At 55.6% G+C, this 113,541-nt stretch carries 112 protein-coding genes, 2 tRNA genes and 1 other RNA gene (1 of these 115 running past the window's edge); 58 read left to right on the forward strand and 57 right to left on the reverse strand.

Annotation, left to right across the window (positions count from 1 at the left end; genetic code table 11):
- Positions 1-155: 155 nt before the first annotated feature.
- A complete protein-coding gene (rlmG, locus tag ACNQ0W_RS06535) occupies positions 156-1,292 on the reverse strand; it encodes a 23S rRNA (guanine(1835)-N(2))-methyltransferase RlmG (protein WP_062933394.1) in 1,137 nt (378 codons plus the stop codon).
- A gap of 83 nt (positions 1,293-1,375) precedes the next feature.
- Between rlmG and ACNQ0W_RS06540 the strand changes: the two genes are divergently transcribed.
- The 4 genes from ACNQ0W_RS06540 (at position 1,376) to sstT (ending at position 5,681) form a co-directional block, all read left to right on the forward strand.
- Positions 1,376-1,879 carry a YgjP-like metallopeptidase domain-containing protein gene (locus ACNQ0W_RS06540; protein WP_032655191.1) on the forward strand — a complete coding sequence of 168 codons (504 nt, stop codon included), beginning with the start codon at positions 1,376-1,378 and terminating at the stop codon, positions 1,877-1,879.
- A 70-nt stretch (positions 1,880-1,949) separates the two neighbouring features.
- Complete coding sequence (locus ACNQ0W_RS06545) at positions 1,950-2,948, forward strand: Gfo/Idh/MocA family protein (RefSeq protein ID WP_003862623.1); 999 nt, start codon at positions 1,950-1,952, stop codon at positions 2,946-2,948.
- A 251-nt stretch (positions 2,949-3,199) separates the two neighbouring features.
- The gene (locus ACNQ0W_RS06550; RefSeq protein WP_017382424.1) at positions 3,200-4,165 is read left to right on the forward strand and encodes a TerC family protein; all 966 of its coding nucleotides are present in this window, start codon (positions 3,200-3,202) and stop codon (positions 4,163-4,165) included.
- Positions 4,166-4,439: 274 nt separating this feature from the next.
- Positions 4,440-5,681: a serine/threonine transporter SstT gene (gene sstT / locus ACNQ0W_RS06555; protein ID WP_062933395.1), complete on the forward strand. Its 1,242-nt coding sequence runs from the start codon at positions 4,440-4,442 to the stop codon at positions 5,679-5,681.
- A 92-nt stretch (positions 5,682-5,773) separates the two neighbouring features.
- On the opposite strand, the gene ACNQ0W_RS06560 is transcribed toward sstT, so the two are convergent.
- Both ACNQ0W_RS06560 and uxaC read right to left on the reverse strand, forming a co-directional pair.
- Positions 5,774-7,261 carry a UxaA family hydrolase gene (locus ACNQ0W_RS06560; protein WP_062933396.1) on the reverse strand — a complete coding sequence of 496 codons (1,488 nt, stop codon included), beginning with the start codon at positions 7,259-7,261 and terminating at the stop codon, positions 5,774-5,776.
- A gap of 17 nt (positions 7,262-7,278) precedes the next feature.
- A complete protein-coding gene (gene uxaC, locus ACNQ0W_RS06565) occupies positions 7,279-8,691 on the reverse strand; it encodes a glucuronate isomerase (protein ID WP_062933397.1) in 1,413 nt (470 codons plus the stop codon).
- Between the two features lie 475 nt (positions 8,692-9,166).
- On the opposite strand from uxaC, the gene ACNQ0W_RS06570 reads away from it, so the two are divergent.
- The 11 genes from ACNQ0W_RS06570 to ACNQ0W_RS06620 all read left to right on the forward strand — a co-directional run bounded on the left by ACNQ0W_RS06570 (position 9,167) and on the right by ACNQ0W_RS06620 (position 16,548).
- A complete protein-coding gene (locus ACNQ0W_RS06570) occupies positions 9,167-10,465 on the forward strand; it encodes an MFS transporter (protein WP_003862634.1) in 1,299 nt (432 codons plus the stop codon).
- A 197-nt stretch (positions 10,466-10,662) separates the two neighbouring features.
- A complete protein-coding gene (gene exuR / locus ACNQ0W_RS06575; protein WP_003862635.1) occupies positions 10,663-11,439 on the forward strand; it encodes a transcriptional regulator ExuR in 777 nt (258 codons plus the stop codon).
- A gap of 342 nt (positions 11,440-11,781) precedes the next feature.
- Positions 11,782-12,444, forward strand: a complete 663-nt coding sequence (gene yqjA / locus ACNQ0W_RS06580) for a DedA family general envelope maintenance protein YqjA (RefSeq protein WP_003862638.1) — start codon at positions 11,782-11,784, stop codon at positions 12,442-12,444.
- Between the two features lie 2 nt (positions 12,445-12,446).
- Positions 12,447-12,830 carry an EnvZ/OmpR regulon moderator MzrA gene (gene mzrA, locus ACNQ0W_RS06585; protein ID WP_003862640.1) on the forward strand — a complete coding sequence of 128 codons (384 nt, stop codon included), beginning with the start codon at positions 12,447-12,449 and terminating at the stop codon, positions 12,828-12,830.
- Between the two features lie 143 nt (positions 12,831-12,973).
- Entirely contained in the window at positions 12,974-13,342 is a 369-nt protein-coding gene (locus ACNQ0W_RS06590; protein ID WP_047051210.1) for a DUF1090 domain-containing protein, read from the forward strand.
- Positions 13,343-13,371: 29 nt separating this feature from the next.
- Entirely contained in the window at positions 13,372-13,677 is a 306-nt protein-coding gene (locus ACNQ0W_RS06595; protein WP_003862645.1) for a DUF883 family protein, read from the forward strand.
- A 2-nt stretch (positions 13,678-13,679) separates the two neighbouring features.
- Positions 13,680-14,078 carry a phage holin family protein gene (locus ACNQ0W_RS06600; RefSeq protein ID WP_003862647.1) on the forward strand — a complete coding sequence of 133 codons (399 nt, stop codon included), beginning with the start codon at positions 13,680-13,682 and terminating at the stop codon, positions 14,076-14,078.
- A complete protein-coding gene (locus ACNQ0W_RS06605; protein WP_003862649.1) occupies positions 14,075-14,371 on the forward strand; it encodes a YqjK-like family protein in 297 nt (98 codons plus the stop codon). Before ACNQ0W_RS06600 ends, ACNQ0W_RS06605 begins: the two co-directional genes overlap by 4 nt.
- A 253-nt stretch (positions 14,372-14,624) precedes the next feature.
- Positions 14,625-15,017: a DoxX family protein gene (locus ACNQ0W_RS06610; protein ID WP_045141796.1), complete on the forward strand. Its 393-nt coding sequence runs from the start codon at positions 14,625-14,627 to the stop codon at positions 15,015-15,017.
- A 72-nt stretch (positions 15,018-15,089) separates the two neighbouring features.
- Positions 15,090-16,076 (forward strand): glutathione S-transferase family protein, encoded by a 987-nt coding sequence (locus ACNQ0W_RS06615; protein WP_003862653.1) that lies wholly within the window; start codon positions 15,090-15,092, stop codon positions 16,074-16,076.
- A 106-nt stretch (positions 16,077-16,182) separates the two neighbouring features.
- Entirely contained in the window at positions 16,183-16,548 is a 366-nt protein-coding gene (locus ACNQ0W_RS06620) for a DUF805 domain-containing protein (protein ID WP_000384149.1), read from the forward strand.
- A gap of 38 nt (positions 16,549-16,586) precedes the next feature.
- On the opposite strand, the gene yhaJ is transcribed toward ACNQ0W_RS06620, so the two are convergent.
- Positions 16,587-17,489, reverse strand: coding sequence for a DNA-binding transcriptional regulator YhaJ (gene yhaJ / locus ACNQ0W_RS06625; protein ID WP_003862655.1), 903 nt, complete (start codon positions 17,487-17,489; stop codon positions 16,587-16,589).
- A 104-nt stretch (positions 17,490-17,593) separates the two neighbouring features.
- Between yhaJ and ACNQ0W_RS06630 the strand changes: the two genes are divergently transcribed.
- Positions 17,594-18,295: a pirin family protein gene (locus ACNQ0W_RS06630; protein WP_062933398.1), complete on the forward strand. Its 702-nt coding sequence runs from the start codon at positions 17,594-17,596 to the stop codon at positions 18,293-18,295.
- Positions 18,296-18,375: 80 nt separating this feature from the next.
- Here ACNQ0W_RS06630 and ACNQ0W_RS06635 read toward each other — a convergent pair whose 3' ends face one another.
- From ACNQ0W_RS06635 to garL, 11 genes are all read right to left on the reverse strand, one after another.
- The gene (locus ACNQ0W_RS06635; protein WP_062933399.1) at positions 18,376-19,680 is read right to left on the reverse strand and encodes a serine dehydratase subunit alpha family protein; all 1,305 of its coding nucleotides are present in this window, start codon (positions 19,678-19,680) and stop codon (positions 18,376-18,378) included.
- A gap of 20 nt (positions 19,681-19,700) precedes the next feature.
- Entirely contained in the window at positions 19,701-21,032 is a 1,332-nt protein-coding gene (locus tag ACNQ0W_RS06640) for an amino acid permease (protein WP_062933400.1), read from the reverse strand.
- 274 nt (positions 21,033-21,306) lie between these two features.
- Positions 21,307-23,601, reverse strand: a complete 2,295-nt coding sequence (gene pflB, locus ACNQ0W_RS06645; protein ID WP_417933176.1) for a formate C-acetyltransferase — start codon at positions 23,599-23,601, stop codon at positions 21,307-21,309.
- A gap of 15 nt (positions 23,602-23,616) precedes the next feature.
- Positions 23,617-24,825, reverse strand: a complete 1,209-nt coding sequence (tdcD, locus tag ACNQ0W_RS06650) for a propionate kinase (protein WP_062933401.1) — start codon at positions 24,823-24,825, stop codon at positions 23,617-23,619.
- 30 nt (positions 24,826-24,855) lie between these two features.
- Positions 24,856-26,187: a threonine/serine transporter TdcC gene (tdcC, locus tag ACNQ0W_RS06655; protein ID WP_006812083.1), complete on the reverse strand. Its 1,332-nt coding sequence runs from the start codon at positions 26,185-26,187 to the stop codon at positions 24,856-24,858.
- Between the two features lie 10 nt (positions 26,188-26,197).
- Entirely contained in the window at positions 26,198-27,187 is a 990-nt protein-coding gene (gene tdcB / locus ACNQ0W_RS06660) for a bifunctional threonine ammonia-lyase/L-serine ammonia-lyase TdcB (RefSeq protein ID WP_062933444.1), read from the reverse strand.
- A 96-nt stretch (positions 27,188-27,283) separates the two neighbouring features.
- Complete coding sequence (gene tdcA, locus ACNQ0W_RS06665; RefSeq protein WP_062933402.1) at positions 27,284-28,204, reverse strand: transcriptional regulator TdcA; 921 nt, start codon at positions 28,202-28,204, stop codon at positions 27,284-27,286.
- Between the two features lie 672 nt (positions 28,205-28,876).
- An RNA gene (gene rnpB / locus ACNQ0W_RS06670) (RNase P RNA component class A) lies at positions 28,877-29,253 on the reverse strand.
- Positions 29,254-29,285: 32 nt separating this feature from the next.
- Entirely contained in the window at positions 29,286-30,431 is a 1,146-nt protein-coding gene (gene garK, locus ACNQ0W_RS06675) for a glycerate 2-kinase (RefSeq protein WP_062933403.1), read from the reverse strand.
- 56 nt (positions 30,432-30,487) lie between these two features.
- Complete coding sequence (gene garR / locus ACNQ0W_RS06680; RefSeq protein ID WP_017382435.1) at positions 30,488-31,378, reverse strand: 2-hydroxy-3-oxopropionate reductase; 891 nt, start codon at positions 31,376-31,378, stop codon at positions 30,488-30,490.
- 21 nt (positions 31,379-31,399) lie between these two features.
- Positions 31,400-32,170, reverse strand: a complete 771-nt coding sequence (garL, locus tag ACNQ0W_RS06685) for a 2-dehydro-3-deoxyglucarate aldolase (RefSeq protein ID WP_003862676.1) — start codon at positions 32,168-32,170, stop codon at positions 31,400-31,402.
- Between the two features lie 367 nt (positions 32,171-32,537).
- On the opposite strand from garL, the gene garD reads away from it, so the two are divergent.
- Positions 32,538-34,109 carry a galactarate dehydratase gene (garD, locus tag ACNQ0W_RS06690; RefSeq protein ID WP_048246816.1) on the forward strand — a complete coding sequence of 524 codons (1,572 nt, stop codon included), beginning with the start codon at positions 32,538-32,540 and terminating at the stop codon, positions 34,107-34,109.
- Positions 34,110-34,203: 94 nt separating this feature from the next.
- On the opposite strand, the gene ACNQ0W_RS06695 is transcribed toward garD, so the two are convergent.
- On the reverse strand, positions 34,204-35,007 hold the full coding sequence (locus ACNQ0W_RS06695) for a DeoR family transcriptional regulator (RefSeq protein ID WP_015571958.1): 804 nt from the start codon (positions 35,005-35,007) through the stop codon (positions 34,204-34,206).
- 239 nt (positions 35,008-35,246) lie between these two features.
- Between ACNQ0W_RS06695 and kbaZ the strand changes: the two genes are divergently transcribed.
- The 11 genes from kbaZ to ACNQ0W_RS06750 all read left to right on the forward strand — a co-directional run bounded on the left by kbaZ (position 35,247) and on the right by ACNQ0W_RS06750 (position 47,344).
- The gene (gene kbaZ / locus ACNQ0W_RS06700; protein WP_417933177.1) at positions 35,247-36,554 is read left to right on the forward strand and encodes a tagatose-bisphosphate aldolase subunit KbaZ; all 1,308 of its coding nucleotides are present in this window, start codon (positions 35,247-35,249) and stop codon (positions 36,552-36,554) included.
- Between the two features lie 19 nt (positions 36,555-36,573).
- Entirely contained in the window at positions 36,574-37,047 is a 474-nt protein-coding gene (agaV, locus tag ACNQ0W_RS06705; RefSeq protein ID WP_003861728.1) for a PTS N-acetylgalactosamine transporter subunit IIB, read from the forward strand.
- A gap of 10 nt (positions 37,048-37,057) precedes the next feature.
- A complete protein-coding gene (gene agaW, locus ACNQ0W_RS06710; RefSeq protein WP_003861730.1) occupies positions 37,058-37,837 on the forward strand; it encodes a PTS N-acetylgalactosamine transporter subunit IIC in 780 nt (259 codons plus the stop codon).
- Positions 37,827-38,705, forward strand: coding sequence for a PTS N-acetylgalactosamine transporter subunit IID (agaE, locus tag ACNQ0W_RS06715; RefSeq protein WP_017693933.1), 879 nt, complete (start codon positions 37,827-37,829; stop codon positions 38,703-38,705). The genes agaW and agaE overlap by 11 nt, the downstream gene beginning before the upstream one ends.
- Before the next feature lie 17 nt (positions 38,706-38,722).
- The gene (gene agaF, locus ACNQ0W_RS06720) at positions 38,723-39,157 is read left to right on the forward strand and encodes a PTS galactosamine/N-acetylgalactosamine transporter subunit IIA (RefSeq protein ID WP_017382441.1); all 435 of its coding nucleotides are present in this window, start codon (positions 38,723-38,725) and stop codon (positions 39,155-39,157) included.
- Positions 39,154-40,287: an N-acetylglucosamine-6-phosphate deacetylase gene (gene nagA / locus ACNQ0W_RS06725; RefSeq protein ID WP_062933405.1), complete on the forward strand. Its 1,134-nt coding sequence runs from the start codon at positions 39,154-39,156 to the stop codon at positions 40,285-40,287. The genes agaF and nagA overlap by 4 nt, the downstream gene beginning before the upstream one ends.
- A gap of 246 nt (positions 40,288-40,533) precedes the next feature.
- Positions 40,534-41,679, forward strand: a complete 1,146-nt coding sequence (locus ACNQ0W_RS06730) for an SIS domain-containing protein (RefSeq protein ID WP_062933406.1) — start codon at positions 40,534-40,536, stop codon at positions 41,677-41,679.
- Between the two features lie 12 nt (positions 41,680-41,691).
- Complete coding sequence (kbaY, locus tag ACNQ0W_RS06735; RefSeq protein ID WP_062933407.1) at positions 41,692-42,564, forward strand: tagatose-bisphosphate aldolase subunit KbaY; 873 nt, start codon at positions 41,692-41,694, stop codon at positions 42,562-42,564.
- Between the two features lie 117 nt (positions 42,565-42,681).
- Positions 42,682-44,253 carry a maltose/glucose-specific PTS transporter subunit IIBC gene (gene malX, locus ACNQ0W_RS06740; protein WP_062933408.1) on the forward strand — a complete coding sequence of 524 codons (1,572 nt, stop codon included), beginning with the start codon at positions 42,682-42,684 and terminating at the stop codon, positions 44,251-44,253.
- A 12-nt stretch (positions 44,254-44,265) separates the two neighbouring features.
- The gene (locus ACNQ0W_RS06745; RefSeq protein ID WP_062933409.1) at positions 44,266-45,438 is read left to right on the forward strand and encodes a MalY/PatB family protein; all 1,173 of its coding nucleotides are present in this window, start codon (positions 44,266-44,268) and stop codon (positions 45,436-45,438) included.
- Positions 45,439-45,454: 16 nt separating this feature from the next.
- Complete coding sequence (locus ACNQ0W_RS06750; RefSeq protein WP_047734742.1) at positions 45,455-47,344, forward strand: enterotoxin; 1,890 nt, start codon at positions 45,455-45,457, stop codon at positions 47,342-47,344.
- Between the two features lie 67 nt (positions 47,345-47,411).
- On the opposite strand, the gene rsmI is transcribed toward ACNQ0W_RS06750, so the two are convergent.
- Positions 47,412-48,275, reverse strand: coding sequence for a 16S rRNA (cytidine(1402)-2'-O)-methyltransferase (rsmI, locus tag ACNQ0W_RS06755; RefSeq protein WP_062933410.1), 864 nt, complete (start codon positions 48,273-48,275; stop codon positions 47,412-47,414).
- 61 nt (positions 48,276-48,336) lie between these two features.
- Between rsmI and ACNQ0W_RS06760 the strand changes: the two genes are divergently transcribed.
- The 4 genes from ACNQ0W_RS06760 to dolP are packed head-to-tail and all read left to right on the forward strand — an operon-like array spanning position 48,337 to position 52,025.
- Positions 48,337-50,475 (forward strand): penicillin-binding protein activator, encoded by a 2,139-nt coding sequence (locus ACNQ0W_RS06760; protein ID WP_062933411.1) that lies wholly within the window; start codon positions 48,337-48,339, stop codon positions 50,473-50,475.
- On the forward strand, positions 50,433-50,828 hold the full coding sequence (locus ACNQ0W_RS06765; RefSeq protein WP_062933412.1) for a YraN family protein: 396 nt from the start codon (positions 50,433-50,435) through the stop codon (positions 50,826-50,828). Before ACNQ0W_RS06760 ends, ACNQ0W_RS06765 begins: the two co-directional genes overlap by 43 nt.
- Positions 50,829-50,849: 21 nt before the next feature.
- On the forward strand, positions 50,850-51,440 hold the full coding sequence (gene diaA, locus ACNQ0W_RS06770) for a DnaA initiator-associating protein DiaA (RefSeq protein WP_003861754.1): 591 nt from the start codon (positions 50,850-50,852) through the stop codon (positions 51,438-51,440).
- 9 nt (positions 51,441-51,449) lie between these two features.
- On the forward strand, positions 51,450-52,025 hold the full coding sequence (dolP, locus tag ACNQ0W_RS06775; protein WP_006812102.1) for a division/outer membrane stress-associated lipid-binding lipoprotein: 576 nt from the start codon (positions 51,450-51,452) through the stop codon (positions 52,023-52,025).
- 50 nt (positions 52,026-52,075) lie between these two features.
- On the opposite strand, the gene ACNQ0W_RS06780 is transcribed toward dolP, so the two are convergent.
- Positions 52,076-53,113: a permease gene (locus ACNQ0W_RS06780; RefSeq protein WP_047051229.1), complete on the reverse strand. Its 1,038-nt coding sequence runs from the start codon at positions 53,111-53,113 to the stop codon at positions 52,076-52,078.
- A gap of 40 nt (positions 53,114-53,153) precedes the next feature.
- On the reverse strand, positions 53,154-53,798 hold the full coding sequence (locus tag ACNQ0W_RS06785) for an NAD(P)H-binding protein (RefSeq protein WP_023304489.1): 645 nt from the start codon (positions 53,796-53,798) through the stop codon (positions 53,154-53,156).
- Positions 53,799-53,926: 128 nt separating this feature from the next.
- Here ACNQ0W_RS06785 and ACNQ0W_RS06790 point away from each other — a divergent pair, with 128 nt between their 5' ends.
- A complete protein-coding gene (locus tag ACNQ0W_RS06790; RefSeq protein ID WP_015571965.1) occupies positions 53,927-54,445 on the forward strand; it encodes a type 1 glutamine amidotransferase domain-containing protein in 519 nt (172 codons plus the stop codon).
- Here ACNQ0W_RS06790 and ACNQ0W_RS06795 read toward each other — a convergent pair.
- On the reverse strand, positions 54,425-54,859 hold the full coding sequence (locus ACNQ0W_RS06795; protein WP_003861766.1) for a YhbP family protein: 435 nt from the start codon (positions 54,857-54,859) through the stop codon (positions 54,425-54,427). The two genes, ACNQ0W_RS06790 and ACNQ0W_RS06795, sit on opposite strands and share 21 nt — an antisense overlap.
- Positions 54,860-54,873: 14 nt before the next feature.
- Between ACNQ0W_RS06795 and ACNQ0W_RS06800 the strand changes: the two genes are divergently transcribed.
- A complete protein-coding gene (locus ACNQ0W_RS06800; protein WP_074135735.1) occupies positions 54,874-55,203 on the forward strand; it encodes a GIY-YIG nuclease family protein in 330 nt (109 codons plus the stop codon).
- On the opposite strand, the gene ACNQ0W_RS06805 is transcribed toward ACNQ0W_RS06800, so the two are convergent.
- Complete coding sequence (locus tag ACNQ0W_RS06805; RefSeq protein WP_032649650.1) at positions 55,190-55,693, reverse strand: GNAT family N-acetyltransferase; 504 nt, start codon at positions 55,691-55,693, stop codon at positions 55,190-55,192. The two genes, ACNQ0W_RS06800 and ACNQ0W_RS06805, sit on opposite strands and share 14 nt — an antisense overlap.
- A complete protein-coding gene (gene ubiT / locus ACNQ0W_RS06810; protein WP_062933414.1) occupies positions 55,687-56,211 on the reverse strand; it encodes a ubiquinone anaerobic biosynthesis accessory factor UbiT in 525 nt (174 codons plus the stop codon). Before ubiT ends, ACNQ0W_RS06805 begins: the two co-directional genes overlap by 7 nt.
- Positions 56,212-56,432: 221 nt before the next feature.
- On the opposite strand from ubiT, the gene ubiU reads away from it, so the two are divergent.
- From ubiU to ACNQ0W_RS06825, 3 genes are all read left to right on the forward strand, one after another.
- Positions 56,433-57,428: a ubiquinone anaerobic biosynthesis protein UbiU gene (gene ubiU, locus ACNQ0W_RS06815; RefSeq protein ID WP_003861773.1), complete on the forward strand. Its 996-nt coding sequence runs from the start codon at positions 56,433-56,435 to the stop codon at positions 57,426-57,428.
- Between the two features lie 7 nt (positions 57,429-57,435).
- A complete protein-coding gene (locus ACNQ0W_RS06820) occupies positions 57,436-58,314 on the forward strand; it encodes a U32 family peptidase (RefSeq protein WP_062933415.1) in 879 nt (292 codons plus the stop codon).
- Positions 58,315-58,392: 78 nt separating this feature from the next.
- Positions 58,393-59,400 (forward strand): luciferase-like monooxygenase, encoded by a 1,008-nt coding sequence (locus tag ACNQ0W_RS06825; RefSeq protein ID WP_062933416.1) that lies wholly within the window; start codon positions 58,393-58,395, stop codon positions 59,398-59,400.
- A gap of 84 nt (positions 59,401-59,484) precedes the next feature.
- Here the strand turns inward: ACNQ0W_RS06825 and mtr are convergent, their stop codons facing one another.
- The 12 genes from mtr to ACNQ0W_RS06885 all read right to left on the reverse strand — a co-directional run bounded on the left by mtr (position 59,485) and on the right by ACNQ0W_RS06885 (position 73,188).
- Entirely contained in the window at positions 59,485-60,729 is a 1,245-nt protein-coding gene (gene mtr, locus ACNQ0W_RS06830; RefSeq protein ID WP_006812114.1) for a tryptophan permease, read from the reverse strand.
- A gap of 142 nt (positions 60,730-60,871) precedes the next feature.
- Positions 60,872-62,767, reverse strand: a complete 1,896-nt coding sequence (locus ACNQ0W_RS06835; RefSeq protein WP_003861780.1) for a DEAD/DEAH family ATP-dependent RNA helicase — start codon at positions 62,765-62,767, stop codon at positions 60,872-60,874.
- Positions 62,760-62,840: a protein YrbN gene (gene yrbN, locus ACNQ0W_RS06840; protein ID WP_097397692.1), complete on the reverse strand. Its 81-nt coding sequence runs from the start codon at positions 62,838-62,840 to the stop codon at positions 62,760-62,762. Before yrbN ends, ACNQ0W_RS06835 begins: the two co-directional genes overlap by 8 nt.
- Before the next feature lie 107 nt (positions 62,841-62,947).
- The gene (gene nlpI, locus ACNQ0W_RS06845) at positions 62,948-63,832 is read right to left on the reverse strand and encodes a lipoprotein NlpI (RefSeq protein ID WP_003861782.1); all 885 of its coding nucleotides are present in this window, start codon (positions 63,830-63,832) and stop codon (positions 62,948-62,950) included.
- A 110-nt stretch (positions 63,833-63,942) separates the two neighbouring features.
- Positions 63,943-66,081 carry a polyribonucleotide nucleotidyltransferase gene (gene pnp / locus ACNQ0W_RS06850; protein ID WP_003861786.1) on the reverse strand — a complete coding sequence of 713 codons (2,139 nt, stop codon included), beginning with the start codon at positions 66,079-66,081 and terminating at the stop codon, positions 63,943-63,945.
- A gap of 242 nt (positions 66,082-66,323) precedes the next feature.
- Entirely contained in the window at positions 66,324-66,593 is a 270-nt protein-coding gene (gene rpsO / locus ACNQ0W_RS06855) for a 30S ribosomal protein S15 (RefSeq protein ID WP_003861789.1), read from the reverse strand.
- A 154-nt stretch (positions 66,594-66,747) separates the two neighbouring features.
- A complete protein-coding gene (truB, locus tag ACNQ0W_RS06860; protein ID WP_062933417.1) occupies positions 66,748-67,698 on the reverse strand; it encodes a tRNA pseudouridine(55) synthase TruB in 951 nt (316 codons plus the stop codon).
- Entirely contained in the window at positions 67,698-68,102 is a 405-nt protein-coding gene (gene rbfA, locus ACNQ0W_RS06865; RefSeq protein WP_003861793.1) for a 30S ribosome-binding factor RbfA, read from the reverse strand. The genes truB and rbfA overlap by 1 nt, the downstream gene beginning before the upstream one ends.
- A gap of 106 nt (positions 68,103-68,208) precedes the next feature.
- Positions 68,209-70,896, reverse strand: coding sequence for a translation initiation factor IF-2 (gene infB / locus ACNQ0W_RS06870; RefSeq protein WP_006812117.1), 2,688 nt, complete (start codon positions 70,894-70,896; stop codon positions 68,209-68,211).
- Positions 70,897-70,920: 24 nt separating this feature from the next.
- Positions 70,921-72,423, reverse strand: a complete 1,503-nt coding sequence (gene nusA / locus ACNQ0W_RS06875) for a transcription termination factor NusA (protein ID WP_003861798.1) — start codon at positions 72,421-72,423, stop codon at positions 70,921-70,923.
- Positions 72,424-72,451: 28 nt separating this feature from the next.
- Positions 72,452-72,904, reverse strand: a complete 453-nt coding sequence (gene rimP / locus ACNQ0W_RS06880) for a ribosome maturation factor RimP (RefSeq protein ID WP_014833432.1) — start codon at positions 72,902-72,904, stop codon at positions 72,452-72,454.
- Positions 72,905-73,111: 207 nt separating this feature from the next.
- A tRNA-Met gene (locus ACNQ0W_RS06885) sits at positions 73,112-73,188 on the reverse strand.
- 286 nt (positions 73,189-73,474) lie between these two features.
- Here ACNQ0W_RS06885 and argG point away from each other — a divergent pair.
- Complete coding sequence (argG, locus tag ACNQ0W_RS06890; protein WP_006812118.1) at positions 73,475-74,821, forward strand: argininosuccinate synthase; 1,347 nt, start codon at positions 73,475-73,477, stop codon at positions 74,819-74,821.
- 153 nt (positions 74,822-74,974) lie between these two features.
- Here argG and ACNQ0W_RS06895 read toward each other — a convergent pair.
- The 6 genes from ACNQ0W_RS06895 to rlmE all read right to left on the reverse strand — a co-directional run bounded on the left by ACNQ0W_RS06895 (position 74,975) and on the right by rlmE (position 80,566).
- Positions 74,975-75,061 (reverse strand) — tRNA-Leu (locus tag ACNQ0W_RS06895).
- Positions 75,062-75,070: 9 nt separating this feature from the next.
- Complete coding sequence (gene secG / locus ACNQ0W_RS06900; protein WP_003861803.1) at positions 75,071-75,403, reverse strand: preprotein translocase subunit SecG; 333 nt, start codon at positions 75,401-75,403, stop codon at positions 75,071-75,073.
- 222 nt (positions 75,404-75,625) lie between these two features.
- Positions 75,626-76,963, reverse strand: coding sequence for a phosphoglucosamine mutase (glmM, locus tag ACNQ0W_RS06905; protein WP_003861804.1), 1,338 nt, complete (start codon positions 76,961-76,963; stop codon positions 75,626-75,628).
- Positions 76,956-77,804, reverse strand: coding sequence for a dihydropteroate synthase (gene folP, locus ACNQ0W_RS06910; RefSeq protein ID WP_062933418.1), 849 nt, complete (start codon positions 77,802-77,804; stop codon positions 76,956-76,958). The genes glmM and folP overlap by 8 nt, the downstream gene beginning before the upstream one ends.
- A 98-nt stretch (positions 77,805-77,902) precedes the next feature.
- Positions 77,903-79,837, reverse strand: a complete 1,935-nt coding sequence (gene ftsH / locus ACNQ0W_RS06915; RefSeq protein WP_013098921.1) for an ATP-dependent zinc metalloprotease FtsH — start codon at positions 79,835-79,837, stop codon at positions 77,903-77,905.
- A gap of 102 nt (positions 79,838-79,939) precedes the next feature.
- Positions 79,940-80,566 carry a 23S rRNA (uridine(2552)-2'-O)-methyltransferase RlmE gene (gene rlmE, locus ACNQ0W_RS06920; protein WP_003861812.1) on the reverse strand — a complete coding sequence of 209 codons (627 nt, stop codon included), beginning with the start codon at positions 80,564-80,566 and terminating at the stop codon, positions 79,940-79,942.
- Positions 80,567-80,693: 127 nt separating this feature from the next.
- Between rlmE and yhbY the strand changes: the two genes are divergently transcribed.
- On the forward strand, positions 80,694-80,987 hold the full coding sequence (gene yhbY, locus ACNQ0W_RS06925) for a ribosome assembly RNA-binding protein YhbY (protein ID WP_003861814.1): 294 nt from the start codon (positions 80,694-80,696) through the stop codon (positions 80,985-80,987).
- 151 nt (positions 80,988-81,138) lie between these two features.
- Here yhbY and greA read toward each other — a convergent pair whose 3' ends face one another.
- The gene (gene greA / locus ACNQ0W_RS06930; protein ID WP_006812122.1) at positions 81,139-81,615 is read right to left on the reverse strand and encodes a transcription elongation factor GreA; all 477 of its coding nucleotides are present in this window, start codon (positions 81,613-81,615) and stop codon (positions 81,139-81,141) included.
- Positions 81,616-81,843: 228 nt separating this feature from the next.
- Between greA and dacB the strand changes: the two genes are divergently transcribed.
- Genes dacB through pmrB form a run of 3 tightly spaced genes read left to right on the forward strand, consistent with a single transcriptional unit; the run spans position 81,844 to position 84,982 of the window.
- Positions 81,844-83,277 carry a serine-type D-Ala-D-Ala carboxypeptidase gene (gene dacB, locus ACNQ0W_RS06935; RefSeq protein WP_003861817.1) on the forward strand — a complete coding sequence of 478 codons (1,434 nt, stop codon included), beginning with the start codon at positions 81,844-81,846 and terminating at the stop codon, positions 83,275-83,277.
- 2 nt (positions 83,278-83,279) lie between these two features.
- Positions 83,280-83,942, forward strand: a complete 663-nt coding sequence (pmrA, locus tag ACNQ0W_RS06940) for a two-component system response regulator PmrA (RefSeq protein ID WP_003861819.1) — start codon at positions 83,280-83,282, stop codon at positions 83,940-83,942.
- On the forward strand, positions 83,939-84,982 hold the full coding sequence (pmrB, locus tag ACNQ0W_RS06945) for a two-component system sensor histidine kinase PmrB (protein ID WP_062933420.1): 1,044 nt from the start codon (positions 83,939-83,941) through the stop codon (positions 84,980-84,982). The genes pmrA and pmrB overlap by 4 nt, the downstream gene beginning before the upstream one ends.
- A gap of 32 nt (positions 84,983-85,014) precedes the next feature.
- Here the strand turns inward: pmrB and cgtA are convergent, their stop codons facing one another.
- From cgtA to rplU, 4 genes are all read right to left on the reverse strand, one after another.
- Positions 85,015-86,190 (reverse strand): Obg family GTPase CgtA, encoded by a 1,176-nt coding sequence (cgtA, locus tag ACNQ0W_RS06950; RefSeq protein WP_006812124.1) that lies wholly within the window; start codon positions 86,188-86,190, stop codon positions 85,015-85,017.
- Between the two features lie 15 nt (positions 86,191-86,205).
- Positions 86,206-87,171: a DMT family transporter gene (locus ACNQ0W_RS06955; RefSeq protein WP_048981770.1), complete on the reverse strand. Its 966-nt coding sequence runs from the start codon at positions 87,169-87,171 to the stop codon at positions 86,206-86,208.
- A 95-nt stretch (positions 87,172-87,266) separates the two neighbouring features.
- Complete coding sequence (gene rpmA, locus ACNQ0W_RS06960; protein WP_003861831.1) at positions 87,267-87,524, reverse strand: 50S ribosomal protein L27; 258 nt, start codon at positions 87,522-87,524, stop codon at positions 87,267-87,269.
- A 19-nt stretch (positions 87,525-87,543) separates the two neighbouring features.
- A complete protein-coding gene (rplU, locus tag ACNQ0W_RS06965; RefSeq protein ID WP_003025032.1) occupies positions 87,544-87,855 on the reverse strand; it encodes a 50S ribosomal protein L21 in 312 nt (103 codons plus the stop codon).
- Between the two features lie 257 nt (positions 87,856-88,112).
- Here rplU and ispB point away from each other — a divergent pair, with 257 nt between their 5' ends.
- Together ispB and sfsB are read left to right on the forward strand one after the other, a co-directional pair.
- A complete protein-coding gene (ispB, locus tag ACNQ0W_RS06970; protein ID WP_006812126.1) occupies positions 88,113-89,084 on the forward strand; it encodes an octaprenyl diphosphate synthase in 972 nt (323 codons plus the stop codon).
- 228 nt (positions 89,085-89,312) lie between these two features.
- Complete coding sequence (sfsB, locus tag ACNQ0W_RS06975) at positions 89,313-89,600, forward strand: DNA-binding transcriptional regulator SfsB (RefSeq protein ID WP_047051270.1); 288 nt, start codon at positions 89,313-89,315, stop codon at positions 89,598-89,600.
- A 63-nt stretch (positions 89,601-89,663) separates the two neighbouring features.
- On the opposite strand, the gene murA is transcribed toward sfsB, so the two are convergent.
- The 7 genes from murA to mlaF form a co-directional block, all read right to left on the reverse strand.
- Positions 89,664-90,923: a UDP-N-acetylglucosamine 1-carboxyvinyltransferase gene (gene murA, locus ACNQ0W_RS06980; RefSeq protein ID WP_006812128.1), complete on the reverse strand. Its 1,260-nt coding sequence runs from the start codon at positions 90,921-90,923 to the stop codon at positions 89,664-89,666.
- A 50-nt stretch (positions 90,924-90,973) separates the two neighbouring features.
- The gene (ibaG, locus tag ACNQ0W_RS06985) at positions 90,974-91,228 is read right to left on the reverse strand and encodes a BolA family iron metabolism protein IbaG (protein ID WP_003861840.1); all 255 of its coding nucleotides are present in this window, start codon (positions 91,226-91,228) and stop codon (positions 90,974-90,976) included.
- A gap of 126 nt (positions 91,229-91,354) precedes the next feature.
- A complete protein-coding gene (mlaB, locus tag ACNQ0W_RS06990; protein ID WP_003861843.1) occupies positions 91,355-91,648 on the reverse strand; it encodes a lipid asymmetry maintenance protein MlaB in 294 nt (97 codons plus the stop codon).
- The gene (gene mlaC / locus ACNQ0W_RS06995; protein ID WP_003861845.1) at positions 91,648-92,283 is read right to left on the reverse strand and encodes a phospholipid-binding protein MlaC; all 636 of its coding nucleotides are present in this window, start codon (positions 92,281-92,283) and stop codon (positions 91,648-91,650) included. The genes mlaB and mlaC overlap by 1 nt, the downstream gene beginning before the upstream one ends.
- 18 nt (positions 92,284-92,301) lie before the next feature.
- Positions 92,302-92,850, reverse strand: coding sequence for an outer membrane lipid asymmetry maintenance protein MlaD (gene mlaD, locus ACNQ0W_RS07000; protein WP_003861847.1), 549 nt, complete (start codon positions 92,848-92,850; stop codon positions 92,302-92,304).
- A 4-nt stretch (positions 92,851-92,854) separates the two neighbouring features.
- Positions 92,855-93,637: a lipid asymmetry maintenance ABC transporter permease subunit MlaE gene (gene mlaE / locus ACNQ0W_RS07005; protein ID WP_003861848.1), complete on the reverse strand. Its 783-nt coding sequence runs from the start codon at positions 93,635-93,637 to the stop codon at positions 92,855-92,857.
- A gap of 7 nt (positions 93,638-93,644) precedes the next feature.
- On the reverse strand, positions 93,645-94,457 hold the full coding sequence (gene mlaF / locus ACNQ0W_RS07010) for a phospholipid ABC transporter ATP-binding protein MlaF (protein ID WP_006812132.1): 813 nt from the start codon (positions 94,455-94,457) through the stop codon (positions 93,645-93,647).
- A gap of 227 nt (positions 94,458-94,684) precedes the next feature.
- On the opposite strand from mlaF, the gene ACNQ0W_RS07015 reads away from it, so the two are divergent.
- The 11 genes from ACNQ0W_RS07015 (at position 94,685) to npr (ending at position 102,604) form a co-directional block, all read left to right on the forward strand.
- Positions 94,685-95,662, forward strand: coding sequence for a calcium/sodium antiporter (locus tag ACNQ0W_RS07015; RefSeq protein WP_003861852.1), 978 nt, complete (start codon positions 94,685-94,687; stop codon positions 95,660-95,662).
- A 13-nt stretch (positions 95,663-95,675) separates the two neighbouring features.
- Positions 95,676-96,662, forward strand: coding sequence for an arabinose-5-phosphate isomerase KdsD (gene kdsD, locus ACNQ0W_RS07020; RefSeq protein WP_003861853.1), 987 nt, complete (start codon positions 95,676-95,678; stop codon positions 96,660-96,662).
- A 14-nt stretch (positions 96,663-96,676) separates the two neighbouring features.
- Complete coding sequence (gene kdsC / locus ACNQ0W_RS07025) at positions 96,677-97,243, forward strand: 3-deoxy-manno-octulosonate-8-phosphatase KdsC (protein WP_062933421.1); 567 nt, start codon at positions 96,677-96,679, stop codon at positions 97,241-97,243.
- Positions 97,240-97,815, forward strand: a complete 576-nt coding sequence (gene lptC / locus ACNQ0W_RS07030) for an LPS export ABC transporter periplasmic protein LptC (protein WP_015571983.1) — start codon at positions 97,240-97,242, stop codon at positions 97,813-97,815. Before kdsC ends, lptC begins: the two co-directional genes overlap by 4 nt.
- Positions 97,784-98,338, forward strand: coding sequence for a lipopolysaccharide ABC transporter substrate-binding protein LptA (lptA, locus tag ACNQ0W_RS07035; protein WP_015571984.1), 555 nt, complete (start codon positions 97,784-97,786; stop codon positions 98,336-98,338). Before lptC ends, lptA begins: the two co-directional genes overlap by 32 nt.
- A 6-nt stretch (positions 98,339-98,344) precedes the next feature.
- The gene (lptB, locus tag ACNQ0W_RS07040) at positions 98,345-99,070 is read left to right on the forward strand and encodes an LPS export ABC transporter ATP-binding protein (RefSeq protein WP_003861862.1); all 726 of its coding nucleotides are present in this window, start codon (positions 98,345-98,347) and stop codon (positions 99,068-99,070) included.
- A 47-nt stretch (positions 99,071-99,117) separates the two neighbouring features.
- A complete protein-coding gene (gene rpoN / locus ACNQ0W_RS07045; protein ID WP_003861864.1) occupies positions 99,118-100,551 on the forward strand; it encodes an RNA polymerase factor sigma-54 in 1,434 nt (477 codons plus the stop codon).
- Between the two features lie 22 nt (positions 100,552-100,573).
- Positions 100,574-100,861 carry a ribosome hibernation promoting factor gene (gene hpf / locus ACNQ0W_RS07050; protein ID WP_003861866.1) on the forward strand — a complete coding sequence of 96 codons (288 nt, stop codon included), beginning with the start codon at positions 100,574-100,576 and terminating at the stop codon, positions 100,859-100,861.
- 82 nt (positions 100,862-100,943) lie between these two features.
- A complete protein-coding gene (gene ptsN, locus ACNQ0W_RS07055; protein WP_003861869.1) occupies positions 100,944-101,435 on the forward strand; it encodes a PTS IIA-like nitrogen regulatory protein PtsN in 492 nt (163 codons plus the stop codon).
- Positions 101,436-101,480: 45 nt separating this feature from the next.
- Positions 101,481-102,335: an RNase adapter RapZ gene (rapZ, locus tag ACNQ0W_RS07060; protein WP_003861870.1), complete on the forward strand. Its 855-nt coding sequence runs from the start codon at positions 101,481-101,483 to the stop codon at positions 102,333-102,335.
- Positions 102,332-102,604, forward strand: a complete 273-nt coding sequence (gene npr, locus ACNQ0W_RS07065) for a PTS phosphocarrier protein NPr (protein WP_003861872.1) — start codon at positions 102,332-102,334, stop codon at positions 102,602-102,604. The genes rapZ and npr overlap by 4 nt, the downstream gene beginning before the upstream one ends.
- Before the next feature lie 38 nt (positions 102,605-102,642).
- Here the strand turns inward: npr and mtgA are convergent, their stop codons facing one another.
- The 5 genes from mtgA to lptF all read right to left on the reverse strand — a co-directional run bounded on the left by mtgA (position 102,643) and on the right by lptF (position 108,904).
- Positions 102,643-103,368: a monofunctional biosynthetic peptidoglycan transglycosylase gene (mtgA, locus tag ACNQ0W_RS07070; protein WP_047051240.1), complete on the reverse strand. Its 726-nt coding sequence runs from the start codon at positions 103,366-103,368 to the stop codon at positions 102,643-102,645.
- Positions 103,365-104,018 carry an isoprenoid biosynthesis glyoxalase ElbB gene (gene elbB, locus ACNQ0W_RS07075; RefSeq protein WP_062933422.1) on the reverse strand — a complete coding sequence of 218 codons (654 nt, stop codon included), beginning with the start codon at positions 104,016-104,018 and terminating at the stop codon, positions 103,365-103,367. Before elbB ends, mtgA begins: the two co-directional genes overlap by 4 nt.
- A gap of 232 nt (positions 104,019-104,250) precedes the next feature.
- Positions 104,251-106,584, reverse strand: a complete 2,334-nt coding sequence (arcB, locus tag ACNQ0W_RS07080; protein ID WP_017382727.1) for an aerobic respiration two-component sensor histidine kinase ArcB — start codon at positions 106,582-106,584, stop codon at positions 104,251-104,253.
- A 137-nt stretch (positions 106,585-106,721) separates the two neighbouring features.
- Positions 106,722-107,804, reverse strand: coding sequence for an LPS export ABC transporter permease LptG (gene lptG / locus ACNQ0W_RS07085; RefSeq protein WP_001147540.1), 1,083 nt, complete (start codon positions 107,802-107,804; stop codon positions 106,722-106,724).
- On the reverse strand, positions 107,804-108,904 hold the full coding sequence (lptF, locus tag ACNQ0W_RS07090) for an LPS export ABC transporter permease LptF (protein ID WP_062933423.1): 1,101 nt from the start codon (positions 108,902-108,904) through the stop codon (positions 107,804-107,806). Before lptF ends, lptG begins: the two co-directional genes overlap by 1 nt.
- 265 nt (positions 108,905-109,169) lie before the next feature.
- On the opposite strand from lptF, the gene pepA reads away from it, so the two are divergent.
- From pepA to ACNQ0W_RS07105, 3 genes are all read left to right on the forward strand, one after another.
- Complete coding sequence (gene pepA, locus ACNQ0W_RS07095; RefSeq protein WP_003861882.1) at positions 109,170-110,681, forward strand: leucyl aminopeptidase; 1,512 nt, start codon at positions 109,170-109,172, stop codon at positions 110,679-110,681.
- Between the two features lie 117 nt (positions 110,682-110,798).
- The gene (gene holC, locus ACNQ0W_RS07100; RefSeq protein ID WP_003861884.1) at positions 110,799-111,242 is read left to right on the forward strand and encodes a DNA polymerase III subunit chi; all 444 of its coding nucleotides are present in this window, start codon (positions 110,799-110,801) and stop codon (positions 111,240-111,242) included.
- Positions 111,242-113,541, forward strand: the 5' portion of a protein-coding gene (locus tag ACNQ0W_RS07105; protein WP_017382726.1) for a valine--tRNA ligase. The gene runs 556 nt beyond the window's last position; the window shows 2,300 of its 2,856 coding nt (coding positions 1-2,300); the start codon lies at positions 111,242-111,244; the stop codon falls past the right edge of the window. Before holC ends, ACNQ0W_RS07105 begins: the two co-directional genes overlap by 1 nt.

The following is a 113,541-nucleotide window of genomic DNA, read 5'->3' on the forward strand; positions in this document are numbered from 1 at the left end:
CCGAGGTTAGTCGTCGGCAGCGTCAGATGTGTATAAGAGACAGTCGCTTACCGGGCCAACGGGTCCGAGGCCATTGTAGGCCCGGTAAGCGAAGCGCCACCGGGCATTTGAAACCGTAGGCCTGTACAAGCGAAGCGCCGCCAGGCAAAGCGATCTTACCGACGACGCCCCAGCTTCACCGATTTCAGCACCACGAATTTGTTATTGGTGGCAATGGTGACGCAGTTGCCGAAAATCTTCTTCAGCTTGTGGAAGTAGTCCAGGTGGCGGTTGGCCACGATATACAGCTCGCCGTTGATTTTCAGGCAGCGGCGCGCGTGGTGGAACATCTCCCACGCGACGTTATCCGTCAGGGCGTGCTTCTGGTGGAACGGCGGGTTACAGAATACTGCGTTGAAGCGGAAAGGCTCCACGCCCGACAGCGCGTTATTGATCATAAATTCGCAGCGATCCAGCGCTTCAGGCAGGTTGGTTTCCACGTTCAGACGGCTGGACGCTACCGCCATTGGCGATTCGTCGCTGAACACCACGCTGGCCTCCGGGTTCTTCGCCAGCAGCGTCAGGCCAATCACGCCGTTACCGCAGCCGAGATCCACGATTTCCCCTTCCAGGTTTTCCGGCAGATGTTCCATAAAGAAGCGTGCGCCGATATCCAGACCGGTACGGGAGAAAACGTTCGCGTGGTTGTGGATAGTCCAGTCGGTGCCTTCCAGTTTCCAGCTCAGCGTTTCTGGCGCGTCGGCCAGCGCCGGTGCGCTGAAGGTACAGTTGATCAGGCGCGCTTTCTTCCAGGCAAGCGTCGTGGTGGTCGGGCCGAGCACTTTCTCGAACAATTCCAGCGTCGAGGTGTGAATATCGCGCGCTTTGGCGCCCGCGATGATGCGCGTATCCGGCGTCACGACCTTACGCAGCGCGCGAAGCTGCTGCTCCAGCAGCGCCATGGTTTTGGGCACTTTAATCAGCACCACGCCCGGCGCCTGCGGGTAGTCCGCGGTGCTGTCGAGGAACTTCACGCTGGATTCTTCGATATCGTTGTGACGCAGGTTTTCACGCGTCGCCAGCTCGCTTAAGTAAGAATCACCGATACTGTAAGGCGCATGTTCCGCCAGCGCGCAGGCCAGCGCGCCAAACGCGTCATTCAGGATCAGAACCGGGCCGCGGATTTCAGTCCCATCCAACTGTTGCAGCAGATATTCATCCGCCGCTTCCCACGCCTGAAGCGGGTTAACGTCGTCCGTTTCCGGGAAACGTTTAAGGTTGAGTGAACGGAAACCGTTGTCTAAGTGGCTCATCGGCCCTCCTGAATGGTAAAATTTGGCGTATCCCTGAAAAGGGTGCGTGAGTATACCCGTTTTATTGTCGATTTGGGGCGTTGATGAACCAACTTACTTATCTCCAGGGCTACCCGGAACATTTACTTTCCCAGGTTCGTGACCTGATTGCCGGGGGAAAGCTCGGCGCGGTGCTGGAAAAACGCTACCCGGGCACGCATGATTTCGCGACTGACAAAGCCCTCTGGCAGTATACGCAGGATCTGAAAAACCAGTATCTGAAGAGCGCCCCGCCGATCAACAAGGTGATGTACGACAACAAGATCCACGTGCTGAAAAACGCGCTCGGCCTGCATACCGCCATCTCCCGCGTACAGGGCGGCAAACTGAAGGCCAAAGCGGAGATCCGCGTCGCGACCGTCTTTCGCAATGCGCCGGAAGCCTTTCTGCGGATGATCGTGGTGCACGAGCTGGCGCACCTGAAAGAGAAAGAGCACGACAAAGCGTTCTACTCCCTGTGCTGCCATATGGAGCCGCAGTACCACCAGCTGGAGTTTGATACCCGTTTGTGGCTGACGCATTTATCGTTAAAGAGTAATGCGCAGTAGCGCACGCGAAATGTCATGATGACGTGCTACAGTGGCTTTAGGTTCCCTGCTACGGAGTACGTAAACGTTTATGATACGTTTCGCAGTCATCGGTACGAACTGGATCACGCGCCAGTTCGTCGACGCCGCCCACGAAACCGGCAAATATAAGCTCACCGCAGTCTATTCCCGCAGCCTTGAGCAGGCGCAGAGTTTTGCGAATGACTACCTGGTTGAACATCTGTTCACCTCGCTCGATGAGATGGCGCAAAGCGACGCCATTGACGCGGTCTATATCGCCAGCCCGAATTCTCTGCACTTCCCACAAACGAAGCTGTTCCTCAGCCACAAAAAGCATGTGATCTGCGAGAAGCCGCTGGCCTCGAATATTGAGGAAGTGGAAGCCGCCATTGCGCTTGCCCGCGAAAACCAGGTGGTGCTGTTTGAAGCATTCAAAACCGCCAGCCTGCCGAACTTCCTGCTGTTGCAGCAGTCCCTGCCGAAAATTGGCAAAGTGCGTAAAGCCTTTATCAACTACTGCCAGTATTCCTCGCGCTACCAGCGCTACCTGGACGGCGAAAACCCGAACACCTTTAACCCGGCCTTCTCGAATGGCTCAATTATGGATATCGGTTTTTACTGCCTGGCCTCTGCGGTCGCCCTGTGGGGTGAACCGCACGGCGTAACGGCCACCGCCAGCCTGCTGGAGAGCGGCGTGGATGCACACGGCGTTGTGGTGCTGGACTACGGTGATTTCAGCGTGACGTTGCAGCACTCGAAGGTCAGTGACTCCGTACTGCCAAGCGAAATTCAGGGCGAAGACGGCTCGCTGGTGATCGAAAAAATCTCCGAATGCCAGAAGCTGAGCATTGTTCCGCGCGGCGGCAAAGCGCAGGAGCTGACGCAGCCTCAGCATATTAACACTATGCTCTATGAGGCAGAGGTCTTCGCCCGTCTGGTAGAAGACAACGAAGTGAACCACCCGGGGCTGGCGATCAGCCGCACCACGGCGAAGCTGCAAACGGAGATCCGCCGACAGACTGGCGTGATTTTCCCCGCAGACGGCGTGAATGTGGAAGCCGTCGCGTAAAGCTGTGTAATGAAATCGTGCAGACCATTGACGAAACCGATGGTCTGACATAATTTGTTACCTGCAAAGGGGAGTAACTTCTTCGCCGGTGGATCGTCATTACGATGCGTGCAAAACCGCATCCGGTCGCCGGGCAACCTTCGTGGTTGTAAGTGAGACCTTGCCGGAAGGCGAGGTCTATGCATAAAAAGCTAACGGCTATCGTCTTCTGACCATAGCCGTTTTTGTTTTTTATGTGTAAGGAAAATAGTATGCATTCTGTCGGCACTCCAATGCTGTGGGGCGGATTCGCGGTTGTCGTGCTCATCATGCTGGCAATCGACCTCTTTTTGCAGGGCCGTCGCGGCGAGCACGGCATGAGCGTTAAGCAGGCCGCCGTCTGGTCGCTGGTATGGGTTACCCTCTCACTTCTCTTCTGCGCCGCCTTCTGGTGGTATCTGGCCTCAACCGAAGGCCGCGCGGTGGCCGATCCTCAGGCACTCGCCTTCCTCACCGGCTATCTGATTGAAAAAGCGCTGGCGGTTGATAACGTCTTCGTCTGGCTGATGCTGTTCAGCTACTTCGCCGTGCCTGCGGCTCTGCAACGCCGCGTGCTGGTGTACGGCGTGCTGGGCGCTATTGTCCTGCGTACCATCATGATCTTCGCCGGTAGCTGGCTGATTACCCAGTTCGAATGGCTGCTGTATGTGTTTGGTGCGTTCCTGCTGTTCACCGGGGTCAAAATGGCGCTGGCGAAAGAAGACGACACCGGTATCGGTGATAAGCCGCTGGTGAAGTGGATCCGGGGTCATCTGCGCATGACGGACAAGATCGAGAGCGAGCATTTCTTCGTGCGTAAGAACGGCCTGCTGTTCGCCACCCCGCTGCTGCTGGTGCTGATTCTGGTCGAGCTGAGCGACGTGATTTTCGCGGTGGACAGTATCCCGGCTATCTTCGCGGTCACTACCGACCCGTTCATCGTTCTGACCTCGAACCTGTTCGCCATCCTCGGCCTGCGTGCGATGTACTTCCTGCTGGCGGGCGCGGCAGAGCGCTTCTCAATGCTGAAGTACGGCCTGTCGGTGATCCTGGTGTTTATCGGTATTAAGATGCTGATCGTTGATTTCTACCACATCCCGATCGCCATTTCGCTCGGCGTGGTGTTTGGCATTCTGCTGGTGACGCTGATTATCAATACCTGGGTTAACCGCCAGCACGATAAGAAGCAGCAGGCTTAGTGCAACGTTCGGTGCGGGCTGATGCCCTCACCCCAACCCTCTCCCACAGGGAGAGGGGGAAATGCAATGCAGGCCGGGTAAGCGCAGCGCCACCCGGCACTTTCGTTAACCAATAGTTAAAAAACATGACGCAACACGTAAAATCCAGCATTTTACGCTTCCCTCCTTTCACGCATTCCCTATACTCGACCAGGCAAACATTTACTTACATCCGGAAATAAATGTGACTTAGAGCACATCCAGGATGGAACGCAATTTCACTCAGGAATAACGTATGAGCACACAATCACGCGGTCTGTTCGCGCGCCTGGCGCAGGGCAGTCTTGTAAAACAAATTCTGGTCGGGTTGGTACTGGGTATTCTGCTGGCGATGGTGTCAAAACCTGCTGCGGAGGCCACGGGGCTGCTCGGCACCCTTTTCGTTGGCGCACTGAAGGCCGTCGCCCCGGTACTGGTGCTGATGCTGGTGATGGCGTCGATTGCCAACCACCAGCACGGACAAAAAACCAACATTCGCCCTATTCTGTTCCTGTATCTTCTGGGAACCTTCTCTGCTGCCTTAACGGCCGTGGTGTTTAGCTTCCTGTTCCCGTCCACGCTGCACCTGACCAGCGCGGCCGGTGATATCACCCCGCCGTCCGGGATTGTGGAAGTGCTTCGCGGTCTGCTGATGAGCATGGTCTCTAACCCTGTCACCGCGCTGATGAACGGAAACTACATCGGCATCCTGGTCTGGGCGATTGGTCTGGGCTTCGCGCTGCGTCACGGCAACGAGACCACGAAAAACCTGGTCAACGATTTGTCCAACGCCGTGACCTTCATGGTGAAGCTGGTGATTCGCTTTGCACCAGTCGGTATTTTCGGCCTGGTTTCTTCGACGCTGGCCACCACCGGTTTCGACGCACTGTGGGGCTACGCGCAGCTGCTGGTCGTGCTGGTCGGCTGTATGCTGCTGGTGGCGCTGGTGATCAACCCGCTGCTGGTGTTCTGGCAGATCCGCCGCAACCCGTATCCGCTGGTGCTGACCTGCCTGCGTGAAAGCGGCGTGTATGCCTTCTTCACCCGCAGCTCGGCGGCAAACATTCCGGTCAACATGGCGCTGGCGGAGAAGCTGAATCTGGATCGCGATACCTATTCGGTGTCGATTCCTCTGGGTGCAACCGTGAACATGGCAGGTGCGGCGATCACCATCACCGTGCTGACGCTGGCGGCGGTCCATACGCTGGGTATTCCGGTGGATCTGCCAACCGCGCTGCTGCTGAGCGTCGTTGCATCACTGTGTGCCTGTGGCGCATCCGGCGTGGCGGGCGGCTCGCTGCTGCTGATCCCGCTGGCCTGTAACATGTTCGGTATCCCGAACGAGATTGCCATGCAGGTTGTCGCGGTCGGCTTCATTATCGGCGTATTGCAGGATTCCTGCGAAACCGCGCTGAACTCCTCTACCGACGTGCTGTTTACCGCAGCGGCCTGTCAGGCGGAAGACGCACGTTTAGCGAAGAACGCCCTGCGAGGTTAACAGCAAAACGGCAACCCTAAGGTTGCCGTTTTTAGTGTTTGTACCCTCTCCCCGTGGGAGAGGGCCAGGGTGAGGGCACCAGACCGCACCGATTACAGCGTCACACCACTCTTAAAGATCGCCAGCTCGCGGAAGTCGTTCTTCTCGTTGCAGGTCTGCCTGCCGCTGGCAAATTCCACAATCGTGTCCACAAATTCGCTCAGCAGCTGCGGCATCGCTTTGCCGTGGATCAGCTGGCCGGCATCAAAGTCGATCCAGTGCTTTTTCTTCGCCGCCAGTTCGCTGTTAGTGGCGATTTTTACCGTTGGCACAAATCCGCCGTACGGCGTGCCGCGCCCGGTACTGAACAGCACCATGTGACAGCCCGCGCCCGCCAGCGCACTGGTGGCGACCGCATCGTTGCCCGGTGCGCTCAGCAGGTTCAGACCGTGCGTTTTCAGCCGTTCACCGTAGCGCAGCACGTCCACCACCTGGCTGGCGCCCGCTTTCTGGGTGCAGCCCAGGGATTTCTCTTCCAGCGTGGTGATCCCGCCCGCCTTGTTGCCCGGCGACGGGTTCTCGTAAATCGGCTGGTTATGGGCGATAAAGTAATGTTTGAAGTCGTTGACCATGGTGACGGTCTTCTCAAACGTCTCTTCGTCACGGCAGTGGCTCATCAGAATGCGCTCTGCGCCGAACATCTCCGGCACTTCGGTCAGCACCGTGGTGCCGCCGTTGGCGATGACGTAATCTGAGAAGCGGCCCAGCATCGGGTTAGCGGTAATACCGGAAAGCCCGTCAGACCCGCCGCACTCCAGGCCAAACTTCAGTTCACTCAGCTTGCCCGGCTCGCGCTTGTCGTGACGCATCACCTCATACAGCTGGTGCAGCTGTTCAACGCCTGCTTCCACTTCGTCGTCCTGGTGCTGACACACCATAAAGTGCACGCGCTCAGGATCGAACTCGCCCAGCGTGTCGCGGAAGGCGTCGACCTGATTGTTTTCACAGCCGAGGCCAATCACCAGCACCGCCCCCGCGTTCGGGTGGCGTACCATATTTTGCAGCATGGTGCGGGTATTGATGTGGTCGTCGCCCAGCTGGGAACAACCATAGGTGTGGCTGAACAGATGCACGCCGTCGGTGCCTTCAGCATTGTTAGTCTCTTTCAGGAAACGCGTCTGAATTTGACGCGCGATCCCGTTCACGCAGCCGACGGTCGGGAGGATCCACAGTTCATTGCGGATCCCCACCTCCCCGCTGGCGCGGCGGTAGATCTGCACCTCACGATCGGCCGCCTGTCCTTCTTCTGGCTGGAAGTCAGGTTGATAGCTGTACTCGTCCAGATCGCTGAGATTGGTGCGGGTATTGTGGGAATGAATGTATTCACCCGGCGCAATATCCGCCAGCGCATGAGCGATGGGCAAACCGTACTTCACCACGTTCTCCCCTTTCGCGATGGGGATCAGGGCAAACTTATGTCCACGTCCAATGGCCTGGCGTAACGTCACCGACTGGTTGTCGAAGGTCACTTCCGTCCCTTCGGCTAAATCGGCCAGCGCGACGGCAACGTTATCCAGCGAATGGATTTTGATGTATTGCATATCAACCTCAAACGGCCTTAGTTCAGTTCAATGGCGAAGTAGTCACGCGCATTGTTAAAGCAGATGTTTCTCACCATTTCGCCCAGCAGCTGGATATCCGCTGGCGCTTCGCCCGCGTGCACCCAGCGGCCAATCATCTGGCACAGAATGCGGCGGAAATATTCATGGCGGGTATAGGAGAGGAAACTGCGGCTGTCGGTCAGCATGCCAACGAAGCGGCTCAGCAGGCCGAGCTGCGCCAGCTGCGTCATCTGACGCTCCATGCCGTCTTTCTGATCGTTAAACCACCAGCCGGAACCGAACTGCATCTTGCCCGGCATCCCTTCGCCCTGGAAGTTGCCGATCATGGTGCCCAGCACTTCGTTATCGCGCGGGTTCAGGCAGTACAGAATGGTTTTTGGCAGCAGGTTTTGCTCGTTCTGTTTGCTCAGCAGTTTTGACAGCTCTTCCGCCATCGGACGGTCGTTGATGGAGTCAAAGCCTACGTCCGCGCCCAGCAGTTTGAACTGACGCTGGTTGTTATTACGCAGCGCGCCGATGTGATACTGCTGAACCCAGCCGCGACGGGCATATTCCGCACCGAGGAACACCAGCACCGCGGTTTTAAACTGCGCCACTTCGTGCTCGCTCAGGGCTTCGCCGGAGAGACGACGCGCCAGAATGCTGTCCAGCTCAGCTTCGCTGGATTCCGCGAACAGCACTACGTCCAGCGCGTGGTCAGACACTTTACAGCCGTGTGCGGCAAAGTGATCCAGACGTTTGGTCAGCGCGGTTTGCAGATCGGAAAAACGACGGATATCGGTATCAGACACTTCCGCCAGCTTCGCCATGTAGTCGTTAAAGGTCGGCAGCTCGATGTTGAAGGCTTTATCCGGGCGCCAGCTTGGCAGCACTTTGATGTCAAACGTGCTGTCCTTCGCGACAACCGCGTGGTGCTCCAGAGAGTCGACAGGATCGTCGGTGGTGCCCACCATCTTCACGTTCATCTGCTTCATGATACCGCGCGCCGAGAAGCTATCCTGCGCCAGCAGTTCGTTGCACTGATCCCAGATTTCATCCGCCGTGGCGGGAGAGAGCAGCTTGCCGGTGATACCAAACGGACGACGCAGTTCGAGGTGCGTCCAGTGGTATAACGGGTTACCGATGGTGTGGGGAACGGTAGCCGCCCAGGCGTCAAACTTCTCGCGATCGGTAGCGTCGCCGGTACACAGGCGCTCGGCCACGCCGTTGGTGCGCATTGCGCGCCACTTATAGTGGTCACCCTTCAGCCAGATATCATACAGGTTTTTGAAACGGTAATTTTCGGCAACCTGCTGCGGCGGTAAATGGCAGTGGTAGTCGAAAATCGGCTGGTCTTTTGCGTAGTCGTGGTACAGGCGGCGAGCAAATTCGGTATCTAACAGAAAATCGTCGGTCATAAACGGTGTCATTATCGTCTTCCTCATTACGGGAGCGTCAGAAAGCTTATGTTCAGATGCTGCAAAGTTATCACACCAATTTCCAGAGTCCGACGTTTTTTTCGTGAGTTAGATCAATAAACGTCGACAAATAAATTACCCTCAAAGGGGTAAACCCTCACGCAGGCCGCGCCAGTTCTGGCTTTGCGCGCGCCGCATAATGTCCCTACAAAGATTCACACTTTTGTGATGTCACTCACCTTTTAAAGTTGTATGACAAGTTATCTTTTCGCCGTCGCAAACTATAAGCCGACGGAATGCATTACCGGTGTTTGATACATCGGATTTAACGGTACGGAAGCCGACTTAGCACGATTACTTATGGCAAGGTTCGGGCCGTTCCGGGACAGGTTCCCGGTTACGCCCCTCCCGTTACAGAACAGCTCCCGGCAACGGTTGAGTTGTTGCCGTGTCCCGACACGGAAATAACATAACGATGAGGTTTTACATGCGTAAAATTAAAGGGTTACGTTGGTACATGATCGCACTGGTGACGCTCGGCACCGTGCTGGGCTACCTGACACGTAACACCGTGGCAGCAGCGGCGCCAACGTTGATGGAAGAGTTACATATCTCCACGCAGCAATACTCTTACATCATTGCGGCTTACTCTGCCGCTTACACCGTAATGCAGCCTGTTGCAGGTTATGTTCTTGATATTCTGGGTACAAAAATTGGTTATGCCTTCTTCGCTGTAGCCTGGGCCGTCTTCTGTGGGGCGACCGCGCTGGCCGGCAGCTGGGGCGGACTGGCGCTGGCGCGTGGTGCGGTTGGTGCTGCCGAAGCGGCGATGATCCCCGCAGGTCTGAAAGCCAGCTCTGAATGGTTCCCGGCAAAAGAACGTTCAATCGCTGTCGGTTACTTCAACGTGGGCTCCTCCATCGGGGCGATGATTGCTCCGCCACTGGTGGTGTGGGCGATTGTGATGCACAGCTGGCAGATGGCGTTCATCATCTCCGGTGTGCTGAGCTTTGCCTGGGCCATGGCGTGGCTGATCTTCTATAAACACCCGCGCGACCAGAAAAAGCTGTCTGACGAAGAACGTGACTACATCATTAATGGTCAGGAATCCCAGCATCAGACCGACAACGGCAAAAAGATGTCCGTCTGGCAGATCCTGGGCACCCGTCAGTTCTGGGGTATCGCCCTGCCACGCTTCCTGGCAGAACCGGCCTGGGGGACATTTAACGCCTGGATCCCGCTGTTCATGTTTAAAGTTTACGGCTTTAACCTGAAAGAGATCGCGATGTTCGCCTGGATGCCAATGCTGTTTGCAGACCTGGGCTGTATCGTCGGCGGCTACCTGCCACCGCTGTTCCAGCGCTGGTTTGGCGTGAACCTGATTGTGTCCCGTAAGATGGTGGTCACCATGGGCGCCCTGCTGATGATCGGCCCGGGCATGATCGGCCTGTTCACCAGCCCTTACGTGGCTATCGCCCTGTTGTGTATCGGGGGCTTTGCTCACCAGTCTCTGTCCGGTGCGCTGATTACGCTCTCTTCCGACGTGTTTGGTCGTAACGAAGTCGCTACCGCCAACGGCCTGACCGGGATGGCCGCCTGGACCGCAAGTACCCTGTTTGCGCTGGTGGTCGGCGCGCTGGCGGATACGATTGGTTTCAGCCCGCTGTTCGCGGTACTGGCTGTCTTCGACCTGTTGGGTGCGGTGGTTATCTGGACGGTGCTGAAAAGTAAATCCGCCGATGAACTGGCGAAAGAGTCCCTTGGGGGACCGGCGACGCAGAGTTAGCGTTGTTGTGCCAGGTGGCGGCTCCGCCTTACCCGGCCTACAAAATCCAATAAAATCGTAGGCCGGGTAAGCGCAGCGCCACCCGGCAAAATCTTCTCAAAAGCCGCCTCCGGGCGGCTTTTTTCATGGCGAAATCTGGAGAGTGGAACGCAAAAGTGGTATAACAAATCATTCGCCGTACCCTGCCTGGAGCGCATATGGAAATCACCGAATCACGTCGTTTATATCAACAACTTGCCGCCGAGCTGAAAGATCGCATCGAGCAAGGGGTCTATCTTGTCGGTGATAAACTTCCCGCTGAGCGTTTCATTGCGGATGAAAAAAGCGTCAGCCGCACGGTGGTCCGCGAAGCCATCATCATGCTGGAAGTGGAAGGGTATGTTGAGGTACGCAAAGGATCCGGCATTCATGTGATTTCCAGCCAGGCGAAACACTCCCCCACCCCGGACGAAAGTCTGGAATTTGCCAGCTACGGTCCGTTTGAGCTTCTTCAGGCTCGCCAGCTGATTGAAAGCAACATTGCGGAATTTGCTGCGACGCAGGTGACCAAGCAGGACATCATGAAGCTGATGGAAATCCAGGATCATGCGCGTAAAGAAAAATGTTTCCGCGATTCCGAATGGGACCTGCAATTCCACGTCCAGGTCGCCCTTGCGACTCAGAACACGGCGCTGGCGGCAATCGTTGAAAAAATGTGGACTCAGCGCGTTCACAACCCGTACTGGAAGAAATTGCACGATCACATTGATTCCCGCACGGTGGATAACTGGTGTGACGATCACGACCAGATTCTTAAGGCCCTGATTCGTAAAGATCCGCATGCGGCGAAACTGGCAATGTGGCAGCACCTGGAGAACACTAAACAGATGCTGTTTAATGAAACAAGTGATGACTTTGAATTTAACGCTGACCGCTATCTTTTTGCCGATAATCCGGTCGTTCACCTCGATACCGCGACCAATCTCGCAAAATAATCCCCCGAACGGCTGGCAGGCGCACCGCCGCGCCTTCCGGCCAGACAGGGTAAGAAAACCTCTATAGTGTCAGCCTTTGTAAAATTTCTCGCTCCCCTCCGTGGCTTACGCCAAAATCGTGTTTCCCCTCAAATTCTGTGACGCAGAACGTCGGGCTTTGTTACAATTGGATTCACTTCGTTATTTTGTAAGTTAGTGCTTGCTAACCAGCCAATTAACAGGGAACAGTGTTGGCCACACATCAATGTGTCCGCGAGCGACCATAATGAAATCATAACAATGTCGCCGTGCTGTATTTCCCGAATTACAGGCGTGACGTTAACCGATTTCCAGGAACACTGAATGGAACTTTTGACCCAACTACTGAACGCCCTCTGGGCTCAGGATTTCGAAACGCTGGCCAACCCGTCCATGATTGGCATGCTCTACTTTGTATTATTTATGATCCTGTTCCTTGAGAACGGTCTGCTGCCTGCTGCCTTTTTACCCGGCGACAGCCTGCTGGTGCTGGTCGGGGTGCTCTGTGCAAAAGGGGCGATGGCTTTCCCGCAAACGGTCCTGCTGTTGACCATTGCCGCCAGCCTGGGCTGCTGGGTGAGTTACATTCAGGGACGATGGCTGGGCAACACGCGAATCGTTCAGAACTGGCTTTCGCACCTTCCGGCACATTACCACCAGCGGGCGCACCACCTTTTCCATAAGCATGGGCTTTCCGCCTTGCTGATCGGTCGCTTTATCGCATTCGTACGCACCCTGCTGCCCACCATTGCGGGCCTGTCCGGCTTGAGCAGCACGCGCTTCCAGTTCTTTAACTGGATGAGCGGCTTGCTGTGGGTGCTGATCCTGACCACGCTCGGCTACGCGCTGGGTAAAACGCCGGTCTTTATGAAATACGAAGACCAGTTGATGTCTTGCCTGATGCTGCTGCCCGTCGTTCTGCTGGTGTTTGGCCTGGTCGGGTCCCTGGTCGTACTGTGGAAGAAGAAATACGGAGCCAGGGGTTAACGATGGTTATCTCCCCGCTCGCGCTGCGCCGCTTCTCTTACGCCATCGTCGCGCTGATGATGTTCAGCGCTCTTATCCTGCTGTGGTCTGCGCTACAGCATCAGGAGTCGACGCTGGCTATCCGTCCTGTGAGCCAGGGAACCAGCGTGCCGGATGGTTTTTCCATCTGGCATCATCTGGACGCGAACGGGATCCGCTTTAAGAGCATCACGCCGCAAGACGATGTGCTGCTGATAAAATTTGACTCCAGTGCGCAAAGCGCCGCGGCGAAAGCCGTGCTGGACCGCACGCTGCCGCAGGGTTACATCATTGCGCAACAGGATGATGACAGCCACGTCGCCTCCTGGATGTCACGGTTACGCGACACGTCGCATCGATTTGGTTAACGACTAATATTCCGAATATTTTCACCTACTTTGGTGAAACTCCCGTTTACTTACTATGCTTAAGTACGCGGAGCACCCCTCAGATGTTCTCCGCTTTGTTCTGGAACACGGCTTACGCCGTAACACAATGGAAGGTTTCTATAATGAAATACCGCATCACTCTGGCTCTGGCCCTTTTTTCTTTAAGCACAGCTTCCTTCGCTATGTCTCTTTGTCAGGAGAAAGAACAGGATATCCAACGCGAAATCAGTTATGCCGAAAAGCATAACAATCAGCATCGGATCGACGGGCTGAAAAAAGCGTTGAGCGAAGTGAAAGACAACTGTACGGACAGCAAGCTGCGTGCCGATCATCAGAAAAAAATCGCTGAACAGAAGGACGAGATAGCCGAGCGCCGTCAAGACCTTCAGGAAGCGAAAGCTAAAGGTGATGCGGAAAAAATTGCCAAGCGCGAGAGGAAGTTGCAAGAGGCGCAGGACGAACTGAAAGCGCTGGAAGCTCGCGATTATTGAGTTAACGGAAATCTCAACAGGAGAGAATCATGTCAAAAGATACAACTTCAGAAAATCTGCGCGCTGAACTGAAATCCCTGGCGGACACCCTGGAAGAGGTGCTGAACTCTTCTGCCGATAAATCGAAAGAAGAAGTAAGCAAACTGCGCAGCAAAGCGGAGCAGGCACTGAAAGAGAGCCGTTACCGTCTGGGTGAAACCGGTGATGCGCTGGCGAAACAGACCCGCGAAGCGGCAGCGCGCGCAGACGAATATGTACGTGATAATCCATGGACGGGTGTGGGTATTGGCGCCGCCGTGGGTGTGGTGCTGGGTGTCCTGCTGACGCGTCGTTGATTATGGAAGATCCACGTCACGCACAAGGGCCTGCTAAAAACGTCCTCGGCATCGGCCAGCGTATTCTGACAACGCTGGTCGGGATTGCCGAAACGCGCGTCCGGCTTGCGGTAGTGGAGCTGGAAGAGGAGAAAGCCAACCTCTTCCAGATGCTGCTCATGCTAGGGCTTACGATGCTCTTTGCCGCGTTTGGTCTGATGAGCCTGATGGTGTTAATCATCTGGGCTATCGATCCCCAATATCGTCTGAACGCGATGATTGCGACTACCGTGGTTCTGCTGGTGGCGGCGCTGATAGGCGGTATCTGGACCCTGCATAAAGCGCGCACGTCGACCTTCCTGCGCCATACGCGCCAGGAGCTGGCCAACGACCGCGCCCTGCTGGAGGATGATAAGTCGTGAGCGACAAAGCCGAACGTCAAAAGCGGAAAGCGTATCTGTTGAGCCAAATCCAGCAGCAGCGGCTGGATCTGTCTGCCAGCCGTCGAGACTGGGTTGAAGCCACGCATCGGTTTGACCGCGGCTGGAACACGGTCCTGAGCCTGCGCTCATGGGCGCTGGTCGGCAGCAGCGTGATGGCGATCTGGTCGGTTCGGCATCCTAACATGCTGATCCGCTGGGCACGCCGCGGCTTTGGCGCCTGGAGCGCATGGCGTCTGGTGAAAACCACGCTGCGACAGCAGCAGTTGCGGTGATAAAAGTAAAACGGTAACCCTGGTTACCGTTTTTTGTTTTTGCCCCCTCTCCCTGTGGGAGAGGGATGGGGTGAGGGCACCAGCCCGCACGCTCCCTTACTCAATATCTTTGAAGAAGATTGACAGTTTTCCTTGCTAACAATTACCACCCGCCCCGTTTACACTCCTCTCCATCGACAGCAAAGACGCGGTATCTACCCGAATTTGCACACAAATAACGTTTAGCCGCTGATGTGGTTTCCTGGAGAGTAAAATGAAAAAATTAGAAGATGTTGGTGTACTGGTAGCACGTATTCTGATGCCTGTTCTGTTCATCACCGCAGGCTGGGGCAAAATTACCGGCTATGCGGGCACTCAGCAGTATATGGAAGCGATGGGCGTGCCGGGGTTTCTGCTGCCACTGACCATTCTGCTTGAGTTCGGCGGCGGCCTGGCAGTCCTGTTCGGCTTCCTGACCCGCACCACGGCGCTGTTCACCGCAGGCTTTACCCTGCTGACTGCGTTCATCTTCCACAGCAACTTTGCGGAAGGCGTGAACTCCCTGATGTTCATGAAAAACCTGACCATCGCGGGTGGCTTCCTGCTGCTGGCTATCATGGGTCCGGGCGCCTACAGCATCGACCGTCTTCTGAATAAGAAGTGGTAAGCAGGCTATACTGATTACATTCAAAGCGAGGAGACATCTCCTCGCTTTTGCTATCTGACGGAGGAGTAAAAAATGGGACAACTCGTAGACGGCGTCTGGCAGGATGTCTGGTATGACACCAAATCCACCGGTGGACGCTTTAAGCGCTCTGTTTCGGCCTTCCGTAACTGGCTGACCGCCGACGGCGCACCCGGCCCGAGTGGCGAAGGGGGCTTTGCGGCGGAAAAAGATCGTTATCATCTGTATGTTTCTCTCGCCTGTCCGTGGGCGCACCGCACGCTGATTGTGCGCAAACTTAAAGGTCTCGAATCGTTAATTCCGGTTTCGGTGGTTAACCCGCTGATGCTGGAAAACGGCTGGACGTTCGACAGTGACTTCCCGGCCGCGACGGGGGATGAGCTTTATCATCACGATTTCCTGTATCAGCTCTATCTGCGCGCCGATCCGCACTACACCGGGCGCGTAACGGTGCCTGTGCTGTGGGACAAGAAAAACCAGACGATCGTCAGCAATGAATCCGCTGAAATCATTCGCATGTTCAATACCGCGTTTGACGCGCACGGTGCCCGCGCCGGGGATTATTACCCGGTTGAGCTGCGCGAGAAAATTGACGAGCTGAACGGCTGGATCTACGACAACGTCAACAACGGCGTCTATAAAGCAGGCTTTGCCACCAGTCAGGAAGCGTACGACGAAGCGGTCGGCAACGTGTTTGGATCCCTGGAGCGCCTGGAGCAGATCCTCGGCCAGCATCGTTATTTAACGGGCGATCGCCTCACCGAAGCAGACATCCGCCTGTGGACGACGCTGATCCGCTTTGATCCGGTATATGTCACCCACTTCAAGTGCGACAAGCACCGCATCAGTGATTACCTGAACCTGCACGGTTTCCTGCGCGACATCTATCAGATGCCAGGGATTGCGGAGACGGTCAATTTTGACCATATTCGCACCCACTATTTCCGCAGTCATAAGACCATCAACCCAACGGGCATTATCTCCATTGGCCCGTGGCAGGACCTGGATGAACCGCACGGGCGCGACGTGCGTTTCGGATAATTATTTAGGGAATCAATTGATTCCCTTTTTTAATTCACGGCATACATCTATCCTTACCTCGATCGCTTAGAAAACAAGTGATTGACTGATTAAGAGGCAAGGAAAAATGGACTGGTATTTAAAGGTACTGCGCAACTATTTTGGTTTTGGTGGCCGCGCCCGCCGCAAAGAGTACTGGATGTTCGTTCTGGTGAACTTCGTCCTGATTATGGTGCTGGGCATTGTGGACAAGATCCTCGGCTGGGAACGCGAGGGGGGTGAAGGCATTCTCACCACCATTTATGGTGTGTTAGTTCTGCTGCCTTCATGGGCCGTACTGTTTCGTCGTCTCCACGACACCGATCGTTCGGCGTGGTGGCTGCTGTTGCTGTTGATCCCGCTTATCGGCTGGATCGTGATTTTGATTTTCAACTGTCAGAGCGGAACGCCGGGCGAAAACCGCTTTGGTCCGGATCCTAAAGCAAGCGCGTAAATTCTGCCCGGTGGCGCTTACGCTTACCGGGCCTACGCTTATTTGTTGTGGTGGGCAAAGAGCTTGGGAATTTCACGCAAACACCATGATTTGGCTTCGCCCATGCTGTCACGACGCCACGCCATAATGATATCCACTTCGCTGGTGTATTCCGGGCTGACGACGCGCAGCCGCCCTTCTGCAATGTCCTTTTCGACAAACGGGTACGGCATCGTCGCCACGCCCAGCCCCGCCAGGAGCGCCTGCCGTTTGTCTTCCAGCGACGTTACCGTCAGTCGCGGCTGTTTATCCAGCAACTGTACCGTTAACACCGGGCGCTCTCGGGCGGTATCCGCGACCGCCACGCCGCGGTATTTCACGCGCGTGACCTCAGAGAGCGGCTCCGGCTCCTGATGGATCGGGTGATCCGGGGCGGCGACGTAGACGTTCATCACGCTGTACAGTTTGCGCGAATTGATTTCTGACGATGAGCGGAAATGCATGTCCGGCGCAATGACGATATCCGCCCTGCCCGTCTCAAGACGCTCCCACGCCCCGGCCAGCACCTCGGTGATGATCGACAGCTGGGTATTGGCTTTCGCGGCCAGTCTGTCCACCAGCGGGAACAGCGCCTCGGTGGGCACCAGCGCTTCGGTCACTAACGTCAGATGGGTTTCCCAGCCGCGGGCCAGCGCTTCGGCATCGGTCGTCAGCTTATCCGCCGCTTCCAGCAGCACACGACCGCGCTCCAGCAGCATCCGCCCAACGTTAGTGAATTTTGTTCGATGACCGGAACGATCGAAGAGCACAACATCCAGCTCCTCTTCCAGTTTTTGCATGGTATAGCTCAGGGCAGACGGAACGCGCCCCAGTTCATCTGCCGCCGCGGCAAAACTGCCGCGCCTGTCAATCGCGTCCATGACGCGAAGCGCCTCAAGCGTCAATGCTCTCTCTTTAGCCATCTCGTTCTCATTCAGGAAATTTGAACATACCAGGCAGAATATCTGGCTAACAATGCAGCGTCCATACCTTTACCATTGATTTAGTGTAAAGAGAGGTCAAGTTTATGATTACGACAAGAACAGCGAAACAGTGCGGACAAGCCGATTTCGGTTGGTTGCAGGCCCGCTACACCTTTTCCTTTGGACACTACTTTGACCCTAAACTCCTCGGTTACGCTTCACTGCGCGTATTGAATCAGGAAGTGCTCGCCCCGGGCGCGTCCTTCCAGCCGCGCACGTACCCTAAAGTCGATATCCTGAACCTGATCCTGGAAGGCGAGGCAGAATACCGCGATAGCGAGGGCAATCATGTCCAGGCGAAGGCTGGCGAGGCGCTGTTAATTTCCACGCAGCCAGGTATTAGCTACAGCGAGCATAACCTCAGCAAAGAAAAAACGCTGACCCGCATGCAGCTGTGGCTGGATGCCTGTCCGGAGCGGGAAAATCCGCTGGTGCAAAAGATCGATCTGAAGGGCGATCAACAGCAGCTGATTGCCTCGCCAGACGGCAGCAAAGGCAGCTTGCAGTTACGCCAGCAGGTGTGGCTGCACCATATCGAACTGAAAAAAGGTGAACAGGCGAGCTTCCAGCTTCATGGCCCGCGAGCCTATTTGCAGTCGATTCACGGAACGGTGCATGCGGTCACGCATACGGAAGAGAAAGAAGCGCTCACCTGCGGTGACGGGGCGTTTATTCGTGATGAAGCGAATATCACCCTGGTGGCCGATACGCCGCTGCGCGCGCTGCTGATTGATTTGCCGGTTTAAGATCAACACGCCCCCTCGCTCGATCGGTTCCCTCTCCCTGTGGGAGAGGGTTAGGGTGAGGGGTAACGGGTTGGATTAAATCACAACACCTTACTCGCCATAATCTCAATGATCTGTCGGTCCGTCGCCTGCATTGAGCGGCACGCCAGGGCGCACAGGTTAGAGATAGACTGTTCCACGTCGTGCGCCACAATCCCCTCGTTACCCGTCACCGCAGTATCATCCAGCGCCATCATCACGGCTTTCCAGGCGCTGGTGACGCTGGTCGAGACCTTCATTGCGCAGCTGTTAGAAGCCCCATCGCAGATCATCCCGCTCACGTCGCCGATCATACTGCCGATCGCCATGGCAATAGTCTGGTAAGAACCGCCCATCAGCCACGCCATCCCCGCCGCAGCCCCCATTCCGGCGGTTGTCGCCGCGCACAACGCGGACAACCGCGGAAGCTGGTAATGGATATAGATCGCCGACAGATGCGAGAGCATCAGCGCCCGCGCCAGCCGTTCGTCATCGGCCTGAACGTGCTCAGCCACCACCACCACCGGCATGGTGGCGGTGATGCCCTGATTCCCGGAACCCGAGTTGCTCATCGCCGGCAGCGTCGCGCCTCCCATGCGGGCATCCGAGGCTGCGCTGGTGCGGATCACAATGTCTGACCCCAGATCCTGCGCCATCCAGCCGCGTGCACGCTGTTTATTGAGCGTCGCACCAATGTGCAGCCCCCAGTTGCCACGCAAACCTTCTCGGGAAAGCGCATCGTTCAGCCGCCCCGCATCAAGAATAAAGCGGATCGCGTCGAACGGCACCTGCTCTACAAACTCAAGGATCTGCGACAGCGTGGTGGTCGAGAGTACCGCCAGCGGATCGTCGTTGTTCTGGCTCTGACGATCGTCAAGCCTGAAGCGCGTTTCGCCCTGACAAACTACCTCCACCACGCGAGTGTGTCCGCCAGCGATGGTCACCATCGCCGAGGATTCACCGACGTAAACGCAGGCGCGTGAATAGAGGATCTCCTCGCACGGCTCCTGCAATTTCACCTGCACCAGACCCGCGTTCAGCAGTGCTTTGGCGCGCGTTAGCGCCTCGGCCGACGCGTCTTTCAACACCTCCAGCCCGGCGTGGGCATTACCGCCTGTCGCCCCCAGCGCGGCCGCGATGGGTAAACCGACCATACCGGTGCCGGGCACCGTTACGCCAAGCCCGTTTTTCATCAGGTTCGGCGATACCCACGCCTCGATACGCGTCACCTCACCGGAAAGCTGTCCGGCAGCCATCGCGCACGCCAGCGCCAGCGAGACGGGTTCGGTACAGCCCAGCGCAGGCTTTACCTCTTCCTGCACGGCGCGAATAAAATGGTTCCATAAAGGATTAATTTGCTCAGACATCGTTACGACCTTATTTAACCTCATGAGAAGGCGAGGAAAGGAGAAACACAAAGCAGCAGCCCGGTAATCACAATAATCACCAGCGATACGCCTTTATATTTATGAAGTGCGGGCACTTTGTAGACCAGCCACGCCGGAATTAAGCAACCCACCATCCCGAAAATAGGGCTACAGATGGAGGTGAAGCTCAGCACCGGCGCGTTTAACACAATCGCGCTCCAGGCCAGCAGGATAGCGAACAGCATAATCCCGAGCTGGACGGCATTTTCATTGATTTTCTCCGCCGGCATTTTGCGGCGCAGGATGTTCATCACGATGCCCTGCGTCGCCTCACGAAAGCCGAGATAGACGCCAAAGAACGCGGTCATCACGGCAAAAATATTGAGGATCACGCTGACGATTTTGACCCAGCCCGCACCGTCACCGCTGATGAACTGTGCTGCGATAGCCAGGGCGGAAATATTCTGCTCGTAGGCTTTTACCGCCTCGTCGTGCCCCATCGCCAGCGTGAAGGAGACCGCGTAGAAAAAGACCGTCACAAACAGCACGCCAAAGGCGATATTCATTGCCCGCAGCGCTTTATGACGCGCCACCTCTACGGATTTTTCCCGTGAACGATAGGAAATCACCATCGGGCTTAATGTCTGAATAAACAGAATGGAGGTTAAGGTGAAAGGCAGCGTAATAATGGCGTTTTTAATCAGCAGGCCCATCGGCGGCAGCATACCGACGTTGGCTAAATGCCAGAGGCCAATCATCGAAAGCCCCAGCGCCGCCACCACAAATAATTTGGTCAGCACCATCAGGCTGGAGACTTTAAACAGCAGTTTTTCACCGCGCGACGATATGGCGACCAGAATGCAGATCAGGAATAAGCCGTAGAACGGATTTTCCGACAGCAAACCGTGGGTTACGCCGAAGGTGTGCAAATAGGAGGCGCTGTCGTTGGTGATAGCCGTGGAATAGACAAACATCCAGATCACCAGCATCACGAAATAAAGCGCACCCAATAAGATGCCCCAGTTTTTACCTAAATAACCGCTAATGACGCTCGGGTAATCTTTGCATTCCGGTGATTCCGCCAGCGTATTAATAAACAGGCGCTGGAACAGGTACATAGCCGGATAACCAATTATCGACGAGAGTAAAAATACCCACAGCCCCATTAACCCAACCTGCACCGGAAGAAAAACAATACCCGCGCCGATAGCCATCCCGATACTCATGATGACCCAGCCCGTATCGGTGCTGTCGAATTTGATCGCCTCTCGCCATTCGCTTTCGCTCATTCCCGCCCGCCTTGCCGCAGGGGAATCACTCACAATCACACTGCTGTTTGTTGCCATATTCATTGGGCACTCGCTTATTTTGTAGGGTAACTGGTTGTTTTTATAAGGTTCCGATCGCCAGCGATTGCGAGTCAGAAGGTACAGGTGTGAGTTATTGATATGGGAAGATCATATCCGGAGCGCGGGAGAAAAAAGTCACAAGTTTTATAGGGATTTTCTAAAGCGAGAGAAAAATATCACTTCGGGATAGCAGAAAGGAGAATAAGTTTTCTAAAATTGATGGCGTTCACAAAATTAAAAGCCTCCCCACTTGAGGAGGCTGAAGATGAAGCCTGTATTACATCGCCTGCGTAAACGTCCTCGAAATCACGTCCTGCTGCTGCTCGCGCGTCAGAGCGTTAAACCGCACCGCATAGCCTGAAACGCGGATCGTCAGGTTCGGATAATTCTCCGGATGGGCGACGGCATCCAGCAGCATCTCCCGGTTCATCACGTTGACGTTCAGGTGTTGCCCGCCCTCAATGGTCGCTTCGTGGTGGAAGTATCCGTCCAGCAGCCCGACAAGGTTGGTTTTGCGCACCGGCTCGTCCTTGCCCAGTGCCTGCGGCACGATGGAGAAGGTGTAGGAGATCCCGTCTTTGGCATAGGTGAACGGCAGCTTGGCGACCGAGGTTAACGACGCCACTGCCCCTTTTCTGTCGCGCCCGTGCATCGGGTTGGCGCCAGGCGCAAACGGCGTGCCGCCGCGACGTCCGTCCGGCGTGTTGCCGGTCTTCTGGCCGTAAACCACGTTTGAGGTGATGGTCAGGATCGACTGGGTCGGTACCGCGTTGCGGTACGTCGGCAGCGCCTGGATTTTTTTCATAAAGCGCTCAACCAGATCGCAGGCGATACTGTCCACGCGATCGTCGTTGTTGCCGTACTGCGGATAGTCGCCTTCGATGACGAAATCGACCGCCAGGCCAGTGTGGTCGCGCACCGGTTTTACCGTGGCGTACTTGATGGCCGACAGGGAATCCGCCGCCACCGACAGCCCGGCAATGCCGCAGGCCATGGTGCGGTAGACGTCCCGGTCGTGCAGCGCCATCAGCGAGGCTTCGTAGCTGTATTTATCATGCATATAGTGAATGAGATTCAGCGCGCTGATGTACTGCACCGCCAGCCAGTCCATGAAGTGATCGAGGCTCGCCATTACGGTGTCGTAATCCAGTACCTCATCCAGCAGCGGCTCGGTTTTCGGCCCCACCTGGATCTTCAGCTTCTCATCCACCCCGCCGTTGATTGCGTACAGCAGCGTTTTCGCCAGGTTGGCGCGTGCGCCGAAGAACTGCATCTGCTTGCCGATCACCATCGGGCTGACGCAGCAGGCAATGGCGTAGTCGTCGCTGTTGAAGTCGGCGCGCATCAGATCGTCGTTCTCGTATTGCTGCGAGGAGGTGACGATCGACACCTGCGCGGCGTATTTCTTGAACGCGATCGGCAGTTGTTCGGACCAGAGGATCGTCAGGTTTGGCTCCGGCGCAGGCCCCATGGTGTGCAGGGTATGCAGGTAGCGGAAGCTGTTTTTGGTCACCAGCGTACGGCCATCCAGCCCCATGCCGCCAATCACTTCCGTGGCCCAGATCGGATCGCCGGAGAAGAGCGTATCGAACTCCGGCGTGCGCAGGAAGCGTACCATGCGGATCTTCATGATGAAGTGGTCGATCAGCTCCTGGGCCTGCACCTCATTCAGCCTTCCTGCCTGCATGTCGCGTTCAATGTAGATATCAAGGAACGAAGCCGTGCGCCCCAGCGACATCGCCCCGCCGTTCTGGGATTTCACTGCGGCAAGGTAGGCAAAGTAGACCCACTGCACCGCTTCCTGCGCATTCATCGCCGGACGTGAAATATCAAAGCCATAGTTCGCCGCCATCTGCTGGATCTGGAGCAACGCCCGTTTATGCTCCGCCAGCTCCTCGCGCAGGCGGATCGTTGCCTCCAGATCTTCTCCGCGCTCCAGTTTCCCCTGGAGATCGGCGAACTGAAGTTCACGCTCGCGCACCAGATAGCTGATGCCGTACAGCGCCACGCGACGGTAGTCGCCGATGATGCGTCCGCGCCCGTAGCCGTCCGGCAGACCGGTCAGCACCCCCGATTTGCGGCAGCGCATCATCTCCGGGGAGTAAACGTCAAACACGCCCTGGTTGTGGGTTTTGCGCAGGTCGGTAAAGAGATATTCAAACTGCGGATCCATCTCGCGACCGTAGGCTTCGAACGAACTGCGGATCATATTGATCCCGCCGTACGGATGCAGGGCGCGCTTGAGCGGCTTGTCGGTTTGCAGACCGACGATCGTCTCCAGCTCCTGATCAATATAGCCCGGCCCGTGCGCGGTAATGGTGGTGGCGATGTTGGTGTCAAAATCCACCGGAGCGTGAGTGGCATTCTCCTGACGAATGCCGACCATCACCTTCTGCCACAGCGCCGTCGTTGCTGGCGTCGCCTGCGCGAGGAAAGCTTCATCGCCTTCATAAGGGGTGTAGTTATGCTGAATAAAATCGCGCACGTTAATGGCGTTTTTCCATTCTTCACCGCGAAACCCGGCCCATGCATCGCTGTAAGGCGCGACGCCCGTATCGATTGTTACTTTCATCAGATTCTCGCTTTATCAGGCGTAAGCCGCAGCCGGAGTAACCTTCCCAAGACGGAGGGCATCCAGCGCGATCATTTTTTCTTCATTGGTAGGGATCACCGCGCAGGCCGCGCGGGACGACTCGGTGGAGATCACGCGCTCGCCCGCGCTGCCCGGCAGGGCATTTTTGGACTCGTCGAGGATGATGCCAAACACCTTAAGATGCTCCACCACCAGCGCGCGGATAAGCACGGAGTTCTCACCGATCCCCCCGGTAAACACCACGCCATCCAGACGGTGCAGGGACGCGGCATGACCGGCGATATGTCGTGCAATCCGGTGGACAAAGGTCTTTATTGCCAGCCGCGCCCGCTCGTTGCCGTCATGCCAGGCTTTCTCGAGCGCGCGCAAATCGGAGGAGATGCCGGAGATCCCCAGCAGCCCCGACTCTTTGTTTACCACACGCTCCAGATCCTCGAATGACTGACCGGTCTGCCGGGCAATCCACGCCATCGCGCCAAAATCTACGTCGCCGCAGCGCGTGCCCATCACCAGTCCTTCAAGCGGCGTCATCCCCATGGACGTGTCCACGCTTACGCCGTTACGCACCGCGCAGATGGATGCCCCGTTGCCGAGATGGGCAATCACCAGGCCGCTGTCATCGGGAGAGAGCCCAAGAAGCGCGTGCGCCTGCGCCGACACGTAGCGGTGAGAGGTGCCGTGGAAACCGTAGCGGCGCACGCCCAGCTCATCAAAATAGCGGTACGGCAAGCCGTACAGATACGCCTGCGGCGCCATGGTCTGGTGGAAGCTGGTATCAAATACCGCCACCTGCTGCACGCCGGGGAACAGGCGCCCGGCGGCTTCCACGCCGCTCAGGTTGGCGTAGTTATGCAGCGGCGCCAGCGGGGAGACCTCGCGGATCTGCGCCATCACCTCTTCCGTGATCAGGGTCGACTCGCTGAAGAGGTCGCCGCCGTGGGCAATGCGATGGCCAATCAAGGCCACGCTGCCCATCAGGTTGCGTTTCTCCAGCTCCAGGGCGATGGCGGCCAGCGCCCCTTCGTAGTCCTGGTGAGCCAGTCTGACCGGCTCACCCCCATTGACGGAAATAAAGGCTTTTTCTGTGTTGATGCCGTCCGCAATGCCCGTCATCAGGGCATCGCAGCCTGCGGCGTCCAGCACCGAGAACTTAACAGAGGACGATCCGCAGTTAATGACCAGTACTACCGGAAACTCAATCATGGTATGGCTCCGCTCTTCCTGAGCTTTGGTTTAAAACAGTTTGTATACGATGTTCAGAATGGTCAGCAGGCCGACCACGGTTACGAAGATGTTCTCGGTCCGGCCTTTGTATTTCGCCAGCGCAGGCGCCTTGCGGATGGCGTACATCGGCAGCAGGCACAGCAGAGAGGCGATAATTGGCGCACCCATGGCTTCAATAAGGTCCAGGATGTTCGGGTTGGCGTAGGCCACAATCCAGGTGGAGCCCATGATGAAGACCATGCTGATGGTGTTCAGCTTGCCCACGGAGACTTTCTTCTTGTCGCCCTTGTAACCGAACTTGAGGATCAGACCGTTCAGCCCCTCCAGCGTGCCCAGATAGTGGCCGAAGAAGGATTTAAAGATAGCGACCAGCGCGATGATGGAGGCGCCGTATTCCAGCACCGTGGCGAACGTGGATTTACTGCCTGACATCGACGCGAAGTGGTTCGCCAGGTAAGAGAGCACCGGAATGTTCTGCGCTTTGGCGTCCGCCATGTTCTGCGGAGAGAGCGTAAACAGGCAGCTAAAGGCGAAGAACATCACCACCGCCACCATCAGCAGGCTGGCGCGACCGATGATTTTGGAACATTTCTGCTCGGTAAACTCTTTTCCGAACTCCGGCTCGTACTCTTCGCGCTTGGAGACCACAAACGAGGAGACGATAGGCGAGAAGTTGAAGGAGAAGACCATGATGGAGATGCCCAGCCACACCGTGACCAGAATGCCGTCATGACCGGTGAAGGCGATATCGCTCAGGTTAACCTGGTCGATCACCGCCGAGTTCCAGTACGGGATCAGCGAGAGCGAAATCAGCACCAGGCTGGCGATGAACGGGAACACCAGGTAGCTCATCACCTTCACCATCAAGTCTTTACCGAACCAGATAACAAAGGCCATCAGCAGCAGCAGGAACAGCGCCACCACGCCGCGATTCAGGGCGGGCATCTGGAGTTGGTTTTCCCAGAAGGTCATAAAGGTGTTGGTAATGGTGACGCCGTAAATCCACAGCAGCGGGCAAATGGCAAAGAAGTAGAGGAAGGTGATCACCACCCCGCCGGTCTTACCAAAATGCTCTTCCACCGTTTCGGTGATGTTGCCGGAGACGTTACTGCCGGACAAACACAGACGCGCCAGCGCGCGGTGGCAGTAAAAGGCAATCGGGAACGCGAGTACCAGCATCAGCAGGATGGGGATCAAGCCGCCAAAGCCTGCACGGATAGGGAAGAACAGCACGCCTGCGCCAATGGCGGTACCAAACAGGCCGAGCGTCCAGGTGGTATCCGATTTACGCCAGGTGGACGTTTTTGTCTGGCCAACGATAATGCTTTCTGTGTTGCTCATAAGTCATCCTTTATGCGTCAACGAAGCCGGTAATTTGGGAAACACGGGAGAGATCAATATTGCCACCGGAAATAATGCAGACGGTTTTTCGGCCCTGAATATAGTGGTCCAGCTTGCCGCTTAATAACGCCGCGCACGCCAGCGCACCGGCACCTTCCGTGACCACTTTATTTCGCTGAATAAGCGCGATCATGCTGTTGCGAATCTCGTCTTCACTGACCAGCACAATGTCATCGACTAATTCACGAACAATTTCGAAGGTTAATTTACCCGGGCGAGACACGTCGCAGCCGTCGGCTAATGTGCCGGTGACGCGATGGTTGGTTATTTCTCCCGCCTGATACGATGCCGCCATTCCGTGCACGTTTTCAGACTGCACGCCGATAATATTAATGGTCGGGTTGATGGATTTAATTGCTGTCGCAATACCGGCAATTAAACCGCCGCCGCCGATGGGGACAATCACGTTATCCACGTCATATAAATCTTCGAGGATTTCCAGGCCGATGGTGCCCTGCCCGGCAATGACTTTCGGATCGTCGTAAGGCGGGATAAAAATGCGCCCTTCCATCTCGACGATTTCGCTCACTTTGGCGATGGTGTCGTTAAAGTTTTCGCCGTGCAGCACCACTTCGGCGGAGTAGTCGCGCGTGGCGGCAACCTTGGATTTCGGCGCGCCCATCGGCATGACCACTTTGCCGTCGATGCCGAGCATGGCGCAGGAGAGAGAGACCCCCTGCGCGTGGTTCCCTGCGGAACAGGCCACCACGCCCTTGCGTTTTTCCGCATCGGTCAGCGAGCTTAATTTATTGAACGCCCCACGTATTTTAAACGAACCGGTACGCTGCATATTTTCAAATTTCAGGAATATCTCACCCTTACACCGTTCGCTCAGATAATTCGAGCGCGGCATTCCGGTTTTATAGATCTTTCCCGCCAGTCGTTTTCTGGCGTCCTGAATATCTTCAATGGTCACCGGGAGATCGTAAGTAATGTGCATAATATCCTCGTTATAATAATTCATTGTTTTCAGGCAAAGTCAGGGTATCAGAGCGTTAAAAAGCGTCGCTCCGGGTGTTTTAAATCATCATTATCTCTATCGTCGTTTTTCGGTATTCATCGACGAATATTGTTTTGCCAGTTCAACTAATATTGACGCCGATTTTTTAATACTGTAATTTTTTGACCACACGGCGGCATAACGCGCCACGGGTAATTCATCTTCCACAGGCAGGACAATAAACTGGTCCGAGCCGAATGGCGCAATCATGTCACGGGGGATCACCGTCAGGTAATCGGCATTGAGGACAAGGTTATAGATGGTGACGACGGAATCGGTCTGGACGATGTTTTCAATGCTGATGTGGTTGTCTTGCAGGGTGGTCAGGAGTTCGTTGTAGTAGCCCATATCGGTTTGCGGCATCACCCACTGCTCGTGCGTGAGCGATGCCAGTCTGGTCGGGCCGGTGCACGTTCGTGATTTACTCGCCACCAGCACAAACTCGGATTCAAACAGTGGCTCAACGTGAAGATCCTGAAGCTGCATCCCGTCGCTCAGCGTGCCGATGGCGAAATCCAGCCGGCCATCGCGAATGGCGGGCAGGAATGAAGAGAGCTGCGCTTCATACATTGAGACGCGCGCTTTCGGGAACACTTCCTTGAATTTTTTGATCATCCCGGACAGGAAGGTGAAGCCAATCAGCGACGGATAGCCGAAGGAGACGTCCATGACGGTACTGAAGCTGAGGCTGTTGATCTCGCTCACCATGTTTTTCATTTCGCGGGTGATCGACTCAGCGTAGGACAGCAGCACCTGACCGGCGGCAGTGAGTTTTACGCCGGTGTTCTTACGCACCATCACTTCCACCCCAAAGTAGGATTCGATGTCGCTGATGATTTTGCTGACGGCAGGTTGCGTCAGCCCCAGTTGTCTTGCAGCAGAACCTATGGAGCCACTTTTGATGACTTCCTGAAATACCACGAGGTGCTGTGTTTTCGGTAGAATAATAGTATTCATAATATTCTGCGCTTATTTCCCTATGACGCAGCGGATTCTACCCAATATTGTTTCAGGGGGTATGTGCTGTTACTCACAATTTGCCATGACGCCCTTTTTATCACTGCATTCAAAACCGATTTATCACCTTATTAATCAAACAGTTAAGCAACTTAAAATACGCAATTACGCTGATATTGATCAACAAAATCCGCAGTAATAAATTTATTTTATGGCAATAACCTGCGTGAATTTTTTTGCCTTAAAAATATTAATAAAGACTATCTTTCAGGCAATTAAAGGTTAATAAACCACCATTATTCTTTTAAAACATTTTTGTGGTTTATCAACTTTACCAGGAATATTTATTCAGTTCCCGGTTAAAGAGTGGGATATATCACACATTCACCAGAAGAATGTTTTTAGATTCAATATTAAATTATCAAATGAATAACATTCGGCATCACTGACCAAACATTTACAACATCTGCTCAACACTAAAATTTTCTAATTTTATAGCGTTAAATTTTGTGATTACGATCATGCGCAGCAGATGAAAGGAACGGATATCCGGACAGACAGTGAAATGTGCTTAGCGTCGCAAAATTGAGAATTGATGTCGTTTGGCGCTTCGCTTACCCGGCCTGCAACCTTCAGAAAGCAAAAACCCCGCCGAAGCGGGGTTTCGTAAGAAGTTGAAGCTGACCGATAAGCCGGGTTCTGTCGTGGACAGTCATTCATCTAGGCCAGCAATCGCTCACTGGCTCAAGCAGCCTACCCGGGTTCAGTACGGGCCGTACCATGTGAACCCCTATTTGGCCTTGCTCCGGGTGGAGTTTACCGTGCCACGGACTGTTACCAGCCGCGCGGTGCGCTCTTACCGCACCCTTTCACCCTTACCTGATCCCGCTTGCGCGGGCCATCGGCGGTTTGCTCTCTGTTGCACTGGTCGTGGGTTTCCCCCCCAGGCGTTACCTGGCACCCTGCCCTGTGGAGCCCGGACTTTCCTCCCCTCCGCCCGTCTCCCCCGAAAGGGACGACGACGAAGCGGCGACTGTCTGGTCAGCTTCGGCGCGCAGTATAGAGGGTTTGCGCGCCGCTGTCACCCCTGGCTACGCATGCCTACCTGCAATGTGGCCGCGATATTCCGCGAGGCGCGGTAAATGTTGTCATACGCTCCCTGGAACGCCTCTTCCAGTGAACCGATGCGTGTCAGTACGCTGAACACCGCGTCGATGCCGTGCTGATGCACCACACCCACATCCTGCGTCAGACTTCCGGCAATCCCGATCACCGGCTTATGGTATTTTTTGGCGACGCTCGCCACACCGACGGGCACTTTGCCATTAATGCTCTGGCTGTCGATGCGCCCTTCCCCCGTCAGCACCCACGTGCAGTCGTGAATATGTTCTTCAAGATTGAGCGCCTGAGTGACAATCTCGATGCCGCTTTTCAGCTCAGCGCCCAGGAAGGCCATCAGCGCCGCGCCCATGCCGCCCGCGGCGCCAGCCCCCGGAACCCGGTTGACGTCAATGCGCAGCGATTTTTTGATCACCCCGGCGTAGTGGCTAAGATTGGCGTCGAGTTCGAGGATCATCTCCTCCGTGGCGCCTTTTTGCGGGCCAAAGATACGCGACGCGCCGCTTTCACCCACCAGCGGATTCGTCACGTCACAGGCGACGCGGATTACGCATCCCTGAAGACGCGGATCGAGATCGGAAATATCAATCCGGTTAAGCGCCATCAGGCTGCCGCCGCCGTAGCCGATCTCCGTCCCGTTCGCATCCGTAAACCTCGCGCCCAGCGCCTGCATCATACCCGCGCCCCCATCGTTGGTTGCGCTCCCGCCGATACCGATAATGATGTTGCGCGCGCCTTTATCCAGCGCGCTGAGGATCAGCTCCCCCGTCCCGCGCGACGTCGTGACCAGCGGGTTACGCTGCGCGGGAGGAACAAGCACCAGGCCGCTGGCGGCGGCCATCTCGATAAACGCGGTGGTACCGTCGCCCGAGATCCCCCAACTGGCCTTCACCTTTTCCCCTAACGGGCCGGTGACGACAGCCTGCTGCCAGGTGCCCTGCGTCGCAGCGATCATCGCTTCAACCGTACCTTCTCCGCCGTCAGCAACGGGAACAGACACGTAATGAGCGTCGGGGAAAATTTCCCGAAATCCTTTTTCTATCGCCTGCGCCACCTCGGTGGCAGACAGGCTTTCTTTATAAGAGTCTGGCGCGATTACGATTTTCATAGTTGTATGCCTGAGCCGTAGGCCCGGTAAGCGTAACGCCACCGGGCAGGACGTCATTAGCGAGCAATTTCAACCTTCGCCAGTTTTTCGTAATAGCACGCTAACGCGCTGTGATCGGCGGTACCCAGACCGTCCGCACGCAGCGCCTGCATCATCTCCATGACGGCGGCAGTCAGCGGCAGCTGCGCGCCCACGCCGTGGGAGGTATCCAGCGCATTCGCCAGATCCTTAATGTGCAGATCGATGCGGAAGCCCGGCCTGAAGTTACGATCCATCACCATCGGCGCCTTGGCATCCAGCACGGTGCTGCCCGCCAGACCACCGCGAATGGCCTGATAGACCAGATCCGGATTAACGCCCGCTTTGGTGGCCAGCGTCAGCGCTTCGGACATGGCCGCGATGTTCAACGCCACAATCACCTGGTTTGCCAGCTTGGTGACGTTGCCTGCGCCAATTTCACCGGTGTGCACCACGGAGCCAGCCATGGCTTTCATCAGGTCGTAGTATTTGTCGAACACAGCTTTATCGCCCCCGACCATCACCGACAGGGTGCCGTCGATGGCTTTCGGTTCGCCGCCGCTGACCGGCGCATCCAGCATCTCCACGCCCTTCGCTTTCAGCGCTTCGCTGATTTCGCGGCTTGCCAGCGGTGCGATAGAACTCATGTCGATCACCACCAGACCCGGCTTCGCGCCGTCGATAATGCCGTTCTCACCCAGCGCCACCTCTTTCACGTGCGGGGAGTTTGGCAGCATGGTGATAATCACGTCGCACTGCTCAGCAATCGCTTTTGCGGTTGTCGCCGTTTCTGCGCCAGCCGCAATCACCTCTGCCACCGCGTCTGAATTACGATCTAAAACCACCAGTGAGTAACCTGCTTTGATGAGGTTTTTGCTCATTGGTTTGCCCATGATACCCAGGCCAATAAAACCCACTTTCAGCGTCATAATCTGTTTCCTCAATGATGGTTATTTTTTAAAAGCGTCCGCTAATTTCTGCGTGGCGGCGCGGAATACGCCGAGATCGCTGCCGACGGCGACAAACGTTGCGCCCCACTCCAGGTAGCGGCGGGCATCGGCTTCCACTGGCGCCAGAATGCCGCACGGTTTACCGTGCGCTTTGGCACGGGCAAAAATGTGCTGAATTGCGCGCTGCACGTCCGGATGGCTGGCGTTGCCCAGATGACCAAAGGCGGCCGCCAGATCGCTCGGGCCGACGAAAATGCCGTCTACCCCCTCCGTCGCGGCAATAGCGTCGACGTTATCGACCCCCTGCTGGCTCTCGATCTGAACCAGAATGGTGATGTTCTTGTTGGACTGAGCGAAATAGTCCGGCACGGTGCCAAACATGTTGGCGCGGTGCGAGACGGACACGCCGCGGATCCCTTCCGGTGGATAGCGGGTCGCCGCCACGGCCAGCACCGCTTCTTCTTCCGTTTCAACAAACGGGATCAGGAAGTTGTAGAAGCCGATATCCAGCAGACGCTTGATGATCACCGGCTCGTTGGTGGGCACACGCACCACCGGCGCGCTGTGGCTGCCTTTCAGCGCCATCAGCTGCGGAATAAACGTGTTGATATCGTTTGGCGCATGTTCGCCGTCCAGCACCAGCCAGTCGAACCCGGCCAGGCCCAGCACTTCGGTGCTGATGGGGTTGGCCAGCGCAGACCAGCAGCCAATCTGAATCTGGTGCGCCGCGAGGGCCGCTTTAAATTTATTCGGGAAGATGTCGTTACTCATTACTTATACCTTTTTTAATTCCGCAGTTTTAGCCAGTAGCTTTTCTTATTTATTCCGACTCAGCGTCAGCGTTATATTTATTTTCCTGACTGAATTTTGGCGTTATAAAATCGTCATTCAGTATAATCGTCACCACCCGGCAGCACATTGTCTCAATGCTCAATTTTCCAACGGGAGTGGCACGCTATTTTGAGCATATGCCCAACACAATGGGCGCTGATGCACAGAATCAACGATTAGTGGTTCGGGAGCGATCGGGATCACATTCTCACCTTTCCTCTCCTGGCATTCTTTATTTCCTCAATAAGAAACAATTAACCATCTGGCTATATTTAGTATCAGATATTTTGCTGGAGAAGAGTGAACAATGGCCGATATTGAAATTCGACAGGCGTCGCCGACGGCGTTCTATATAAAAGTGCACGATACCGATAACGTGGCGATTATTGTCAACGACAATGGCTTAAAAGCTGGCACCCGCTTTCCGGATGGCCTGGAGCTGATTGAGCACATTCCGCAGGGGCATAAAGTCGCACTGGTCGATATCCCGGCGCAGGGCGAAATCGTGCGCTACGGCGAAGTCATCGGCTATGCGGTGCGCGCTATCCCGCAGGGTAGCTGGATTGAGGAGTCGCTGGTTGAGCTGCCCACCGCCCCGCCGCTGGAGTCGTTGCCGCTGGCTACCCGCGTCCCTGAGCCGTTGCCTCCGCTGGAGGGTTATACCTTCGAAGGTTACCGCAACGCGGATGGCAGCGTGGGAACCAAAAACCTGCTTGGCATCACCACCAGCGTGCATTGCGTGGCGGGCGTAGTGGATTACGTGGTGAAAATTATTGAGCGCGATCTGCTGCCGAAATACCCCAACGTTGACGGCGTGGTGGGTCTTAACCACCTGTACGGCTGCGGCGTGGCGATCAACGCGCCCGCAGCGGTCGTGCCGATCCGCACGATTCACAATATCGCCCTTAACCCAAACTTTGGCGGTGAGGTCATGGTGATTGGTCTCGGCTGTGAAAAATTGCAGCCAGAACGCCTGTTGCAGGGTACGGAGGATGTGAAAGCCATTCCGGTTGACGATGCCAGTATTGTGCGTCTTCAGGATGAACACCATGTCGGCTTCAGATCGATGGTCGACGACATTTTACAGGTGGCAGAGCGCCATCTGGAGAAGCTGAACAAACGCCAGCGTGAAACCTGCCCGGCCTCTGAACTGGTCGTTGGGACACAGTGTGGCGGCAGCGATGCGTTTTCCGGCGTTACCGCTAACCCGGCGGTCGGTTATGCCTCCGATCTGTTCGTGCGCTGCGGCGCCACGGTGATGTTCTCTGAAGTGACCGAAGTGCGTGATGCTATCCACCTGCTCACGCCGCGCGCCGTCAACGAAGAGGTGGGCAAACGCCTGCTGGAGGAGATGGCCTGGTACGATAACTATCTCGACATGGGCAAAACCGACCGCAGCGCCAACCCGTCTCCGGGTAACAAGAAAGGCGGCCTGGCGAACGTGGTGGAAAAGGCCCTCGGGTCAATTGCCAAATCCGGCCAGAGCGCGATTGTGGAAGTGCTCTCCCCTGGCCAGCGACCAACCAAACGCGGCCTGATCTACGCGGCAACGCCTGCCAGTGATTTCGTGTGCGGCACCCAGCAGGTGGCGTCCGGCATTACGGTACAGGTCTTTACCACCGGGCGCGGCACGCCGTACGGCCTGATGGCGGTACCGGTGATCAAAATGGCGACCCGCACCGAGCTGGCAAACCGCTGGTATGACTTAATGGATATCAACGCGGGCACCATCGCCACCGGGGAAGAGAGTATTGAAGAGGTGGGCTGGAAGCTGTTCCACTTCATTCTGGATGTGGCAAGCGGGCGGAAGAAAACCTTCTCCGATCAATGGGGATTGCATAACTCGCTGGCGGTGTTTAACCCGGCGCCGGTGACCTGATGGCCCCTCATCCTGCCTTCTCCCCAGCAGGGAGAGGGTAAAAAACCGCAACGAGCAGTCCCCTCTCCCCTATGGGGTGAGGGGAAAAGCCTCTTTAGACCAGCACCACATCGATCCCGCTTTTGCGTAATCCTTCCAGGCTTTCCGCCGGAATGCCTTCATCAACGATAATCATGTCGATCCGCTGGGTATCAATAATTTTATGCAGGCTTGAACGGTTAAACTTGCTGGAGTCCGTGACCACGATAATACGCTCCGCCACCTCGCACATTTTGCGGTTCAGACGGGCTTCATCCTCGTTGTGCGTACTCACCCCCCGGTCGAGATCGATGGCGTCGACGCCCAGGAACAGCAGGTCAAAATGGTAATTCTGTAAGGACTGCTCCGCCTGGTCGCCGTAGAAGGACTGCGACTGACGGCGCAAATGCCCGCCGGTCATCAGCAGCTCTACGCCCTCCGCTTCCAGCAGCGCGTTTGCCACGTTCATCCCGTTGGTCATGGCAATGACATCGGTGTGCTGGCGCAGCATGCGGGCAATTTCAAAGGTTGTGGTGCCGGAATCCAGAATAATGCGATGACCCGGCTTCACCAGTTCAGCCGCCGCCTGCGCAATGCTGCGCTTTACTGCCGTATTAAGGGAACTTTTGTCCTCAACGGACGGCTCCACGCCGGGGGCATTGCCTTCGCAAATCAGCGCGCCGCCGTAAGCGCGAACGGCAATCCCCTGCTTTTCCAGAAAGGCCAGATCGTTACGGATCGTCACCGTCGACACGCCGTATAAAAGAGAAAGATCGTTAACCTGCACGCTTCCCTGCGCCCGCAACCGCTGAATGATCTGCTCTCGCCTTTCACTGGTGCCGGTGATGCGCTTCTCTGCGGATGAATCGGTGCTGCTCATACGAGCTCCTTAGTAAATACACTTTCGTTTCATTTCGTTTTGCTTATTAACGCCTTTCTTTTGAGGGAATGCAAGCCCTGTATGGTGGGCAGACGCAAGCTTAACTGCCGCTGAAACCTTTCATTATGTTTCTTTTGTGAAACAGATCGGAAAACTATTATCTTTCGTTTTATTTTTACCCCACCATAATGCAGTATCAAATGAAACAAAACGAAAGATGAATGCCAACACCATCCGAAATGGAGAGGAAAGTGAAACATCTGACAGAAATGGTGGAACAACATAAACGGGGGAATACAAACGGGATTTATGCCGTCTGTTCCGCACATCCACTGGTACTTCAAGCTGCACTACGCTACGCCCATTCACAACAGACGCCTCTGCTGATTGAAGCCACCTCAAACCAGGTGGATCAGTTTGGCGGTTATACCGGTATGACGCCCGCCGATTTTTATGGGTTTGTCTGCAAGCTGGCGGGATCTCTCGGTTTCCCCACCTCGCAGCTGATCCTTGGCGGCGATCATTTAGGTCCAAACCGCTGGCAAAATCTGCCGGGTTCGCAGGCGATGGCGAACGCCGACGATCTGATCAGAAGCTACGTGGCGGCCGGGTTTAAAAAAATTCACCTCGATTGCAGCATGTCCTGCGAAGACGACCCGGTTCCGTTAACCGATGCAATTGTTGCCGGGCGTGCCGCTCGGCTGGCTAAAATTGCCGAAACCACCTGTCTCGAGCAATTTGGCGTAGCCGATCTGGTCTACGTTATCGGCACGGAAGTTCCGGTTCCCGGTGGGGCACACGAGACGCTGACCGAGCTTGAGGTCACCACGCCAGAGGCGGCACGCGCCACGCTTGAGGCACACCGCCACGCATTCGAGAAGGAAGGGTTAAGCGACATCTGGCCGCGCATTATTGGCCTGGTGGTTCAGCCTGGCGTTGAGTTCGACCATGCGCACGTTTGTGACTATCAACCGCATAAAGCCGTCGCGCTGAGCGAGATGGTTGAAGCCTACGACACACTTGTATTTGAAGCACACTCTACCGATTACCAGACGCCGCAGGCGCTGCGCCAGTTGGTGAAAGATCACTTCGCCATTCTGAAAGTCGGCCCTGCGCTAACCTTCGCGCTGCGCGAAGCGCTGTTCTCACTGGCAGCAATTGAAGAAGAGCTGCTGCCGGCAAAAGCCTGCTCAGGGCTGCGTCACGTCCTGGAAAACGTGATGCTCGATCGCCCGGAATACTGGCAAAGCCACTATCACGGCGACGGCAATGCACGTCGCCTGGCGCGCGGTTACAGCTATTCCGACCGCGTGCGCTATTACTGGCCAGACAGCCAGATTGACGACGCCTTTGAGCGGCTGGTACGCAACCTGGCGGATGAACCGATCCCGCTGCCGCTGATCAGCCAGTATCTGCCGTTGCAGTACAGCAAAGTTCGCGATGGCGCTCTCAGGTCCACACCACGGGAACTCATCCTCGACCACATTCAGGACATACTCCAGCAGTACCATGCCGCCTGCGAAGGCGTAACGACTCAACACGCATAATTAAAAAGAGGAAAACGCTATGCCAAACATTGTCTTATGCCGCATTGATGAACGCCTGATCCACGGTCAGGTGGGCGTACAGTGGGTAGGGTTTGCGGGGGCGAACCTGGTGCTGGTGGCAAATGACGAGGTTGCAGACGATCCGGTTCAGCAAAATCTGATGGAGATGGTGCTGGCGGAAGGCATCGCCGTGCGTTTCTGGTCCCTGCAAAAAGTGATCGACAACATTCATCGCGCCGCCGACCGGCAGAAAATCCTGCTGGTCTGTAAAACACCGGCTGATTTTTTAACGCTGGTCGAGGGCGGCGTGCCCATCACCCGTATAAACGTCGGAAATATGCATTACGCCAGTGGCAAACAGCAAATTGCCAAAACGGTATCTGTAGACGCGAACGATATCGCCGCGTTTAACGGCCTGAAGGCGGCCGGAGTGGAATGCTTCGTTCAGGGCGTTCCAACAGAGACTGCTTTGGATCTCTTTAAACTGCTCTGAGGGATTCACAATGGAAATCAGTCTGTTGCAGGCTTTCGCGCTGGGGCTTCTCGCCTTTATAGCGGGCCTGGATATGTTTAACGGCTTAACACACATGCACCGCCCGGTTGTACTCGGGCCACTGGTTGGCCTGATTCTGGGCGATCTGCACACCGGAATTCTGACCGGCGGTACGTTAGAACTGGTCTGGATGGGACTCGCGCCGCTGGCGGGCGCGCAGCCGCCAAACGTGATTATCGGCACCATCGTTGGCACCACATTTGCCATTACCACAGGCGTGAAGCCGGATGTCGCCGTTGGGGTCGCCGTGCCGTTTGCCGTGGCGGTTCAGATGGGGATCACGTTCCTCTTCTCGGTGATGTCCGGCGTGATGTCCCGCTGCGATCGCATGGCGGCTAACGCAGACACCCGTGGTATTGAACGAGTCAACTATCTGGCACTGCTGGCGCTCGGCGTCTTCTACTTCCTGTGTGCGTTTCTGCCCATCTACTTCGGGGCTGAACATGCGAAAACCGCCATTGACGTGCTGCCGGAACGTCTGATCGACGGTCTCGGCGTCGCGGGCGGCATCATGCCAGCGATCGGCTTCGCCGTGCTGCTGAAGATCATGATGAAAAACGTTTACATCCCTTACTTCATTATCGGCTTTGTCGCCGCGGCCTGGCTGAAACTCCCGGTGCTGGCGATTGCCGCGGCTGCGCTGGCGATGGCGCTGATCGACCTGCTGCGCAAATCGCCTGAACCCACGGCGCCTGCGGCCCAGAAAGAGGAATTTGAAGATGGCATCTAATCACACCACCCTGCCGGGCGTGTCTGAAAGTGAAGAGACACTGCTGACCGGCGTGAATGAAAACGTCTACGAAGACCAGAGTATTGGCGCTGAGCTAACGAAAAAGGATATTAACCGTGTCGCCTGGCGTTCCATGCTGCTACAGGCCTCGTTTAACTACGAGCGTATGCAGGCCTCCGGCTGGCTGTATGGGCTACTGCCCGCGCTGAAAAAGATCCACACCAATAAGCGGGACCTGGCGCGCGCCATGAAAGGCCATATGGGTTTCTTTAACACCCACCCGTTCCTGGTGACCTTCGTCATCGGCATTATTCTGGCAATGGAGCGTTCCAAGCAGGATGTGAACAGCATCCAGAGCACTAAAATTGCCGTCGGCGCACCGCTCGGTGGCATTGGTGACGCCATGTTCTGGCTGACCCTGCTGCCCATCTGCGGGGGAATTGGCGCCAGCCTTGCGCTACAGGGCTCCATTCTTGGCGCGGTGGTCTTTATCGTGCTGTTTAACGTGGTGCATCTCGGCCTGCGTTTTGGTCTGGCGCACTATGCGTACCGAATGGGTGTCGCCGCGATCCCGCTGATCAAGGCCAACACCAAAAAGGTTGGTCATGCTGCGTCCATTGTCGGGATGACAGTGATCGGCGCGCTGGTCGCTACCTACGTGCGCCTGAATACCACACTCGAGATTAAAGCCGGGGATGCGGTCGTCAAACTGCAAACCGATGTGATCGACAAACTGATGCCCGCCTTTCTGCCGCTGGTCTACACCCTGACCATGTTCTGGCTGGTACGCCGTGGCTGGAGCCCGCTGCGCCTGATTGGTATCACCGTGGTGCTGGGCGTTGTCGGTAAATTCTGTCACTTCCTGTAATAAGCAAAGAGGTTGCGATGTTAGGCATTATTTTGACGGGTCACGGCGGTTTTGCCAGCGGGCTGGAACAGGCGATGAAGCAAATCCTCGGCGAACAGCCGCAGTTTATCGCCATCGATTTTCCGGAAAGCTCCACCACTGCGCGGCTGACCGCGCAGCTTGAGCAGGCAGTGAATGAACTGGATGCAGAGCACGATATCGTGTTTCTCACCGATCTTCTCGGCGGTACGCCGTTTCGTGTGGCCTCTACCCTCGCGATGCAGCGCCCCGGCAGCGAAGTGATCACCGGCACCAATCTCCAGCTTTTGCTGGAGATGGTTCTGGAGCGCGACGGGTTAAGCAGTGAAGCCTTTCGTTTGCAGGCGCTGGAGTGCGGCCATCGCGGCCTGACCAGCCTGGTGGATGAACTTGCACGCTGTCGCGAGGAAGCGCCCGCCGAGGAAGGGATATGAGCCAGCTGCTGCGCGCGCGTCGTCTGCTTACCGGGCAGGGCTGGCTGGAAGACCATCAGCTGCGTATGGATAGAGGCGTCATCACCGCCATCGAGCCGATTCCGGCAGGGGTTAACACCCGTGAGGCAGACCTGCTTTGCCCGGCATACATTGATATCCACGTCCACGGCGGCGCGGGTGTGGATGTGATGGATGATGCGCCCGACGTGCTGGACCGGTTAGCCATGCACAAAGCGCGTGAAGGCGTGGGGGCGTTTCTGCCTACCACCGTCACCGCTCCGCTGGAGACGATCCATGGCGCGTTACGGCGCATTGCCCGGCGCTGTCATGCCGGTGGCCCCGGCGCGCAGATCCTGGGCAGCTATCTGGAAGGCCCGTACTTTACGCCGCAGAACAAAGGGGCGCACCCGCCAGAACTGTTTCGCGAACTGGATCTCGCGGAACTTGATGAGCTGATTGCGGTTTCGCAGAACACGCTGCGGGTGGTGGCGCTTGCTCCGGAAAAAGTGGACGCCCTGAAGGCGATCCATCACCTCAAGCAAAAAGGGATACGCGTCATGCTGGGCCACAGCGCCGCTACATACGCGCAAACCCTGGCCGCATTTGATGCAGGCGCAGCCGGGCTGGTGCACTGCTACAACGGCATGACGGGGTTACACCACCGGGAGCCGGGCATGGTTGGCGCCGGGCTTACGGACCCACGCGCGTGGCTGGAGCTTATTGCCGACGGGCATCACGTTCATCCTGGAGCCATGCGGCTGTGTTGTTGCTGCGCGAAGGATCGTACGGTGCTGATTACCGATGCCATGCAGGCAGCGGGTATGCCTGATGGTCGCTATACGTTGTGTGGTGAAAATGTCGGGATGCAGGGCGGCGTTGTCCGCACGGCCTCAGGCGGGCTGGCGGGCAGCACGCTCGCGCTGGATGCCGCCGTGCGAAATATGGTGGAGCATGCGGGGGTCGCCCCAGAAAACGCTATCCATATGGCCTCGCTGCATCCCGCCCGTCTGCTCGGTATGGATCCCCTGCTGGGAACGTTAGCGCCAGGCAAACGCGCCAATATTATTGCGCTGGATGCGGGTTTACACCTCCGGCAGATCTGGATCCAGGGTCAGGCTCGTTCCCTGTAGCCCTTTCACAGTGTGCCCTGTTGGCCTTACGGAAGACGATCGTAAGGCCTTTCTTTTCCTTTCCTTGATTTTCGCCTTTCCTTTCGCGATCACACTTTTCGTTTTATTTCTTTTTCGCCATTGAACTTTCGATTTCTTTTCTATAGATTTTCTTTAACTGCTAAAGTGAACAAGTGAAACGAAACGAAAGATAGCGACACATTTGCCAGCGTCTGATGTGGAATTCACACGACTAAGGACTGAGTTATGCCACAAACCACTATCGCCACCACCGGCACCTGGACCGAAAAAGAGATCCGCCAGCAGCCAGCCAGCTGGCTTCGCTCGCTCAACAATATTGATAATCTGCGCGTGTCGATCGACAGTTTTCTGACGCCACTGTTGCGCAAGCCCGATCTGCGGATCGTTCTGACCGGCGCGGGCACGTCCGCTTTTATCGGCGACATCATTGCGCCATGGCTTGCCAGCCACACAGGAAAAAACATCACCGCGATACCTACGACCGATCTGGTCACCAACCCGATGGATTACTTCAGCCCTGCGCACCCGCTGCTGCTGGTCTCTTTCGCCCGTTCTGGCAATAGCCCGGAGAGCGTCGCTGCCGTTGAGCTGGCGAATCAGTTTGTACCGGAGTGCTACCACCTGTCGATCACCTGTAATGAAGCGGGCAGCCTGTACCAGAATGCCGTCGACAGTGATAACGCCTGCGCTCTGCTCATGCCAGCCGAAACGCACGATCGCGGGTTCGCGATGACAAGCAGCATCACCACCATGATGGCGAGCTGCCTTGCGGTATTCGCACCGGAAACGATCAACAGCAAAACGTTCCGCGACGTGTCCGATCGCTGTCAGGCGATCCTCACGTCGCTCGGCGATTTCAGTCCCGGCGTCTTTGGTAACGAACCGTGGAAACGCATTGTTTATCTGGGCAGCGGTGGATTACAGGGCGCCGCACGGGAGTCTGCGCTGAAGGTGCTGGAGCTGACCGCCGGCAAGCTGGCGGCATTCTACGATTCGCCAACGGGTTTCCGTCACGGGCCTAAGTCGCTGGTAGACAACGAAACGCTGGTCGTCGTGTTTGTCTCCAGCCATCCGTATACGCGTCAGTACGATCGGGATCTGCTCGCCGAGCTGCGACGCGATCGTCAGGCTATGCGCGTGGTAGCCATTGCAGCCGAAACGGATCCGGTCATTGAAGCTGGCCCGCATATCCTGCTGCCGCCTTCCCGTTCATTTAACGATATGGAGCAGGCGTTCTGCTTCCTGATGTACGCCCAGGTCTTCGCACTGACCCAGTCTCTGCACGTTGGCAATACGCCGGATACGCCATCCGCCAGCGGTACGGTTAACCGTGTGGTCCAGGGCGTCGTTATTCATCCGTGGCAGGCTTAAGAGGACAGGCTCATGAGTATTATTTCTACTAAATATCTTTTGCAGGACGCACAGGCGAAGGGCTATGCCGTTCCGGCCTTTAACATCCATAACGCCGAGACGATCCAGGCGATCCTCGAAGTCTGTAGCGAAATGCGATCGCCGGTGATCCTCGCGGGTACGCCGGGGACGTTTAAACATATTGCGCTGGAAGAGATCTACGCCTTGTGCAACGCGTATTCCCTTACTTATGACATGCCGCTGGCGCTACACCTCGATCACCACGAATCGCTGGATGACATTCGCCGCAAAGTCCATGCCGGCGTACGTAGCGCAATGATCGACGGTAGCCATTACCCCTTCGAACAAAACGTCAAGCTGGTGAAATCGGTCGTCGATTTCTGCCATCTCAACGACTGTAGCGTCGAGGCCGAACTGGGCCGACTGGGCGGAGTGGAAGATGACATGAGCGTCGACGCCGAAAGCGCGTTCCTGACCGACCCGCAGGAAGCAAAACGCTTTGTCGAACTGACAGGCGTAGACAGCCTCGCCGTTGCCATCGGTACCGCACACGGTCTCTATACCAAACGGCCAAAAATCGACTTCCAGCGGCTGGCCGAGATCCGCGAGGTAGTGACAGTGCCGCTGGTGCTGCACGGTGCGAGTGATGTGCCGGATGATGATGTGCGCCGCACCATTGAGCTGGGCGTCTGCAAAGTTAACGTCGCAACAGAGCTGAAAATCGCCTTCTCTGACGCAGTCAAAGCCTGGTTTGCCGAGAACCCGCAGGGCAACGATCCGCGCTTCTACATGCGCGTCGGCATGGATGCCATGAAAGAGGTGGTCAGAAGCAAAATCACCGTTTGCGGCTCGGCGAACCGGCTGCTGCTTGCGGCTGAAGTCTGAACCCATCGCGCATAACGTTAGTACCTAAAAAAATAACTATAAGCCTCGCAAATATGAAGGCGCGTCCTTAAGCCGGACAGCGCCTTCCATTATCCTAAAAATCCGAGGAGTCCCTACATGACACAGGAAAAGTCGTTTAAATCGAAAGCGTGGGAGTTTTTCCAGAGCCTGGGAAAGACATTTATGTTCCCGGTCTCGCTGTTGGCCTTTATGGGGTTGTTGTTAGGTATCGGTAGTTCTGTCACCAGCCCTTCCACCATCAAAAGTTTTCCCTTTCTGGGCGGCGAGTTAACGCAGCTCACCTTTGGTTTTATCGCCATGGTCGGCGGCTTTGCTTTTACCTATCTGCCGCTGATGTTTGCCATGGCGATCCCGATGGGCCTTGCCAGACGTAATAAAGCGGTGGGCGCTTTTGCCGGATTCGTTGGCTACATGCTGATGAACATGAGCATCAACTACTACCTGACCGCCACCCACCAGCTTGCGGATGCCGCCACCATGAGACAGGTGGGACAATCCATCGTGCTTGGCATTCAAACGCTGGAGATGGGCGTGCTCGGCGGCATTGTCGTAGGGGTGATCACCTACTTCCTGCACGAACGTTTTCAGGACACGGTGCTGCACGACGCGTTTGCCTTCTTTAGCGGCATTCGTTTTGTACCGATTGTTACTGCCCTCACCCTGTCGCTGGTCGGCTTGTTCATCCCCCTGCTGTGGGAATATGTGGCAATGGGCATTGCCGGGATTGGTCATATCATCCAGAGCACCAGCGTCTTTGGGCCGTTCCTGTATGGCGTGGGCGTACTGCTGCTCAAACCTTTTGGCCTGCACCACATCCTGCTGGCGATGGTGCGCTTCACCCCGGCGGGCGGCATTGAGATGGTTAACGGCCAGGAAGTGGCCGGTGCGCTAAACATTTTCTACGCCGAGCTGAAAGCTGGCCTGCCGTTTAGCCCGCACGTTACGGCATTTTTATCGCAAGGGTTTATGCCGACCTTTATCTTCGGCCTGCCTGCCGTGGCTTACGCTATCTACCGCACCGCGCGCCCGGAAAACCGTCCGGTGATTAAAGGGCTGCTGCTTTCAGGCGTGCTGGTTTCAGTTGTCACGGGTATTTCAGAGCCGATTGAGTTCCTGTTCCTGTTTATTGCCCCTGTGCTTTACGCGTTTCATATCGTTATGTCTGGCCTGGCGCTGATGGTGATGGCGCTGCTCGGCGTCACCATCGGCAACACCGACGGCGGCATTCTGGATCTGCTGATCTTCGGCGTCATGCAGGGAATGTCGACCAAATGGTATCTGCTGTTCCCGGTGGGTATTGCCTGGTTTGCTATCTACTTCTTCGTCTTCCGCTGGTACATCCTCAGGCACGATATAAAAACGCCGGGCCGTGAGGTTGACGCGCAGGGTGCGCTCCAGGCGGTGGAAGCCAATACCCGGGCACGTGGAAAATCAAAATACGATCATGGGCTTATTCTTAGCGCGCTTGGCGGTAAAGAGAATATTGAGTCGCTCGACAACTGCATCACCCGCTTACGTCTGGTGGTGAAAGATATGGGGCTTATCGACCAGCAGGCGCTGAAGGCCGCGGGCGCCTTGTCAGTAGTGGTGCTTGATGCCCACAGCGTTCAGGTGATCATCGGCCCGCAGGTGCAGAGCGTCAAATCCGGCATTGAAGCCTTAATTTAACAGGGGGTCGTTGTGTTTGATTTCGACAGAATCATTGAGCGTAAAAGCGATAAATGCCGTAAATGGGATCATACTTTTGTGTGCTCGCGTTTCGGTGATGTCCCGGAGGGATTTATCCCGCTGTGGATAGCAGACATGGATTTCACCTCGCCACCCGCCGTGATTGAAGGCTTCCAGCGCATCGTGGAGCATGGCACCTTCGGTTACACCTGGTGCTTCGACGAATTCTACGATGCGGTCATCGCCTTCCAGCGCACCCGTCATCAGGTTGAGGTGCATAAGTCATGGATCACCCTGACCTACGGCACCGTTTCCACGCTGCACTATACGGTTCAGGCGTTCTGCAAACCCGGCGACTGCGTGATGATGAATACCCCGGTGTATGACCCGTTTGCGATGGCGACACAGCGACAGGGCGTGCGGGTGCTTGCAAATCCGCTGAGCGTGGAGGAAAACCGCTATCAGCTGGATTTTAATTTGATTGAAGTTCAGCTCAAAACTCACCGTCCAAAACTGTGGTTCTTCTGCTCGCCGCATAACCCCTCGGGCCGAATCTGGCGCGCGGATGAGATACGTCAGGTGTCCGATCTCTGTAAGCGCTACGGCACGATTCTGGTGGTTGATGAGGTTCACGCCGAGCACATTCTGGACGGTACATTCGTCAGTTGTCTGACTTCGGGCTGTGCCGCCCAGGACAACCTGATTGTGCTGACCTCCCCCAATAAAGCCTTCAACCTTGGCGGGCTAAAAACATCCTACTCAATGATTCCAGACGATTCGCTGCGCCAGCGTTTCCGCCAGCAGCTGGAGAAGAACTCCATTACCTCGCCCAATATCTTCGGCGTGTGGGGAATTATTCTGGCTTATCAGCAAGGTCTGCCATGGCTCGACGCGCTGAATGGTTATCTGCGCGGCAATGCCCGCTACCTTGCGGATGCCATTCAGACCCATTTCCCTGCATGGAAGATGATGAACCCGGAGTCGTCGTATCTCGCCTGGATAGACGTCAGTGCGGACGATCGCAGTGCGACGGCGCTAACTCAACATTTCGCAAAACAGGCTGGCGTGGTCATTGAAGATGGCAGCCACTACGTACAAAACGGCGAAAACTACCTGCGTATTAACTTCGGCACCCAGCGCTACTGGCTGGAACAGTCCATCAACCGAATGCTGAAGCATTACTGATAAGGATCTTACCCCGATGAAAAAAATGCTCACTCTCTCGCTGCTGGCTCTCTGTGTTTCTCATGGCGCGGCGGCAGCAAACTACGCGCTCAGTAACGACAATATTGCCCTTTCGTTTGATGATGCAAACGCAACGGTAGTGGTAACGGACAGCAAAGCTAACCATCCGCTCACGCCTCAGGAGTTGTTCTTTCTGACGCTACCGGATGAAACAAAAATCCACACCGCTGATTTCAAAATCAAGCACGTCGAAAAGCAGGACAATGCGATAGTCATCGACTTTACGCATCCGGATTTTATCGTAACGGTGAAACTGAACCTGGTGAAGGGAAAATACGCCAGCATTGGCTACACCATCGCCGCCGTCGGGCAGCCGCGGGACGTAGCGAAAATTACCTTCTTCCCGACGAAGAAGCAGTCTCAGGCACCTTACGTTGACGGGGCGATTAACAGCTCGCCAATCGTGGCCGACTCGTTCTTCATCCTGCCAGACAAACCGATTGTGAATACTTACGCTTATGAAGCCACCACGAACCTCAACGTGGAGCTGAAAACGCCAATTCTGCCTGAGACACCGGTTAGTTTTACCACCTGGTTCGGCACTTTCCCGGAAACTAATCAGCTGCGCCGCAGCGTAAACCAGTTTATCGATGCCGTGCGTCCGCGGCCTTATAAGCCTTACCTGCACTACAACAGCTGGATGGACATCGGCTTCTTTACCCCTTACTCCGAGCAGGATGTCATTGGGCGGATGGACGAATGGAATAAAGAATTTATTGCCGGACGCGGGGTGGCGCTGGACGCGTTCCTGCTGGACGATGGCTGGGACGATCGCACCGGACGCTGGCTGTTTGGCCCGGCATTCAGCAACGGTTTTGGCAAAGTCAGGGAAAAAGCTGACAGCCTGCATAGCTCGGTTGGGCTGTGGCTTTCTCCGTGGGGCGGATACAACAAGCCGCGCGATATTCGCGTCTCGCATGCAAAAGAGTATGGTTTCGAAACCGTAGACGGCAAGCTGGCGCTGTCGGGGCCGAACTACTTTAAAAACTTTAACGATCAGATCATTAAGCTGATCAAAAACGAGCACATTACCTCGTTCAAGCTCGACGGAATGGGTAATGCCAATTCGCATATCAAGGGCAGCCCATTTGCATCGGATTTTGACGCGTCCATTGCCCTGCTGCACAACATGCGTAGCGCAAATCCGAACCTGTTTATCAACCTGACCACCGGCACCGACGCCAGCCCGTCCTGGCTGTTCTATGCTGACTCAATCTGGCGTCAGGGCGATGATATCAACCTGTACGGCCCCGGCACGCCAGTGCAGCAGTGGATGACCTACCGCGATGCCGAAACCTGGCGATCCATCGTGCGTAAAGGTCCGCTGTTCCCGCTGAACTCACTGATGTACCACGGGATCGTCAGCGCCGAGAACGCTTACTATGGACTCGAGAAAGTGCAAACAGACAGCGATTTTGCCGATCAGGTCTGGAGCTACTTCGCAACCGGTACTCAGCTTCAGGAACTGTACATCACGCCGTCCATGCTGAATAAGGCGAAGTGGGATACCCTGGCGCAGGCGGCAAAATGGTCGCGTGAGAATGCCAGCGTGCTGGTGGATACTCACTGGATTGGCGGTGACCCAACTTCGCTTGAGGTTTACGGCTGGGCCTCATGGAGTAAAGACAAAGCGATTTTTGGCTTACGCAACCCGTCGGATAAGCCGCAACGTTACTACCTGGATTTAACCAAAGATTTTGAAATCCCGGCAGGAGAGCGTTCGCAGTTTACCCTGAAAGCCGTGTACGGCAGTAATTCGACCGTACCAGAGGAGTATAAAAACGCTGTGGTGATTACTCTGCAACCGCTGGAAACGCTGGTGTTTGAGGCGATGCCGGGGAAATAGTGAGGTTCAGACATGGTGTAGGCCGGGTTAGGCGAAGCCGCCACCCGGCAAAACAGGCGGCAGGGACTTACTCCCCCTGCTGCTCCAGCGCATATTTATACAGCGCATTTTTCTTCACGCCGTGGATCTCCGCCGCCAGCGCCGCCGCTTTTTTCAGAGGAAGTTCAGCCTGTAGCAGGGCCAGCGTACGCAGCGCATCGGCAGGCAGGGCGTCTTCCTGCGCTTTGTGCCCTTCAACAATCAGCACCATTTCGCCCTTGCGGCGGTTTTCATCCTCTTTCACCCATGCCAGCAGCTCGCCGACCGGCGCACCGTGAATGGTTTCCCACGTTTTGGTCAGCTCGCGCGCCAGCACCACGTAGCGCCTTTCGCCCCAGACGGTCACCATATCTTCCAGGCTTTCCAGCAGACGGTGAGTGGATTCGTAGAAGATCAACGTACGCGGTTCGGCTTCCAGATCCTTTAACACGTCGCGGCGGCCTTTAGATTTGGCGGGCAGGAAACCTTCGTAGCAGAAACGATCGGACGGCAGACCCGCAGCGCTTAACGCCGCAATCGCCGCGCACGGCCCCGGCAGCGGCACAACGCGGATGCCTGCTTCACGGCAGGTGCGAACCAGATGGTAGCCCGGATCGTTGATCAGCGGCGTTCCCGCATCGGAGACCAGCGCGATGTTCTGCCCTTCTTTAAGCTTCGCTACCAGCGTTTCGGCTTTTTGTTGCTCATTGTGATCGTGTAGGGCAAACAAACGGGCGTTAATGGCAAAGTGTTGTAGCAGTAAACCGGTATGACGGGTGTCTTCAGCAGCAATCAAATCAACAGCTTGCAATACGGTAAGCGCACGTTGGGTAATATCAGACAAATTCCCGATAGGAGTAGGTACAATATAAAGCTGGCCTTGAGAATTATCTGCCGTTTCGTGTTGTTTCATTGTTTCGTCCGTATTGCCGATTTAATATTGAGCATTGCGTAAAAAAATCACTGGATACAGTATGGTACCGTTAACGTTTCTTCGAAAAAAAGCCGCGCACAGCGTGCCCCTCCTGCTGGCAGCCCTGATCTTTACCGGCTGCGGCACCCAGGCACCTGACCAGAGCACTGCTCATATGCAGGGATCCGCTCAGGCTGATTCTGGCTTTTATCTGCAACAAATGTCGCAGAGTACAAATGATACCAGGATCAACTGGCAATTACTCGCCATTCGTGCACTGCTGAAAGAAGGGAAAACCCAGCAGGCCGCCGAGCTGTTCAGCCAGCTGCCGCAGGATCTTAACGACACTCAGCGCCATGAGCAGACGCTGCTGTCGGCAGAACTGAAGGTCGCGCAAAAAGATTACGACGGCGCGAAGAAGATCCTCGGCACCATCGATCTCAGCACGCTGGATAAAAACCAGCAGGCCCGTTTCTGGCAGGCCGGTATCACCGCTGAGCAGGGTCGCCCTTCCCTGACGCTACTCCGCGCGCTGATTGCCCAGGAGCCTCTGCTCGCGGGTGCGGACAAGCAGAAAAATATTGACGCAACCTGGCAGGCGCTCGCCTCCATGACCCAGGATCAGGCCAAAGCGCTGGTCATCAACGCCGATGAAAATGTCCTGCAAGGCTGGCTGGATCTGCAACAGATGTGGTTCAACAACCGCAGCGATCCGAACATGCTGAAAGCCGGCATTACCGACTGGCAAAAGCGTTACCCGCAAAATCCGGGAGCGAAAATGCTGCCAACGCAGCTGGTGAACGTGCAAAACTTTAAGCCCGCCTCCACCAGCAAAATCGCCCTGCTGCTGCCGTTAAACGGCCAGGCAGCGGTATTTGGTCGCGCCATTCAGCAAGGTTTTGAAGCCGCGAAAAACGGCACTACCGCTGTCAGCGGCAGCGCGGTTCCGGCGCAGGCTGCACAGGCGGCGAATGTGAATGACGTTGTCAGCCCGTCCGCCGCCGAAACCAGCGACCTGACCACCGCGCAAACCCCTGCGCAGGGCACCATGCAGAATCCGGTTACTGCCCCAACGACGCAGCCTGCTACCCCAGCGCCTGCGGCAACACAGGCCCCTGCTGAAACACCGGCGCCCGCGACGGCAGAACAACCTCAGCCGCAAACCGCGCAGCCGGAACAGCAGCCAGCAGCCCAGCCGCAGGCTGTGGCCACCACCAGCGCTAACCCTGGTGCAGAGTTGAAAATCTACGACACCAGCGCCCAGCCGCTTGACCAGGTGCTGGCGCAGGTTCAGCAGGACGGGGCCAGCATCGTTGTCGGCCCGCTGTTGAAAAACAACGTGGAAGCGCTGATGAAGAGCAACACCACGCTGAACGTGCTGGCGCTTAACCAGCCTGAGCAGGTTCAGAACCGCGCCAATATCTGTTACTTCGCCCTCTCTCCGGAGGATGAAGCCCGCGATGCGGCTCGTCATATTCACGAGCAGGGTAAACAGGCGCCGCTGCTGCTGATCCCACGCAGCACGCTGGGCGATCGCGTCGCCAATGCCTTTGCCGATGAGTGGCAGAAGATCGGCGGTGGCGTGGTGCTGCAACAGAAATTCGGTTCCGCCTCAGAACTTCGCGCTGGCGTCAACGGCGGCGCAGGTATCGCCCTTAACGGCAGCCCGGTCAGCGCCAGCCTGCCGCAGCAGCAGAGCGTCACCATCGGCGGTCTGACGATCCCGGCACCACCTACCGACGCGCAAATCAGCGGCGGCGGTAAAGTGGATTCGGCATACATCGTCGCTACCCCGGAAGAGATCGCCTTTATCAAACCGATGATCGCCATGCGTAACGGCAGCAAGAGCGGCGCAACGCTCTACGCCAGCTCACGCAGCGCACAGGGTACCGCAGGCCCGGATTTCCGTCTGGAAATGGAAGGACTGCAATACAGCGAGATCCCCATGCTGGCAGGCAGCAACCCGCAGTTGATGCAGCAGGCGCTGGGCGCGGTGCGCAATGACTATTCCCTGGCGCGTCTGTACGCGATGGGCGTTGATGCCTGGGCGCTGGCAAACCACTTCACCCAGATGCGTCAGGTACCGGGCTTCGAGCTTAACGGGAATACCGGCGATCTGACCGCCGATCAGGATTGTGTGATTAACAGGAAGTTATCATGGCTCAAATACCAGCAGGGGCAGATTGTCCCGGCCAGTTAAGCCGTAAACAGACCGGCGACGCGTGGGAGTTAAAGGCGCGCCGCTGGCTTGAAGGCAAAGGACTGCGCTTTGTCGCCGCTAACGTTCGCGGGCGCGGCGGCGAGATTGACCTGATCATGAAAGACGGTCAGACCATCGTGTTTGTTGAAGTTCGCTACCGACAGTCGTCCCGTTTTGGCGGTGCTGCCTCCAGCGTGACGCTCGCCAAACAACAAAAATTATTACAGACTGCCCACTTGTGGCTTGCCCGCCATAATGGGAGTTTTGATACTGTGGATTGCCGTTTCGATGTGGTAGCCTTCACCGGAAATGCGATCGACTGGCTTAAAAACGCGTTTGGCGAAGACGCATAAATAAGATTTTAAAGGGATACCGTGCTCGAACGAATTAAAGTGTGCTTCACAGAAAGCATTCAAACGCAGATTGCCGCGGCGGAAGCCCTTCCGGACGCGATCTCGCGTGCAGCGATGACGCTGGTTCAGTCGCTGCTCAACGGCAACAAAATCCTCTGTTGTGGCAATGGCACGTCCGCCGCCAACGCACAGCATTTTGCTGCCAGCATGATCAATCGCTTCGAAACCGAGCGCCCGAGTTTACCTGCCATTGCACTAAACACCGATAACGTGGTCTTAACTGCGATTGCCAACGATCGTCTGCATGACGAAATCTACGCCAAGCAGGTGCGCGCCTTAGGCCATGCCGGAGACGTGCTGCTGGCGATCTCCACGCGCGGTAACAGCCGGGATATCGTTAAAGCGGTTGAAGCGGCAGTGACCCGGGATATGACGATTGTCGCCCTGACCGGTTACGACGGCGGTGAGCTGGCTGGCCTGCTGGGGCCGCAGGATGTGGAGATCCGCATTCCTTCGCACCGTAGCGCCCGCATCCAGGAGATGCATATGCTCACGGTGAACTGCTTATGCGATCTGATCGATAACACGCTTTTCCCTCACCAGGATGATTAAGGAGTTCTCATGAAGGTTTTATCGGCCCTTGCAGTCGTAATGTCTGCATTACTGCTTCAGGGATGCATCGCTGCCGCTGTCGTCGGCACCGCAGCGGTCGGCACCAAAGCAGCGACCGATCCGCGTACCGTTGGGACGCAGGTGGATGACGGTACGCTTGAGCTGCGCGTAAACAGTGCGCTGTCGAAAGACGAACAGATCAAGAAGGAAGCACGCATCAACGTGACGGCTTATCAGGGCAAAGTGCTGCTGGCAGGCCAGGCGCCAAATCCTGAACTCGCCTCGCGCGCCAAACAGATCGCGATGGGTGTGGAAGGCACGGCGGAAGTGTTTAACGAGATCCGCCAGGGCCAGCCGATTGGTCTCGGCACCGCGTCATCTGATACCTGGATCACCACCAAAGTGCGTTCCCAGCTGCTGGGTACCGACCAGGTGAAATCCTCAAACGTGAAAGTGACCACGGAGAACGGCGAAGTGTTCCTGCTGGGTCTGGTGACGGAACGTGAAGGGAAAGCGGCGGCGGATATCGCCAGCCGGGTGAGCGGCGTGAAGCACGTCACCACCGCCTTTACTTACATTAAGTAATTCCCACCTGGCTACAGGCCCGGTAAGCGCTAGCGCCACCGGGCTTTTTTTCACACAAGCGCCATACTCCCCACAATCACTCCGCTCAACGCCACCAGCCCCGCAGTCAGCCACAGCGCTTTCGCCGGGAATGACTTACGCAGCATGATAAGCGACGGCAGGCTCACCGCCGGCAACGTGATGAGCAGCGCCAGCGCCGGTGCGGTCCCCATACCGGCCATCATCATGGTCTGAATAATCGGGATCTCCGCCGCGGTTGGGATCACAAACAGGCACCCGGCCACCGCCATCGCAATCACCCACATCAGCGTGTTGTCGATAGCGCCATCAGCATGCGGGAACAGCCAGACGCGCGCCGCCCCCAGCACCAGTACGGCCAGGATATAGACCGGAATGGTGCTCCAGAAAAGCTGCCACAGCGCTTTGCCCCAGCGAGCAAAGAAACTGCCCTGCGGCTCGCTGACGTCCAGCTCAACGGAGGCAGGCCCGGCCTCGTTGTCTTTCACCAGGTGCTGCACCAGCGTAGCGACAAGCACCACCGTCAGCAGGCCAGCCGCCAGACGGATAAACGCGAAATGCCAGCCGAGAACGAAGCCCATAAACACCAGCGTTGCCGGGTTCAGCAGGGGGTTACCCATCCAGAAGGCAAGCGCGCCGCCCATCGACACGCGCTGTCGGCGCATACCCGCCGTCACCGGTGCGGCGCAGCAGGAGCACATCATGCCCGGCAGGGAGAAAATCGTCCCCAGCAGCGTGCCCTGCAAGCGCGGCTGTCCCAGGGTTTTCACCAGCCAGTTACGCGGGATAAGTACCTGAATCAGCGAGCCCAGCAATACGCCCAATACCGCCGCTTTCCAGACGGCAAGAAAATAGACCATGGCATAATCCCACGCCGCGCGTAGCGGGCTGGAATCGGCCTGCGCGAGAATCGATTTACCGATGCTGTGGGTGTCGGCGGCGGTGAAGGCTTTACCGTAGTACGGCTGCCATTTCACATACCAGAGGCCAATGATGACCACGAGAAAGAAGAGTGCGGGCTTCCACCACTGAACAGGTGTTGCCGCCTGAGATGAAGACTGACCAGTCATACCATTCCCCGGAAGGTGTTATTTAATAAGCTGGGGAAGTTTACGCCTCGCCCTGCGCGATTTCACGCAGTTTTGCCGAAGGGATAATATTAACCCCCTCCTGCGACGGAGCCAGCGCCTCTTTTAGCATCGCCAGCGCGACATCCCGTGCCTCGATGGACTTCCAGTTACCCGGCAGAATGCGAAACAGCGGAGCGAAAAAAGACTCGTTAAAACGACGTTCGTCACGGTGCCCCATCAGCATGGAAGGCCGCGCGATGGTCAGGCGCTCCCATTTCTGCGCGATTAACGCCTCTTCCATTTTGCCCTTCACCTGGTTGTAAAAAAACGGCGAGCCTGCGTTCGCGCCGTGCGCGCTGACCACCAGGAAATGTTTTGCGCCCAGCTTTTTCGCCGTCAGGGCGGTATCCACCACCAGCGTGTAATCCGCATGGACAAAAGCTTCTTTACTGCCCGCTTCCCGTCGGGTGGTGCCAAGGCAGCAAAAGGCGATATCAATGGGATCCTGCACCTGCGCCAGCGCGTCGGTGAGCTGTGGATCGTGCGGGTTATAGACGCCGGTGATATCCAACAGCGGGCGACGTGTCGGGGCGGCGATATAGTTAATATGCCGATCCTGGATCAGCAGCCGCAGCAGATGTCCACCCACCAGCCCGGTTGCGCCGGTAATCAGTACCTGACTCATCTTATCCCCTTTACAGAATTGTCCGTTTGCGTTCTGGGCCTGCTCTACCACACTTAAAAGTCTGTTACCGGTAAGTATTTACCACAAACGGGAAAAAAACAGTCTGAAGCGAAAACAACGGAGGAAGCATGGGTAAAAAAATCGCAGTCTTGATTACCGACGAGTTTGAAGATTCAGAATTTACGTCGCCAGCAGAGGCATTCCGCAAGGCGGGCCACGAGGTGGTTACCATCGAGAAAGAAGCGGGGAAAACCGTGAAGGGCCATAAGGGCGAAGCCAGCGTGACCATTGACGAATCCATTGATAACGTCAGCCCGTCGGATTTCGACGCCCTGCTGTTACCGGGCGGCCATTCACCGGATTCCCTGCGCGGAGACGAGCGTTTCGTCACCTTTACCCGTGACTTCGTCGGCACCGGTAAACCGGTATTTGCCATTTGCCACGGTCCGCAGCTGCTGATCAGCGCCGAGGTGGTACGCGGGCGTAAGCTCACCGCGGTGAAGCCGATCGTTATCGATCTGAAAAACGCGGGAGCCGAGTTTTACGATCAGGAAGTGGTGAACGATAACGATCAGCTGATCACCAGCCGTACACCGGACGATCTGCCGGCGTTTAACCGCGAAGCGCTACGCCTGCTCGGCGCGTAACCAGTGCAGCTTTTTGCCAAAGCCCAGGGTGTTGTCGGTAAATTTCAGCTCATCAAGGCGTATTTCCCACACCGGGGCTTTTAGCGCCGCAGCCACTGGGAAGCGGCGCGTATAGCGTTTACGTTGCGCGTCGCTCTCCTCCCCTTCCAGGCGACGAATTTCGCCTTTGAACTGGACCCCGCGGATCAGCGCAACGGTTTTAGGCTGACCGTTTACCGTGCCCGCCACTTTTGCCTGCTGGCCCGTCATCTGCGCATGCCGCGTTTTATCTTCGCTCATCACGTAAAAGGCCACGCGCTCGGGATCGTAGTAATAAAAGGCATTTGCGCACCACATCTCCTCGTCTTTACAGACGCACCAGGTCACGACATGCTGCTTTGCCAGCCAGCGGTTAATGGCGGCCAGTGTTTCCATTTTCGCTCTCTCTCATGCTATGGTGCGTTCACCTTAACATACTGAATCTGTTTACCGTGTGCTGGTTTCTCTATCTTGTCCGAACCGCTGATAACGCACTCTACACCGGGATCACTACCGATGTGGCACGGCGTTTTTTACAACATCAATCGGGGAAAGGGGCGAAAGCACTGCGGGGGAAAGGTGAACTTCAGTTAGCGTTTTCAGCCGCCGTGGGCGACAGATCCCTGGCGCTCAGGCTGGAATACCGCATCAAGCAGCTGACGAAGCGCCAGAAAGAGCGTCTCGTCAACGGGGACGGCTCTTTCGAGGCGCTACGCGAAAGCCTGCTTAAAAACGATTGAAATGATCGTGGTACTCCACCAGACCGGTAACGCCGTCGAGCGCATCATCCGCCAGAGGATGCACCAGGAAAGATGTTTCCGTGCCCGGCCAGTGGCAGCGCAGATCGTATCTGGACGCTGGCTCAAAACCTAAACGTTCGTAGAACGCCGGATCGCCCAGAACGACGACAGCGGCATAGCCAAATTCATTCAGTGAATCCAGCCCTTCATAGACCAGCTGGCGCGCCAGGCCCTGGCCACGGTAGTTTTCATCCACCGCCAGCGGCGCCATGCCGACCCACTGTAACTCTTCACCCTGCACAATCACCGGGCTGAAGGCCACGTAGCCGACCACCTGCCCTTCATCGTCAGTGGCAACCAGGCCCAGCGTAATCAGGCCATCTTCGCGAAGATCGTGAACCAGTTGGGCTTCGGCGTCGCCTGCAAAAGAGCGGCGTAACAACGCATCGATACCCGGCGCATCAATCCCAATTTCGACTCGAATCAGCATGGCTCACCTACTGAAGTGTGTTTACTGTCCGGCGGGGTTTTTAGCCCGGCCTCAACGAAATCTGCCATTTGCATCAACATCATACGCAGCGCTTTCGGCATCTGCTCCAGATCAATGGCATCCATTAAATTTTTGACGTACAGACCGAGCTCCGTGTCGCCTTCGATCACCAGACGGCGCTGGAAGAAGAGGGTGTCCGGATCCTGTTTGCGCGCGGCGATCATCAGCAGATCGCTGGCATCCGCGCTAAAGCTGACATCCGCCTCGGCGGTTTCACGGACGATCAGCCGATCGTTCTCAACGGAAGTAAACCAGCGCAACCCGATATCGCGCACTTCAATCTTTAACCAGCGGCCTTCCAGAAACTCCAGCTCACCGTCCTGTAGCGCCTGGCGGAACTGCCAGCTCAGTACCTGTTCCAGCACCTGGCGTTTAAGCGCGAACGGCGCCAGTTTTACCGGCACGCTCAGCATTGATGGACCAAATTGTACGAGACGTGAACGCAGTTTATCCAGCACGAGCTTTACTCCCTGATAGCTATAGTCCTGCTATTTTGCCATATCCCGACAAGAAGATAGCGGCGTAAATCAACAAACCGTTGTCCGGTATACCTCATTATTGGTGCCATCAATACGCCATTAGCTGCCTTAAATCAAAAATTGTCGCGTATGGGTTAATTAAAATCCCAGCTCGTTAACATTTTTTACGATCCCTGCGATCGACAACATCGGGATAAATTATGGAGCTGCTCTGCCCTGCCGGAAACCTTCCGGCGCTTAAGGCGGCCATCGAAAATGGGGCCGATGCGGTCTATATCGGGCTGAAAGATGATACCAACGCCCGCCATTTTGCGGGTCTTAACTTTACGGAGAAAAAGCTTCAGGAAGCCGTTAACTTCGTTCACCAGCACCGGCGCAAACTGCACATCGCCATCAATACCTTTGCCCATCCTGATGGCTATGCCCGCTGGCAGCGCGCCGTGGATATGGCGGCCCAGCTGGGCGCCGATGCGCTGATCCTGGCCGACCTCGCCATGCTTGAGTATGCGGCAGAACGTTATCCGCATATTGAGCGCCACGTCTCTGTTCAGGCATCGGCCACCAATGAAGAGGCCGTGCGTTTTTATCATCGACACTTTGACGTGGCTCGCGTGGTGCTGCCGCGCGTGCTCTCTATTCATCAGGTTAAGCAACTGGCGCGCGTCACGCCAGTGCCGCTGGAGGTTTTTGCCTTCGGCAGCCTGTGCATCATGGCCGAAGGCCGCTGCTATCTTTCTTCCTATCTCACCGGGGAATCGCCAAATACCGTCGGCGCCTGCTCGCCTGCCCGCTTCGTTCGCTGGCAGCAAACGCCGCAGGGACTGGAGTCACGCCTGAATGACGTGTTAATTGACCGCTATCAGGACGGTGAAAACGCGGGCTACCCGACGCTGTGCAAAGGCCGTTATCTGGTGGACGGCGAGCGCTACCACGCACTGGAGGAGCCCACCAGCCTCAACACGCTGGAATTGCTGCCGGAACTGCTGGCCGCCAATATTGCCTCGGTGAAAATCGAAGGCCGCCAGCGCAGCCCGGCCTACGTGAGCCAGGTGGCGAAGGTGTGGCGTCAGGCCATCGACCGCTGCATGGCGGACCCGCAAAACTACGCCCCGCAGGCGGCATGGATGGAGACGCTCGGCGCGATGTCCGAAGGCACCCAAACCACGCTCGGCGCGTATCACCGTAAATGGCAGTGAGATAATCATGAAATATTCATTAGGGCCGGTGCTTTACTACTGGCCAAAAGAGACGCTGGAAGATTTTTACCGGCAGGCGGCTAACAGCAGCGCCGATGTGATTTACCTCGGCGAAGCGGTATGCAGCAAGCGCCGCGCCACCAAAGTGGGCGACTGGCTGGAGATGGCGAAAAACCTGGCCGGCAGCGGCAAGCAGGTGGTGCTCTCGACGCTGGCGCTGGTACAGGCGTCCTCTGAACTGGGCGAGCTGAAGCGCTACGTCGAAAACGGTGAGTTCCTGCTGGAGGCGAGCGACCTGGGCGTGGTGAACCTGTGCGCCGAGCGTAAGCTGCCGTTTGTCGCCGGACATGCACTGAATTGCTATAACGCCGTGACCCTGCGCCTGTTGCTCAAACAGGGGATGACCCGCTGGTGCATGCCGGTTGAGCTCTCCCGCGACTGGCTGGCCAACCTGCTCACACAGTGCGACGAACTGGGCATTCGCAACAAGTTTGAAGTAGAGGTCCTGAGCTACGGGCATCTGCCGCTGGCCTACTCTGCCCGCTGTTTCACCGCACGTTCCGAAGATCGCCCGAAAGACGAGTGCGAAACCTGCTGCATTAAGTACCCGAACGGACGCAGTATGCTGTCGCAGGAGAATCAGCAGGTGTTTGTTCTTAACGGCATTCAGACCATGAGCGGTTACGTCTATAACCTCGGCAACGAACTGGCGTCAATGCACGGGCTGGTGGATATGGTGCGGCTTTCGCCGCTTGATACCGGTGTTTTCGCCATGCTGGACGCCTTCCGCGCCAACGAAAACGGCGCCTCGCCGCTGCCGCTGACGGCAAACAGCGACTGCAACGGTTACTGGCGACGTCTCGCCGGGCTGGAATTGCAGGCGTAAAAAAAGCTCACTTTGTTAACAACGGTTATCATTTTTTAATGCAGTATTAAAGATTGACCGTCGACAAAGTGAGCTGTTATGACTGACAAAACCATTCCGTTTTCGGTGCTGGATCTGGCGCCGATCCCACAAGGCTCCTCGGCCAGAGAAGCCTTCACGCACTCTCTCGATCTTGCTCAGCTTGCCGAAAAGCGCGGCTATCACCGCTACTGGCTGGCGGAGCACCACAATATGGTGGGCATCGCCAGCGCCGCCACCTCGGTGCTGATTGGCTATCTGGCGGCGAATACCACCACTCTGCACCTGGGCTCCGGCGGTGTGATGCTGCCGAACCACGCTCCACTGGTGATTGCCGAGCAGTTCGGGACGCTGAATACCCTCTATCCGGGCCGTATTGATCTAGGGCTTGGCCGCGCGCCGGGCAGCGACCAGCCGACCATGCGCGCCCTGCGTCGCCATATGAGCGGCGATATCGATAACTTCCCGCGTGACGTGGCGGAGCTGGTGGACTGGTTTGACGCGCGGGATCCGAACCCGCACGTGCGTCCTGTGCCGGGGTACGGGGAAAAGATCCCGGTATGGCTGTTAGGCTCAAGTCTGTACAGCGCGCAGCTCGCCGCTCAGCTGGGGCTGCCGTTCGCGTTCGCTTCCCACTTCGCACCGGATATGCTGCATCAGGCGCTGCATCTTTATCGTACGCACTTCAATCCGTCTGAACGTCTGGAGAAGCCGTATGCGATGGTGTGTATCAATATCATTGCCGCCGACAGCAACCGCGACGCGGAATTCCTGTTTACCTCTATGCAGCAGGCGTTTGTGAAGCTGCGTCGCGGTGAGACGGGCCAGCTTCCGCCGCCGGTAGAGAATATGCATCAGCTGTGGTCGGCTTCCGAGCAGTATGGCGTGCAGCAGGCTCTGAGTATGTCGCTGGTGGGTGATAAGGCGAAAGTGCGTCACGGGCTGGAGGCGGTGCTGCGTGAAACGCAGGCGGATGAGATTATGGTTAACGGCCAGATTTTCGATCACCAGGCGCGTCTGCATTCGTTTGATTTGGCAATGCAGGTGAAAGAGGAGTTGGTGGGGTAGTTTTTTGCCGGATGGCGGCTTCGCCTTATCCGGCCTACGCGATCCTTGTAGGCCCGGTAAGCGTAGCGCCACCGGGCTTTCTGTTTACTGATACACAGGCAACAGGTTAAAACTCGACAGCACGTGGACCACCGCGTTGCCGATACCAAATACCAGAATCAGCGCAATCATCGGCTTTCCGCCCCAGACGCGGAATTTCGGGCTGCCGAAGCGCTTACGTGATTTGCGCGCCAGCAGCGCCGGTACAATCGCCGCCCAGATGGTGGCCGCCAGTCCTGCATAGCCGATGGCGTACAGGAAGCCGTTCGGCCACAGCAGGCCGCCCACAATCGGCGGCAGGAAGGTCAACAGCGCGGTTTTGAAGCGCCCCATCGCAGAGTCATCAAAACCAAACAGATCCGCCAGATAGTCAAACAGACCCAGCGTCACGCCGAGGAATGAGCTCGCCACCGCAAAGTTCGAGAAGACCACCAGAAGCAGATCCAGGCTGCGGCTGTTCAGCACGCCGCTCAGCGCCTGTACCAGCACATCAATGTTACCGCCCTTCTGCGCAATGCCGATAAATTCCGGACGCGGGATGTTACCCATCGTCCCCAGCAGCCAGATCACATACAGCCCCAGCGCCAGCAGCGTGCCGTAAACCAGGCATTTCACGATGGTGCGCGGATCCTTGCCGTAGTACTTCATCAGGCTCGGTACGTTGCCGTGGTAGCCGAACGACGCAAGACAGAATGGCAGCGTCATCAGCAGGTACGGCGTGTAGGAGGTGTTCACTTCCGCAACGTTAAACAGCGTGGCCGGCGTGACATGCCCCAGCAGGCTGCCGAAGGTCAGAAAGAAGGTGATGACCTTTGCGCCCAGCACGATCGCCGTCATGCGGCTGACCGCTTTGGTGCTCATCCAGACGATAAACGCCACGCCCAGCGCGAAGCAGAGACCCGCCAGACGCGCCGGAACATTCAGCGACATCTCTGAGAAGGTGTGATGCAGAATCGACCCGCTCGCTGAAATGTACGCGTAGGTCAGGATGTAGAGTACAAACGCGATGGACAGCCCGTTCACCAGGTTCCAGCCTTTGCCCAGCAGATCCCGGGTGATGGTGTCGAAGCTGGAGCCAATGCGGTAGTTCAGGTTTGCTTCAAGGATCATCAGCCCGGAATGGAGCATGCAGAACCAGGTGAAAACCAGCGCCGCCAGCGACCAGAAGAACCACGCACCGGACATGACCACAGGCAGGGAAAACATCCCGGCACCAATGATGGTTCCGCCGATGATCACCACGCCGCCAAGCAGCGAAGGTGACGTTTGGGTGGTGGTTAGTGTTGCCATGCGGCCTTATCTCCAGTGAAAAATGTGGTTCTGCATTTTAGTGTGTTGCACTGTACCAGTACAAGAGTACAAAAGGAATAAAAAAAGCCCCGATAGCAACTATCGGGGCTGTATATTTTACTTTACGTCAGAAGCGAAAGGCTTACGCGTCACCGAAACGACGACGGCTGGCGCCTTCTTCACGGCGTGGACCACGGTTTTCGCGGCGCTCGCCGGAGAAACGACGGCCTTCACCACCGCGACCTTCGCTGCGACCGCCTTCACGACGCTCGCCACCGAAACCGCGACCACCGCCACGACGTTCGCCGCCACGGTCAGGACGTGGCTGTGCATCGCCCAGCAGCTGCATGTTCATCGGCTTATTCAGGATGCGAGTGCGAGTAAAGTGTTGCAGTACTTCGCCCGGCATGCCTTTTGGCAGCTCGATGGTGGAGTGGGAACCGAACAGCTTGATGTTACCAATGTAACGGCTGCTGATGTCGCCTTCGTTAGCGATCGCGCCAACGATGTGACGAACTTCAACACCATCATCACGGCCCACTTCAATGCGATACAGTTCCATTTCGCCAGCGTCACGACGCTCGCGACGTGGACGGTCTTCACCACCACGCTCTGGACGGTCACCGCGTGGACCACGGTCGTTACGGTCGCCACGACGTTCGAAACGATCGTCACGGTCACGGAACTCACGCTTAGGACGCATCGGCGCATCAGGTGGCACGATCAGGCTACGTTCGCCCTGCGCCATTTTCAGCAGTGCTGCGGCCAGGGTTTCCATGTCCAGCTCTTCGCCTTCAGCAACAGGCTGGATCTGGGACAGCAGCGCACGGTACTGATCCAGATCGCTGCTTTCCAGCTGCTGCTGTACTTTCGCGGCGAATTTTTCCAGACGGCGTTTGCCCAGCAGTTCTGCGTTTGGCAGCTCGGCTTCTGGAATGGTCAGCTTCATGGTGCGTTCAATGTTACGCAGCAGACGACGCTCGCGGTTCTCAACGAACAGCAGCGCACGACCCGCGCGACCCGCACGACCGGTACGGCCGATACGGTGAACGTAAGACTCGGAGTCCATCGGGATGTCGTAGTTAACAACCAGGCTGATACGCTCAACGTCCAGGCCACGTGCTGCCACGTCGGTTGCAATCAGGATGTCCAGACGACCGTCTTTCAGACGCTCCAGAGTCTGCTCACGCAGGGCCTGGTTCATGTCGCCGTTCAGCGCTGCGCTGTTGTAGCCGCTACGCTCCAGGGCTTCAGCCACTTCCAGGGTCGCGTTTTTGGTACGAACGAAGATAATCGCCGCATCAAAATCTTCCGCTTCCAGGAAACGCACCAGCGCTTCGTTTTTGCGCATGCCGTATACAGACCAGTAGCTCTGGCTGATGTCCGGGCGAGTGGTCACGCTGGACTGAATGCGCACTTCCTGCGGCTCTTTCATGAAGCGGCGGGTAATGCGACGGATCGCTTCTGGCATAGTTGCAGAGAACAGAGCGGTCTGATGACCTTCCGGGATCTGCGCCATGATGGTTTCTACGTCTTCGATGAAGCCCATACGCAGCATTTCATCGGCTTCGTCCAGTACCAGGCCGCTCAGTTTAGAGAGGTCCAGGGTACCGCGCTTCAGGTGATCCAGCAGACGGCCCGGCGTACCGACAACAATCTGTGGACCCTGGCGCAGGGCGCGTAACTGCACGTCATAACGCTGGCCGCCGTACAGGGCTACCACGTTTACGCCGCGCATATGTTTAGAGAATTCCGTCATAGCTTCAGCAACCTGAACAGCCAGTTCACGGGTTGGAGCCAGGACGAGGATCTGCGGCGCGCGCAGGTCCGGATCAATGTTGTTCAGCAGCGGCAGCGAGAATGCTGCGGTTTTACCGCTACCAGTCTGGGCCATGCCCAGCACGTCACGACCAGAAAGCAGGTGTGGGATACACTCAGCCTGGATCGGAGATGGTTTTTCGTAACCCAGATCGTTAAGGGCTTCAAGGATAGGAGCCTTCAGGCCCAGATCTGCAAAAGTGGTTTCGAATTCAGCCATGTAGTACAAGTGCCTCGATATTAATGGCGGCCAGTCTACTTAGCTCATCGTGAAAATGATTAGCAATTTTCATTGAAAAGTGTGAACCGGCTCAAATTAGGTGTATTGACGAACAACAACGCCCTCACCAGTGAAGGTGATGGCAATCAAAAGATTACGGGCTGATGTTTATGTCGTCAGCTATTGCTGGTCCGATTCTGCCAGGTCGTCTTGCTCCTGGCCCAAGAGCGATAATTCCAACAATGCATAACGGTGCTCAACGAAGTTATGTACGTTGTTAGCAACCGCTAATTTGAACAGTGCCGTAGCGCTGTCCATATCCCCCAGACTTAGGTAGTACTTACCTAAATAGAAGTTGGTTTCACTGAGATGCTCAGCGAGCGAGGTGTTATCCGTTGCGTCCGCCTTGAGGCGTTCCATCAGCGTTGCTTCGCTAATGTTGCCCAGGTAGAACTCGACAATGTTCCATCCCCACTGTTCCTTGTCCGATTTCTCGAAGCGCTGTTTCAGTGCTTCTTTGGCCTGCTTCTCATCGAGCTTCTGCTCAACGATGTAAAGCCACAGGCTGCGGAAAGGATCATTAGGATCGTCTTGATAAAACGCCAGCAGATCATCTTGCGCTAACTTATCACGACCGCCGTAATACAATGCGATACCGCGATTCAAGTGCGCGTAGTTGTAAGTTGGATCAAGCTCAAGTACAGAATCAAACGCTTCATAGGCAGCATCAAAATTGCCTGCCTGCGTTAAATAAATGCCTAAGTAATTGAATACTTCAGGCATATCAGGTCGAATCGCCAGCGCTTGTGAAAAATCATTTCGCGCCAGTGCCCTCAGACCGAGACTATCATACAACACTCCGCGCTCATATAAAAGCTGTGCGCGTTCGTCATCGGTTAAAGCCCGACTGGCAAGTATTTGTTCCATGCGTGCCAGAATGACTTCCTGCTGCAAAGTCGGTTGCAATGGCACTGCGAGGACTTCGCTCTTACGCCAGGCAGAGTTGCTGCATCCTGCCAGCGTTAAAGCTGTCGCAACGAAACACCAGCGCAAAAAAGGCTTCATTTCCCACTCCCGAAGACAACTATTGGATGAACGTCCTGTCCCCCGGCGGCTTAACAAGGCGTCCTGCCTGATAATAAGCCCTCCGCCTGCGCGGAGGGCAAATGGCAACCTTACTCGCCTTGCTGTTCAGCAGCCGGAGCTTCCGGCGCCGCAGCAGGCTGAGACTGCTCGGTTGCTTCTTTAATGCTCAGACGGATACGGCCCTGGCGGTCAACTTCCAGAACTTTCACCGGTACTTCCTGACCCATTTGCAGGTAATCGGTCACTTTCTCAACGCGCTTGTCAGCGATCTGAGAGATGTGTACCAGACCTTCTTTACCGCCACCGATGGCAACGAATGCGCCAAAGTCAACGATACGGGTCACTTTACCATTGTAGATACGGCCCACTTCGATTTCTGCCGTGATCTCTTCGATACGACGGATAGCGTATTTCGCTTTCTCGCCGTCGGTTGCTGCGATCTTCACAGTACCGTCATCTTCGATTTCGATGGTGGTGCCCGTTTCTTCGGTCAGTGCACGGATAACAGAACCGCCCTTACCGATAACATCTTTGATCTTGTCTGGATTGATCTTGATGGTGTGAATACGCGGAGCGAATTCAGAGATATCACCGCGTGGCGCGTTGATAGCCTGTTCCATTACGCCCAGGATGTGCAGACGCGCACCTTTAGCCTGGTTCAGAGCAACCTGCATGATCTCTTTGGTGATGCCTTCAATTTTGATATCCATCTGCAAGGCAGAGATACCGTCGCGGGAACCCGCCACTTTGAAGTCCATATCGCCCAGGTGGTCTTCGTCACCCAGAATGTCAGACAGAACAACGTAGTTGTCGCCTTCTTTCACCAGACCCATTGCGATACCCGCAACGGCGGCTTTAATTGGCACGCCTGCATCCATCAGCGCCAGAGAAGCACCACACACGGAAGCCATGGAAGAAGAACCGTTGGATTCGGTGATTTCAGACACCACACGTACGGTGTACGGGAATTTGTCTGCTTCTGGCATCACTGCCAGCACGCCGCGCTTCGCCAGACGACCGTGACCAATTTCACGACGCTTCGGTGAGCCAACCATACCGGTTTCGCCCACAGAGTACGGAGGGAAGTTGTAGTGGAACAGGAAGCTGTCAGTGCGCTCGCCCATCAGTTCGTCGATGATCTGTGCGTCACGTGCAGTACCCAGGGTCGCGGTTACCAGCGCCTGCGTTTCACCACGAGTGAACAGCGCAGAACCGTGAGTACGTGGCAGTACGCCAGTACGCACGTCCAGACCACGGATCATGTCTTTTTCACGGCCATCGATACGCGGCTCGCCTGCCAGTACGCGGCTACGAACAACGTTTTTCTCGATGGCGTGCAGGATTTCGCCAATTTCGTTAGCGTCCAGCGTTTCGTCTTCGGCAACCAGGGTCGCGGTCACTTCAGATTTGATCACATCAACCTGAGCATAGCGCTCCTGTTTGTCGGTGATGCGGTATGCGTCGCTCAGACGAGATTCTGCCAGTGCAGCAACGCGTGCGTTCAGCGCGTCGTTGGCCGCTTCTGGCTGCCAGTCCCAACGTGGTTTACCGGCTTCTTTCACCAGATCGTTGATGTTCTGGATAACAACCTGCTGCTGGTCGTGGCCAAATACCACAGCGCCCAGCATCTGGTCTTCGCTCAGCAGTTCAGCTTCGGATTCAACCATCAGCACCGCGGCTTCAGTACCAGCGACAACCAGGTCCAGCTTACTCTCTTTCAGCTCTTCCTGAGTTGGGTTCAGCACGTACTGATCGTTGATGTAACCGACGCGCGCAGCACCGATTGGGCCATTGAATGGAATACCAGACAGTGACAGGGCAGCAGACGCACCGATCATCGCGACGATGTCCGGGTTAACCTGCGGGTTAACGGAAACAACGGTTGCGATAACCTGCACTTCGTTCACGAAGCCTTCCGGGAACAGCGGACGAACCGGGCGGTCAATCAGACGCGCGATCAGGGTTTCGCCTTCGCTTGGACGGCCTTCACGACGGAAGAAGCCACCCGGGATTTTACCGGCAGCGTAGGTACGCTCCTGGTAGTTAACGGTCAGCGGGAAGAAGTCCTGACCTGGTTTAGCTTTTTTCTGGCCAACTACGGTAACGAATACAGCAGTGTCATCCATGCTTACCATAACGGCAGCAGTAGCCTGACGCGCCATCATGCCGGTTTCCAGCGTGACGGTATGCTGACCATACTGGAATTTACGAACGATCGGATTCAGCAAAATTCTGTCCTTTCTTAAATGTTTGAAAGCACACCACCGGTGTGCTGACGATTTAACCCGACCTTCTTCGCATCCTCGCGACTAATGACAACCGACACCCCCATGGGTGAAGCCTCTCATTAGCCGCGCGAACCTCTGCAATGAAGATCATTTATAGCAACAATACAATAGTTTCCATTGAATTGCTGCCGTCTGGTTGAAAAAAGGGGCCATCAGGCCCCCTTTTCTGAAACTCGCAAGAATTAGCGACGCAGACCCAGACGCTCGATCAGCGCGGTGTAGCGTGCAACATCTTTACGCTTCAGGTAGTCGAGCAGTTTACGACGCTGAGAAACCATACGCAGCAGACCACGACGGCTGTGGTGATCTTTTTTGTGCTCTGCAAAGTGACCTTGCAGGTGGTTAATCTGTGCAGTCAGCAGTGCAACCTGAACTTCGGTAGAACCGCTGTCGTTAGTACCACGACCAAACTCAGAAACGATTTTAGCTTTAGCTTCAACGCTTAGAGACATTTTCAAACTCCAAAGTATAAAGAATGTAAGGATGCCGATCTCTAATTCAGCTATCCCATGTACGCCCCGCAGATTGTTAAACAATTTACCAGGCGTTAAGCGGCGATATTCTACTCGTCTCCCCTGCTTATCGCAAGGTGAGGCGTTATCACCGTCACGCTTCGACCGGATAGTCGACGACCAGACGACGCGGCGCCACACGCCCTTCGCCGTCCATTTCGCCCATACCGATGAATTTGCCTTCGTCACCTTCCGTCACGCGTACCAGGCCCTCAAGGGGAGCTCCCGTTGTGCGAACCGGGTTTCCGTTCTTAAAGTAAACGGACGATGTTAAAGGAAGATTAACAACCGGGAAGTCCACTGCCGGACTGTCCATTGGCATCAGCAGCGGGTCCAGCAGATCGGCCGGCGCAACGCCCTGCGCTTGCGCCTGTTCAACCAGGGCGTGCAGATGCTCAAGCGTCACCATGCGTTCGACCGGATATTTGCTGACCGCCAGACGACGCAGATAAATCACATGCGCGCCGCAGCCCAGCTTTTCACCGAGGTCATCAATAATGGTGCGGATATAGGTCCCTTTCGAACAGTGCACTTCCAGCTCCAGCTCATCACCTTCGTGACGAATAAACAGCAGCTCATACACAGTAATCGGACGAGCTTCGCGCGGAACCTCAATGCCCTGACGCGCATATTCGTAAAGCTTCTTGCCCTGATATTTCAGCGCCGAATACATCGACGGCACCTGTAGCGTATCACCACGGAAGCTGTCCAGCGCCGCATCAAGTTGCTCTGCGCTGAAGGTCACCGGGCGCTCTTCCACCACCTGGCCATCTGCATCGGAGGTATCCGTGCGCTGGCCCAGTTTGGCAATCACGCGGTAGCGTTTATCGGAATCCAGCAGGTACTGGGAAAACTTTGTGGCTTCCCCCAGGCAGATCGGCAGCATGCCGGTTGCCAGCGGATCCAGCGCGCCAGTGTGCCCTGCACGGTTGGCGTTATAAATACGCTTCACTTTTTGCAGCACGTCGTTGCTGGATGCGCCCTGTGGTTTATCCAGCAACAGCACGCCATGCACGTCACGACCGCGACGACGAGGACGACTCATCAGTCCTCCTTGCTGTCGTCCGCCGGGTTAACACGACGCTCATCGTCATGTTTCACCACGCTGGTCACCAGGTTGGACATACGCATACCTTCAACCAGCGAGTTGTCGTAGAAGAAGGTCAGCTCTGGCACGATACGCAGGCGCATCGCTTTGCCAAGCAGAGAGCGGATGAAACCCGAGGCTTCCTGCAACGCTTTAATGCCGTTCTTCACGGCGTCTTCATCCTGGTCATTCAGGAAAGTTACAAACACTTTGGCGTACGCCAGGTCGCGAGACATTTCCACGCCAGACACGGTGGTCATCATACCCACGCGTGGATCTTTGATTTCACGTTGCAGAATGAGAGCGATCTCTTTCTGCATCTCCTGCGCGACGCGCTGTGGGCGACCAAATTCTTTCGCCATAATAAATTCTCCAGACAAAAAAGGGGCTTAAGCCCCTTTTTAAAATTACTGCCGGGTGGCGCTTCGCTTACCCGGCCTACGCTAATTAATCTTCAGTTGACGAAGATTACGCGATGGTACGCTGAATTTCGATGATCTCGAACACTTCGATCATATCGCCAACGCGAACGTCGTTGTAGTTCTTCACGCCGATACCACATTCCATACCGTTACGGACTTCGTTAACGTCATCTTTGAAGCGGCGCAGGGATTCCAGCTCGCCTTCGTAGATAACCACGTTGTCACGCAGTACGCGGATTGGGTTGTGACGCTTGATGGTCCCTTCGGTAACCATACAGCCCGCGATCGCACCGAATTTCGGTGATTTGAACACGTCACGTACTTCAGCCAGACCGATGATCTGCTGTTTCAGCTCAGGAGACAGCATGCCGCTCATCGCTGCTTTCACTTCGTCAATCAGGTTATAGATGACGGAGTAGTAACGCAGATCCAGGCTTTCAGCATCAATCACTTTACGCGCAGATGCGTCAGCACGAACGTTGAAGCCAACCAGGATCGCGTTGGACGCTGCTGCCAGGGTTGCGTCGGTTTCGGTGATACCACCTACGCCAGAACCGATGATCTTCACTTTCACTTCGTCGGTAGACAGTTTCAGCAAGGAGTCGGAGATCGCTTCCACAGAACCCTGAACGTCCGCTTTCAGAACGATGTTCACTTCGTGAACTTCGCCTTCGGTCATGTTGGCGAACATGTTCTCGAGTTTAGATTTCTGCTGACGAGCCAGCTTCACTTCACGGAATTTACCCTGACGATACAGAGCGACTTCACGCGCTTTCTTCTCGTCACGTACCACGGTGACTTCGTCACCGGCAGCCGGAACACCGGACAGGCCGAGGATTTCCACTGGAATGGACGGACCCGCTTCCAGCACTTCCTGACCCAGTTCGTTACGCATCGCACGAACGCGACCGTATTCGAAACCACACAGAACGATGTCGCCCTTGTGCAGAGTACCTTCGCGAACCAGAACGGTTGCAACCGGACCACGACCTTTATCCAGGAAGGATTCGATTACCGCGCCGCTCGCCATACCTTTACGAACCGCTTTCAGCTCCAGAACTTCAGCCTGAAGCAGGATAGCGTTCAGCAGGTCGTCGATACCGGTACCTGCTTTTGCTGATACAGGGATGAACTGCGCTTCACCGCCCCACTCTTCCGGCATAACGCCGTACTGGGACAGTTCGTTCTTCACGCGATCCATATCGGCTTCTGGCTTATCGATTTTGTTAACTGCGACAACCAGAGGCACCTGCGCCGCTTTCGCGTGCTGGATAGCTTCAATGGTCTGTGGCATCACGCCATCGTCGGCAGCAACAACCAGAACAACGATATCCGTTGCCTGAGCACCACGAGCACGCATTGAGGTAAACGCTGCGTGGCCTGGGGTATCCAGGAAGGTGATCATGCCGTTTTCGGTTTCTACGTGGTAAGCACCGATGTGCTGGGTAATACCACCCGCTTCGCCGGAGGCAACCTTAGTAGAACGAATGTAGTCAAGCAGAGAGGTTTTACCGTGGTCAACGTGACCCATGATGGTCACGACCGGTGCGCGCGGTTCAGCCGCTGCGCCCGTATCACGGTCGCTCATTACTGCTTCTTCCAGCTCGTTTTCACGACGCAGGATAACTTTGTGGCCCATCTCTTCGGCAACCAGCTGTGCGGTTTCCTGGTCGATGACCTGGTTGATGGTGGCCATTGCGCCCAGTTTCATCATCGCTTTGATGACCTGAGAGCCTTTCACCGCCATCTTGTTAGCCAGTTCGCCAACGGTGATGGTTTCGCCGATCACAACGTCACGGTTAACGGCCTGAGCAGGCTTCTGGAAGCCCTGCTGGAGAGCGGAACCTTTACGCTTGCCGCCTTTACCGCCGCGAACCGCTGCACGCGCTTCTTCACGGTCAGCTTTTGATTCAGCGTGTTTGTTACCTTTTTTCGCAGGACGCGCAGCTTTTGCACTGCGAGTACGGCCACGACCACCTTCAACTTCGCGGTCGTTGTCGTCTTCTGCCTGACGCGCATGCTGAGACGTGGTGACGTGATAATCGCTGGTATCTTCAGTTGGTTCAGCGGTATTCACACCGTTCTTCTCGTTTTCTTCTGCCATGCGACGCGCTTCTTCGGCGACGCGGCGAGCTTCTTCTTCAAGCTTGCGGCGGGCTTCTTCTTCCGCTTTACGCTTCAGCTCGGCAGCTTCATTTTCACGGCGGGCTTTTTCAGCCTGGGCAGTTTTGGTCATTTCGTCGGTCTGTTGATTGCTCACTTTGTCTTTTTCCGCAGCGTCACGCTTCGCTTTTTCACCGGCGTCGCGTTTCGCTTTTTCTGCGGCCTCACGTTCAGCTTTTAATTCTGCTTCACGTTTGGCAGTGGCTTCTGCCTCACGCTGAGCTTGTTCTTCCGCTTCACGCTGTGCCTGCTCTTCCGCGGCAAGGCGTTCTGCCTCTTGCGGATCACGTTTTACAAAGGTGCGCGTCTTGCGGACTTCAATTTGTACCGACTTGCTTTTGCCACCGGTACCAGGGATGTTCAACGTGCTACGCGTTTTACGCTGTAGCGTTAACTTGTCAGGCGTAGAGCCGTGTTCACGGTTCAGGTGCGCTAACAAGGTTTGTTTTTCTTGCGCGGTCACCGAGTCATCAGCGGACTTCGGGATCCCTGCATCAGCAAATTGCTGTACCAGGCGGTCCACGGAGGTCTGAATCTCAGCAGCCAGCGATTTTACAGTTACATCAGTCATGCTGTTCCTTCCTGCTACAGTTTATTACGCTTCGTCGCCGAACCAGCAAATATTACGTGCGGCCATGATGAGTTCGCCGGCTTTCTCGTCGGTTAAACCTTCGATATCGGCCAGGTCATCAACGCCTTGCTCAGCGAGATCTTCCAGCGTACAAACACCACGGGCAGCCAGCTTGAACGCAATCGCACGATCAAGACCTTCCAGATTCAGCAGGTCATCAGCCGGCTTCTTATCGCCAAGGCTTTCTTCCTGAGCCAGCGCCAGGGTGGTCAGTGCGTTTTTAGCGCGTTCACGCAGGGCTTCAACGGTTGGTTCATCCAGACCGTCAATTTCCAGCAGCTCTTTCATTGGCACGTAGGCCAGTTCTTCCAGCGTAGAGAAACCTTCTTCAACCAGCACAGTGGCGAAGTCTTCGTCAATGTCCAGGTATTTGGTGAAGGTATCGATCGCCGCGTGGGCTTCAGCCTGATGCTTGGCCTGAAGGTCATCAACGGTCATCACGTTGAGTTCCCAGCCGCTCAGCTGTGACGCCAGACGTACGTTCTGACCGTTACGGCCAATCGCCTGCGCCAGGTTGCCCGCTTCTACAGCGATATCCATGGTGTGTTTGTCTTCGTCAACAACGATAGACGCCACATCAGCCGGTGCCATTGCGTTGATCACGAACTGCGCCGGGTTATCGTCCCACAGAACGATATCAATGCGCTCGCCGCCCAGTTCGGTAGAAACCGCCTGAACACGTGCGCCACGCATACCGACGCAAGCACCGACCGGGTCGATACGCTTGTCGTTGGTTTTCACCGCAATTTTCGCACGGGAACCCGGATCGCGGGCCGCCGCTTTGATTTCGATAACTTCTTCGCCGATTTCCGGCACTTCGATACGGAACAGTTCAACCAGCATTTCTGGTTTAGAACGCGTCACGAACAGCTGTGCACCACGCGCTTCAGGACGTACGGCATACAGCACACCACGAATACGGTCGCCTGGGCGGAAGTTTTCACGCGGCAGCATGTCTTCACGCAGGATCACGGCTTCAGCGTTACCCGGCAGCCCTTCGGATTTGATCTCCAGAGAGATGTTGTCGCGGTTCACTTTCTTCACCACACCAGTGATGATTTCGCCTTCCTGATCGCGGAACTGATCGACAACCAGCGCGCGCTCGGCTTCGCGAACTTTCTGCACGATAACCTGCTTCGCGGTCTGGGTGGTGATACGGTCGAAGGTAACAGATTCAATCTGATCTTCAACGTAGTCACCCACGTTCAGACTTTCGTCTTCAAAACGTGCCGCTTCCAGCGTGATCTCTTTGGTCGGTTGGGTCACTTCTTCTACGATTACCCAACGACGGAATGTATCGAAGTCACCGCTTTTACGATCGATTTCTACGCGAACATCGATCTCTTGTTCGTATTTTTTCTTGGTTGCTGTAGCCAGTGCACTTTCCAGCGCTTCGAAAATCTTCTCACGCGGCAGTGATTTCTCGTTGGAGACGGCTTCAACAACAGCCAAAATTTCTTTGTTCATCGCGGGCTTTTCACCTCAATCCAGACTGTTAAAAGTGGGGAACCAGGTTCGCCTTCTGGATATTACTCAGCGCGAACACTTCATCTTTGCCTTCGACTGTCACCGTGATCATTTCACCATCAACGGCTTTGATAATTCCCTGCCATTTACGGCGGTTCTGTACGGCCATACGCAGAACGAGAGCCACTTCTTCACCGGTAAAGCGCACGTAGTGCTCGGCCGTGAACATCGGACGATCGAGGCCAGGTGAGGAAACTTCCAGGTTGTACGCAACGGTAATCGGATCTTCAACATCAAGAACCGCACTCACCTGGTGGCTGACATCAGCACAATCATCAACATTGATGCCATCTTCACTATCAATATAGATGCGCAGTGTGGATGTACGGCCGCGAACGAATTCGATGCCGACCAGTTCGTAGCCCAGTGCTTCGACCGGCGCAGTAATCATCTCTGTTAATTTTTGCTCTAATGTGGACAAGCCCACCCCCAAGACATAAAAAAAGGGCGTAAAGCCCAGTTATTCTGTAGTCAGATAACAAAAAACCCCGATAAATCGGGGCTTTAGATAACTGAACCCTATAGCCACAACTGTGGCCTGGAGCACTCTCCGAAAGCATTTTTTCAAATCCAGCTACGAAGGCTCTAAGTCTTCACAGTATATTTGAAAAAGAACTTTATAGGAAAGTGGTTGCGGGGGCCGGATTTGAACCGACGACCTTCGGGTTATGAGCCCGACGAGCTACCAGGCTGCTCCACCCCGCGCCTGAAACGTGGCAAATTCTACGCGTTTTGGACAGAATTTGCAAATAATGCTGGGATTTGGTACCGAAGACGGGACGTAAAATCGGCGTTCAGTATATTGATAGTTGACCCCACCTGTCAACCCAACTTCAGCCAGGGCAATAAAAGGGAAATTTTTACAAAAAACGCACACGTCTCTTTCGGTCGTCGATAAAAGATGATTAAATGAATACTCACTTATTTTGCATAAACATGCATCGAGAGCGAAAGCGGTCTCTAATCAGTCAATCAAGCAGGGTTTTATTATATGACGACGATTCTCAAGCATCTCCCGGTAGGACAACGTATTGGCATCGCTTTTTCTGGCGGCCTGGATACCAGCGCTGCACTGCTGTGGATGCGCCAGAAGGGAGCGGTTCCTTATGCATATACTGCGAACCTGGGTCAGCCGGACGAGGAAGATTATGACGCGATCCCTCGTCGTGCCATGGAATATGGCGCAGAGAACGCACGTCTGATCGACTGCCGTAAGCAGCTGGTTGCCGAAGGGATTGCCGCAATCCAGTGCGGTGCTTTCCATAATACGACCGGCGGCCTGACCTATTTCAATACCACCCCGCTGGGTCGTGCCGTCACCGGCACTATGCTGGTTGCCGCCATGAAAGAAGATGGCGTGAACATCTGGGGGGACGGTAGCACCTATAAAGGCAACGATATTGAACGTTTCTATCGTTATGGCCTGCTGACCAACGCCGAGTTGCAGATCTACAAACCGTGGCTGGATACCGACTTCATCGACGAGCTGGGTGGCCGTCATGAAATGTCTGAGTTTATGATTGCCTGCGGCTTTGACTACAAGATGTCCGTTGAGAAAGCCTACTCAACCGACTCCAACATGCTGGGTGCGACGCATGAAGCGAAAGACCTGGAATTCCTGAACTCCAGCGTAAAAATTGTTAACCCGATCATGGGTGTGAAGTTCTGGGATGAGAACGTGAAGATCCCGGCGGAAGAAGTGACCGTGCGTTTCGAACGTGGTCATCCGGTTGCCCTGAACGGTAAAACCTTCTCCGACGATGTTGAACTGATGCTGGAAGCAAACCGCATCGGCGGTCGTCACGGGCTGGGTATGAGCGATCAGATCGAAAACCGTATCATCGAAGCGAAAAGCCGTGGTATTTACGAAGCGCCGGGGATGGCGCTGCTGCACATCGCTTACGAGCGTCTGCTGACCGGTATTCACAACGAAGACACCATCGAGCAGTATCACTCTCATGGCCGTCAGCTGGGTAAACTGCTGTATCAGGGTCGCTGGTTTGATCCACAGGCGCTGATGCTGCGTGACGCCCTGCAACGTTGGGTGGCAAGCGCAATCACCGGCGAAGTGACGCTAGAACTGCGTCGCGGTAACGACTACTCCATCCTCAACACCGTGTCTGACAACCTGACCTATAAAGCAGAGCGTCTGACCATGGAGAAAGGTGAGTCAGTGTTCTCTCCGGACGATCGTATTGGCCAGCTGACCATGCGTAACCTGGACATCACCGATACCCGTGAGAAGCTGTTCAACTATGTTGAGAATGGCCTGCTCTCCGCAAACTCCGGTAACGGTCTGCCGCAGGTTGAGAACCTGGAACACAGCGATAAGAAATAATCGACAATGAGACATGCAAAAGGCGCCCATTGGGCGCCTTTTTTATTTGGTATTTGTAGGGCGGGTAAGCGCAGCGCCACCCGCCATTTAGCCCGACACCACAATGTACAGACGAAAAAAAAGACGTCTTGCGACGTCTTTCTTCTGGAATATTGGTACCGAGGATGGGACTCGAACCCACAAGCCCGTTAGGGCACTACCACCTCAAGGTAGCGTGTCTACCAATTCCACCACCTCGGTACGGAATACTTACTGCGGGATATCGCTGGTTGGCTTAGCCGGTGCAGCTGGCTGAGTTTGCTCAGTTTTCGCTGGCGCGCTCAGATTTTCCCACTCGCTTCCTTTACTGGTCTTGTTGCTGTTGATATTGCCCAGCACCAGACTGATGATGAAGAACAGCGTAGCCAGAATCGCCGTGGTGCGGGTCATGAAGTTCGCAGAACCACTTGAACCGAACAGCGTACCGGAAGCGCCTGCTCCGAAGGAGGCTCCCATATCAGCGCCTTTACCTTGCTGTAGCATAATCAGCGCTACGAGAGCGATGGCTACAATAAGGAAAATAACTAAAAGAGCTTCGTACATAATCAACCTGTTCCTTGCGGATTTGCCGCATACCAATGCTTCGACCAATTAGCAGGATTTTGTTTCCCACTGAAGCGGGTGTGAATACTAACCAAAGCGAATCACCTTCGCAAGGGCATTTTCGAGGCATTGTATCAACTGCGGAAAAAAACAGCAAAAAGCCATTAATTGCTTAAAACAAAGGCGGCAAACGCCGCCTTTTTAAACACTTATTCTGAAAGATTATGCAGCTTTGACTGCATCCGCAATGCGGTGCGCAAATTCAGTCACCTGCGCTTCGTCTTCGCCTTCCACCATCACGCGGATCAGCGGCTCGGTACCCGACTTACGCAGCAGGACGCGCCCACGGCTGCCAAGAGTCGCTTCCACCTCTGCCATCACCGCTTTCACGTTATCATTTTCCAGCGGGTCGCCTTTACCCGCGGTGAAACGCACGTTGACCAGAATCTGCGGGAACATTTTCATGCCGCTGCACAGATCGTGCAGACTCATATGGTTACGCGCCATCGCGGCAACAACCTGAAGCGCCGCCACAATGCCGTCACCGGTAGTGGTTTTATCGAGCAGGATCACGTGGCCGGAGTTTTCCGCGCCGATACGCCAGCCTTTCTCCTGGAGTTTTTCCAGCACGTAGCGGTCACCCACTTTCGCACGAACAAACGGGATGCCCAGCTGTTTCAGCGCCAGCTCCAGGCCCATATTGCTCATCAGCGTACCGACCGCGCCACCGCGCAGCTGCCCCTGACGCAGGCCTTCACGCGCAATGATGTAGAGGATCTGATCGCCATCGACCTTGTTACCTTCGTGGTCAACCATGATCACCCGGTCGCCATCGCCATCCAGGGCAATACCCAGATCGGCCTTTTCAGCCAGGACACGCGCCTGCAAGGCACGCACGTCTGTCGCGCCAACTTCTTCGTTGATGTTCAGGCCGTCCGGCTCGCAGCCGATAGTGATCACTTTCGCACCCAGCTCGCGGAACACATTCGGTGCAATGTGGTAAGTTGCACCGTTGGCACAGTCCACCACAATTTTGAGGTGTGCCAGGCTCAGTTCATTCGGGAAAGTGCCTTTGCAGAATTCAATGTAGCGGCCTGCGGCATCGACAATACGGTTTGCTTTACCCAGCTCAGCGGAGTCAACACAGGTGATCTCTTTTTCCATTTCCGCTTCAATCGCCTCTTCCACGTCATCCGGCAGTTTAGTGCCGTCGATGGAGAAGAATTTGATACCGTTGTCATAGAACGGGTTATGGGAAGCGGAAATAACGATGCCCGCTTCCGCACGGAAGGTGCGGGTCAGATAGGCAACGGCAGGGGTCGGCATTGGCCCCGTAAAGGAAGCTGAAAGCCCCGCCGCCGCCAGCCCGGCTTCCAGCGCGGATTCCAGCATATAACCCGAAATACGGGTATCTTTACCAATAATGATCTTACGGGAGCCATGACGCGCCAGCACCTTACCCGCTGCCCAGCCCAGTTTCAGGACAAAGTCAGGGGTAATTGGCGCATCGCCTACGCGCCCACGGATGCCATCGGTACCAAAATATTTACGATTACTCATAGCGTTTGTTTTCCTTCGCTGCCAGTGTGGCTTCCACCACACGCATGGCTTCTACTGTTTCTTTTACGTCATGGACGCGAATGATGTGTGCACCTTGCATCGCGGCAATCACCGCGCAGGCCAGACTGCCGCTCAGACGTTCGCTCGGCCCGACATTCAACAACTGACCAATCATCGATTTTCTCGACATTCCCACCAGCAGTGGCAGGCCGAACTGATGAAACTCTGATAAGCGCGCAAGCAACGCGTAATTGTGTGAGAGATTTTTACCGAAACCGAAGCCCGGGTCGAGCAGCAATTTCTCTTTTGCGATACCCGCACGTTCACAGCGTTCGATATGCTCAATAAAGAAGCGGGTGACGTCGGCAAACACATCGTCATATTTTGGCGCCTCCTGCATTGTTTTTGGCTGGCCTTGCATATGCATCAGACACACCGGTAGCCCGGTTTCTGCGGCGGCTTCAATCGCGCCCGGCTCGGTCAGCGAGCGGATATCATTGATAATGTGAGCGCCCACTCTCGCCACTTCACGGATCACTTCGGGTTTGGAGGTATCAACGGAGATCCACACTTCAAAGCGCCCGGCGATAGCCTCCACCACCGGCACCACGCGCGTCAGCTCTTCTTCCACCGAAACCTCCGCCGCGCCAGGCCGCGTTGACTCCCCTCCAACGTCAATGATGGTGGCACCCGCGTTGATCATTAAATTCGCGTGTTTAACCGCGTCGATAAGCGAATTATGCGTGCCGCCGTCAGAGAAGGAATCAGGCGTGACATTCAGGATCCCCATCACATGAGGATGTGAAAGATCGAGATGCGAGTCCTGGGCGAATAGTTTCATGGTTAAATCCCTGGGATTAATGTGGTTAAACAGATAAGAAAAACCCCGGAGCAAGCTCCAGGGTTTGAGATACAGACAAACGCTTCAACAGCAGTGACTTACTTGTCGCCCAACTGCTCTGACATGGTGTTGCCCGGGTTTGGCGTACGCGGTTCATCGACCGGACGCGGCGCACGCGGGGTGCCATTATTGTCAGAATTGTTAGACGCGCCTGGGTCTTCCCAGCCTGCCGGCGGACGCACTTCGCGGCGCGCCATCAGGTCGTCAATCTGCGGTGCATCGATGGTCTCATATTTCATGAGCGCATCTTTCATCGAATGCAGGATGTCCATATTGTCGTTCAGGATCTGACGGGCGCGACCGTAGTTACGTTCGATCAGCGCTTTCACTTCCTGGTCGATGATACGAGCCGTTTCATCGGACATATGTTTCGCTTTTGCCACGGAGCGGCCCAGGAATACTTCGCCCTCTTCCTCTGCATACAGCAGCGGACCGAGTTTGTCGGAGAAGCCCCACTGAGTCACCATGTTACGCGCCAGGTTTGTCGCCACTTTAATGTCGTTGGACGCACCGGTCGAAACATGTTCCGGACCGTAGATAATCTCTTCGGCCAGACGACCGCCGTACAGGGTTGAAATCTGGCTTTCCAGCTTCTGACGGCTGGCGCTGATCGCGTCGCCTTCAGGCAGGAAGAAGGTCACACCCAGCGCACGACCGCGTGGAATAATCGTCACCTTGTGTACGGGATCGTGTTCCGGCACCAGACGACCGATAATCGCGTGGCCCGCTTCGTGATATGCCGTGGACTCTTTCTGCGCTTCCGTCATCACCATGGAGCGACGTTCCGCACCCATCATGATTTTGTCTTTCGCTTTCTCGAATTCCACCATGGACACCACGCGCTTGTTACCGCGAGCGGCAAACAGTGCTGCTTCGTTGACCAGGTTAGCCAGATCCGCACCGGAGAAGCCTGGAGTACCACGCGCGATGATTGCCGCGTCGATATCTGGCGCCAGCGGTACGCGACGCATATGCACTTTCAGAATCTGTTCACGACCGCGAACATCCGGCAGACCGACCACAACCTGACGGTCGAAACGGCCTGGACGCAGCAGCGCAGGGTCAAGTACGTCCGGACGGTTAGTTGCCGCGATAACGATGATACCTTCGTTACCTTCGAAGCCGTCCATCTCAACCAGCATCTGGTTCAGGGTCTGCTCACGTTCATCGTGACCACCGCCCAGGCCTGCGCCACGCTGGCGGCCTACGGCGTCGATTTCATCGATAAAGATGATGCACGGTGCTGCCTTCTTAGCCTGCTCGAACATGTCACGCACACGAGATGCACCGACACCCACGAACATTTCAACGAAGTCAGAACCTGAAATAGTAAAGAACGGCACCTTCGCTTCACCCGCGATGGCTTTCGCCAGCAGGGTTTTACCGGTACCCGGAGGGCCGACCATCAGGACGCCTTTCGGGATCTTACCGCCCAGTTTCTGGAAACGGCTCGGCTCGCGCAGGTATTCAACCAGTTCACCCACCTCTTCTTTTGCTTCGTCACAACCTGCTACGTCAGCAAACGTGGTTTTGATCTGGTCTTCCGTCAGCATACGCGCCTTGCTCTTACCGAACGACATGGCACCTTTGCCACCACCGCCCTGCATCTGGCGCATAAAGAAGATCCAGACGCCGATAAGAAGCAGCATCGGGAACCAGGAAATGAAGATAGAAGCCAGCAGGCTTGGTTCTTCCGGCGGCTCGCCTACCACTTTGACGTTTTTGGTCAGAAGGTTATCAAGCAGCTTAGGATCGTTCACCGGGATGTAAGTCGTGTAACGGTTACTATCTTTCTTGGTAACGTTGATCTCACGTCCGTTGATACGCGCTTCGCGAACCTGGTCCTGATTGACCTCTTGCAGGAAGGTAGAATAATCCACCTTGCGGCCATTCGACTCGCTGGGCCCAAAGCTCTGGAATACTGACATCAGCACAACGGCAATGACCAGCCAGAGTATTAGGTTTTTCGCCATGTCACTCAAGGGATTAACCTCATATTACAACTGTGTTAAAAACAGCGTCAGGATACTCTATATCCAGTTTCATTCAAACTTTCGCCTGAAATCTACCGGTTATCATTTTCGCCCGGTCGCTACAATATACACTTCACGGGAACGGGCCCGGGAAGAGTCCGGCTTACGAACTTTGACCTTCGCAAACAGGGAGCGAATTTCCTTAAGATACTCCTCGAAACCTTCGCCCTGAAACACCTTCACAACAAAACTACCACCAGGCGCTAGTACATCACGACACATTTCTAACGCTAGTTCCACCAGATACATGGCGCGGGGGATATCCACCGCCGGTGTTCCACACATATTTGGCGCCATATCCGACATGACAACCTGGACCTTACTGTCACCTACACGATCAAGTAATGCTTTAAGCACTAATTCATCACGAAAGTCGCCCTGAAGGAAGTCGACACCGACGATGGGATCCATTGGTAAAAGATCGCATGCGATGATTCGGCCCGTTCCGCCGATCTGCGTAACCGCATACTGGGACCATCCGCCAGGTGCCGCACCGAGGTCGACCACCGTCATTCCCGGTTTAAAAAGTTTGTCACTTTGCTGTATTTCATCAAGTTTAAACCAGGCGCGGGAACGCAACCCCTTTTTCTGCGCCTGTTGAACATATTTATCGCTAAAGTGTTCCTGAAGCCAGCGGCTGGAGCTGGCAGAACGCTTTTTACCTGTCATTTAACATTTCCGTCCTGGTTCATCGTTGCTTGCCTGTGACGTAAATTTCTACGCAGCTATTTGGCGATATTAGGGAGATGGCGGTAGAATGAACCGTTTTCAATCCCAACGTAAGCAAAAATATACGATGAATCTGAGTACTAAACAAAAACAGCACCTTAAAGGTCTGGCACATCCGCTCAAGCCTGTAGTGATGCTTGGCAACAATGGTTTGACCGAAGGGGTGCTTGCCGAGATTGAACAAGCGCTGGAACACCACGAGCTGATCAAGGTGAAAATCGCCTCTGAAGACAGAGACACTAAAAACCTGATCGTGGAAGCCATCGTGCGCGAAACCGGCGCCTGTAATGTACAGGTCATCGGTAAAACGCTGGTGCTCTATCGCCCATCTAAAGAGCGCAAAATCTCGCTGCCACGTTAAGGATATCCTGAATCGAACACATTTTCTGTGTGAAACGAGGGATTTCTTTCAGCAGGCGAGCAAAATGCCATGCTCCTTGAGTTGATAAAAGGCCGCTATGCGGCCTTTTTCTTTTCTTTACAATGTATCAACATCTTAGTAGAGAAGCGAATTACAGGTATTCAACCTTAATAATTTCGTATTCCACTTCACCACCAGGGGTGCGGATGGTGACCACATCGTCCTGCTCTTTGCCAATCAGGCCACGAGCAATCGGCGAGTTCACCGAAATCAGGTTCTGTTTGAAGTCCGCTTCATCATCACCCACGATGCGATAGGTCTGCTCTTCGTCGTTGTCCAGATTCAGGACGCTGACGGTAGAGCCGAAGATCACACGGCCATTATTTGGCATTTTGGTGATATCGATAACCTGCGCGTTAGACAGCTTTGCCTCGATATCTTTAATGCGCCCCTCACAGAAACCCTGCTGCTCACGCGCCGCGTGGTATTCAGCATTCTCTTTCAGGTCGCCATGCTCACGCGCTTCCGCGATAGCGGCGATGATTTCAGGGCGACGCACAGATTTGAGAAAATCCAGCTCTTCGCGCAGTTTTTCGGCACCACGTAAGGTCATCGGAATAGCTTGCATTTGTTATACCTCTTAAACATTCCTGTTGGGAGCAGTGTTCCCTGCTCCAGCCCACCTGAACAGGCCAGAAGCAAAAAGAAAACCGACCCGGGAGCAACGCCCCAGGTCAGCAGCAATTTTTCAATTTGATACGCATTTTACCGCGAAGTTCACTATGGGTCATCGTTTACTTTACAGTGCCATGCACCGTAGTATGACGGTTTGTTTTCGGGTTGTTAGCGCGAGATTATGCGATTTTCCAGTTTTATCATCGGATTGACTACCAGTATAACGTTCACCGTTCAGGCCGCGAATGTTGATGAGTACATTAATCAACTGCCCGCCGGCGCGAACCTTGCCCTGATGGTGCAGAAGGTTGGCGCGCAGGCTCCCGAGATTGACTATCACAGTCAACAGATGGCGCTGCCTGCCAGTACCCAGAAGGTGATCACTGCCCTCGCCGCCCTGCTCCAGCTCGGGCCTGACTTCCGTTTTACTACCACCCTTGAAACCAGAGGTAACGTTGAGGGTGGCGAACTGAAAGGCGATCTTATCGCCCGTTTTGGTGGCGATCCCACCTTTAAGCGCCAGGATGTCCGCAATATGGTGGCGGTACTGAAAAAATCCGGCGTAACAAAAATTGATGGCAACGTGCTGATCGACACCTCCATTTTCGCCAGCCACGATAAAGCGCCTGGCTGGCCGTGGAACGACATGACGCAGTGCTTTAGCGCCCCGCCAGCCGCCGCCATCGTTGACCGTAACTGCTTCTCCGTATCGCTTTACAGCGCGCCAAAACCAAATGACTTAGCTTTTATCCGCGTGGCCTCATACTACCCGGTCACGATGTTCAGCCAGGTGCGGACGCTGGCGAAAGGCTCCCCGGAGGCGCAGTATTGCGAGCTGGACGTGGTACCGGGCGATCTCAACCGCTATACGCTCACCGGCTGCCTGACCCAGCGGGCCGATCCTCTCCCGCTGGCCTTCGCCATTCAGGATGGCGCTGGCTATGCCGGTGCCATTTTTAAAGATGAACTGAAGCAGGCGGGCATAACCTACACCGGAACGCTGCTGCGCCAGACGCAGGTAAATGAGCCAGGCACGGTGATTGCCAGCAAACAGTCCGCGCCACTGCATGATTTGCTTAAGATTATGCTGAAAAAGTCGGATAACATGATTGCCGATACGGTGTTCCGCATGATCGGGCACGCGCGCTTTGGTGTGCCGGGCACCTGGCGGGCCGGTTCTGATGCCGTACGTCAGATCCTGCGCCAGCAGGCGGGTATCGATCTGGGCAATACGATCGCCGTCGATGGTTCCGGTTTATCGCGTCATAACCTGATCTCGCCGGCCACCATGATGCAGGTGTTGCAGTACATTGCTCAGCATGACGCTGAGCTAAACTTTATTACGATGCTGCCGCTTGCCGGGCACGACGGCTCTCTTCAGTACCGCGCGGGCCTTCACGCTGCGGGCGTGGATGGCAAAGTGTCAGCCAAAACGGGTTCCCTGCAAGGCGTTTACAACCTTGCCGGTTTTATCACCACCGCCAGCGGACAACGCATGGCATTTGTGCAGTATCTTTCCGGCTATGCCGTCGAACCGGCTGACCAGCGCAATCGCCGTATTCCACTGGTGCGTTTCGAAAGCAGGCTCTATAAGGACATCTACCAGAATAACTAGCGATGAAACTACTGATAGTTGAAGACGATCTGTTATTGCAGGAAGGGTTAGCGCTGGCGCTGGGGAATGAAGGTTACGCCCTGGATTGTGCCGCCACGGCCGCTGAAGCAGATGCCCTGATCCAGAGCGGTGAATACAGCCTGGTGATCCTGGATTTGGGGCTGCCAGATAAAGACGGCGCGACGCTGCTCTGCCAGTGGCGTCGTCGCGGGGTGGAGAATCCCGTATTGATTCTCACTGCTCGCGATGCCATTGAAGACAGAATTAACGGGCTGGATTCTGGCGCTGACGATTATCTGGTAAAACCCTTCGCCCTTGCCGAGCTACAGGCTCGCGTGCGGGCGTTGATCCGCCGCTATCAGGGCCACAGCGACAACCTGCTGACGGACGGAGATATCACCCTCAATCTGCAAACTCAGCAGGTGCTGCGCCAGTCTCAGCCTGTGGAAGTGACGCCAAAAGAGTTCGCTCTGCTGACGCGCCTGATCATGCGCAGCGGGCAGACCGTGCACCGCGAAACGCTGCAACAGGACATCTACTCCTGGCAGGACGATCCAGGATCAAACACGCTTGAAGTTCACATTCATAATCTGCGGCGCAAGCTCGGTAAAGATCGCATCAAAACCGTACGCGGCGTGGGTTACCGTCTGGAGAGCCAGAAATGAACAGTATGCGCCGGCGATTAATGGTGTTGCTGGCGGTTATTCTGCTCTTTTTTCAACTCATTAGCGTAGTCTGGCTATGGCATGAGAGCCGCGAGCAAATCGGTTTTCTGGTGAACGAAACGCTGTCCGCCAAAGCGCGCAACAACCATGTCGAAAAAGAGATCCGCGAAGCCATTGCCTCCCTGCTGGTCCCTTCTCTGGTGATGGTCGGTTTTACCCTGCTCTTCTCATTCTGGGCAGTCACCTGGATCACCCGGCCACTCAACAAACTCCGCGCCAGCCTTGCGAACCGCTCGGCGGATAATCTGACTCCCCTGCCGATGTATTCCGATATGGAAGAGATAGGCGCTGTGACCGCGTCGCTCAATCAACTCCTCGCCCGGCTGGACCACACTATTCAACAGGAACGCCTGTTTACCGCCGATGCGGCACACGAGTTACGTACGCCGCTTGCGGGGATCAGGCTCCATCTGGAACTGATGGCTCAGTCCGGTTCCCCGCAGGCCACGCCACTGATAAGCCGTATCGATCAGTTGATGCACACGGTAGAACAGCTGCTGATGCTGGCGCGTGCCGGACAGGCGATGGCCAGCGGCCATTACGATACCGTGAACTGGACAGAGACGATCATCGCTCCGCTCAGCCTGGAGCATGAAGCCAAAGAGCATACGGTAATATGGCCGGCCCACAGCGCGCTGACGGTACAGGGGGACGCCGTCCTGTTACGTCTGATGCTAAGGAACCTTCTGGAGAATGCCGCCCGCTACAGCCCGGCAGGCACAACCATTGAAGTGGCATTAACAGCGACGGAGGGCGGTACCCAGGTGAGCGTTACCGATCAGGGGCCGGGTATTGATGAGGCACACCGCCAGTCGATCACCGAGCCTTTCCGACGTCTCGACCAGCGCTACGGCGGCAGCGGCCTTGGGCTGAGCATCGTACAGCGTATCGTACAGCTCCATCATGGCCATTTAACGCTGGAGAACGGCGCTGAGGGCGGCCTCATCGCCAGCTGTTGGTTACCGGCGAAAATAGGATAAAAAAAGCCCCGTTAAGGGGCTTTATACAGGAGTTAGTGCTTGTAGATGAACTCGACACCTTCTTCGTCGTCTTCATCCCAGTCATCGTCCCAGTCTTCATCATCTTCTTCCGCTTCCAGCTCTTCGAGCTGCTGGCGGTGGTAGTCATCCCACATGAATTCGACTTTTTCAGGCTGTTTCGCCTCTTCTGCCTGAACAACCGGATTCTCGATGATAAAGGTCATCACATCCCAGCAGAGATCTTTCACGCCAACCTGGCTGGCGGCAGAGATCAGATAGTACTTATCTTCCCAACCCATCGCGTCGGCAATCGCTTTAGCTTTCGCTTCAGCTTCCGCTTTGTCCATCAGGTCGATCTTGTTAAATACCAGCCAGCGCGGTTTTTGCGCCAGTTTTTCACTGTATTTCTCCAGCTCGCCAATAATGATACGGGCGTTTTCAACCGGATCGGAACCGTCGATTGGATCGATGTCGATGAGGTGCAACAGTACGCGACAACGCTCAAGGTGCTTCAGGAAGCGAATACCCAGACCGGCGCCTTCTGCTGCCCCTTCAATCAGACCCGGGATGTCAGCGACCACGAAGCTCTTCTCGTTATCCATACGGACAACGCCCAGGCTCGGCACCAGCGTCGTAAACGGATAATCCGCCACTTTTGGTTTCGCCGCAGAGACCGCACGGATAAACGTCGATTTACCGGCGTTTGGCATGCCCAGCATCCCCACATCCGCCAGCAGCATCAGTTCCAGTTGCAGGTCGCGCTTATCACCCGGGGTACCCATGGTTTTCTGACGCGGGGTACGGTTAACGGAAGATTTGAAACGGCTGTTACCCAGACCGTGCCAGCCGCCTTTCGCCACCATCAGGCGCTGACCGTGTTTGGTCATATCGCCCATGGTTTCGCCCGTGCCCTGATCGATGACACGCGTACCTACCGGCACTTTGATCGTCACGTCTTTACCGCGTTTACCGGTACAGTCGCGGCTCTGACCGTTCTGGCCACGCTCGGCGCGGAAAGATTTTTCGAAACGGTAGTCGATCAGCGTGTTGAGGTTTTCATCCGCCTCCAGCCACACGTCGCCACCGTCCCCACCGTCACCGCCGTCAGGACCGCCACGAGGAATATATTTTTCACGGCGGAAGCTTACACAACCGTTACCGCCATCACCTGCCACGACCAGAATCGTCGCTTCATCAACAAACTTCATTTTACTCTCCGTAACTCATTCGCCTGAGCGGGGGACTATTACAACCGCTTCATTTTTGCGCCAACGCCCCCAGAGACGATGACCAATGGCGGAATACATCGCGCCCGCAACCACGACAAACGCACCGAGATAACCCAACAGGTTGAGCATCGGCTTGACGAAGACATCGGGCCAGGCCATTGATAACAAATCTGAAAATAACAGCGTAAACAGCGGAGTAAGCGTAATTAAGGCGCTCACCTGTGCTGCCTGCCAGCGCGCCATGGCTTCAGCCAGCGCGCCATAACCGACCAGCGTATTCAGCCCACAAAAAATGAGGCACGCCAGTTGCCAGTCGCTGAGCTGGGTAATTACACCCGGCTTCGCTAACGGCAATAATGCCAGTGTACACAAAGTGTACAGCAAAAAGAGGATCTGCTGTGAGGCAAGACGGCGCAATAACACCTTTTGCGCGACGCCATAACTCACCCAGACCGTTGCTGCGCCCACCCCAAAAATGACACCCCAGGTGTAATCCGTCAGGCGGGTAAAAATCTCAATCAGGCTGGTGTTAAAGAACATCACCAGCCCGCAAAGCAGCATGCATGCCCCGATGATCTGCGTGCCGCGCATTTTCTCCTTGAGGATGAATACGCTGGCGACCATCATGCCGACCGGTGAAAGCTGACCAATCACCTGCGACGCTGTAGGGCTAAGATATTGCAGGGAAGAGCTGAACAGAATGAAGTTACCGAACAGACCGCCCGTCGCGATAGCCAGTAACACCAGCCAACGCGGTTTTCGGAAGATGCGCAGCGGTGGCAGTTTACCTTTAACGGCCAGAATGGCGCCCAGGCCTATGCTTGCCATCAGGAAGCGATAAAACACCACCGTCGGTGGCTCCATAACTTCCAGTACCTGCTTCATTGCAATTGGCAGCGCACCCCAGCACATTGCGGTAGTGAGCGCCAAAAGAATACCAATGCCGGCCTGCTGCTTCATGCCCGTTTTCCCTACAGAAAATTTTCCGGGTTTCCAATGTAAAAAGCCCCGCAACACGTTGCGGGGCTTTAATCCGTTACCGGACCGAGAAAACCTTACTCAGCAACGATGCTGATGTATTTACGGTTGTTCGGGCCTTTAACTTCAAATTTCACTTTACCGTCTGCTTTAGCAAACAGAGTGTGGTCACGACCGCAACCTACGTTGGTACCCGCGTGGAACTTGGTGCCACGCTGACGAACGATGATGCTACCCGCCAGAACGGATTCGCCACCGAAACGCTTAACGCCCAGGCGTTTAGCTTCTGAATCGCGACCGTTACGTGTGGAGCCGCCAGCCTTTTTATGTGCCATTTAAATCTCTCCTCAGGTCTTAGGCGCTGATGCCAGTAATTTTCACATCAGTGAACCACTGACGGTGGCCCTGCTGCTTACGATAGTGTTTACGACGACGAAACTTAACGATTTTAACTTTCTCGCCACGACCGTGAGCAACAACTTCAGCTTTGATAACGCCGCCATCAACGAAAGGAACGCCGATTTTGACTTCTTCACCGTTTGCGATCATCAGAACTTCAGCGAACTCAACAGATTCGCCAGTTGCGATGTCCAGCTTTTCCAGGCGAACGGTCTGACCTTCGCTTACTCGGTGTTGTTTACCACCACTTTGGAAAACCGCGTACATATAAACTCCGCTTCCGCGCACATCCTCGTATGATTCAGAGTGCGCTATAAATATTCACAATAGGGCGCGAATATTACGCAAAACGCGAGCCTTTGACAAGTGCTACCATCAATACATGAAGAAAAAAAACACAACACGTACGGTAACGTTTATCTGAGCCGTTTTTTCAGTACAATCAGCAATACTATTTATAAACCGAAACCCTTTGTGTACCCATCTCGTGTGGGATAAACAGGATAAAAAGCCCGGCTTTTGCGATGAATTTAGAAAAAATCAATGAGTTAACCGCGCAAGATATGGCGGGTGTGAATGCAGCAATCCTGGAGCAACTCAACTCTGACGTTCAGCTGATCAATCAGTTGGGCTATTATATCGTCAGCGGCGGCGGTAAACGTATTCGTCCGATGATTGCCATTCTGGCTGCGCGCGCGGTTGGCTATCAGGGAAATGCCCACGTCACGATCGCGGCGCTGATCGAATTTATCCACACCGCCACCCTGCTTCACGACGATGTTGTGGATGAATCAGACATGCGTCGTGGTAAAGCTACCGCCAACGCCGCGTTTGGTAATGCGGCAAGCGTTCTGGTAGGCGATTTTATCTATACCCGAGCCTTCCAGATGATGACCAGCCTTGGTTCGCTGAAGGTGCTGGAAGTGATGTCAGAAGCCGTGAACGTTATCGCTGAAGGTGAAGTCCTACAGCTGATGAACGTCAACGACCCGGACATCACCGAAGAAAACTATATGCGGGTGATTTACAGCAAGACCGCACGTCTGTTCGAAGCCGCCGCACAATGCTCCGGCATTCTGGCTGGCTGTAGCGAAGCTCAGGAAAAGGGGCTTCAGGACTATGGCCGTTACCTCGGCACCGCGTTCCAGCTGATTGATGATTTGCTGGACTACAGCGCGGATGGCGAAACGCTCGGTAAAAACGTCGGCGATGACCTGAACGAAGGCAAGCCAACGCTGCCGCTGCTCCACGCGATGCGCAATGGCACACCAGAGCAGGCGAAAATGATCCGGGAGGCTATCGAGCAGGGAAATGGACGCCATCTTCTGGAACCGGTACTGGAAACAATGGCAATCTGCGGCTCCCTGGAATGGACGCGTCAGCGCGCTGAAGAAGAAGCGGACAAAGCCATTGCCGCCATTCAGGTCATTCCCGACAGCCCATGGCGTGATGCGCTAATCGGCCTCGCGCACATCGCCGTCCAGCGCGACCGTTAATCCCTCCTCATCTCCCTGCGCTCTCGCAGGGAGATTCCAGTACACTCCAGTAAATTACATTTCCGCGTAAGCCCATCGGGTTACAGGCCGCATGTATAAAGCCGTGCCTTATTCTGAATATTGCTTCTCGTAACATGAACTTTTTAGAACACATGTTCGAAGTGAGTATAGTAATGCTGTCTTTTCACACGAAACGACGTGGACGATAACGAACACAAGGACAGCATTATGGATACAAAATTCATCGACTGGCATTCTGCTGACATTATTGCGGCACTGCGTAAAAAAGGAACATCGCTGGCTGCCGAATCACGTCGTCATGGGCTAAGCTCGTCGACGCTGGCAAACGCCCTGACCCGCCCATGGCCGAAGGGGGAACTGATTATCGCGACGGCGCTGGATACGCATCCGTGGGTGATATGGCCGTCACGTTATCATGATCCTGTTACTCATGAATTTATCGACAGAACGCGCATGATGCGCCAGAGCAAAACGAAGAAAGCGCATCAGGACTGATGCACCAGGATTGACAGGAACAGCAATCCCCCGGCCTGTTGTGGCAGGGGGGTGCCGGAACGATTACTCGCCCTTCACACGCTCGATATTTGCACCCAGCGCGCGCAGTTTGTCCTCAATACGCTCGTAACCACGATCGATGTGGTAGATACGATCGACAACAGTAGTCCCTTCCGCAATACAACCTGCCAGCACGAGGCTCGCAGACGCGCGCAGATCGGTCGCCATCACCTGCGCACCGGACAGTTTTTCAACGCCGTGGCAAATTACCGTGTTGCTTTCAATCTCAGCATGCGCACCCATACGGATCAGTTCCGGTACGTGCATGAAACGGTTTTCGAAGATGGTTTCCGTGATGAAGCCCGTGCCTTCGGCCACCAGGTTCAACAGCGTGAACTGTGCCTGCATATCCGTCGGGAATGCCGGGTGTGGCGCAGTACGCACGTTAACGGCTTTAGGACGCTGCCCGTGCATATCGAGGCTGATCCAGTCTTCACCGATTTCAATGTCCGCACCCGCATCGCGCAGCTTCGCCAGCACCGCATCCAGGGTATCCGGCTGGGCGTTACGGCAGACAATCTTACCGCCAGAAATGGCTGCGGCCACCAGGAAAGTACCGGTTTCGATACGGTCCGGCAGAACGCGGTACACACCGCCACCCAGACGTTCAACGCCTTCGATGGTGATACGGTCTGTGCCCTGCCCGCTGATCTTCGCCCCCAGTGCGACCAGGAAGTTCGCGGTATCCACGATCTCCGGCTCACGGGCGGCGTTTTCGATGATAGTAGTGCCTTCTGCCAGCGTAGCAGCCGACATGATGGTGACCGTTGCGCCCACGCTCACTTTGTCCATGACAATGTGCGCGCCTTTCAGACGACCATTGACGGATGCTTTAACGTAACCCTCTTCCAGCTTGATCTCCGCGCCGAGTTTTTCCAGGCCGAAGATATGCAGGTCGACTGGACGCGCACCGATAGCGCATCCGCCCGGCAGTGAAACCTGTCCCTGACCGAAACGCGCCACCAGCGGACCAAGCGCCCAGATGGACGCACGCATGGTTTTCACCAGCTCATACGGCGCTGAGAAGTTGTTCACGTTGCTGGCATCGATCCAGACGGAACCGTTACGCTCCACTTTGGTGCCCAACTGGCCGAGCAACTTCATGGTCGTGTCGATATCTTTCAGCTTCGGTACGTTCTGGATCTCTACCGGCTCTTCTGCGAGCAACGCAGCGAAAAGAATGGGCAGCGCGGCGTTTTTAGCGCCAGAAATTGTGACTTCGCCCTGGAGACGCGTGGGTCCCTGTACACGAAATTTATCCATCGTTTGCTCTCTTATAAATTCAACCGTGCTGCGGGCGTTTCGCCCTCAGCTCAAAAACCGTTTAGTTTGCGATCGCGTGCCCACTCCTGTGGGGTGAACGCTTTAATCGACAGGGCGTGGATGCGGTTATCCGCAATGTATTCCATCAGCGGCGCGTACACAGCCTGCTGTTTCTTCACGCGACTCATTCCGTCGAACATCTCACCCACAGCAATAACCTGGAAGTGACTGCCATCGCCAGAGACGTGGGCTTCCTGAAGGGAGAGTGCATTCATCAGCACAGTCTGGATTTCATTATTTTCCATGGGGTCTACATCATCTGATAGTGAAAACAAGCTCAACATCTTAGAGCAAAGTGGCGCGGTCTTAAACAAGCAAAAAGCCCCGACGCGTAAACTGTCGGGGCTTTCAGAAGTAACGTACTGAAAAAATTAACGAGGTAATACGTCTTCGGGCAAATTGTAAAGCTGTGCAAGGGTAATCACGTTATCGCTTACCCCCGTCAGGGTGACGCTGCTGCCCTGCTTTTTGCCCGTGGCCACCAGGTGCGCCAGCAGGGCGATACCGGCGGTATCTACCCGCGTGACGCCATGGAGATCAATCAGCGTCACGCCCTGCATCGCGTTATGGCGAGCGTCCCACAGCGGGTTAAGCAGATCCTGATCCAGCTCTCCCGTCAGCGTCAACGTCTCGCCGTCACGCGCCCAGCTAAGCTGCTGTGACATTACTTCTTCTCGTCCAGGGTAATTTTCTGACGAGAAATGGACTGAAGCTGAGCCGTCAGGCCATCGATGCCTTTAGTGCGCAGCAGATCGCTCCACTCGTTCTGCTTAGTGGTGATCATGCTGACGCCTTCAGCGATCATGTCGTACGCCTGCCAGTTTCCGGTCTGGCTGTTTTTACGCCACTGGAAGTCCAGACGAACCGGTGGACGACCGTTTGGATCGATAATCGTCACGCGAATAGGAATGATAGTGGCATCGCCCAGCGGCTGTTCAGGGGCAATCTGATAGGTCTGCCCGTGGTACATCGCCAGCGCCTGGCCGTAAGCCTGTTTCAGGTATTCACGGAACGCCGCAAAGTAAGCCTCGCGCTGCGCCGGGGTCGCGTCTTTGTAGTAACGGCCCAGCACCAGTGCGCCCGCATACTTGATCTGCACATACGGCAGCAGTTCCTGATCCACCACATCACGCAGATAATCAGGGTTAGAACGGATTTTTGGCTGTTCGTTTTTAAGACGGTCGAAGGTTTTCTTCGCGGCCTCATTCATCAGTTTGTACGGGTTACTCTGATCCGCAGCGTGCGCCGCGGTAAGAGGGGCAATGACCAGCATGGCAACCATTAACAGTCGTTTAAACATGAATAACTTCTCCTGAAATTAATTCGTCGCGCCTGGCGTCGGTTCGACGTTGGTGTGGTCTTCACTCTGCGCAGGGGCATCGTCAGACTTTTTATCATCCCCTTTACTGTTGTAAAGGAACTGACCAATCATATCTTCCAGCACCATCGCTGACTTGGTATCCTGGATTACGCTACCGTCTTTAAGGATAGTCGTTCCCAGCTCAGGATCTTCAAAACCAACGTTAAGGGCCAGATATTGCTCCCCCAGCAGGCCAGAGGTGCGGATAGAAAGCGAGCTGGTGTCCGGAATGTGGTTATAGCGCTCTTCGATATCCATCGCGACGCGCGGCAGATAGGTTTTCTCATCAAGCGTAATGTCAGCGACACGTCCGATAACGACGCCACCAATACGCACCGGTGAGCGCGCTTTCAGGCCGCCGATGTTATCGAAAGTCGCGTAGATACGGTACGTCGGCTCGGCGCGAACAGAGGTGATGTCCGCCGCTCGCAGGCAGATGAACAGCGCGGCCAGCAGCGCCAGAAGCAGAAACACGCCAACCCAAATTTCATTTTTTCTCGTTTGCATGAACTCAATTCCCAAACATCAGTGCGGTGAGCACAAAATCCAGACCTAAAACGGCCAGCGACGAATGTACGACAGTACGCGTCGTTGCACGGCTAATGCCCGCCGACGTCGGAATGGCATCGTAACCATTAAACAACGCAATCCAGGTAACCGTCACAGCGAAAACCACGCTCTTGATCAGACAGTTCACCAGATCCATCCGCAGATCGATAGCGTCCTGCATGGCAGACCAGAAGAACCCGGCATCAATGCCTTTCCAGTTAACGCCAACCAGCGCGCCTCCCCAGATACCTACCGCCACAAAGAGGATAGTCAGTAACGGCAAGGAGATAACCCCGGCCCAGAAGCGCGGCGAGATCACCCGGCGCAGCGGATCGACTGCCATCATCTCCATACTGGAGAGCTGCTCGGTGGCGCGCATCAGGCCAATTTCCGCCGTCAACGCTGACCCGGCACGCCCGGCGAACAGCAGCGCGGCAACCACCGGCCCGAGTTCACGCAGCAGCGAGAGTGCCACCAGCATGCCAAGGCTGGTTTCCGCGCTGTAGGTTGTCAGCACCAGATACCCCTGCAACCCCAGCACCATGCCAATAAACAGACCCGACACGATGATGATAAGCATCGACAGCACGCCGACGTTATAAAGCTGCCGCACCAGTAACGGCGCATGCTTGCGGAACTCCGGTTTGCCGACCAGCGCGTTGAACAACATTAATCCGGCACGCCCGAACGTACTGATGGTTTTTAGGCCACGGTGTCCAAGACCCGCCAACGCATTTAACAGCATGAGTGGCTTAACTCCCTATTCCCAGTAAATCGTCATGATAGTCGCCCGCCGGATAGCGGAAAGGCACCGGCCCATCTGCGATACCGTCCAGGAACTGCCGCACGCGCGGATCGCCATTCTCCTGCAACGCCTGCGCGCTGCCGTGGGCGACGATCTTTTTGTCAGCCACAATATAGGCGTAATCAGCAATACTCAGCACTTCCGGCACGTCGTGGGAAACCACCACGCAGGTGACGCCAAGGGCGCTGTTCAGCTCCGAAATTAACTTCACCAGCACGCCCATGGTGATAGGGTCCTGCCCGACGAACGGTTCATCGAACATGATTAAATCGGGTTCCAGGGCAATAGCACGCGCCAGCGCGGCGCGGCGCGCCATCCCACCCGAGAGTTCGGACGGCATGAGTTTCGCAGCCCCCCGCAGCCCCACGGCTTCAAGCTTCATCATCACCGTACTGTGCAACAGCTCAGGAGGAAGATGGGTGTGCTCACGCAACGGATAGGCCACGTTGTCAAAAACGTTCATATCCGTGAACAGCGCGCCCGACTGAAAGAGCATGCTCATCCGTTTGCGAACCGTGTAGAGGCGCGAGCGAGACATCTCCGGGACATTTTCGCCGTCGAAGAGAATTTCGCCGCTGTCAGGGGGGATTTGCCCGCCGATAAGACGCAGCAACGTGGTTTTACCGATCCCTGACGGCCCCATGATGGCGGTGATTTTACCGCGCGGCACGGTCAGCGAAATATCATCAAATATTAACCGGTTGCCGCGAGAAAAACTGACGCCCCGGACATCGACTATATTCGCCATCGTTTGGCTCATTTATGGTTCCTTACTTACCTTGCTTCACGGCTGGCATGAAGCGTAAATCAGCCCTAAACCCCGCATTTTTACAGAATATTTACTATTGGGGTTAGCGAAAGCTGGCATTTGTTTTACTTTTCCGGCGCATAAAGTCAAAATTAGGAATTCGTTACGTCTCAGACTTCATCTGGCGCCAACATTCGTGCGCAGTGGACCAGCGAGTATACCTGAAGAAAGGACTTTTGATGCTTTTAGCAACAGCACTGTTAATAATTGGTTTACTGTTGGTGGTCTACAGTGCTGACCGTTTGGTCTTTGCCGCATCCATTCTCTGTCGACTCATTGGCATGCCGCCCATCATTATCGGCATGACGGTGGTCAGTGTAGGCACATCGCTTCCTGAAATCATCGTTTCTGTTTCAGCCTCGCTGCATGGGCAGGTCGACCTCGCTATCGGCACCGCGATTGGCTCTAACATCGTCAATATCTTACTGATTTTAGGCTTAGCCGCATTATTGCATCCATTTCGCGTGCATTCTGATGTTTTGCGCCGGGAATTGCCGTTAATGTTAGTCGTCAGTCTGCTGGCAGGCTACGTACTTTATGACGGGGTGCTGAGCGTCGGTGACGGTATATTCCTGCTCGCCCTGGCCGTGATCTGGTTGCTTTACAGCGTGAAGATCGCACGTCTGGCGGAAAAACAGGGTAACGATAGCCTCACGCGTGAGCATCTCGCCGAGCTGCCCCGGGAAGGGACCTTACCCGTCGCCCTGCTGTGGCTGGGCGTCGCGCTGATCATCATGCCAATGGCCACGCGGATGGTGGTCGATAACGCGACGGTGCTGGCGAACGCGTTTGCGATGAGCGAACTGACAATCGGTCTGACGGTAATTGCCATCGGCACCAGCCTGCCAGAGCTGGCCACCGCCATCGCCGGGGCGCGTAAAGGGGAAGATGATATCGCCATCGGCAATATCATTGGCTCGAATATTTTCAATATCGCAATCGTGACGGGGCTGCCAGCGCTAATCTCGCCGGGGCCGTTTAACCCTATGGTTTTCACGCGCGATTACGGTGTAATGCTGCTGGTCAGCGTGATTTTCGCCCTGCTCTGCTGGCGGCGAAAAGAGCAGATCGGCAAAGGCGCAGGCGCGCTGCTGACGGGTGGATTTATCGTATGGCTGGCGATGCTGTACTGGCTTTCGCCTCTTCTCTCTGGGTAAACGGAAACGCATTATGTCGCAAATAGAATTGCAGCCGGGTTTTGACTTTCAGAAAGCAGGCAAAGACGTTCTGGAGATTGAACGTGAAGGTCTGGCGCAGTTAGATCAGTACATTAATCAGGATTTTAGTCTGGCCTGTGAGAAGATGTTCTACTGTGCCGGCAAAGTCGTGGTGATGGGGATGGGCAAATCCGGCCATATCGGACGCAAAATGGCGGCGACCTTTGCCAGTACCGGCACGTCGTCATTCTTCGTTCATCCCGGTGAAGCCGCGCACGGTGACCTCGGCATGGTTACGCCGCAGGACGTGGTTATTGCGCTGTCCAACTCCGGGGAATCGAATGAAATCCTGGCGTTGATCCCGGTGCTGAAGCGTCTGCACGTACCGCTGATTTGCATGACCAGCCGCCCGGAAAGCAGTATGGCGCGTGCGGCGGATATTCACCTGTGCGTGAAGGTGCCTAAAGAAGCCTGCCCGCTGGGGCTGGCGCCGACCTCCAGCACAACCGCCGCGCTGGTGATGGGCGATGCCCTTGCCGTTGCGCTGCTGGAAGCGCGCGGTTTTACGCCTGAAGATTTCGCCCTGTCTCACCCCGGCGGCGCGCTCGGGCGCAAACTGCTGCTGCGGGTTAACGATATTATGCACACCGGGGATGAGATCCCGCACGTCAGCAAAGAGGCCTCTTTGCGCGACGCGTTACTGGAGATCACCCGTAAAAACCTGGGCATGACGGTTATCTGCGACGATCTGATGAAGATTCAGGGCATTTTCACCGACGGCGACCTGCGCCGGGTATTCGATATGGGTGTGGATGTCCGAACGCTGGGCATCGCTGATGTGATGACGCCAGGCGGGATCCGCGTCCGTCCGGGCACGCTGGCGGTCGATGTACTGAACCTGATGCAGTCCCGTCATATTACCTCAGTGATGGTTGCCGATGGCGACCAACTGCTGGGTGTGGTACATATGCATGATCTGCTGCGCGCTGGCGTAGTGTAATGAAGGATAAGACAATGAGTAATGCGGGTGCATCCCTTGCAACCTGTTATGGCCCGGTGAGCGCCCAGATGATAGCAAAGGCGGAAAATATCCGCCTGCTGATCCTCGATGTGGATGGTGTGCTCTCCGACGGTCTGATTTATATGGGCAATAACGGCGAAGAGCTGAAAGCCTTTAACGTTCGCGACGGTTACGGTATCCGCTGTGCGCTCACGTCCGGTATTGAAGTTGCTATCATCACCGGGCGGAAAGCTAAACTGGTAGAAGATCGGTGTGAAACGCTGGGCATTACCCATCTCTATCAGGGGCAGTCTGATAAGATGGTAGCCTTCCGGGATCTGCTGGGAAAACTGGCCATTGCACCAGAGAATGTGGCATACGTCGGGGATGATTTGATCGACTGGCCAGTGATGGCGGAGGTGGGTCTGAGCATCGCGGTGGCTGACGCGCACCCGCTGCTGATCCCGCGTGCTGATTACGTTACCCATATTCACGGTGGCCGCGGCGCCGTCCGTGAAGTTTGCGATCTGCTTCTGCTGGCGCAGGGCAAGCTTGATGAGGCGAAAGGGCAATCGATATGAGTAAAACCAGACGTTGGGTTATCATTCTGCTTGCGCTTGTCGCCCTGGTACTGATTGGCGTCAACCTCGCTGACCGCGATGATACGCAAGCGGAAGTGGTTAACACGAGCGACCCGACTTATAAAAGCGATCACAGCGACACCGTGGTCTATAGCCCGGAAGGCGCGCTGAACTATCGCCTCGTTGCTCAGCATGTAGAATATTTTTCAGATGACGGTACCTCGTGGTTTACCCAACCGGTCATGACCACCTTTGATACGGACAAAGTGCCGACGTGGTCTATCAAGTCTGACCGGGCAAAACTGACAAATGACCGTATGCTTTACCTGTATGGTCACGTTGAAGTCAACGCCCTGACCGCTGACGCGCAACTGCGAAAAATTACGACGGATAACGCCCAGATCAACCTGGTCACCCAGGATGTCACGTCGCAGGATCTCGTCACCCTGTATGGCACAACATTTAATTCCAGCGGTTTAAGAATGCGCGGGAACTTACGCAGCAAAAACGCCGAGCTGATTGAAAAGGTTAGAACCTCCTATGAAATTCAAAACAAACAAACTCAGCCTTAAAGTTGTTATCGCCAGCGCGCTGCTGGCGGCCAGTCTTCCCGCGCTTGCTGTGACTGGCGACACCGAACAGCCGATTCATATTGAATCCGATACCCAGTCTCTGGATATGCAGGGTAATGTCGTCACCTTTACCGGCAACGTCGTCATGACCCAGGGCACCATCAAAATCAACGCCGACAAAGTGGTCGTTACCCGTCCGGGCGGCGAGCAGGGCAAAGAGATTATCGATGGTTATGGCAACCCGGCTACCTTCTACCAGATGCAGGACAACGGCAAGCCGGTGAAAGGCCATGCCTCGCATATGCACTATGAACTGGCGAAGGATCTGGTCATCCTGACCGGTAATGCTTACCTGGAACAGCTGGACAGCAATATCAAAGGCGACAAGATCACCTATCTGGTGAAAGAGCAGAAAATGCAGGCCTCCAGCGAAAAAGGCAAACGCGTCACGACCGTGCTTGTGCCTTCGCAGTTGCAGGACAAGAACAACGGTCAGGCTCCGGCAAAGAAAAAGAGTAACTAATTCGTTATGGCAACTTTAACTGCAAAAAACCTCGCGAAAGCGTATAAGGGCCGCCGCGTCGTCGAAGATGTCAGTCTGACCGTCAACTCCGGCGAAATCGTGGGTTTGCTTGGCCCTAACGGGGCGGGTAAAACCACGACCTTCTACATGGTGGTGGGCATCGTCCCGCGTGACGCCGGCAACATCATCATCGATGATGAAGATATCAGCCTGCTGCCGCTGCATGCCCGCGCGCGTCGTGGCATCGGCTATCTGCCGCAGGAAGCCTCCATCTTCCGCCGCTTAAGCGTGTTCGACAACCTGATGGCCGTGCTCCAGATCCGTGACGATCTGACCAGCGAGCAGCGCACTGACCGTGCGAACGAGCTGATGGAAGAGTTTCATATCGAACATCTGCGTGACAGCCTCGGTCAGGCGCTGTCCGGTGGTGAACGCCGCCGCGTTGAGATTGCGCGCGCGCTGGCAGCAAACCCAAAATTCATCCTGCTGGATGAACCGTTTGCGGGCGTTGACCCCATCTCCGTTATCGATATCAAACGTATTATTGAGCACCTGCGCGATAGCGGGCTTGGCGTACTGATCACGGACCACAACGTTCGTGAAACGCTGGCCGTGTGTGAGCGCGCCTACATAGTGAGCCAGGGCCATCTGATTGCCCACGGTACGCCGCAGCAAATCCTCGAAGATGAGCATGTTAAGCGCGTGTACCTTGGGGAAGACTTCAGACTCTGATAGGGTAGAGGTTAAGTCACGCCGAACCGGAGAAAAACGCTCTGAACATGAAGCAAGGTTTGCAATTACGGCTCAGCCAGCAACTGGCCATGACGCCGCAGCTACAGCAGGCAATCCGTCTGTTGCAGCTGTCCACGTTAGAACTCCAGCAGGAACTCCAGCAGGCGCTGGACAGCAATCCGCTGCTGGAGCAAACCGATCTTCATGACGAGGTAGACGCCCAGCAGACGCAGGACACAGAAACGCTCGACTCCGTAGATGCGCTCGAACAGAAAGAGATGCCGGACGAACTGCCGCTGGATGCCAGCTGGGATGAAATCTACACCGCGGGTACCCCTTCCGGGACGCGTGCAGACTACCAGGATGATGAACTCCCGGTCTACCAGGGCGAAACCACCCAGTCGCTTCAGGACTACCTGATGTGGCAGGTAGAGCTGACCCCTTTCTCCGATACCGATCGCGCCATTGCCACCTCGATTGTCGATGCCGTTGACGACACGGGCTATTTGACCGTGACGCTGGACGAGATTCTGGAAAGCATCGGCGATGACGAGATTGAACTGGAAGAGATTGAAGCCGTCCTGAAACGCGTTCAGCGTTTCGACCCGATTGGCGTCGCCGCGAAAGATCTGCGCGACTGCCTTCTGATCCAGCTTTCGCAGTTTGCCAAAGAGACACCGTGGATTGACGAAGCCCGGCTCATCATCAGCGATCATCTGGATCTGCTGGCGAATCACGACTTCCGCACCCTGATGCGCGTCACGCGCCTGAAAGAAGAGGTGCTGAAGGAAGCGGTGAATCTGATCCAGTCACTTGATCCGCGTCCGGGGCAGTCGATCCAGACCAGCGAACCGGAATATGTCATTCCTGATGTGCTGGTGAGAAAACACAATGGCCGGTGGGTCGTTGAACTGAACGCCGACAGCATTCCTCGCCTGCAAATCAACCAGCAATACGCCTCCATGTGCACCAGCGCACGTAATGACGCTGATAATCAATATATTCGCAGCAACCTTCAGGAAGCACGCTGGTTGATCAAGAGTCTGGAGAGCCGTAATGACACGCTGCTGCGCGTCAGCCGCTGTATTGTCGAACAGCAGCAGGCGTTCTTTGAGCAGGGCGAAGAGTTTATGAAACCGATGGTGCTGGCGGACATCGCCCAGGCCGTCGAGATGCATGAATCAACCATTTCCCGCGTGACCACGCAGAAGTATCTGCACAGCCCACGCGGTATTTTTGAGCTTAAGTATTTCTTCTCCAGCCACGTGAACACCGAAGGCGGCGGCGAAGCCTCGTCAACGGCCATTCGCGCACTGGTGAAGAAGTTGATCGCCGCGGAGAACCCCGCGAAGCCACTCAGTGACAGTAAGTTAACCACCATGCTGTCCGATCAGGGTATTATGGTGGCACGTCGTACTGTCGCGAAGTATCGAGAGTCTTTATCCATTCCGCCGTCTAACCAGCGTAAACAACTGGTTTGACACAACCGATAAGGAAGACACTATGCAGCTCAATATCACCGGACATAACGTCGAGATTACTGAGGCTTTACGCGATTTTGTAAACACTAAGTTTGCGAAACTCGAGCAGTATTTCGAGAGGATCAACCAGGTCTATGTTGTGTTGAAAGTGGAGAAAGTGACGCATATCTCGGATGCGACCCTGCACGTCAACGGAGGGGAACTCCATGCCAGTGCGGAAGGGCAAGACATGTACGCGGCTATCGACGGCTTGATTGATAAGCTTGCGAGACAGCTCAATAAACATAAAGATAAACTGAAACAACACTAATTGTCCGGGCAGTTAACGGGTGCAGGACGGCCTGTTGTGAAACACAACAGGCCATTTGTACAGTTAGCGCTTAGGTGAAATTATGATAAACAACGATTCCGCTCTTCAACTGAGCAATGTCCTTAACCAGGATTGTACCCGCAGTGGCGTTCACTGCCAGAGCAAAAAACGTGCGCTGGAAATCATCAGTGAGCTGGCCGCAAAACAGCTGGGTCTGCCGCCGCAGATCGTGTTTGAAGCCATTCTGACCCGTGAAAAAATGGGCAGTACCGGCATCGGCAATGGCATTGCGATCCCGCATGGCAAGCTGGAAGAAGATACGCTGCGTGCCGTGGGGGTGTTTGTGCAACTGGAAACGCCTATCGCTTTTGACGCCATCGATAACCAGCCTGTGGATCTGCTCTTCGCGCTGCTGGTTCCTGCCGATCAGACCAAAACCCACCTGCACACGCTGTCGCTGGTTGCCAAACGTCTGGCGGATAAAACCATTTGTCGTCGACTGCGCTCAGCCCAAAGTGATGAAGAGCTTTATCAAATTATCACTGAAGCAGAAGGCAATCAGGATGAGGCATAATCGGGAAAGGGCCTTCAGAACGGCTGCCCTGAGGAGAAACGGAACATGGTGCTGATGATCGTCAGCGGTCGTTCGGGGTCCGGGAAGTCCGTGGCCCTGCGCGCGCTGGAAGACATGGGATTTTACTGTGTAGATAACCTGCCGGTAGTGTTGTTACCCGATCTGGCGCGGACGCTGGCGGACAGGCAAATCTCTGCCGCCGTCAGTATCGACGTGCGTAACATGCCGGAATCGCCGGAAATCTTCGAGCAGGCAATGAACAGCCTGCCGGAATGCTTCTCGCCTCAGCTCTTGTTCCTGGACGCTGACCGCAACACGCTGATCCGTCGCTACAGCGATACACGTCGTTTGCATCCGCTCTCGAGTAAAAATCTTTCGCTGGAAAGCGCCATCGATAAAGAGAGCGATCTGCTTGAGCCGCTGCGTTCCCGGGCCGACCTGATTGTCGACACTTCCGAAATGTCCGTCCACGAACTGGCGGAAATGCTGCGTACGCGCTTACTCGGCAAGCGCGAGCGCGAACTGACGATGGTGTTTGAATCCTTCGGCTTTAAGCACGGCATACCTATCGATGCGGATTACGTTTTTGATGTGCGTTTCCTGCCGAACCCACACTGGGATCCGAAACTGCGTCCGATGACCGGTCTGGATAAGCCGGTGGCGGCGTTCCTCGACCGACACACAGAAGTTCACAATTTTATCTACCAGACGCGAAGCTACCTTGAGCTATGGTTACCTATGCTGGAAACAAACAATCGCAGCTACCTGACGGTGGCGATTGGCTGTACCGGCGGTAAACATCGTTCGGTCTACATTGCCGAACAGCTGGCCGATTACTTCCGCTCACGCGGAAAGAACGTTCAGTCCCGTCATCGCACGCTGGAAAAACGCAAAACATGACCGTAAAACAGACCGTCGAAATCACCAACAAGCTGGGCATGCATGCGCGCCCGGCGATGAAGCTGTTTGAACTGATGCAGGGTTTTGATGCTGAGGTGCTGCTGCGCAACGACGAGGGAACAGAGGCAGAAGCCAACAGCGTGATTGCGCTGCTGATGCTGGATTCTGCCAAAGGCCGCCAGATTGAAGTCGAAGCCACCGGCCCGCAGGAAGAAGAAGCGCTGGCGGCAGTGATTGCCCTGTTTAACGCCGGGTTTGACGAAGACTAACGTTCGCCATGTCGGCGGGTAGCGCTCGCTTACCCGCCCTACATAAGATTATTTCGCTCCATAAACCCTTCCCCACCCAGCTGACGCATCTGGCGCATAATCCACGCCTGGCGGCTTCGCACGTAGCCTGACGGAGCGCTGGCCTTAAAACGCAGCGGGTTCGGCAGCACAGCGGCAAGCAGTGCCGCTTCGGACATAGTCAGCCTGCTGGCGGGCTTGCCAAAATAGCGCTGCGATGCCGCTTCGACACCAAATACGCCGTCACCAAATTCCGCGATATTCAGGTAGACGGTTAAAATGCGTTTTTTGCTCCACACCGTCTCGACGCCCAGCGTCAGCCCGGCCTCCAGCCCTTTTCTTACCCAGCTGCGACCGTCCCATAAGAACAGGTTTTTTACCGTCTGCTGAGAAAGCGTCGATGCGCCGCGGACGCGGTTTTCATGACGTTCATTATGATCCAGCGCCTTCTCGATAGCCGCCACGTCAAAACCCCAGTGCTCCGGGAATTTCTGATCTTCTGCCGCAATGACCGCCAGCCCCATCCACGGGGAGATAGCATCCATGCTGACCCAGTCAGAATGGGCAACATAGCCAAAATCCCCTGAGAGCCAGGCGCTAATCTGCCGCTCTGCCATCACGGCCGAGAACGGGACGGGCAGGATGCTGAACAGCGCAATACCGCCGCCCCAGAACACAGCCAGGACCAGCACAATACGCAGCAGGATCCGTTTCAACCACCCGCCGGGGGAAAATTTACGACTCATTCGGCCAGGACCAGCACTCTGTCCACCAGCTTTTCAATGCCTGCGGCAGCCTCGGCGATGTTCTGCGCCAGCATATACGCTGGCGTGGTGATGATCTTGTTGTCCTCATCCACCACAATGTCGTCTACCGGACATGGCACGTGTTCGCCGCCCATATCCTCGACAATCTCAGCGGTATCAATGTCGGTTCCGATCGTGAGCCGCAGCGGGAAATCAAATATTTTCGGCAGCATGGCCGGCGCAATGCAGATAAAGCCCTGCGGCTTACCTGCCGCATGCATCGCCAGCGATAGCGCTTTCAAATCGGGATCGACATGACACGCCGCGCCTTCCGTTGCAAACGTGCTCAGGTTTTTCGCCGCGCCAAAACCGCCCGGCACGATGATCGCATCAAGCTCAGCGGCATCGGCCTGTGTCAGCGGGTGAATATCGCCGCGCACAATACGCGCCGCTTCAATCAGCACGTTACGGCTTTCCGCCATTGGCTCGCCGGTGAGATGATTAATCACGTCTGCCTGAGTTTTATCCGGAGCGAAGCAAATAACGTCTGCCCCCTGGCGCGATAGTGCCAGCAGCGTTAATACGGTTTCATGTATCTCTGAACCATCGTAAACACCACATCCGCTCAGCACGACACCAATCTTTTTCATTCTGACGATCCTTCTATGCAACTCGCTGAAGCACATTAAAAATTCTGATTAAAACGCTATGCTTCACACATTTCACTGATTCATGTAACAAACTGTTTAAGATTTGCTATCTTATCTGCGTGCGGCCTCAATTTTCAGGCGGCGTCCATGCGAAAACAACCCACAAAAATCAGGCGCAGCCACGATTTCCCTGGTGTTGGCGCAGTATTCGCGCACCCCGGTATAGCCGGGGTCATTTTTTTCTGGCATCCACCCAGGCCTTCAGCACTGCCACATCGTTTTGCCACTCTTGTTTCATCTCTTCAACCCAATCACCTACGTTATCTTCCCAGGCAGGTAAATCAGGTGACTGAATCTGTTGGCCCAGCTGCTGGAGATGGCGTAACCCGACCGATCCTGCCGCGCCTTTGATTTTATGTCCCTCTTCGACAATGCCCTTCTGGTCACGCGCCGTCAGGTTGGATTCGAGCACGTTCAGATAGCCCGGCATCATTTTTTCGAACACGGCCAGGCCATCGGTGATCAGTTTTGGTCCCACCAGATCGATATACTGCTCCAGCATGGCGGTATCCAGTATCGTTTGGGCTTTGGCGCTATCAACAGACGTCATGGTGCTCTCCTCTTCATCACAGGTATCCCAGAACTTCTTGATCATCGCCGTCAGGGCAGGTACCGCCAGCGGCTTGCTGAGCACATCGTCCATACCGGCCTCGAGGTACTCTTTTTTATCTTTCAGCACGTTTGCGGTCAACGCCACCAGCGGCGGCAGCTCGTCAGGAGCATATTTGCGCGTCAGCTCGCGGGAGATATCCAGCCCGGTCATGTCCGGTAGCTGAATATCCAGCAGCACCAGGTCGTACTCGCCCGGCGTGAACATCTCCAGCGCGGCTTTGCCGGTCATCGCCACATCCACGCTGTTACCGAGTTTTTCCAGTACCGACCGGGCGACAATGACGTTCAGCTCAATATCTTCCACCAGCAGGACGTGCAGGGCTGGCAGCGGCATATCGTCGTTCTCAAACGTATCTTCCACCTCTTCCGCCACGGCAGGCGCGTGGACGGTAAGCGTAAAGGTGGAGCCTTTACCCGGCTGGCTGGCAACGGTGATATCCCCGCCCATACTTTTCGCCAGACGTTTCGACACCGCCAGGCCAATGCCCGTACCGGTCGCCGGTTTACCGCCGTGGCTGTCTTTAACCTGATAATACATGGCGAAGATCTTATCCTGCTCCTCCTGAGGAATGCCGATCCCCGAGTCCTCAACTTCAAAGTGCAGCATGTCGCCTTCGTCATAGCGAATGCGCACCGCAACCTGCCCCTTCTGGGTAAACTTCACGGCGTTGCTGATGAGGTTCCACAGGATCTGACGCAGACGCGTGCCGTCCGTCACCACTTTATGCGGCAACGGCAGCGTTGGCTCCATCACAAAGCTCAACCCTTTTTGCTGAGCCTGTAAACCTGACAAGTTTTCCAGGTCCGCGAGGAAGCCGGTAAAATCAACCGGCTGGTTGTCGAGCTGAACTTTACGGCGCTCCATCTTATCCATGTCGATAATATCATTGAAGATATTGCCCAGCGTGACCGCCGAGACGTGGATCGTTTTGAGGTATTTTTCCTGCTCGCTGGTCAGCTCGGTATCCAGCAGAATGCGGCTCAGTCCCACAATGCCATTCAGCGGGGTGCGCAGTTCATGGCTGATGGTGGAGATGAAGGTGGTTTTATCCCGGCTGGCGCGCTCCAGCGCATCCTGATAGCGCTTACGCTCGGTGATATCACGGCCAAAGCCCATCAGCCCATGACGTTTCCCCACCCGGTCGTAATAAGGCACTTTGCGGATCTCAAAGCAGGCTTTGCGCCCGTCGGGGTAGTCCAGCCACTGCTCATAGGTCAGCGAAACGTTGTGGCGGAAGACCTTTTCATCCGTCTCCATCACTTTTGCTGCCGCCTCTTCGGAATAGACATCCTGAGGTTTCAGGTGGATCAGCTGCTTTTCGCTTTTCCCGGTCAACAGTTCCATGGCCCGGTTACAACCGGAGAACTCTTTATCTTCATTACGGTAGAACACCAGATCCGGCGACGCATCGAGGAACGAGCGCAGGAAAGAGGATTGCTGTTCAAGCTGGATCTGCGTCACTTCACGCTCTTTCATCTCAACTTTTAGCTGCTCAAGCGTGGTCTGACGCTCGGCTTCCGCCTTCTCACGGTCTGAAATTTCCTGATTCAGCTGGGCAATGTTGTCTTTGAGCTGGACGTTGAGTTTGAGATCGCGCTCGCGCATCTCTTCCAGCTTATCCACCAGTTTCGATAAACGCTGTCGGGACTCTTCCAGCTGCTCAACCACCACGGAGAGAAAATAGACCGCCCATGGGGTAATCAGCAGGCCAAAGAAAATAGAGCGGATCACGTCGATGCTCTCGACCTGACCATGCAGAACCATGGTTACGGCCATTTGCACGACGATGGCCAGAACGACCAGCGCCAGCGCCAGCAGCATGGAAAAACGCACCAGCCCGAGCTTCATCATCAGGTCGACGTAGTACTGGGCCAGCATTCGAATTTGCTTCATAGAGGATCCCTTCACGACTTTATCGCTCAATAATACTCAAATTCACGGCGAGGCGTTGAAGGTTGTGAGAAAAAGTGCGAGGTGAAACAGGAGATTAGCCTCGCCCCCGGGCAACCGGGAGCGAGGAAGAAGGTTTATCAGGAGCGTTTTAGCAGCATCCAGAGGCTGATCAGGAAGAAACTGGCGCTCGGCAACAGTGCGCCGATAATTGGCGGAATGCCATACACCAGCGTCAGCGGACCGAAAATCTGATCGAGGACGTAGAACACAAAACCAAAGCTGATACCGGTTACCACGCGAACCCCCATCGGCACGCTACGCAGCGGTCCAAAGATGAACGATAGCGCCATCAGCATCATCACGGCCACGGACAGCGGCTGGAAGATTTTGCTCCACATGTTGAGCTGGTAACGCCCCGCATCCTGTCCGCTCGATTTCAGATACTTCACGTAATTATGCAGACCGCTGATGGAGAGCGCATCGGGATCGAGCGCTACCACCCCAAGCTTGTCCGGCGTCAGGTTGGTTTTCCAGGTACCGCTAACGGTCTGCGAACCGGTGATCTGTTTCGGGTTCGTCAGGTCAGATTCATCAACCTGGGATAACCGCCAAAGCTTGTTATTCGCATCAAATTTAGCGGAGGCGGCATAACGCACCGACTGTAAACGACGATCGTTATTGAAGGCATAGATACTCACGCCGCCCAGTTCATCGTCCCCTTTCACGCGTTCGATATAGACAAAGTTCTGACCATCTTTCGCCCATAATCCCTGCTGCGTGGAGAGCAGTGAACCGCCGTACATAGCCTGAGCACGGTAGTTACGCGCCATCTGTTCGCCCTGCGGCGCGACCCATTCGCCAATCGCCATGGTCAACAGCACCAGCGGGATCGCGGTTTTCATCACCGACAGCGCAACCTGCATACGGGTAAAACCCGATGCCTGCATCACCACCAGCTCGCTACGCTGAGCCAGCATCCCCAGACCCAGCAGCGCCCCCAACAGGGCCGCCATCGGGAAGAAGATCTGCACATCTTTTGGTACGCTGAGCAGGGTATACATCCCGGCGCCCAACGCGTCGTAACTCCCCTGCCCGGCTTTTTTCAGCTGGTCGACAAATTTGATAATGCCCGAGAGCGACACCAGCATGAACAGGGTCATCATGATGGTGGTGAAAATCGTTTTACCGATATAGCGGTCAAGTACGCCAAACGCCTGCATTAGATGGCTCCTTTACGCGTAAACCGGGCACGAAGACGACGCACAGGCACCGTGTCCCACAAGTTGAGTCCGACTGCCAGCAGCAGATACAAACCATTCACGACCCAGGTCCAGATCATCGGGTCAATTTTTCCTTTCCCGCCGTTAGACTTGATTGAGGTTTGCAGCAGGAAGAACACCAGATACAGCAGCATCGCTGGCAGCATCGACAGCACGCGGCCCTGGCGCGGGTTTACCACGCTCAGCGGAACCACCATCAGCGCCATCATAAATACGGTGAATACCAGCGTGATACGCCAGTGCAGTTCAGCACGCGCACGATCGGTATCGGTATTCATTAAGGTGCGCATATCCATCTGCTCAGTATCCGTGGGATCGAGCGCGACGGTCTGATGGCCAATGATGGCCTGGTAGTTCTGAAAATCGGTAATACGGAAGTCGCGCAGCATAGCCGTGCCTTCGAAACGCGTTCCTTTGTTCAGCGTGACAACCTGAGAGCCGTCTTTACGCTGAGACAGCTGACCGGAGTCCGCCACCACCACAGAAGGCCGGGCGTTACCTTTCGGGCGCAGTTGAGCAAGAAACACGTCATTGAAGCGGTTGCCATCGACGCTTTCGATAAACAGCACGGAGTTACCGTCGGTCGCCTGCTGGAACTGCCCCTGCGCCAGCGCCGCCAGCCCCGGGTTAGCTTTTGCTTCCGCCAGCACCTCATCCTGATGACGAGAGGAGGTCGGCCCCGCCCACATGACGTTAACCGCGGCAACAATGCCCGTAAACAGCGCCAGCACCATGGCTGCTTTTACCAGTACGGCTTTACTGAGGCCGCAGGCATGCATCACGGTGATTTCACTTTCGGTATAGAGCTTACCCAGGGTCATCAGCAGACCAAGGAACAGGCTTAACGGCAGGATAAGCTGCGCCATTTCCGGCACGCCAAGCCCGAGCAGGGAAAGCACCAGATTCGTTGGGATTTCGCCATCAACCGCCGCGCCGAGGATCCTGACCAGCTTCTGACAGAAAAAGATCAGAAGGAGGATAAAGAGGATCGCCAGTTGGCTCTTCAGCGTCTCCCGAACCAGATATCTTATGATTATCACTTTAAATACGCCCGTTAAAACTCGTCTTATGCAGGAATTTAGCTTGTTTCATGGCTTAAACGTCATTTATTCTCTTGAGTCGTCGAAATCATCGCTAAGATTAAAAAACCCGGCGGATTCGCGCTTCATGACATTTATTGACGTGTCGAAACCGTAGTAACGTAAGATTAACACGAAGTCACCACAACGGCGGACATGAGTTACGAAAGGTTTCAATTCTATCCGTAGCCGCCGCCGTTGTCTTTAAGATTCAGGAGCGTAGTGCATGGAGTTCAGTGTAAAAAGCGGTAGCCCGGAGAAACAGCGGAGTGCCTGCATCGTTGTGGGCGTCTTTGAACCACGCCGACTCTCCCCGATCGCCGAGCAACTCGATAAAATCAGCGACGGTTATATCAGCGCCCTGCTGCGCCGTGGCGAACTGGAAGGCAAACCAGGGCAGACCTTGTTGCTGCACCATGTTCCGAACGTCCTGTCCGAGCGTATTCTGCTGATTGGCTGTGGTAAAGAACGTGAGCTTGATGAGCGCCAGTACAAGCAGGTTATTCAGAAAACCATTAATACACTGAATGATACTGGTTCGATGGAAGCCGTCTGCTTCCTGACGGAGCTGCACGTTAAGGGCCGCAACACGTACTGGAAAGTGCGCCAGGCCGTCGAAACCGCAAAAGAGAGCCTCTACAGCTTTGATCAGCTGAAAACCACCAAAAGCGAGCCGCGTCGCCCGCTGCGTAAAATGGTCTTTAACGTGCCAACCCGTCGCGAGCTGACCAGCGGCGAGCGCGCCATTCAGCACGGTCTGGCCATTGCCGCCGGTATTAAAGCGGCAAAAGATCTTGGCAATATGCCGCCAAACATCTGTAACGCCGCGTACCTGGCATCTCAGGCGCGCCAGCTGGCTGACGCGTACAGCAAGAACGTCATCACCCGCGTTATCGGCGAACAGCAGATGAAAGAGCTGGGGATGCACTCTTATCTGGCGGTCGGTAACGGCTCCCAGAACGAATCCCTGATGTCGGTCATTGAGTACAAGGGCAATCCGTCAGAAGATGCGCGACCCATCGTGCTCGTCGGTAAAGGGCTGACCTTCGACTCCGGCGGTATCTCCATCAAGCCTTCAGAAGGCATGGATGAGATGAAGTACGACATGTGTGGCGCAGCGGCGGTTTACGGCGTTATGCGCATGGTCGCGGAACTTCAGTTGCCTATCAACGTGATCGGCGTGCTGGCGGGCTGCGAAAACATGCCTGGCGGCCGCGCTTATCGTCCGGGTGATGTGCTGACCACCATGTCCGGCCAGACCGTTGAGGTGCTGAACACCGACGCCGAAGGCCGTCTGGTGCTGTGCGACGTGCTGACCTACGTTGAGCGCTTCGAACCTGAAGCGGTTATCGATGTGGCTACCCTGACCGGCGCCTGCGTGATCGCGCTGGGGCACCACATCACCGGCCTGATGTCGAACCACAACCCGCTGGCGCACGAGCTGATCGGCGCGTCCGAGCAGGCCGGCGACCGCGCGTGGCGTCTGCCGCTGGGGGACGAGTTCCAGGAACAGCTGGAGTCTAACTTCGCAGACATGGCGAACATCGGCGGTCGTCCTGGCGGAGCAATCACCGCAGGCTGCTTCCTGGCGCGTTTCACCCGCAAGTACAACTGGGCGCACCTGGACATCGCGGGGACCGCATGGCGCTCCGGCAAAGCCAAAGGCGCAACTGGTCGTCCGGTGGCGCTGCTGTCGCAGTTCCTGCTCAATCGTGCGGGTTTTAACGGCGACGAGTGATGAAAAACGCCGGGTGGCGGCTACGCCTTACCCGGCCTATACGCCACTCAACCGTAGGCCGGGTAAGCGAAGCGCCACCCGGCTTTGCATTTAAATCCACGACAAGAAGCCCCATATATGAAGAATGCAACGTTCTACCTTCTGGACAACGACACCCATCAGGATGGCCTCAGCGCCGTTGAACAGCTGGTGTGTGAAATTGCCGCAGAACGTTGGCGCGCAGGTAAACGCGTTCTGATTGCCTGTGAAGATGAGCAGCAGGCGATTCGCCTGGATGAAGCGCTATGGGCGCGCCCGCCGGAGAGTTTTGTTCCGCATAACCTGTCGGGCGAAGGTCCACGCGGCGGGGCACCGGTGGAGATTGCCTGGCCGCAAAAACGCAACAGCAGCGCGCGCGACATTCTCATTAGCCTGCGGACAGACTTTGCAGATTTTGCCACCGCTTTCACAGAAGTGGTAGACTTTGTCCCTTACGAAGAATCTTTGAAACAACTGGCGCGCGAACGCTACAAAGCGTACCGCCTGGCCGGTTTTAACCTGAATACGGCAACCTGGAAATAATGGAAAAGACATATAACCCACGCGATATCGAACAGCCGCTTTACGAGCACTGGGAACAGCAGGGCTATTTCAAGCCTAACGGCGACGAAAGCAAAGAGTCCTTCTGCATCATGATCCCGCCGCCGAACGTCACCGGCAGTTTGCATATGGGGCATGCTTTCCAGCAGACCATCATGGATACCATGATCCGCTATCAGCGCATGCAGGGCAAAAACACCCTGTGGCAGGCGGGGACTGACCACGCGGGTATCGCGACCCAGATGGTGGTTGAGCGTAAAATTGCCGCTGAAGAGGGTAAAACCCGCCACGACTACGGTCGCGACGCGTTCATCGACAAAATCTGGCAGTGGAAGGCAGAATCCGGCGGCACCATTACCCGTCAGATGCGCCGTCTCGGCAACTCCGTAGACTGGGAGCGCGAGCGCTTCACCATGGATGAAGGCCTGTCCAACGCCGTGAAAGAAGTCTTTGTGCGCCTGTACAAAGAAGACCTGATTTATCGTGGCAAGCGCCTGGTCAACTGGGACCCGAAACTGCGCACCGCCATCTCTGACCTGGAAGTGGAAAACCGCGAGTCTAAAGGCTCCATGTGGCACATCCGCTATCCGCTGGCCGACGGCGCAAAAACCGCCGACGGTAAAGATTACCTGGTGGTGGCGACCACCCGTCCGGAAACCCTGCTGGGCGATACCGGCGTGGCCGTTAACCCGGAAGATCCGCGTTATAAAGATCTGATCGGCAAATTCGTGGTACTGCCGCTGGTGAACCGCCGTATTCCGATTGTGGGCGACGAACACGCCGACATGGAAAAAGGCACCGGCTGCGTGAAAATCACCCCGGCGCATGACTTCAACGACTATGAAGTCGGTCGTCGTCATCAACTTCCGATGATCAACATTCTGACCTTCGACGGCGATATCCGCGAAAGCGCAGAAGTGTATGACACCAAAGGCAACGAATCCGACGTTTATTCCAGCGACATCCCGGCTGAGTTCCAGAAGCTGGAGCGCTTTGCCGCGCGTAAAGCCATCGTAGCCGCCGTTGACGCACTCGGCCTGCTGGAAGAGATTAAACCTCACGATCTGACCGTGCCGTACGGCGACCGTGGCGGCGTGGTTATCGAGCCAATGCTGACCGACCAGTGGTACGTGCGTGCCGACGTGCTGGCGAAACCGGCTGTGGAAGCGGTTGAGAACGGCAGCATTCAGTTCGTGCCGAAGCAGTACGAAAACATGTACTTCTCCTGGATGCGCGATATTCAGGACTGGTGTATTTCCCGTCAGCTGTGGTGGGGTCACCGTATCCCGGCATGGTACGACAACGAAGGCAATGTCTACGTTGGCCGCACCGAAGAGGAAGTGCGTCAGGAAAACAACCTGGGCGCGGATGTTGCCCTGCGCCAGGACGAAGACGTGCTGGATACCTGGTTCTCCTCCGCGCTGTGGACCTTCTCCACCCTCGGCTGGCCGGAAAACACCGACGCGCTGCGTCAGTTCCACCCAACCAGCGTGATGGTCTCCGGCTTCGACATCATCTTCTTCTGGATTGCCCGCATGATCATGATGACCATGCACTTCATCAAAGACGAAGACGGCAAGCCGCAGGTTCCGTTCCATACCGTCTATATGACCGGCCTGATCCGCGACGATGAAGGCCAGAAGATGTCCAAATCCAAGGGTAACGTTATCGACCCGCTGGACATGGTCGATGGTATCTCTCTGGAAGAGCTGCTGGAAAAACGTACCGGCAACATGATGCAGCCGCAGCTGGCAGAGAAAATCCGCAAGCGTACCGAGAAGCAGTTCCCGAACGGGATCGAATCTCACGGTACCGACGCCCTGCGCTTCACCCTGGCGGCGCTGGCCTCCACCGGTCGTGACATCAACTGGGATATGAAGCGTCTGGAAGGTTACCGTAACTTCTGTAACAAGCTGTGGAACGCCAGCCGCTTCGTGCTGATGAACACCGAAGATCAGGATTGCGGCTTCAACGGCGGCGAAATGACCCTGTCTCTGGCAGACCGCTGGATCCTGGCGGAATTTAACCAGACGGTGAAAGCATTCCGCGACGCGCTGGACAGCTACCGCTTCGACATCGCGGCAGGCATCCTGTACGAATTCACCTGGAACCAGTTCTGCGACTGGTACCTGGAGCTGGCGAAGCCGGTCATGAACGGCGGTTCTGAAGCGGAACTGCGCGGCACGCGTAATACGCTGATTACCGTTCTGGAAGGTCTGCTGCGCCTTGCGCACCCGATCATTCCATTCATCACCGAAACCATCTGGCAGCGCGTGAAGGT

This window comes from Enterobacter cloacae complex sp. 6730903 (genome assembly GCF_048283985.1).
Taxonomy (GTDB): domain Bacteria; phylum Pseudomonadota; class Gammaproteobacteria; order Enterobacterales; family Enterobacteriaceae; genus Enterobacter; species Enterobacter hormaechei_C.

Excerpts from the sequence above, each read along its gene's own strand:
- agaF (WP_017382441.1), top strand. The coding sequence starts at position 38,723 with ATGTTAGGCATTATTTTGACGGGTCACGGCGGTTTTGCCAGCGGGCTG.
- nusA (WP_003861798.1), bottom strand. The coding sequence starts at position 72,423 with ATGAACAAAGAAATTTTGGCTGTTGTTGAAGCCGTCTCCAACGAGAAA.
- nagA (WP_062933405.1), top strand. The coding sequence starts at position 39,154 with ATGAGCCAGCTGCTGCGCGCGCGTCGTCTGCTTACCGGGCAGGGCTGG.
- tdcA (WP_062933402.1), bottom strand. The coding sequence starts at position 28,204 with ATGAATACTATTATTCTACCGAAAACACAGCACCTCGTGGTATTTCAG.
- pmrA (WP_003861819.1), top strand. The coding sequence starts at position 83,280 with ATGAAACTACTGATAGTTGAAGACGATCTGTTATTGCAGGAAGGGTTA.
- mlaF (WP_006812132.1), bottom strand. The coding sequence starts at position 94,457 with ATGAGCCAAACGATGGCGAATATAGTCGATGTCCGGGGCGTCAGTTTT.
- ubiU (WP_003861773.1), top strand. The coding sequence starts at position 56,433 with ATGGAGCTGCTCTGCCCTGCCGGAAACCTTCCGGCGCTTAAGGCGGCC.
- elbB (WP_062933422.1), bottom strand. The coding sequence starts at position 104,018 with ATGAAAAAGATTGGTGTCGTGCTGAGCGGATGTGGTGTTTACGATGGT.
- mlaE (WP_003861848.1), bottom strand. The coding sequence starts at position 93,637 with ATGCTGTTAAATGCGTTGGCGGGTCTTGGACACCGTGGCCTAAAAACC.
- cgtA (WP_006812124.1), bottom strand. The coding sequence starts at position 86,190 with ATGAAGTTTGTTGATGAAGCGACGATTCTGGTCGTGGCAGGTGATGGC.
- lptA (WP_015571984.1), top strand. The coding sequence starts at position 97,784 with ATGAAATTCAAAACAAACAAACTCAGCCTTAAAGTTGTTATCGCCAGC.
- secG (WP_003861803.1), bottom strand. The coding sequence starts at position 75,403 with ATGTACGAAGCTCTTTTAGTTATTTTCCTTATTGTAGCCATCGCTCTC.
- murA (WP_006812128.1), bottom strand. The coding sequence starts at position 90,923 with ATGGATAAATTTCGTGTACAGGGACCCACGCGTCTCCAGGGCGAAGTC.
- mtgA (WP_047051240.1), bottom strand. The coding sequence starts at position 103,368 with ATGAGTCGTAAATTTTCCCCCGGCGGGTGGTTGAAACGGATCCTGCTG.
- rpsO (WP_003861789.1), bottom strand. The coding sequence starts at position 66,593 with ATGTCTCTAAGCGTTGAAGCTAAAGCTAAAATCGTTTCTGAGTTTGGT.
- rsmI (WP_062933410.1), bottom strand. The coding sequence starts at position 48,275 with ATGAAACAACACGAAACGGCAGATAATTCTCAAGGCCAGCTTTATATT.
- ACNQ0W_RS06595 (WP_003862645.1), top strand. The coding sequence starts at position 13,372 with ATGTCAAAAGATACAACTTCAGAAAATCTGCGCGCTGAACTGAAATCC.
- yqjA (WP_003862638.1), top strand. The coding sequence starts at position 11,782 with ATGGAACTTTTGACCCAACTACTGAACGCCCTCTGGGCTCAGGATTTC.
- ibaG (WP_003861840.1), bottom strand. The coding sequence starts at position 91,228 with ATGGAAAATAATGAAATCCAGACTGTGCTGATGAATGCACTCTCCCTT.
- rlmG (WP_062933394.1), bottom strand. The coding sequence starts at position 1,292 with ATGAGCCACTTAGACAACGGTTTCCGTTCACTCAACCTTAAACGTTTC.
- malX (WP_062933408.1), top strand. The coding sequence starts at position 42,682 with ATGACACAGGAAAAGTCGTTTAAATCGAAAGCGTGGGAGTTTTTCCAG.
- ACNQ0W_RS06780 (WP_047051229.1), bottom strand. The coding sequence starts at position 53,113 with ATGACTGGTCAGTCTTCATCTCAGGCGGCAACACCTGTTCAGTGGTGG.
- exuR (WP_003862635.1), top strand. The coding sequence starts at position 10,663 with ATGGAAATCACCGAATCACGTCGTTTATATCAACAACTTGCCGCCGAG.
- arcB (WP_017382727.1), bottom strand. The coding sequence starts at position 106,584 with ATGAAGCAAATTCGAATGCTGGCCCAGTACTACGTCGACCTGATGATG.
- kbaY (WP_062933407.1), top strand. The coding sequence starts at position 41,692 with ATGAGTATTATTTCTACTAAATATCTTTTGCAGGACGCACAGGCGAAG.
- ACNQ0W_RS06590 (WP_047051210.1), top strand. The coding sequence starts at position 12,974 with ATGAAATACCGCATCACTCTGGCTCTGGCCCTTTTTTCTTTAAGCACA.
- ACNQ0W_RS06615 (WP_003862653.1), top strand. The coding sequence starts at position 15,090 with ATGGGACAACTCGTAGACGGCGTCTGGCAGGATGTCTGGTATGACACC.
- tdcB (WP_062933444.1), bottom strand. The coding sequence starts at position 27,187 with ATGCACATTACTTACGATCTCCCGGTGACCATTGAAGATATTCAGGAC.
- garL (WP_003862676.1), bottom strand. The coding sequence starts at position 32,170 with ATGAGTAACGACATCTTCCCGAATAAATTTAAAGCGGCCCTCGCGGCG.
- ACNQ0W_RS06540 (WP_032655191.1), top strand. The coding sequence starts at position 1,376 with ATGAACCAACTTACTTATCTCCAGGGCTACCCGGAACATTTACTTTCC.
- ACNQ0W_RS06610 (WP_045141796.1), top strand. The coding sequence starts at position 14,625 with ATGAAAAAATTAGAAGATGTTGGTGTACTGGTAGCACGTATTCTGATG.
- garD (WP_048246816.1), top strand. The coding sequence starts at position 32,538 with ATGGCCGATATTGAAATTCGACAGGCGTCGCCGACGGCGTTCTATATA.
- sfsB (WP_047051270.1), top strand. The coding sequence starts at position 89,313 with ATGGATACAAAATTCATCGACTGGCATTCTGCTGACATTATTGCGGCA.
- tdcC (WP_006812083.1), bottom strand. The coding sequence starts at position 26,187 with ATGAGCAACACAGAAAGCATTATCGTTGGCCAGACAAAAACGTCCACC.
- ACNQ0W_RS06750 (WP_047734742.1), top strand. The coding sequence starts at position 45,455 with ATGAAAAAAATGCTCACTCTCTCGCTGCTGGCTCTCTGTGTTTCTCAT.
- dacB (WP_003861817.1), top strand. The coding sequence starts at position 81,844 with ATGCGATTTTCCAGTTTTATCATCGGATTGACTACCAGTATAACGTTC.
- npr (WP_003861872.1), top strand. The coding sequence starts at position 102,332 with ATGACCGTAAAACAGACCGTCGAAATCACCAACAAGCTGGGCATGCAT.
- ftsH (WP_013098921.1), bottom strand. The coding sequence starts at position 79,837 with ATGGCGAAAAACCTAATACTCTGGCTGGTCATTGCCGTTGTGCTGATG.
- glmM (WP_003861804.1), bottom strand. The coding sequence starts at position 76,963 with ATGAGTAATCGTAAATATTTTGGTACCGATGGCATCCGTGGGCGCGTA.
- ACNQ0W_RS06805 (WP_032649650.1), bottom strand. The coding sequence starts at position 55,693 with ATGCTGATTCGAGTCGAAATTGGGATTGATGCGCCGGGTATCGATGCG.
- mtr (WP_006812114.1), bottom strand. The coding sequence starts at position 60,729 with ATGGCAACACTAACCACCACCCAAACGTCACCTTCGCTGCTTGGCGGC.
- ACNQ0W_RS06635 (WP_062933399.1), bottom strand. The coding sequence starts at position 19,680 with ATGTCTGAGCAAATTAATCCTTTATGGAACCATTTTATTCGCGCCGTG.
- truB (WP_062933417.1), bottom strand. The coding sequence starts at position 67,698 with ATGAGTCGTCCTCGTCGTCGCGGTCGTGACGTGCATGGCGTGCTGTTG.
- yhbY (WP_003861814.1), top strand. The coding sequence starts at position 80,694 with ATGAATCTGAGTACTAAACAAAAACAGCACCTTAAAGGTCTGGCACAT.
- holC (WP_003861884.1), top strand. The coding sequence starts at position 110,799 with ATGAAGAATGCAACGTTCTACCTTCTGGACAACGACACCCATCAGGAT.
- pepA (WP_003861882.1), top strand. The coding sequence starts at position 109,170 with ATGGAGTTCAGTGTAAAAAGCGGTAGCCCGGAGAAACAGCGGAGTGCC.
- ACNQ0W_RS06695 (WP_015571958.1), bottom strand. The coding sequence starts at position 35,007 with ATGAGCAGCACCGATTCATCCGCAGAGAAGCGCATCACCGGCACCAGT.
- ACNQ0W_RS06545 (WP_003862623.1), top strand. The coding sequence starts at position 1,950 with ATGATACGTTTCGCAGTCATCGGTACGAACTGGATCACGCGCCAGTTC.
- ACNQ0W_RS06760 (WP_062933411.1), top strand. The coding sequence starts at position 48,337 with ATGGTACCGTTAACGTTTCTTCGAAAAAAAGCCGCGCACAGCGTGCCC.
- mlaB (WP_003861843.1), bottom strand. The coding sequence starts at position 91,648 with ATGTCACAGCAGCTTAGCTGGGCGCGTGACGGCGAGACGTTGACGCTG.
- ACNQ0W_RS06790 (WP_015571965.1), top strand. The coding sequence starts at position 53,927 with ATGGGTAAAAAAATCGCAGTCTTGATTACCGACGAGTTTGAAGATTCA.
- mlaD (WP_003861847.1), bottom strand. The coding sequence starts at position 92,850 with ATGCAAACGAGAAAAAATGAAATTTGGGTTGGCGTGTTTCTGCTTCTG.
- lptG (WP_001147540.1), bottom strand. The coding sequence starts at position 107,804 with ATGCAGGCGTTTGGCGTACTTGACCGCTATATCGGTAAAACGATTTTC.
- rpmA (WP_003861831.1), bottom strand. The coding sequence starts at position 87,524 with ATGGCACATAAAAAGGCTGGCGGCTCCACACGTAACGGTCGCGATTCA.
- ACNQ0W_RS06835 (WP_003861780.1), bottom strand. The coding sequence starts at position 62,767 with ATGGCTGAATTCGAAACCACTTTTGCAGATCTGGGCCTGAAGGCTCCT.
- garR (WP_017382435.1), bottom strand. The coding sequence starts at position 31,378 with ATGACGCTGAAAGTGGGTTTTATTGGCCTGGGTATCATGGGCAAACCA.
- kdsD (WP_003861853.1), top strand. The coding sequence starts at position 95,676 with ATGTCGCAAATAGAATTGCAGCCGGGTTTTGACTTTCAGAAAGCAGGC.
- ACNQ0W_RS06800 (WP_074135735.1), top strand. The coding sequence starts at position 54,874 with ATGCTATGGTGCGTTCACCTTAACATACTGAATCTGTTTACCGTGTGC.
- rplU (WP_003025032.1), bottom strand. The coding sequence starts at position 87,855 with ATGTACGCGGTTTTCCAAAGTGGTGGTAAACAACACCGAGTAAGCGAA.
- ispB (WP_006812126.1), top strand. The coding sequence starts at position 88,113 with ATGAATTTAGAAAAAATCAATGAGTTAACCGCGCAAGATATGGCGGGT.
- ACNQ0W_RS06570 (WP_003862634.1), top strand. The coding sequence starts at position 9,167 with ATGCGTAAAATTAAAGGGTTACGTTGGTACATGATCGCACTGGTGACG.
- mlaC (WP_003861845.1), bottom strand. The coding sequence starts at position 92,283 with ATGTTTAAACGACTGTTAATGGTTGCCATGCTGGTCATTGCCCCTCTT.
- ACNQ0W_RS06620 (WP_000384149.1), top strand. The coding sequence starts at position 16,183 with ATGGACTGGTATTTAAAGGTACTGCGCAACTATTTTGGTTTTGGTGGC.
- uxaC (WP_062933397.1), bottom strand. The coding sequence starts at position 8,691 with ATGACACCGTTTATGACCGACGATTTTCTGTTAGATACCGAATTTGCT.
- ACNQ0W_RS06600 (WP_003862647.1), top strand. The coding sequence starts at position 13,680 with ATGGAAGATCCACGTCACGCACAAGGGCCTGCTAAAAACGTCCTCGGC.
- rapZ (WP_003861870.1), top strand. The coding sequence starts at position 101,481 with ATGGTGCTGATGATCGTCAGCGGTCGTTCGGGGTCCGGGAAGTCCGTG.
- kdsC (WP_062933421.1), top strand. The coding sequence starts at position 96,677 with ATGAGTAATGCGGGTGCATCCCTTGCAACCTGTTATGGCCCGGTGAGC.
- ACNQ0W_RS06630 (WP_062933398.1), top strand. The coding sequence starts at position 17,594 with ATGATTACGACAAGAACAGCGAAACAGTGCGGACAAGCCGATTTCGGT.
- lptB (WP_003861862.1), top strand. The coding sequence starts at position 98,345 with ATGGCAACTTTAACTGCAAAAAACCTCGCGAAAGCGTATAAGGGCCGC.
- nlpI (WP_003861782.1), bottom strand. The coding sequence starts at position 63,832 with ATGAAGCCTTTTTTGCGCTGGTGTTTCGTTGCGACAGCTTTAACGCTG.
- folP (WP_062933418.1), bottom strand. The coding sequence starts at position 77,804 with ATGAAACTATTCGCCCAGGACTCGCATCTCGATCTTTCACATCCTCAT.
- garK (WP_062933403.1), bottom strand. The coding sequence starts at position 30,431 with ATGAAAATCGTAATCGCGCCAGACTCTTATAAAGAAAGCCTGTCTGCC.
- ptsN (WP_003861869.1), top strand. The coding sequence starts at position 100,944 with ATGATAAACAACGATTCCGCTCTTCAACTGAGCAATGTCCTTAACCAG.
- rlmE (WP_003861812.1), bottom strand. The coding sequence starts at position 80,566 with ATGACAGGTAAAAAGCGTTCTGCCAGCTCCAGCCGCTGGCTTCAGGAA.
- ACNQ0W_RS06730 (WP_062933406.1), top strand. The coding sequence starts at position 40,534 with ATGCCACAAACCACTATCGCCACCACCGGCACCTGGACCGAAAAAGAG.
- ACNQ0W_RS06640 (WP_062933400.1), bottom strand. The coding sequence starts at position 21,032 with ATGAATATGGCAACAAACAGCAGTGTGATTGTGAGTGATTCCCCTGCG.
- greA (WP_006812122.1), bottom strand. The coding sequence starts at position 81,615 with ATGCAAGCTATTCCGATGACCTTACGTGGTGCCGAAAAACTGCGCGAA.
- ACNQ0W_RS06785 (WP_023304489.1), bottom strand. The coding sequence starts at position 53,798 with ATGAGTCAGGTACTGATTACCGGCGCAACCGGGCTGGTGGGTGGACAT.
- rbfA (WP_003861793.1), bottom strand. The coding sequence starts at position 68,102 with ATGGCGAAAGAATTTGGTCGCCCACAGCGCGTCGCGCAGGAGATGCAG.
- ACNQ0W_RS07015 (WP_003861852.1), top strand. The coding sequence starts at position 94,685 with ATGCTTTTAGCAACAGCACTGTTAATAATTGGTTTACTGTTGGTGGTC.
- mzrA (WP_003862640.1), top strand. The coding sequence starts at position 12,447 with ATGGTTATCTCCCCGCTCGCGCTGCGCCGCTTCTCTTACGCCATCGTC.
- hpf (WP_003861866.1), top strand. The coding sequence starts at position 100,574 with ATGCAGCTCAATATCACCGGACATAACGTCGAGATTACTGAGGCTTTA.
- lptC (WP_015571983.1), top strand. The coding sequence starts at position 97,240 with ATGAGTAAAACCAGACGTTGGGTTATCATTCTGCTTGCGCTTGTCGCC.
- agaV (WP_003861728.1), top strand. The coding sequence starts at position 36,574 with ATGCCAAACATTGTCTTATGCCGCATTGATGAACGCCTGATCCACGGT.
- pmrB (WP_062933420.1), top strand. The coding sequence starts at position 83,939 with ATGAACAGTATGCGCCGGCGATTAATGGTGTTGCTGGCGGTTATTCTG.
- agaE (WP_017693933.1), top strand. The coding sequence starts at position 37,827 with ATGGCATCTAATCACACCACCCTGCCGGGCGTGTCTGAAAGTGAAGAG.
- ACNQ0W_RS06765 (WP_062933412.1), top strand. The coding sequence starts at position 50,433 with ATGGCTCAAATACCAGCAGGGGCAGATTGTCCCGGCCAGTTAAGCCGT.
- yrbN (WP_097397692.1), bottom strand. The coding sequence starts at position 62,840 with ATGAAAATTGCTAATCATTTTCACGATGAGCTAAGTAGACTGGCCGCC.
- agaW (WP_003861730.1), top strand. The coding sequence starts at position 37,058 with ATGGAAATCAGTCTGTTGCAGGCTTTCGCGCTGGGGCTTCTCGCCTTT.
- yhaJ (WP_003862655.1), bottom strand. The coding sequence starts at position 17,489 with ATGGCTAAAGAGAGAGCATTGACGCTTGAGGCGCTTCGCGTCATGGAC.
- sstT (WP_062933395.1), top strand. The coding sequence starts at position 4,440 with ATGAGCACACAATCACGCGGTCTGTTCGCGCGCCTGGCGCAGGGCAGT.
- ACNQ0W_RS06955 (WP_048981770.1), bottom strand. The coding sequence starts at position 87,171 with ATGAAGCAGCAGGCCGGCATTGGTATTCTTTTGGCGCTCACTACCGCA.
- rpoN (WP_003861864.1), top strand. The coding sequence starts at position 99,118 with ATGAAGCAAGGTTTGCAATTACGGCTCAGCCAGCAACTGGCCATGACG.
- pflB (WP_417933176.1), bottom strand. The coding sequence starts at position 23,601 with ATGAAAGTAACAATCGATACGGGCGTCGCGCCTTACAGCGATGCATGG.
- infB (WP_006812117.1), bottom strand. The coding sequence starts at position 70,896 with ATGACTGATGTAACTGTAAAATCGCTGGCTGCTGAGATTCAGACCTCC.
- ACNQ0W_RS06795 (WP_003861766.1), bottom strand. The coding sequence starts at position 54,859 with ATGGAAACACTGGCCGCCATTAACCGCTGGCTGGCAAAGCAGCATGTC.
- ACNQ0W_RS06550 (WP_017382424.1), top strand. The coding sequence starts at position 3,200 with ATGCATTCTGTCGGCACTCCAATGCTGTGGGGCGGATTCGCGGTTGTC.
- tdcD (WP_062933401.1), bottom strand. The coding sequence starts at position 24,825 with ATGATTGAGTTTCCGGTAGTACTGGTCATTAACTGCGGATCGTCCTCT.
- kbaZ (WP_417933177.1), top strand. The coding sequence starts at position 35,247 with ATGGAGAGGAAAGTGAAACATCTGACAGAAATGGTGGAACAACATAAA.
- ACNQ0W_RS06560 (WP_062933396.1), bottom strand. The coding sequence starts at position 7,261 with ATGCAATACATCAAAATCCATTCGCTGGATAACGTTGCCGTCGCGCTG.
- dolP (WP_006812102.1), top strand. The coding sequence starts at position 51,450 with ATGAAGGTTTTATCGGCCCTTGCAGTCGTAATGTCTGCATTACTGCTT.
- ACNQ0W_RS06825 (WP_062933416.1), top strand. The coding sequence starts at position 58,393 with ATGACTGACAAAACCATTCCGTTTTCGGTGCTGGATCTGGCGCCGATC.
- ACNQ0W_RS06820 (WP_062933415.1), top strand. The coding sequence starts at position 57,436 with ATGAAATATTCATTAGGGCCGGTGCTTTACTACTGGCCAAAAGAGACG.
- argG (WP_006812118.1), top strand. The coding sequence starts at position 73,475 with ATGACGACGATTCTCAAGCATCTCCCGGTAGGACAACGTATTGGCATC.